The sequence below is a fragment of the Mesorhizobium kowhaii genome, from assembly GCF_042431665.1.
Lineage (GTDB): Bacteria > Pseudomonadota > Alphaproteobacteria > Rhizobiales > Rhizobiaceae > Mesorhizobium > Mesorhizobium kowhaii.
In genome coordinates, this window is sequence record NZ_JBHLYT010000030.1 from 1 (window position 1) to 110,598 (window position 110,598).

The following is a 110,598-nucleotide window of genomic DNA, read 5'->3' on the forward strand; positions in this document are numbered from 1 at the left end:
TTCACAACGGGCAGGCTTAGAAGCAAACTTCTTCGTCGCCAGCGGCGTGCCGCCCTCGTTGGTGAGGCGTATATAGTCGCCACCAACAAGAACTGTCAACAGCGGATTCGAAGTTTTTGAACTTTTTGCGACAGAAATCTCGGGCTCGCTCCGTTGATAGCCGGCTGCCCTTGGGGAACAGGGATAACAGCGGGTAGGCGGCCACGAAGGAGCCCTATTGCCGCCGCATTGCCGTTCGACACCAAAGCCAACGAAAGCGGCGCCGCACCGACGGCGCAGCGCCTCTTTCAAGAGCCTCATACAGGGGTGCGCGATGAGCCTTGCAGAGAAGGTGCACCGCCCCTCTTTATCGAGCGCTCTATAAAAGAGAAGTGCGCGAGGGGAATTCGGCCGGGGCGCAGGCTTCGTTGACTTCACCTGCCATGACAGGCAAATGTCACGGCCACAACAAAAGCGACAAGCCGTTCCGCCCGGGGAAGAAGCAGCCTTTCTGGATGCCAGACACGGAAGATGTCATAGCCGAACTCGGCAACGAGCCGCCGCTTATCGCGGACGGCCGCAGCGGCCCGCCCGACCGGCGCGAGGTTTCCGCACGCTGGCTGTCAGGGACCTTCCTCACCGGCGTGACCTCGAGCGTGCTGATGGGCGTGGCGCTGTTCGCCGCGCTGGACGGTCGCCAGCAACTGGCGACACCACCCGAGATTGCGGAACTGATCAATCTTGCCAGCAATGGCGATTCCGGCGAGGTGGCCAAGACGACAAGGCTGGTGGCGCCGCGCCAGATCGCCAAAGCCAAGGACCGCCGCCGGATGGAAGTGTCGATGGTCACCAAGGTCGGCGACCGTGACGTCATCCACACCATGCCTTTCGTGCAGATCAAGATGGCGCTTGCCGCCGGCCACACCACCAGCCGCGCCTACCCGCCTTTCGACCCGATGCAGGTGTTCGGCAACGACGGCGACGACAGTGCTGCGCAGCCGGCGACAGCCTCGGCCGCTTCCGGCCAGATCTACGGGGCCAAGGTCGAAAGCGAGATGAGCCTGAAGACCGTCGATTTCCCGATCGAGACGGCTGCCTTCGACGAAAAGAGCGACCTGTCCGCCGACGAGGTGGAAAAGGTAGTGCGCGAAGCCGGCACCGACCTCAGCGATGGCGCCGTGCAGGTCGCGTCACTCCATTATGTCGACCCGCAGCGATTCGGCGACGCCTTTGCCGAGAGCATGGCTGGCTCCTATGACGTCAAGATCGTGCCGGAAAACGTCTCGGTGGCGCCGCGCGCTGCCGCTGACGACCAGGCGCCGGCTTTCGCCGAGGAAATCATTCCCTTCACCAAGGATCTCGACATTACCGAGGCCTTTGCCGATTCGGGCTATACGGGGGAAGACGCCACCGGCATGGCCGAAGCGATCGCCAAGCTGTTGAACGCGACGGCGCTCAAGGCCGGAACCGTGCTGCGTGTCGGTCTCGAGGTGCATGGCGACGCCGCCAAGGTCGTGCGCACCAGCGTCTACGACCGAACGCAGCACATCGTCACCATCGCGCTCGACGATCGCGGCCAGTATGTGCCGGCGCAGGAGCCGGATCCGAACCCCGAATTGCTGACGGCGTTCGACGACTCACCGCCCGTGGTGGTGCGCGGAAATTTGCCGAACATCTATGACGGCATCTACCGCGCCGCCTATTCCTATGGCATGTCGAAGAAGATGACCCAGCAACTGGTCAAGCTGCTGGCATCCGGCGTCGACTTCCAGTCGCGGCTCAATCCGGCGGATCGCCTCGAAGTCTTGTTCTCGCAGCCGGACGGCGACGACCAGGCGTCCGACGAGTCCGAACTGCTCTATGTCTCATCGACTTTCGGCGGGCAGACGCGCAACTTCTACCGGTTTCAGATGCAGGACGGTAGCACGGACTATTTCGACGAGGACGGCAGCAGCGCCGAGCAGTTCCTACTGCGCAACCCACTGCCAAACGGGAGATTTACCTCCGGGTTTGGTGCGCGCAGGCATCCTATCCTCGGCTATGTCCGCATGCACACAGGTACGGACTGGGCCGCCCCGATCGGATCGCCGATCATCGCCGCCGGCAATGGCGTCGTCGAGAAGGCGGGCTGGGCCGGCGGCTATGGCAAACAGATCATCATTCGTCATGCCAATGGCTACGAGACGTCCTACAATCACCAGAGCGCCTTTGCCAAAGGCATCGAAGCCGGCGTGCGCGTTCGCCAGGGCCAGGTCATTGGTTATCTCGGCCAGACCGGCCTCTCCACCGGTCCGCACCTCCACTACGAGCTGATCGTCAACGGCACCAAAGTCGATTCGATGCGCGTCCGGCTGCCGGTCGGCAAAGTGCTGAAGGGCGATGACCTCGTCGCCTTCAAGCGTGAACGCGAGCGCATCGACGACCTGTTGAAGCAGGAAGACAGTGATTCGCTGAAGGTCGCGAGCGCCAAGATCGACGGCTGATTCGCTGACTTGTCAGCCTTGCCTATTTCTCAGCCTTGCCGATTTTCCGCACGCCGCGGCCATGGCAGCCGCTGACCGGAAATGGTCGTCCACGCGATCACTGCCGAAAGCAGGCAAAGCAGCGCCGTCACCGCGGAGACGGCGGAAAACGCCGCGTCGCTGGCGGCGAGCCTCGCCGCATCGACGGCCGGCGCAAGCCCAACCGTCGCCGGTTCGCCAAATCCTGGCACGCCGGGCGTTGCATTCCCATCGAGGGCATTCGCGTAGACCCAGGCGGCAAGCGAGCCCATCGCCGCCACCGCGATCAGGCCGCCGATGCGCGAGACGGCATTGTTTATGCCGGAGGCAGCACCGGTATCCTTGTCTTCCACTGCCGTCATGATCGCCGTCGACAGTGGCGAAACGACCAGCGCCATGCCGAGCCCCATCAGCGCCATCAGCGGAAATGTTCCCGTCCAGAAATTGTGGATGCCGGCATAGGTGAGCAAGGCAAGTCCGGCAAAGGCGAAAGCCACGACAAGGCCGCCGCAGGCGATTGGAAAACGCGGCCCGATCCGGTCGGACAGCTGGCCGACCGGCCCCGACAAAAGTGCGATCGATGCCGACAAGGGCAGGAAGATGAAGCCGACCTCGGCCGTGCTCAGTCCCCAGCCGGCGATCAGCAGCATCGGCAGATAGAAAAGATTGGCCGACAGCGCGAAATAGAGGAAGAACGTCGCGACATTGGCGCCGGCGAAAGCGCCGACGCGAAACAGCGACAGATCGATCATCGGCTCGCGCTGCCGGAGCTCGAAGACGATAAAGACGCCCAGCAACACGGCGCCGGCGGCAATGCTTGGCCCCGACAAATGACCCTCGCCGCTGGCGCTCATCGAGGTCAGCCCGTAGGCAAGCGCGCCGAAGGCCAATGTCGCGAGCGCGGCACCGCCGAGATCCAGGCTGCGTTTTTCCGTCGGCGCATCGGCTGGAATCTTCGCCAGCAGAAGATAGATCGAGATAAGGCCAAGCGGCAGGTTGATGGCGAAGATCGCCCGCCAGATGCCATCGCCGAAAGCCGACAGCACGAAGCCGCCGAGCACCGGGCCAAGTGCCGTGGTCAGCGCCGAAGCCGCCGCCCAGATGCCGATCGCCCGGCCGCGTTCCTTTTTCGGATAGGCCTTGGCGATGATGGCGAGACTGCCCGGCACCATGATCGCCGCACCAATGCCCTGCAGCGCGCGAAATGCGATCAGCACCACCGCATTCGGCGCCAGCGCGCAGGCAAGCGAGGCGACAATGAACAGCGCAATGCCCGCCACGAAGGCGTGGCGCAGCCCGAACCGATCGCCGGCGGCACCCCCGGCAAGGATCAGTGCCGAGAGCGTCAACGCATAGGCATTGGAAATCCACTGCGCCTCGGCAAGGCTGGCGCCAAGGTTGACGCGGATCGCCGGCATGGCGATGGCCAGGATCGAACCGTCGATGAAGCCGAGCGCCGAGGCCAGGATCGCCGCGATCAGCACAAATCGCCGCTGCGATTGCGGACAGAACGTGCCGTTCGTGACCGGACTGGTCAGCGGAACGGCGGCGGCTTCGCTGGATGAATGCATGGAACTCTGCTTAGACCGCATGCGTGTCGGCAACAACCGGCCAGTGGCTTGCTGTCCTTGAAACCAGCCACATCGCCAGGGTTGCACCTGTCCGGGTGCAAACAGCGGCAGTCATGCTAAAGCGCGTCGCGTCGAAACGGATTCATGCGACGCGCTTTAAGTCTTTGTTTGTATGCATGTCGTTGTCTCAAAACCGGGGCCACTTTTGAGCGACATGCATTAGGTTTCTGGAAAGTTGCAGACGGGGAGAAATCGATGACGCGGCCACTTGAAGCATCGGCGGAGGGACGCGGCCGTATCGTCGGTATCACCGACGGGGTGTTCGCCATCGCACTCACCCTGATCGTCCTCGAAATCAGGGTGCCGGCGCACGAGGCGATCCATTCGGAGCGCGACCTGCTCGCGGCGATCGCTGCACTGGCGCCACGCTTCCTGACCTATGCCTTGAGCTTCCTGACGCTGACCATCTTCTGGTTCGGCCAGCAGGCGCAGCATGGGCTAATCGCCAAATCCGACCGGCGGCTTGCCACGCTGAACCTCTGCTTTCTCGCTTTCATCGCCCTGCTGCCGTTCTCGACCGATCTTTTGGCCGACTTCCTCGAATTCAGAACCGCGGTGCTGGTCTACTGGCTCAACCTACTGATGCTCGGCGTCACATTGTTCGCCAGCTGGCGCTATGCGGAGAAAAACGGCTTCCTGGCAGAGGGGGTCGATGCGGAAACCAAACGCACGGTCTATCTGCGCATCGTCAAGGCGCAGATCCTGTGGGCGATCGGCGCCGCACTGTGCCTGATCACGCCGTTGCTCAGCGTCGGATTTATCCTGGTGGTGCAGCTGATCTATGCGGCAACGCCAGGCGCGAAGTGGGTGCGCAGGATCATCGGCTGAGGCGTAAGGGAAGCTGCACGCTCCTCACTCGACGAACTCAACGGTGACGCCCGGCGACACCAGCTTCGCCAGTTCCCGCGCATCCCAGTTGGTCAGGCGCACACAGCCATGGCTTTCGGTCTTGCCGATCTTCGACGGTTCCGGTGTGCCGTGGATGCCGTAGGTCGGCTTGTCGAGCGCGATCCAAACCGAGCCGACCGGACCGTTCGGGCCCGGCGGAATGGTCAGGACCTTGTCGTTTTGGCCCTGCTTGAAGTTGATGCTGGGGTTGTAGGTGTAGTTCGGATCGAGCGCGACGCGCGATACGGCATGTATGCCGGACGGTGACGGCGTATCTGACGAGCCGATGGTTGCGGGATAGGACGCGACTAGCTTGCCGCCCGCATCATAGGCGAAGACCTCTTTCCTGCCCTTGTCGGCGACGATACGGGCAACCGGCGTCGAGACGAGTCTGCCGAAATTGGCGACCCTGATGATCGTGCCGGGACGATTGAAGTTGGCGTCCGGGTTGAGCGCCTTGAGGTAGTTCTCGTCCATGTGGAAGCGCTCGGCGAGTGCCTCGGTCACCGACGTGTAGCCCATGCGATCGAGCTGCGCCTTCTGGCTGTAGTCTTCCGGGATCGAGGCGACATAGGGACCGGCCGCATCCTCCGGTGTGATGGTGTAATTGGCGAACGCATCGCCGCCGGATTGCGCAAGTGCTGCCTGGATGCCGACCGCATCGGTCGATCGCAGATTGCTGCCGGTGATCTGGTTGTAGGCGGCGAGTGCCTTGTCGACATTCGAACCGAAACGCCCATCGATGACACCAGGCGAAGCGCCACCCCTGTCGAGCAGCACCTGAAGTGCCGCGACATCCTGGCGTGCTCCCAACGAAAGCGCCGGCTCGACGGTCGTCTTGCCGCCGGCCTTCGGCGGCAGTCCCGCCTGATCGGCGGGTGCAGCCTCTTCGGAGGGAGACGCCGGCTGGGCAGGATCTATCGAGGCCTCGTTCAGCGGCTGGCGCTCGATGGTGAGCGGCTGCGGCGCATCGGGATAATTGTTGTCGTAGCCGCCATCGTCCTGCGGTGGCGGCGGATAGGCTTCCACGGAATTGTCGCTACCAGGATCGTATTCGTCCGCCGGCGGCGGAATGACCCGGCCTTCCTCTTCCAATTGCTTGCGGCGGAATCGCGCCATATCTTCCGGATCGTCGAGATAGTAGCGGTCATTGTCATCAGGGGCGCGGCCCAGCTCGCGCAGCCGTGTCTCGCGGCGTAGCGCGCGCCGGTCGAGCCGCGTCTGCGGCGGCTGGATGGCGATGACCTTGCCGGTATCGGCATCGACGATGACGCGGTTGCCCCTGGCGTCGTAATAGATGTCGAGATTGCCGTCCTGGGCGACAAGGATGCCGCCGTCATCGGCAGCGCGGGCAATCCGTGGTGCACTGTCCTGCATCGGCGCGCCGAGCGCGCCAGAAGACAGAAGCCCGCCGGCGAGTACCGAAAGGGTGAAGATCGTGCGCAGCATGGTGGCCAAACTCTCCGGTCCGTAATTGCCGCCGCCCGGCAGTGTCCCTGTACGGCGAACCCCTTCGCCAGCAAACCAGTTAACCACCATATGGTTCCAACATGAACCGGGCGTGAAGATGGCGGTTTCCCGGCGCCTCGATGAATATTAGCTAGCTTGCGGCAAGTCCCAATTCCCTTAGCGCCTGCTTCGTGAGCTTCAGGGCAACAAGGCGATGGCTCTCGCGCAGATAGTCCTTCAGCGCACCATCATCCATGCTCTGGCTTGTCTGACGCTGGATCCATTTCATGCCACGCGAAGCAAGATAGGGTGCCGGCCGCAGGCCCGGCTGCTCCTTGAGCACGTCAAAGGCGATGTCGGAACATTTGAAGGTGACGAAGAGCTGCTGGCCTTGGTCCCAACCGCCGATCGCAAAGACCTTGGCCCCGACCTTCCAGACATGGGCGCCGCCCCACTGGACGACATGGGTCGTCGAAGGCAGCGAGGCGCAGAAACTGTTGTAGTCGTCCAGCGTCATCCGCGCTCCGCTTTCATATGAAAACGCCGCGCGTCCAGGTTGGGCGCGCGGCGTTGGATCAGGCTGCCGCCTCGGCCGCGACAATCGTCGGCTTCGAGCGGAAGTTCAGCCGATCGGAACCGGCTGTCACCTTGACGGTCGAGCCGTCGAGGATGTCGCCGAGCAGGATCTTCTCCGCCAGCGGGTCCTGCAGTTCCTTCTGCATCACCCGCTTCAGCGGCCGCGCGCCATAGGCCGGGTCGTAGCCCTTGGCCGCCAGCCAGTCGATCGCCTCCTGGTCCAGCGACAGCGTGATCTTGCGATCGGTCAGCAGGCTTTCCAGCCGCTTGAGCTGGATCTCGACGATGCGGCCCATATCCTGCCGGCGCAGCCGGTGGAACAGGATCACCTCGTCGATGCGGTTGAGGAACTCCGGCCGGAACGATGCCTTGACGACATTCATCACTTCGTCGCGGACCTGGTCGACATCCTCACCCTCGCCGAGATTGACGAGATATTCCGCACCAAGGTTCGACGTCATGATGATCAGCGTGTTGCGAAAGTCGACGGTGCGGCCCTGGCCGTCGGTCAGGCGGCCGTCATCGAGCACCTGCAGCAGCACGTTGAACACGTCCGGATGCGCCTTCTCGATCTCGTCGAACAACACGACCTGATAGGGCCGGCGCCGCACCGCTTCGGTCAGCGCACCGCCCTCCTCATAACCGACATAGCCGGGAGGTGCGCCGATCAGCCGGGCGACCGAGTGCTTCTCCATGAATTCCGACATGTCGATGCGCACCATGGCGCTTTCATCGTCGAACAGGAAACTGGCAAGCGCCTTGGTCAGTTCGGTCTTGCCGACGCCCGTCGGCCCGAGGAACATGAACGAGCCGATCGGCCGGTTCGGATCCTGCAGGCCGGCACGTGCCCGGCGCACGGCCTTCGAGACAGCTTGCACCGCCTCGCCCTGGCCAACGACACGCTTGCCGATCTCGTCTTCCATGCGCAACAGCTTGTCGCGCTCGCCCTGCAGCATCTTGTCGACCGGAATGCCGGTCCAGCGCGAGACGATATGAGCGACGTGGTCGGGGGTGACCACCTCTTCGACCATCCCGACCTTGCCGTCCTGGGCTTCGGCTTCCTTCAGCTTCTTTTCCAGTTCCGGGATCTTGCCATAGGCAAGCTCGCCGGCGCGCTGGAATTCACCCTTGCGCTGGGCAATGGCAAGCTCGTTGCGCGCTTCGTCGAGCTGCTTCTTGAGATCGGCGGCAAGCCCGAGCTTCTGCTTCTCGGCCTGCCACTTGGCGGTGATCTCGGTCGATTCCTCCTCGAGGCCGACGAGTTCCTTTTCCAGGCGGGCGAGCCGATCCTTCGACGCATCGTCCGTCTCGACCTTCAGCGCCTCGCGCTCGATCTTGAGCTGCATGATGCGGCGATCGATCTCGTCGAGTGTTTCGGGCTTGGAATCGACCTGCATGCGCAGCCGCGAAGCGGCTTCGTCGACGAGGTCGATCGCCTTGTCCGGCAGGAAGCGGTCGGCGATATAGCGGTTGGACAGCGTCGCCGCAGCCACCAGCGCCGAATCCGAAATGCGCACCTTGTGGTGCTGCTCGTATTTCTCCTTCAGTCCGCGCAGGATCGAGACGGTGTCTTCCACCGTCGGTTCATCGACGAACACCGGCTGGAAGCGGCGGGCAAGGGCTGCATCCTTCTCGACATGCTTGCGATATTCATCGAGCGTGGTGGCGCCAACGCAGTGCAATTCACCGCGCGCCAATGCCGGCTTCAAAAGGTTCGACGCATCCATGGCGCCATCCGCCTTGCCGGCGCCGACCAGCGTGTGCATCTCGTCGATGAACAGGATGATGTTGCCGTTGGCCGATGTGACTTCGGAGAGCACGGCCTTCAGCCGCTCCTCGAACTCGCCGCGGTATTTGGCGCCGGCAATCAGCGCGCCCATGTCGAGCGCCATCAATTGCTTGTCCTTCAACGATTCCGGCACGTCGCCATTGACGATGCGCAGCGCCAGGCCTTCGGCGATCGCCGTCTTGCCGACGCCCGGCTCGCCGATCAGCACCGGATTGTTCTTGGTGCGGCGCGACAGCACCTGGATGGTGCGGCGGATCTCGTCGTCACGGCCGATGACCGGATCGAGCTTGCCGGCACGGGCATCCGCGGTCAGGTCGCGCGCATATTTCTTCAGCGCGTCGTAGCCCTGTTCGGCACTCGCCGAATCGGCGGTGCGGCCCTTGCGGACATCGTTGATGACCTGGTTGAGCGCCTGCGCGGTGACGCCGGCCTTGGCCAGGATGTCGGCGGTCTTGGCCGATTTCTCCATGGCGAGCGCCTGCAAGAGCCGCTCGACCGTGACAAAGCTGTCGCCAGCCTTCTTGGCCAGCTCTTCAGCCGTCGAAAACACCTTGGCCAGCGGCTGCGCCAGATAGAGCTGGCCATTGCCGCCTTCGACCTTGGGCATCGCTTCGAGCGCCGTTTCGACGCCAAGCTTGACGTCGCGGACGTTGCCGCCGGCGCGTTCGATCAGCGACGCGGCCAAGCCCTCGTCGTCGTCGACGAGCACTTTCAGGATGTGTTCGGGCGTGAACTGCTGGTGGTTGCGGGAGAGCGCCATGGTCTGCGCGGACTGGATGAAGCCGCGCACGCGCTCTGAGTATTTCTCAAGGTTCATATCTGTCTCCTTCCATCACCGGCCCGCTTTGCGGCACCGGATCCGATTGCGGTGACGGACCCGCCCATTTGAGCCGGGTCCAGTTCAGCCGAGATATGGTGCATAGGCCATGCTGTCTCAAGACGCCTTGATGTCGGTCAACGCACAATATTCCATCGCGGCACAAAACGAAAACGGCGGAGATTTCTCTCCGCCGTCCAATGTCCTGAAATGTCGTTCGATCAGTTGTCGATGTCGACAATGACCGGTTCAGCATTGCCGCCGTCGGCCGGGGCCGCGGCCGCCTCGCCGGCATCGGCATTGTCGCTGCCGCTATCGACCTGATCGGCACTGACGCGCGGACGGCGCGGACGCCTCGGGCGACGGGCAGCACCGCTTTCGGCGGCCGCCTCATTGAGCTCGGCCTGAGCGGCAAGACCTGCCGGCGACAGGTTCTCGAACAGCGGAGCCGGCTCGGCTGCCACTACGGATTCGGTGGATTCGGCCGGCGAAGCGGTTTCGGCCTGGGTCGGGCCCTCGTTGCGCTGCGGCTGGCCGCCTTGCTCGGCGGACGAACCATAGTCGCGCTGGCCGTTCTGGCCGTAACCGCCATTGGGGCGACGATCGCGATGGCGCCCACCGTTGTTGTCGCGGCCGCCATTGTTGCGCCCGCTATTGCTATCACGAGTGTCGCGGCCGCTTTCTCGATTCAGCGCGACCTCGGCCGGCATGCCTTCGATGACCGGCTGCGGGCCGGCGCCATGGTTGATCACCGGCGCCTGGGCATCGGAAATCGTGTTGCTGTTGTTGCCGGCATTGTCGAACTCGTCGCGATCGTCGTCGCCGTCATCGTCGAAATCATCGCGATTCTGTTGCGTGTTCTGGATCGGCATCTGCGCCTGTGCGGCCGCGATGATGCGATTGTAGTGTTCGGCGTGCTGGAGATAGTTCTCCGCCATGACCCGGTCGCCGGAGCTTTGCGCATCACGGGCCAAGGTGGCGTATTTTTCGGCGATCTGCTGAGCCGAACCGCGGATCTTCACGTCCGGGCCGTTGCTCTCGTAGTTGCGCGTCAGGGGATTTGGTCCCTTGCGGTTGTTGTTGTTGTTATTGTTGTTATTGCCACCGCCGCCGCCATTGTTGTTGCGACCGCGCATGCGCCTGTTCTGCTGTTGTGGCCTCATCAAACTCTCTTCATTTTGAAATTTTCGAAAAACTCTTCACGAACGGAGGCGCTCATGCAGCCAGCCGTTTCGTCTCTTCACCGGCGTTCGCCCGCATCAATTGCGTTGGCGCCACGTGCCATCCTGTTCCGGTTACATCACTTGCCGGACGATTCCCGCACGAAGCTTGGGCATCGTTTGCGCAAGAAGGCAGCTATTTCCAAGGAAAACCGAATCGCTAAGAGCACTGCCTGCTTCGTCTCATCCGGTTAAGGCGACCCTAGCCGCATTCCCCGGCATTGCCAAGCGCTTTTTTTTGCACTGCGTCAAGGCTTTGTCATTTCAAAGACAAGAACCCTGTCGTTTCCACCAAGGTCCCGAAAAGCACCGCCCGGCCCGTAGCCGGCTGCGGCGAATATTTCTGCGACCTCTTTGTGCTGCGTGTGGCCGATCTCGACCGCAATCCTGCCTTCAGCTTCCAAAAACCTTGCCGCCTCCGCGGCGATGGTCCTGTAGGGGTTCAGACCGTCCGCGCCACCATCCAATGCCAGGCGCGGGTCGAAATTGCGGACTTCGTCCTGCAGATTTCCAATGTCTTCGGAACGTATATAGGGAGGGTTTGCGGCAATTACATGGTACCGGCCGGAAACTTTTTCGAACCAGTCTGACTGGAGCGCCGTGAACCGATCTGCAAGGCCCAGTTGCCGGGCATTGCGGGTCGCCGTCGCCAGCGCGCCCGCGGACATATCGACGCCGATGGCGATCGCGGCTGGCACGGCGCTGAGCAGCGCCAGCGCAATGGCGCCGGTGCCGGTGCCAAGATCGAGGATGCGGCATTCACCTTCCCGAACTGCCACTGCCCTGACGAAAGGCAGCATAGCCTCGACCAGCGTTTCGGTATCCGGCCGCGGCTCCAGCGTTTCCGGCGACAGCGACAGGCGCAAACCATAGAATTCACGATAGCCGAGGATGCGATGCACCGGCTCGCCGCCGGCGCGCCGTCTCAAGGCATCACCAATTGCCGCGATGGCGCTTCCTTCGATCTTGCGCTTAGGATCGGCAATCGCCTGCGTGCGCGTCGTGCCGGAAAAATGTTCGACGATCAGCCTCGCATCGAGCGCCGGATCATCGACGGCGGCAGCGGCAAGCCGAGCCTGCGCCTGCCGCAGCAGCGGCCCCAGCGCCTCGGACAGTTGATCAGCCATCGATGCCGATGTCGGCGAGCAGCTTCGACTGGTGATCGGCGATCAGCGCGTCGATCACTTCGTCGAGTTCGCCCATCATCACCCGGTCGAGCTTGTAGAGCGTCAGGTTGATGCGGTGGTCGGTGACGCGGCCTTGCGGGAAATTGTAGGTACGGATGCGCTCGGAGCGGTCGCCGGAGCCGACCTGCGACTTGCGCGATTCGGAGCGTTCCTCATCGGCCTTGCTGCGCTCCAGGTCATAGAGGCGGGCGCGCAGGATCTGCATGGCCTTCGCCCTGTTCTGATGCTGCGACTTTTCCGCCTGCACCACCATGATGCCGGTCGGCAGATGGGTGATGCGGACAGCCGAATCGGTGGTGTTGACGTGCTGGCCGCCCGAGCCCGAGGCGCGCATGGTGTCGATGCGGATGTCTTCGGCCCTGATGTCGATGTCGACCTCTTCGGCTTCCGGCAGCACGGCGACGGTTGCGGCCGAAGTGTGGATGCGCCCGCTCGCCTCGGTCGCCGGCACGCGCTGCACGCGGTGCACGCCGGATTCGAATTTCAGATGCGCAAAGACGCCCTTGCCTGAGATGGTGGCGATGATTTCCTTGTAGCCGCCGGCATCGCCATCGCTGGCCGACACCGTCTCGAAACGCCAGCCGCGTTCGGCAGCGTAGCGCTCATACATGCGAAACAGGTCGCCGGCGAAAAGGGCGGCCTCGTCGCCGCCGGTGCCGGCGCGGATTTCGAGAATGGCGTTCTTGTCGTCGGCGGCATCCTTGGGCAGCAGCAGGATCTGGATGTCCTTCTGCAGCGCCTCGATGCGTTCCTCCACCTCCGGCAGGTCGGCCTCCGCCAAGGCCAGCATCTCGGCATCGGTACCCTTGTCGGCAAGCATCGCTTCGAGGTCGGCCTGCTCATGCTCGGCCGAGCGCAGCGCCCTGACCTTGGCCACCATGTCCTGAATCTCGGCGTATTCGGACGCCATCCGTACATAGGCATCCGGTGCCGGGCCGGCCGACATCTGCGCTTCGAGCATCTCGAAACGCTTGACGACTTGATCCATACGATCGCGTGGCAGGTTGACCATGATGAGGATGCTACAATGGAATCGAACGGTCGTCGGCAAAGGCCTGCAGCAGCGCCCGCATCGGCAGCCCCTGCGCCGGCGCCATCAGATTGTCCTCGAAAAACGCCTCCAACTCATCCAGCGGCAGTTCCGTCAGCATCGCCTTGACGGGGCCGATCGAGGCCGGCGACATCGAGATCGAGCGGAAACCAAGACCGATCAGCGCCATCGCCGAGATCGGCTTGCCGGCGAGTTCGCCACACAGGGTCACAGGCGTGTGGTTGCGGACGCCGGCATCGGCGATCTGCTTCAGGACGCGCAGGAACGGCGCCGACAGCGTATCGAAGCGGTTGGCCAATTGCGTGTTGCCGCGGTCGACGGCCATGACGAACTGGAACAGATCGTTCGAACCGACCGAGACGAAGTCGACCGCTTTCATCAACTCGTCGAGCTGGAACAGAAGCGACGGCACTTCAAGCATCGCGCCCAGCTTGAGGCTCGTCGGCAGGTGATGGGCAAAGCGCGACAGATGCCTGACCTCGCGGTCAATGATCTCGCGCGCCTGCGCGATCTCGCCAAGCTCGGTCACCATCGGCAGCATCAGCTTCAATTCACGCCCGCCACTGGCCTTGAGCAAGGCGCGGATCTGGGTGCGCAGCAGCCCCGGCCGGTCAAGCGTCAGGCGGATCGCCCGCCAGCCGAGCGCCGGGTTCTCCTCCTGGATCGCACCCTTGAAATAGGGCAGCACCTTGTCGCCGCCGATATCGATGGTGCGGAAGGTGACCGGCTTGCCGCGCGCCGCCTCGAGCACGTCGCGGTAAAGCTTTTCCTGGGCCTCGGCACGGGGAAATGTCGAGGCGACCATGAACTGCAGTTCGGTGCGGAACAGGCCGATGCCGGCCGCGCCCGACTCGACAAGCTGCGGCAGGTCGACGGCAAGACCGGCGTTCATCAACAAATCGACCTGGACACCATCCCTGGTCATCGACGGCTTTTTGCGTAGCTCGCGATAGACCTCTTGCCGGCGCGCCCGGAAACGCACCTTTTCGGCATAGGCGGCTTCGAGGTCGGGCTGCGGCCGCAAATGGATCACGCCCTCTTCGCCGTCGACGATGATGGCGTCGCCGTTTTCCGCCATGGAAACGGCGCCCTTCATCTGGCCGGCGACAGGAATGCCCATGGCGCGCGCGACGATGACGACGTGGCTGGTGGCAGCACCATCCTCGAGCACCAGCCCGCGCATCTTGTCGCGGGGATAGTCAAGCAGTTCGGCGGCGCCCATCGAGCGGGCGACGATGATGGCGTCCTTCGGCAGCGACGCGGCGACATCCTCTGGCCCGCGCCCCATCAGCTGGCGCAGCAGCCGGTTGGCGAGGTCGTCGAAATCGCTCATCCGCTCGCGCAGATAGGGATCGGTCATGTGCAGCATGCGGGCGCGCATGTCGCTCTGCACCTTTTCCACCGCCGCTTCCGCCGTCAGGCCGTTGCGGATCGCCTCTTCCAGCCGGCGCACCCAGCCGCGGTCGTTGGCGAACATGCGATAGGCTTCCAGAACCTGGCGATGCTCGCCCTCGAAGGCGACGTCGCGGCGTTCCAGCATGTCGTCGATGGAGAGCCTGAGCGAGCCGAGCGAGGTCTCGAGCCGGCGGACCTCTTCCTCGCTGTCCTCGTTGAACAAATTGGTGACGACGATGCGCGGCTCGTGCAGCACGACATGGCCAAGCCCGACGCCGTCGTTGAAGGACAGGCCGGTGAAACTGACCGGACGGCGCAGGTCGAGTTCGAGGCCGGGCCGCGTCAGCCGCGCCAGATCGCCGGTGGCGATCATCTCGGCGATGACCATCGCCGTGGTTTCCAGCGCCTCGACCTCGTCGTCGCGGTAGTGGCGCATGGTCTTGTTCTGGACGACCAGCACGCCCAGCGTGCGCCCTGCCCGCAGCACCGGCACGCCAAGGAAGGAGTTGTAGATCTCTTCCCCGGTCTCCGGCAGATAGGCGAAGGCCGGGTGTTCCTGGGCGTTGGAAAGGTTGAGCGGCCGCGCGCTGGCGGCGATCGTGCCGACCAGGCCTTGCCCCAGCCGCAGTTGCGCCAGGTGGACGGCGTTCGGGTTCAAACCTTCGGTGGCGTAGAGTTCGAGCACCGAATCGGCGCGCAGCACGTAGAGCGAGCAGACTTCGGCGACCATGTTCGAGGCGATGTCGCGCACGATCCGGTCAAGCCGCTCCTGCGGCTCCAGCGGCTCCTGCATGAGCTCGCGGAGCCGTTTCAGCAAAACGCGCGGGCCACTGGCCTGATCACGCATCGCGGCTTCTTCTCCAATGGGCATTTTGCCCGCCGCAGTTTCCACTGCGACCGGCGCACACGCAACAACTCAAATCGTTCTCGCTACTGCTTATCCAGACCGTAGACGGAATGCAAAGTGCGAACCGCAAGTTCGGTGTACGGACCGTCGATCAGGATCGAAATCTTGATCTCGGAGGTCGTGATGGCGCGGATGTTGATCGAACGGTCGGCCAGCGCCTTGAAAGCGGTGGCGGCGACGCCGGCATGGCTCCTCATGCCGATGCCGATGACCGAAACCTTCGACATGCCGGCTTCCGATTGCACGACATCGTAGCCGATCGAGGCTTTCAGGCGCTCGAGCACGGCCAGCGCCTTGTCGACGTCGCCCGACGGCACGGTGAAGGTCATGTCGGTGAACTTGCCGTCCTCGGAAATGTTCTGGACGATCATGTCGACATTGATGTTGGCCTCGGCCAGCGGCCCGAAGATGCCGGCGGCGACACCCGGCCGGTCGCCGACACGGCGCAGCGAAATCTGCGCTTCGTCCTTGGCATAGGCAATTCCGGTGACGACCTGCTGTTCCACGATCTCTTCCTCGTCGCAAATGAGCGTTCCGGGCGGATTGAGCAAATCCCCCATTCCGGGCGCATCGGGATCGTCGAAGGACGACCGCACGAAGGTACGCACCCTGTGCACCATGGCAAGCTCGACCGAACGCACCTGCAGAACCTTGGCGCCGAGCGAAGCCATTTCAAGCATTTCCTCGAACGAAATCTTGGCCAGCCGCCGCGCCTTGGGCTCGATGCGCGGATCGGTGGTGTAGACCCCGTCGACATCGGTGTAGATGTCGCAACGATCGGCCTTGACCGCTGCTGCGATGGCCACCGCACTGGTGTCGGAGCCGCCGCGGCCAAGCGTGGCGATGCGATTGTCCGGACCGATGCCCTGGAAGCCGGCGATCACCGCCACCTGGCCTTCGCCAAAACGCTTGATCAGGAAGGCGCCGTCAATGTCGAGGATGCGCGCCGCGCCGTGCGCGTTGTCGGTCTTGATCGGGATCTGCCAGCCCTGCCAGGAACGCGCATGCACGCCCATGTTCTGCAGCGTGATTGCCAGAAGGCCGGCGGTGACCTGTTCGCCGGAAGCGACGACCGCGTCATATTCGCGTGCGTCGTGCATCGGCGAGGCTTCGCGCGTCCAGCCAACCAGTTCATTGGTCTTGCCGGCCATCGCCGAGACGACCACCGCCACCTCATGGCCGGCGTCGACCTCGCGTTTGACGTGACGCGCCACATTGCGGATGCGGACGATGTCGGCGACGGAGGTTCCGCCGAATTTCATCACGATGCGCGCCATGGAAGCGAAATGCCTTTGACTGAAGCCGGACCCCAGCCCTGAAAGCGGAATCCCGAAAAACGGAAGGATACGTCCGGCTGACGCCGGCCGCTGAATGCGCGGCCTCCTTAGCCAAATGATGAAGGTTTCGCAAGGCTGGCGGCGGATTGCCGACTTCAAGAAGACGGCATATTGCGTTCCGCTCCGCCACCGCTTACGAAAAGCTGCCCGCGGGGAATTCCATTTGGTTCGGCATAACAGATGATTGCTCGTCTCCGACGCGCCACGCGATGGCAATCGCTCCCGCTTTTCATTGGCTTCGCAATGTTGGCGCTGATCGTCGGCACGCGCGCCATGCTGGTCGAGGGCCAGAGGGCCAATCGTGCCGCCGCGCGTGAGACAATCGAGTATCAGGAACTGCTTTCCGGGCTGCTTTCATTGGCGCAGGATGCCGAGAGCGGCCAGCGCGGCTATCTGCTGACCGGCGAGAAATCCTACCTCGAACCTTATCGGAAGGCCGTCGACGCAATCCCCGGGCAACTCGCCCGCATCGACACCATAACAGCCTCGGACGACCAACTCGCCCCGCAGGTCAGTCACATCAAGGACGCGCTTTCGCAAAAGCAGGCTGAGCTGGCCGAAACGATCGCTCTCTACGACAGAGGTGACGCGGTCAAAGCGCTGGAGCTGGTCCGCAGCGGCCAGGGCAAGGCCGCCATGGACGAGGTCCGGGCCAGTATGGATACGATCCGGCGCATCGGCGCCGCCGCTGTCGCCAAGCGCGACGAGCATACAGACCAGGTGGAGGCCTGGCTGCGCATCGGCTCGCTGGCCGCACTGCTGGCGATCTTTCTGCTTGGTACCTACACCATCCGCGAATCCCGGCGCCGCTTCCGTGAGGTGGCCGTCGCCCAGGATGAGCTGACGCGCAAGAACATCGCGCTCGGCAATGAGATCCAGACGCGCGAAAACGCTGAATCCCAGATCCGCCAGATGCAGAAGATGGAGGCTGTCGGTCAGCTGACAGGCGGCATCGCCCACGACTTCAACAACATGCTGGCGGTGATCATCAGCGCCATGAACCTTGCCCAGCGCAAGCTGGAGCGCGGCGAGCACGACATCGCAAAATTCATCGAAGCGGCGATCGACGCGGCAAATCGGGCGGCAAATCTGACGGCCAGGCTGCTCGCTTTCTCGCGCCAGCAGCCGCTGGCGCCGCAGATCGTCGACACCAATCGCCTGCTGACCGGAATGTCCGACCTGCTTCGGCGGGCGCTCGGCGAATCCATCCGCATCGAAACCGTGCTGGCGGGAGGCTTGTGGAAAACCCATGCCGACCCGAGCCAGATCGAGAACGCCATTCTCAACCTTGCCGTCAATGCGCGCGACGCCATGGGCGACAACGGCAAGCTGACCATCGAGACCGCCAACAGCCATCTCGACGACAGCTACGCCGGCACCCATGCCGAGGTCACAGCCGGCCAGTATGTGATGATCGCCGTCAGCGACACCGGCTCGGGCATGGTCCCCGACACTATAGCCAAGGCCTTCGAACCCTTTTTCACCACCAAGCCGGTCAACAAGGGCACAGGACTAGGGCTGAGCCAGGTGTACGGCTTCGTCAAACAGTCGGGCGGCCACGTCAAGATCTATTCCGAGCCCGGCGAAGGCACGACCATCAAGATCTATTTGCCGCGATTCTTCGGACCGGAGGAGGTTGCCATGCCCACGGGGCGAGGCGACAACCCCGCGGCTCCGGTCACCGAAACCATCCTTGTCGTCGAGGACGATGCCCGCGTGCGCGCTTCAACCACGGACGCCATACGCGAACTCGGCTACACCGTCATCCATGTCGGCAGCGGCCACGAAGCCTTGCAGGCGCTGGCGGAAAACCCCGGCATCGCCCTTCTGTTCACCGATATCGTCATGCCGGTGATGAACGGCCGCAAGCTGGCGGAAGAGGCGGTCGCCCGCATGCCGCAGCTCAAGGTGATCTTCACCACCGGCTTCACCAGGAACGCCGTCGTCCACAACGGCGTGCTCGATCACGACGTGCACTTCCTGGCCAAGCCTTTCACCATCGAGCAGCTGGCGGCGAAACTGCGCGACGTGCTGGACATGAAGTAGCCCGGCCGGGAATGATCTTGTCGTGAAGCTTTCGCAGGGCTGCCTATGATTGGAGTTCCCGATCTGGCCGGGCTGCGACAGCGGGACGCCGGACCTCACCTGCTTGAGGACGAGATCGCCGGCTTCATGACCGAACGTGTCATTGAACTGCTTGAAATAATCGACATCGAGCATGATCATTGCCAGAGGCTGTTCGGAACGCTCCATGCGCCTCAGTTCGCGACTGCTTGTTTCCTCCAGATAGCCGCGGTTGCCAGACCAATTGTGTTTCACCCGCAGCGCTCGGCAACTGACATGCCCTGACAGAGCGATCGTTCTGTCAGCAGAGGAAAATGCTGCCTTGACATTCGCTGCCTCACGCCCGACTTCCTAGCGCATGACCCCGAAATCGATTTCGATTTCGGAAAGGATCATGCGCAGAATCAAAGTGCTACAGCGTCCTTTGCGCATCCAAGGACGCGCCGCGCTGTAGTGTCGAGGAGACCAACCTATGCCAGAGCCCCGACGATCGACGATCGATGCCGGAGAAGTGGAACGCTTTTCCGCTCTTGCCGCCGAATGGTGGAATCCGAACGGCAAGTTTCGCCCGCTGCACAAGTTCAATCCGGTTCGGCTCTCCTATATCCGCGACCAGATAGCGACGCGCTTCGGCCGTGACCCGCGCGCCGCACGGCCTTTCGAGGGCCTGCGCATCCTCGACATCGGCTGCGGCGGCGGGCTTTTGTGCGAGCCGATGGCGCGGCTTGGCGCCGAAGTGGTGGGAGCGGATGCCTCCGAAACGAACATCGAAGTGGCCAAGCTGCACGCGGCCGAGGGCAATGTGAGCGTCGACTATCGCGCCACGACCGCCGAGGATCTGGCCGACGCCGGTGAGAAATTCGACGTCATTCTCAACATGGAAGTGGTCGAGCATGTCGCCGACATCGACCTGTTCGTCGCCAAATGCGGCGAGATGGTTCGGCCCGGCGGCATCATGTTCGTGGCCACCATCAACCGCACGCTGAAGGCTCTCGGCCTGGCCATCATCGGCGCTGAATATGTGTTGCGCTGGCTGCCGCGCGGCACCCACCAGTTCGGCAAGCTGGTGCGCCCAGAAGAACTCGAAAAGGCGCTCGGCGGCGCCGGCCTGAGCATCATCGACCGCACCGGCGTCACCTACAATCCGCTTGCCGACCGCTGGGCACGCTCCAAGGACATGGACGTCAACTACATGGTGCTGGCGGAAAAGGGCTCGGTCTGACCCACCGCACTTTTTTTTGAAATTTGCTCCCGGTGTGTTGAGATTCAGGTTAGGCCGAGCCGCAATCGAAGACGGGCGCGAAGCGACCAAACTAGATGGGTTCCGAGAACCGGAGCGGAGCGTACTTTTGGGTACGTGAGCACCGGAAGCGCAGGAACTCACCGTTTGCGGGCCGGCATCACCTGAATATCAACACATCCTAGGCGTCGAGCGGCCTGTAGCCGCCCCGCCAGTAGATCAGCGCCTGGCCGGCATCGCGAGTGTGCACGGCCTCGACCGAGCCGATGACGATGGAATGCGTGCCGCGATCGATCATCTCGTCGAGGCTGCAGTCGAAGGCCACCACCGCATCCGACAGCAATGACGCTCCGGTCTTCAGCGTCATCCATTCGGCGCCCTCGTAGCGGTCCTTGCCCTTGATGCCGCCAAAGCCGGAGAACCGCTCGGCCACGCGCTGATGCTGGGGCCCGAGCGAATTGACACCGAAATGCCGGTAGTGTTCGATTAGCGGCCAGGTCGACGATGACCGGTTGACGCAAGCGATCACCTTGGGTGGCTCGGCCGACAACGATACGACCGAAATGACCACCAGGCCGGAGCGATCCTCGCCGACGCCGGCAGTGATGACGCTGACATTGCCGACGATCAACCGCATCGCGGCTCGAAAATCGGCGACATCGACGGGAGTTCCCTCCGGAACCTTTGCTTCAGTCATGGGCTGGCTCCCGGAGCGTGATCTCGAAAAATGGAAACGGTTTTCGGAAAAGATCATGCTCGAACAGGAAGATAAAGATAATCCAGATACAAATTCAGGTGAAATCCGTTCTAAGCGGCCGACTGCACGGCCGCCGGTACGGTGCTGACGCCTTTGCTTTGTGCCTTGGTGGTGATGAACACGCCGGCGGTGATGATGACCGCGCCAGCCCAAGTCAGCAGCTGATAGTGTTCGCCAAGGAAGACCGTGCCGGCAAATAGCCCGACCGCCGCCGCCACATAGCCAATCTGGCTGAGATAGACGGGGCCGCCGACCGCCTGCAGCCGGAAGAAGAAGGCGAACATCGCCGACGCCGACGCAGCCTGCGCGACGACGATCAGGGGCACGCCGCCGAGTGGAACGAAAGCCCTATCGCCGAACAGAGCGAGAATGCCGACTAACAGCATCGCCGCCGACGCCAGGTGGCTGCCGACGGCAAGCTCGATCGGGCCGGTGCCTTCCGGCCAGTCCACCGTGCGGTAGATATTGCCGGCGGCAAGGCTGACCGGGATGAGCAGCCCCATCACCACCCAGAACAAATCGGCGGGCTGGCCGGCCCCGCCGCGTGTAATCGCGACCATGACGGCGCCGACGAAGCCGACGGCGATGCCGACAACGCCCAGCATATTGGGACGCCGCACACGCAGCAGGATCGAGAACACCAGCGTGATGACAGGCGACAGAGTGAACATGATGCCGGTGTAACCGGCGCCAAGATGCGGGATGGCCGAGAACATCAGGAGATTGGGGACGGCATAGGACACCGCCGCGGTAACGAAGAAATAGCGCAATTTGTGCGGAGTAAGCCGGACACGCTGGCCGCGCAGCAGCAAGGCGCACAGCAGCACGCCGCCGGCGCCAAGCGAGATGACGAAGGCCCAGACCATGGCCGGAACGCCGACCGCCGTGGCGATCTTGCCGAACGGCAGCGTTAGGCCGAGCAGGCCGCCGGTGACGACCAGCAGGCCGAGCGCCGAATCCCAGAGAAATTTCATCATCGAGCCCTGTCGTGCGCGGCCCCTTGGCCAGCATTGCATCTTGGGGTAAGATAATGGAAATATTCTTAATGTCAAGATACATGATGGTGAGACAGTTGGATAGGGCTGCAAGAGCGATCGAGCAATGGAAACGGGAGCGGCCGGATCTGGATGTCTCGCCGATGGCCGTGCTTGGGCGGTTGAACGAGGCCGCCTCGCTGATCGCCCGCGAGCGCCTCGCTCCGCTCTTTGCCCGCTTCGGGCTGCAGTCCGGGGAATTCGACGTGCTGGCGACGCTGCGCCGCTCGGGATCACCCTACGCGCTGACGCCGACCGCTCTCTACGAAGCGACAATGGTGACATCGGGCGCCATGACAAACCGGCTCGACCGGCTCGAAACGTCCGGATTGATCCTGCGCGGGCCGCACCCCAACGATCGGCGAGGCATTGTCGTGCGGCTGACCGAAAAGGGTCTCGCGCTGATCGACGAGGCGGTTAGCGCCCACGTTGCCAACGAGCACGAGATCCTCGCGGGCCTGACGCCGGCGGAACGGGAAACGCTGTCTCGACTGCTTGAGAAATTGATCGGTAGCGTGAGCTAACCAGTCAGTTGCGGTCGTCCGGAAACACCGGGATCGGTATGAACTCGACGCCGTCCTCCGCCAGGCTCTTGGCCTCGTCCAGCGTCGCCTCGCCATAGATCCCGCGCGCATCGCTTTCGCCGAAATGGATCTTGCGGGCTTCCTCGGCAAACTTGTCGCCGACATAGTCGGCATTCTCGCGCACTTTCTCGGCCATCGCCTTGAGCTGCGCCAGGGCCTGCTTCTGCGCCTCGCCCATGGCGAGCGCTATCGTTTCCTGCTTGCGCGCCGTGGAGACGGCGGGCGCCATCAGGGCTTTCTGCACCTTGTGCGAGCCACAGGTCGGGCAATCGACAAAGCCGCGCTTCTTCTGGATGTCGAAATCGTCGTTGCTACGAAACCAGCCCTCGAATTCGTGCTCATGCTCGCAAATCAGGGTAAAGCGGATCAAGAGGCAGCACCCCTGAGACGCGGCGCCTCGGACGAACCTGCATTGACCGCGAAATCCCGCGCATTTTTGAGATTGGGAATCTTCTTGCGCGCCGCCGCCGACTGCGCCGGATCGATCTCGACAACGATCACCGCCGGCTCGTCATGCGCGGCTTCCGCGATGATGCGGCCCCAGGGGTCGACGATCAGCGAATGGCCATAGGTCTCGCGGCCGTCCTCATGCAGGCCGCCTTGCGCCGCGGCAACGACATAGGCGCCGTTCTCGATGGCGCGTGCCCTCAGCAGCACGTGCCAGTGCGCCTCACCCGTCTGACGGGTGAAGGCGGCGGGCACGGAAAGCAGGTCGGCACCGGCCAGCGCCTCGGCGCGGAACAATTGCGGAAACCGCAAATCATAGCAAACGGCGAAACCCAGTTTCGCGCCCGCGATCTCGGTGACGACAGCCTCGGTACCCGGTTCGTAGGCGGCGGATTCGCGCCAGCTCTCGCCATTGTCGAGATCGACGTCGAACATGTGGATCTTGTCGTAGGTGGCAAGCGTGGCGCCGTCCGGGCCGAACAGCAGCGCCCGGTTGGCGAGCTTGCCGTCGGCGCGCAGGATGGCGGTCGAGCCTATATGCAGGAAGACACCGAGTTCGCTCGCCAGTCTGCGCGCGGTCGCGACGACGATGTCCTTGTCCTCGGAGGTGAAGGAGGCGGCGCGCGCTTCCTTGTCGCGGATCAGCGCCCCGGTCATTTCCGGCGTCTGGATGTAGGTCGCACCTTGGGCTGCGGCTTCCCGCACCAGCCGTTCGAGATCGACCGCGTTGCGTTCGGGACTTTCGCCTGAACGCATCTGGATCGCAGCGGCCTTGAAAACACCCATCGTCATATCCCTCGAATCGTCGCGCCGTTGGCGAGCAGTTTGTCCAGCCGGCCTTCGGCCTCCAGTTCGTGCAGGTCATCGCAGCCGCCGACATGCGTATCGCCGATGAAAATCTGCGGAAAGGTCGAGCGGCCTTGGGCGCGGGAAATCATCTCCTGGCGCAGTTCGGGCGAGAAGGAGGCGTCGTGCTCGGTAAAGGCGACGCCCTTGCGCTCGAGCAGCCGCTTGGCTGCCGTGCAATAGCCGCACATCATGCGGGTGTAGATGGTGACATCGACCATGACGAATTTCCGCTGTTCGTTGCCTACTTATATAGTCGCGGACTCGTCCGCCCGAAAGTCCCCCGGCAACACACGCGCAAAGGTCAGCACGTCGACGGCGCCGGCGCCACCTCTTTTCAGCGCCTTGGTTGCGGCACGAACGGTGGCGCCTGTGGTGTAGACGTCATCGATCAACAGCACCCTGCGGCCGGCAATCTCGATTTCCGCCTCGGCGGGCACCCGAAAGGCGGCCCGCACATTCTCCTCGCGTTCCTGCCTCTCCAGCCCAACCTGCTGGCGGGTGAGTTTTACGCGCCGCACCGCCGAGGGTGCGAAGGGCAATTGGCTGAGCACGGAGACCGCCCTGGCCAGTTCCGCCGACTGGTTGAAGCGACGCTTGAAAAAGCGCCGCCAGTGCAGCGGCACCGGCACCACCACATCCGCCTCGGCGATGAGATCGGCGCCGGCGCGCACCATCCAGCGCGCCATCCATGGCGCAAGATCCGTGCGATCCTGGTATTTCAGCCCTTGCACCATCTGGCGGGCGACGCCGGAATAAGCAACGGCGGCCCGCGCCCGCTCGAAGGGCGGCGGATCGGCGATCGCCTCGGCGGATAGAAAGCCCTCGCCCATATGGTGGGTGAACGGCGTGCCCATCACCGGGCACCATGGCCGTTCCAAGAGCCGCAGCTTCGGCCAGCAGGCGCCACACAGAACGCCGGGCTGCGAGACATGCCGGCGGCAACCGGCGCAGACCGGCGGAAACAAAATGCGCGCCGGCCAGCCGAAGGCCGATCGGGCCAGGCTCTTGATCTCGATGGGCTTGATCTTGGGCATCGGATCGGCCACGTGGTTGGTCCTGCGCGCCACTATATGAACTATGTCAGAGCGTGGACAATCAAGGATTTGCCGGTTGCAGCCGATAATGGATATTTCTCTCTGGCTGGCGCACAAGCGGCGCGCGCTTGCCCATCCGGTTGACGGCGCGGATTTCCTCATGCGCCGCACGGCCGAAGATCTTGCCGATCGGCTGGCTGCCGTCGAGCGCCGGTTCGGCAAGGCAGCGGTGCTGTTTTGCCAGACGCCGGCGGCAGCCGAAACGCTTGCCGAGAGCGGCAAGGTCGCGGACATTGTCCGCGTCGAGGCGGACACGGCGTTCCTGACTGGCGGCGGCGCCGGCTTGATCGCACCGCTCGAAACCGTGCCGTTCGAACCGGAAAGCCTCGATCTGGCGGTCTCCCTTCTGTCGCTGCAGGCGATGAACGATGTCCCGGGCATGCTGATCCAGATCCGCCGCGCGCTGCGGCCGGACGGGCTTTTCCTCGGCGCCTTTGCCGGCGCCGGCACGCTTTTCGAGTTGCGCGAAAGCCTGCTTGCGGCCGAGACCGAGCTTTACGGCGGCGCCAGCCCGCGTATCATCCCGTTCACCGATGTGCGCGATGCCGGCGCGCTACTGCAGCGCGCCGGTCTCGCTCTGCCGGTCGCCGACGTCGAGACGGTGACGGTGCGCTATGCCAGCCTGTTCGGCCTGATGGCGGATCTGCGGGCCATGGGCGAAACCAGCGCGCTCACCGATCGCAGCCGCCGCCCCGGGGCACGCAAGCTGTTTGCCCGCGCGGCTGAAATCTACGCCGAGCGGTTTTCCGACCTCGACGGCCGCGTAAGGGCAAGTTTCTCGATTGTCTGGATGTCCGGCTGGGCGCCCGACGCCTCGCAGCAAAAACCGCTGAAGCCGGGTTCGGCCAAGGTCTCGCTGAAGACGATACTGGAGGCTCCCGACGGGCAATGATCCGGTCCGTGGACACGGACAGCCAGGTCAGGGTGCGAAGGCGTTCGCAAGCCTGCTGCTGTTGTCGCTGAACAGCCAGGTGATCGAGTTGGAGACCTGACCTATGCCGCCGACAATCGCCAGCGACAGCACGGCGATGATAAGGCCATATTCGATGGCCGTGGCGCCGTTCTCGTCCTTCAGAAATCCCAGCAGCACTGCTTTCATGACCTCAACCCCTCTCGCCAGGACCTTACCGCCGATCTGTTAAGAAAGGTTAACGGCAAAGGCTTAACAGGCGGTGAAACCGCCGCCTTGCCGAAATCTCTTAACCATGTCAGCAGTCGCCGCTGCTTCTGCCATTGGACCTGATGATGCAGACCGAACTGGGTTGCGGCTGCAGCACGCTGCGGCGCACCGTATAGGTTTCGCGATGGCTGACCGAGCCGGTGGCCGTCATGTCGAGCCCGACGGCAAGATCATCGCGGGCCGACAGCGAGCGCGTCTGGCTGTCGAGGAAAGGTGCCGCGATCAGCGCCAGCGCCACCGCGGCCGAACCGAACAGAAGCGTGATGCGCAATATGCCCATGCCCGCGTCGGCGGCGCGAAAGCCGCGCTCGGGCCGGATCGAGTCCCAATCCCTGTCTAGGCTCATTCTATCGCTCCCCAGCGAATCGGCGGAACGGCCGCGAAACGACCTTTGCTTCAATTTTTCACGGCGAGATAAATCTTCCATTAACGCTGGCTGATACGACGCCTCGACCGGCAAGCCGGGCGGGCGCCCCTCAAAGAAGATCGATGAGGAACGGGATCAGCGGCGCATCGGCCGGCGGCATCGGATAGTCGCGCATCTGCTTTGGCCGCACCCATTTCAGCGCCTGCCCTTCCCTGGGCTGGGCGATGCCGCGGAAGCGGCGGCAGATGAACAGCGGCATCAGCAGGTGGAAATCGTCGTAGGAATGACTGGCGAAAGTGAGCGGCGCCAGGCAGGGGATGTCGGTCTCGATGCCGATTTCCTCGTGCAGTTCACGAATGATGCACTGTTCGGGCGTCTCGCCGGGCTCGACCTTGCCACCGGGAAATTCCCACAGGCCGGCAAGTTGCTTGCCCTCGGGCCGCTGTGCCAGCAGCACCCGGCCATCGGCATCGACCAGCGCGCAGGCGGCGACCAGGAGCAGGCGCTTGCCGGCGATCGTTACATCATTCATGCCCAATTTCACCCATGAACAGGCGGCCGGCGATAGTGATAGCGATAGACCTCGTCGAAGCCGAGCGAACGATAGAGCGCCAGCGCCGGCAAATTGCCGGCCTCGACCTGCAGCCAGGCTTCGCGGGCGCCACGCAGCCGCGCCCATTTCAGCGCCGACAGGATCAGGTTGCGGCCGTGGCCCTTGTTGCGCGCCGACTTGTCGGTGGCGATCTCGAACAGGCCGGCGAGATCGCCGTCATGCACGCAGATCAGCGTCGCCAGCGGGTCGGCTCCATCTTCGAGCGCGAACAGCCCGGCCTCGGGCTGGATGGCGCCGATGATCTCCGACAGGCCGGGTCGCAACGAAACGTCCGAACCGCTGACCTTGAGCGACGCGCCGATGAAGCGACTGATATCCTTCAGCGGGATCTGGTCCATGGCGGCATCGAGTTGCGCGTCGGCCAGCGGCAGCCGCATCACCAGCGATTCGTCGAAACGGCTCCAGCCCTCGCGGTCGAGATGACTGGCGAGATCGGGACCCGACAGCGGTGACATGCGGAACGTCAGCGGCCTGCCATAGGCGTCGAAACGGCGGCTGGCACGGCCGATGCGGTCGGCAATATGCTGGATGTCGCCGGGATCGAGCGGATTGACCGAATTCAGCCGCTTGGCCGGATGGCCGGCGGTCAACCGCACCACCCAGGTGCCGTCATAATGGACGGCCGCTGCCGGCCAGGCGCGGAAGCCGGCCGCCTCGTAGCGGCGCACGATCGCGAGCATGCTTGCCGGATGCCTGGAAGCCAAAGCCATCAGCTCCGATAATCGCCATTGATGGCGACATATTCCTTGGTGAGATCGCAGGTCCACACCGTCGCCTTGCCGCGACCGATGCCGATATCGGCACGGATGCGGATATCGTCGCGCCTCATGTAGGCCGAGGTCGCTTCCTCGGAATAGCCGGGATCGCGCTCGCCCTCATGCGCCAGCCGGTTTTCGCCGAACCAGATCGACAACCGGTCGCGGTCAGCGGGCTCGCCAGCCTTGCCGACGGCCATGACGACACGCCCCCAATTGGCGTCCTCGCCGGCGACCGCGGTCTTGACCAGCGGCGAATTGGCGATCGACAGCGCGATGCGCTTGGCCGACCGCGCCGACTTGGCGCCGGTGACGGTGACTTCGACCTGCTTGCGGGCGCCCTCGCCGTCGCGCACCACTTGCAGCGCCAGCGATTTCAGCACCTTGCCGAGCGCCCGGCGGAACGCGCCAAGGCGGGCATCCTTCGGGTCCGTTATATCAGGCGCGCCACGGCTGGCGGCCTTGCCGGTGGCAAAGAACAGCAGCGTGTCGCTGGTCGAAGTGTCGCTGTCGACGGTGACCGCGTTGAAGGTCTTGGCCGTGCCGCGCGACAACAGGTCCTGCAACACGGGTGCGGCGATCGGCGCGTCGGTGGCGATGAAGGACAGCATCGTTGCCATGTCGGGCGCGATCATCCCGGCGCCCTTGGAGATGCCGTTGATGGTGACATCGGTGTCGCCGAGCTTGACGGTTGCGGTCGCCACTTTCGGATAGGTATCCGTGGTCATGATCGCCTTTGCCGCTTCGGTCCACAAACCAGGCTTGCCGTTGCTGACCAGTCCCGCCAGCAAATGGCTGAACTTGCTGGTGTCGAGCGGCTCGCCGATGACGCCGGTCGAGGCCAGGAAAACCTCGCTCGCCTTGCAGCCGGCGGCCTTCGCCGCGGCTTCGCCCGTCAGTGCAGTGGACTCGCGGCCCTTCTTGCCGGTGAAGGCGTTGGCGTTCCCGGAATTGACGACCAGCACCCGCGCCTTGCCGGCGCCGAGATTCTGCCGGCAGAAATCGACCGGCGCCGAGGGGCATTTCGATTTCGTGAACACACCGGCGACCGCGGTGCCTTCATCGAACACCATGGTCAGCAGGTCGGTGCGGTTCTTGTACTTTATCCCCGCCTCGGCGGTGGCGATGCGCACCCCCTCAATGGCCGGCATCTTGGGGTATTTCTTCGGCGCAAGCGGCGAAATCGTCGTGGACATGGGGACCTCGGGCGGGAAAATCGCAAGGGAAGGCCGGTTTGCCCGATACGACGCGCGGGCGCAAGGGCGTTTCGCTTGTCGCCAGGGGCGGAAACCCAATCGGGATTAAGCCTGCATTTCAAATCTGTTGGCGTCGCCGGGGCCGATGACGTTATGATCTTCCGCATGGGCAGGCTTGCGATCCTCGCATGGGCATTTCTGGGACTTTTGCTGCTGAGCGTCGATGCACAGCCGCAACGGCGCGTGGCGCTGGTCATTGGCAACGGCACCTATGCCGAAGCCGGTACGCTGGCCAATCCGGTCAACGACGCGCTCGACATCGCCGACAAGCTGCGCTCCATCGGCTTCGAGGTCATCGAAGGCAATGATCTCGGCAAGCGTGAGCTCGAACGCAGCATCGGCGAGTTCTCCGACGCGCTCGAAGGCGCCGGCGTCGGGCTTTTCTACTATGCCGGCCACGGCCTGCAGGTCGAGGGGCGCAATTACATCGTGCCGGTCGACGCCAGGCTCGACATGCCGGTCAAGCTGCAACTCGAGGCCGTGCCGATCGACGAAGTCCTCGACATCATGGAACAGCAGACCAAGGTCAGCCTGGTGTTTCTCGATGCCTGCCGCAACAACCCGTTTGCCCGCAGCCTGAGCCGCACAGCCACCACCCGCTCGGCAACAGCGCTGGCCGGGCTGGCGCAGTTCGATTCGACGCGCGGCTCGTTCATTGCCTTCTCGACCGCGCCAGGTGCGGTCGCCATGGACGGAAGCGGGCGCAACTCGCCCTTCGCCGAAGCATTGCTGCGGCACATCGCCGAGCCCGGCCAGAGCATCAACGACATGATGATCGCGGTGCGCCGAGATGTGGTGTCGCAAACGCGCGAGGCGCAACGCCCCTGGGAGCAAGGCTCGCTGCTCGAGCGCTTCGAATTTGTCTCGGACGGACAACCCGCTCAGCCACCGAAGCCGGCCGCGGCTCCGGCGCCTTCGACTGAAGTTGCCGCGCTTGAACGCTCGGTGGGCGACGACAAGGGCTCGATCGAGAAATTCCTGCGCCGGGACTATCTAACGCCGGACACCAAGGCGATGAGCGAGACCGTCAAGCGGCTCTACGGCCCCTCCGCCACCATTTTCGGCACCCGCTACGACGCCGACGCCATCGTCAAGGTGAAGACCGACTGGTTCGCGCAGTGGGCCTCCTGGTCGCTCGGCCTGGAGCCCGGCAGCCTGGAGGTCACCCCGCACGGCGAGGACCGCGCCGAGGCGGTCTTCGCGATGCGCTATGATTATCTGCCGAAGGACAAGTCGGCGGTGCGCCTGACCGGCAAGGCGCGGGTGACGCTTGGCCTGGCCAAGGCCGACGGCGGCTGGCGCATCGAGTCCGAGACATCGCAAGCGATGCAATAGACACCGGCCGGCGCCGCCATCATCACCGGCTTTCAGAAGCCTGAAAACGGGCCGTTTCGTTTGATCGCCGGGTCACGTATATTGCCGGCGAAGTTGTTGACGAGGACGACAGGAATGGCCGCAGACGCCGATCCGGCGCGCAAATCGATCGGCGCTCGGCGCAATCCCGACAGCGCCGACGCCATTCTCGAAGCCGCCGAGGCAGTGCTGGTCGAGGCCGGCTATGCCGGTTTCTCGATCGAGGCGGTGGCGCGGCGGGCTCGTGCCGGAAAACCCACCATCTATCGCTGGTGGCCGAGCAAGGCCGCATTGCTGCTTGAGGTCTACCAGCGCCAGAAACGCGTCGATGTTCCCGATACCGGCCGGCTGGAGGAGGATCTCGTCGGCTTCCTGAAAAACCTGTTCGCCCACTGGCGCGAGACATCGTCTGGCAGCGTGTTCCGGTCGCTGATCGCCGAGGCGCAGTCGGATGATACGGCGTCCGCGGCACTTGCCGGCTATGCGCTCGGCCGACGCTCGCATACCGGCCAGATACTCGAACGCGCCAAGGCAAGGGGCGAAATCGGCGTCGACATCGATTCAGCGCTGGTCGCCGACCTGATCGCCTCTTTCGCCTGGAGGCATCTGTTGACCAACCGGCTCGACGAAGATGAAGCGACCATACGCAAGACGGTCAACTACGTGATGCGAGGCATAGCCGCACCCGGAAAGTAAAAAAGCGGCCGGCGCCGGCTGACAAAAAAGGGCGCGGCAACCCTTGGCTGCCGCGCCCTCTTCAAAAATTCCTTCAGGCTTACTTGGCGCTTTCCAGCGTCTCGACCGCCTTCTTCAGGTTCGCATCGGGGATCTCGACCTTGGCGCCGCCGCGCAGCGACTTGACCAGCGCAAAATACTTGTCGCGGATGACCGCCTGCTTGGCCTGGTCCTTGACGTCGTCGAACGCCGGCGGCTGCTTGGTGCGCTTGTCCTCGAGCTTGATGACATGCCAGCCGAACTGCGACTGCACCGGCTGCTCGGTGTATTTGCCGACCTCGAGCGCGAAGGCTGCCTTGTCGAACTCCGGCACCATCTGGCCAGGTCCGAACCAGCCGAGATCGCCGCCACTGGTCTTGCCTGAGGGATCGCTGGTGTGCTCGTTGGCGAGCTTCTGGAAGTCGGCGCCGCCGTCGAGCTGCTTGATGATGGCCTCGGCCTCTTCCTTCGTCTTCACGAGGATGTGACGGGCATGCACCTCGTTGGTGGGCGGCGTGTTGGCGATCTCCTGGTCATAGCGGGCGCGAACCTCGGCATCGGTGACCTTGTCGACGACGCCCTTCTCGACCATCTCGCCATGCAGCGCGCGCTGCTGCAGGAAGGCCATGCGGCGCTGGAAGTCGGGATCCTTGTCGAGGCCGGTGGTGACCGCCTGGGCGGCCATGACGCGGATTTCGATGGCCGCCGAAAGGGCCGCGGCGCGGCGCTGCTCGGCCGGCAGCTGCGCGAACTGCTGCGACAGCTCGCCTTCGGCAAGCACGAGGTCGGCTTCGGTCAAGGGCTGGCCGTTGATCGTGGCGACCACGGTGTTCGGATCGACCGGTGCCGCGGCAGGTGCTGCTGCATCCGCCGGAGCGGGAGCGGTCTGCGCCATCAGCGGCGACAGCGAAAGGGCCGACAAGCCGAAGGCCAGACCAAGGCTGGCGAGCGACGCGCGGCGGAACAACAAGGACATAAGATGACTCCGGTAAGGGATTATGAGGGCGGGAAGGTTTCCAGATCAGCCGGATTGTGGCGGAATTTGGCGCGACCGGCAGGGCCAGCGCGGCGTTGACATCAGTTGAGCCCCCTCTTATCTGTCCAACGACTTTGCGTCCAGAACCGTTTTCCGGGCGCTTTTTGTGTTTGTCCGCGTTCACGTGGATTTGATGGGGCCGGCCGGCGCCCATCTCAAGATTGAGAATTCTATCGAAAGGACCATTGGATGGTCAGTCTCGGCGGTCTCGCCCGTAAGGTTTTCGGTTCCTCCAACGACCGTCGCGTCAAATCGACCCGGCCCCGTGTCGAGGCGATCAACGCCATGGAAAACGAGATGAGGGCGCTCTCCGACGAAGAGTTGGTCGCCCGCACCGCGAAATTCCGCCAGGACATCGCCAACGGCGCCACGCTCGATGACCTTTTGGTGCCCGCCTTTGCCACCGCCCGCGAGGCGGCGCGCCGCGTGCTCGGCATGCGCCCCTTCGACGTCCAGCTGATCGGCGGCATGGTGCTGCACAATGGCGGCATTGCCGAGATGCGCACCGGCGAAGGCAAGACCCTGGTCGCGACGCTGCCGGTCTACCTCAACGCGCTCGCCGGCAACGGCGTCCACGTCGTCACCGTCAACGACTATCTCGCCACCCGCGACTCCGAATGGATGGGCCGCGTCTACAAGTTCCTCGGCCTCTCGGTCGGCGTCATCGTCCACGGCCTGTCCGACGAGGAGCGCCGCGTCGCCTACGCCGCCGACGTCACCTACGCCACCAACAACGAGCTCGGCTTCGACTATCTGCGCGACAACATGAAGTACGAGCGCGCCCAGATGGTGCAGCGCGGTCACAATTACGCGATCGTCGACGAAGTCGATTCCATCCTGGTCGACGAGGCGCGCACGCCGCTGATCATTTCCGGTCCGCTCGAGGACCGCTCGGAAATGTACAACACCATCGACACCTTCATCATCCAGCTGCAGCCGCAGGATTATGAGATCGACGAGAAGCAGAAGACCTCGATCTTCACCGAGGAAGGCACCGAGAAGCTGGAGAACCTGCTGCGCGACGCCGGCCTGCTCAAGGGCGAGTCGCTCTACGACGTCGAGAACGTCGCCATCGTCCACCATGTCAACAATGCGCTGAAGGCGCACCGGCTGTTCCAGAAGGACAAGGACTATATCGTCCGCAACGACGAGATCGTCATCATCGACGAGTTCACCGGCCGCATGATGCCGGGCCGCCGCTATTCGGAAGGCCTGCACCAGGCACTCGAAGCCAAGGAGCATGTGGCGATCCAGCCGGAGAACCAGACGCTCGCCTCCGTCACCTTCCAGAACTATTTCCGCCTCTACAAGAAGCTCGCCGGCATGACCGGCACGGCGCTGACCGAGGCCGAGGAGTTCGGCAACATCTACAATCTCGACGTCACCGAGATCCCGACCAACCTGCCGGTCATCCGCAGGGATGAGGACGACGAGGTCTACCGGACGGTCGAGGAGAAATACAAGGCGATCGTCAAGGAGATCCGAGAGGCCAGCGCCAAGGGCCAGCCGACGCTGGTCGGCACCACCTCCATTGAAAAGTCCGAGCAACTGGCCGAGCGCCTGCGCAAGGAAGGCTTCAAGGATTTCGAGGTGCTGAACGCCCGCCACCACGAGCGCGAGGCGGCGATCGTCGCCCAGGCCGGCAAGCCCGGCGCCATCACCATCGCCACCAACATGGCCGGCCGCGGCACCGACATCCAGCTTGGCGGCAATGCCGAGATGCGCATCGCCGACGAGCTGGGCGACATGCCTGAAGGCGCCGAGCGCGAGGCCAAGGAAAAGGCGATCCGCGACGATATCGCCAGACTGAAGGAAAAGGCGCTGGCCGCCGGCGGCCTCTATGTGCTCGCCACAGAACGCCATGAATCGCGCCGCATCGACAACCAGCTCAGAGGCCGCTCCGGCCGCCAAGGCGACCCCGGCCGCTCGAAATTCTTCCTGTCGCTGCAGGATGATCTGATGCGCATCTTCGGCTCCGAACGCATGGACGGCATGCTGCAGAAGCTCGGCCTCAAGGAAGACGAAGCGATCATCCATCCATGGATCAACAAGGCGCTGGAAAAGGCGCAGAAGAAGGTCGAGGCGCGCAACTTCGACATCCGCAAGAACCTGCTGAAATATGACGACGTCTCCAACGACCAGCGCAAGGTGGTGTTCGAGCAGCGCATCGAACTGATGGACGGCGAAGGCCTCTCGGAAATCATCGGCGAAATGCGCGAGGGCGTCATCGACGAGATCGTCGCCAAGGCCATCCCCGAAAACGCCTATGCCGAGCAGTGGGATGTTGCCGGGCTGAAGGCCGAGGTCGCCGAATTCCTCAATCTCGACCTGCCGGTCGAGGACTGGGCCAAGGAAGAGGGCATCGCCGAGGACGACATCCGTGAGCGCATCACCGAGGCCGCCGACGCCGCCGCCAAGGAACGCTCCGAGCGTTTCGGCCCCGAGGTGATGACCTATGTCGAACGTTCGGTGGTGCTGCAGACGCTCGACCATCTGTGGCGCGAGCACATCGTCAATCTCGACCATCTGCGTTCGGTCGTCGGCTTCCGCGGCTACGCCCAGCGTGATCCGCTGCAGGAGTACAAGGGCGAAGCGTTCGAGCTGTTCCAGGCGATGCTGGGCAATCTGCGCCAGGCCGTCACCGCGCAATTGATGCGCGTCGAACTGGTCCGCCAGGCCGCCGAAGCACCGCCGCCCGAAGCGCCCGACATGTTCGGCACGCATATCGACGGCAGCACTGGCGAGAATGATTTCGACGGCGGCGAGACCGCCCTCCTGGTCCGCCCGGAGACGAACGCGATTGTCGCTCCCGAAAACCGCGACCCGAACAACCAGGCGACCTGGGGCAAGATCGGCCGCAACGAAGCCTGCCCCTGCGGCTCTGGCAAGAAGTACAAACACTGCCACGGCGCGTTCGCGTAAGCGCGATCTTTTCCTTCTCCCCGTCACTATACGGGGAGAAGGTGCCGGCAGGCGGATGAGGGGCGGCGCCGACTTTCGCGACTAGCCGATCCCACCAGATGGCCGGCAGGCCATCGGGGCGCTGTAGCGCGGCGCCTGGCTCGCTCAGGCGGCATCGCCCACGGACATATATGCTCTTCGATCTCGCCCGCGACCTGCATGGCGTCTGCCCGGCATAGCGAATGCGCGCCCCGCGCATCGGCGGCCTTGCCGGCCCTTCGCTATGGCTCTGGGCGTTCGTCGCTCGAAAAGCCAAATCGTTGGCTTTTCGTCCGCTGTGCGGACCGCTCCTCACCCAACCGTTTCTTAATGTGTCTTTGATACACCAAAGCCTGAAAAGAGGCGGAAAACGGAGAGTAATCGGGGTGCGCTTTTCCGCGGCCACGACAGCCGGGCGGTTCTTGCCGCAGCGTTTGGCGCTGCGCATGAGACCGTTGCTAGGCCGCATCGACGCCGTGCTGTTCACCGCCGACGAACGCGGCGAGGCCGGCCGCATGTCGGTCATCGCTTTCTCCATCCGCATCATCAGCGCCGTCATAGCCTTCGTGAGCCAGGTGCTGATGGCCCGCTGGATGGGCTCGTTCGAATACGGCATCTTCGTCCTCGTCTGGGTGACGATGGTCATCGTCGGCAACCTCGCCTGCCTTGGCTTCCACACCTCGGTCATCCGCTTCATTCCCGAATACCGCGAGCGCGGCATGCTGGCCGAATTGCGCGGCATCGTGCTGGCCAGCCGGCTGTTCGTGCTGATCGCCTCCACCATCATCGCCGGGCTCGGCGCGCTCGGCGTCTGGCTGGCTTCGCCGTGGATAGAGAACTACTACGTGATACCGTTCATCCTCGGCGTCATCTGCCTGCCGATGATCGCTATGTCCGACCTGCTGCAAGGGCTGGCGCGCGCCAATTCATGGGCGCTGTTCGCGCTGTCGCCGACCTATCTGATACGGCCGGTGCTGATCCTGCTGTTCATGGCGCTGATGCTGGTCGCCGGCTATGCGCCGGACGCCAAGACCGCCATCTTCGCTTCGATCGCCGCCACCTATGTCACCACGCTCGGTCAACTCATCGGCGTTACCCAACGCATGGACAAGAGAACCCCGGCAGGGCCGATGAAGGTGCATTTCGCGCAATGGTTCATCGTGTCGCTGCCGATCTTCCTGGTCGAAAGCTTCTTCTTCCTGCTCACCAATGCCGATGTCTTGATGGTCGGCGCTTATATGAATCCCAACGACGTCGCCGTCTATTTCGCCACGGTGAAGACGCTGGCGCTGGTGCATTTCGTCTATTTCGCCGTCAAGGCCGGTGTTGCCCAGCGCTATGCGCAGTTCACCCATGGCGAGCCGCAAAAGCTCGTCGCCTTCGCCCGCGAGACGGTGTCGTGGACCTTCTGGCCCTCGCTGCTGATGGCGCTGCTGGTGCTGGCGCTGGGTGAGCCGATGCTGGTGCTGTTCGGCCCGGAATTCAGCAGTGGCTATCCGCTGCTGTTCCTGCTCGTTTTCGGCGTCGTGGCCCGCGCCGCCGTCGGTCCGTGCGAAAGCCTGCTCACGATGAGCGGCAACCAGAACATCTGCGCTGCCGTCTATGCCATGACGCTGGCCTTCAACATCGGCCTCAACGTGATGCTGATCCCGCCTTTCGGCCTGTGGGGCGCGGCGATGGCCACCGCCTTTGCCATGATCTTCGAAGCCTGCGCGCTGTCCTTCACGGTGTGGCGCAAGCTCGGCATCGTCATGCTCATCTTCGTGCCTGCGAAAGGAGCCGCGTGATGGCCGCCATCCCGTTGCTTGAGGAAACCAGCGGCGGCACGGCCGGCGCCATGGTGTCCGGCCTTGCCGGGCTGACCCGCGACGCCGACCCCGCCCATATCGAAATTTTCGCCAACAACCGGCCGGAGCGAAAACTCGCCATCTACCCGGCATCGGCCGGCTTCGACCTGGTCGAGGAACTGGATTATCTCTGCACCCGCACGATCGAGCCGAACGTTTTCTTCAACCCGCGCTTCCTGGCGCCGGCCATGCCCCGGCTGGAGGATCGCGAGGTACGGCTGGCCGTGATCCGCGACGGCGACGAATACCGCAACCGGCTGCGGCTGCTGGTGCCGTTCTCGGTGGAACGGCCGGGGATACCGCTCGGCGTGCCGGTCATGCGCACCTGGTCGAGCCCGTTCGGTCCGCTCGGCACGCCGCTGGTCGATCGGGACGACCCGGTTGGCGTCGTCGAGGACTTCTTCTCGATGCTGTCGCGCCCGCACCTCAAGCTGCCGAAAGTCTTCGTCCTGCCCGACATCCGGCTCGATGGCCCGGTGGCGAGCCTGCTTGCCACCGTGGCCGAGACGCGCGGCCTGATGCTGGTCACCACCGGCCAGACCCAGCGCCCCGCGCTGGACAGCGAAGCCGACGGAGACGAGTATCTGAAGGCCTCGCTGCGCCCGCACCATTATCGCGAGTTCCGGCGCCTGAAGCGGCGCCTCGGCGATCTCGGCAAACTGGAACATGCCGTGGCGCGCGGCCCTGAAGAGATCCGCCATGCCATCGAAAGCTTCCTGTCGCTGGAAGCAGCCGGCTGGAAAGGCCGCGAACGCACCGCCATGGCAATCGACCGCTACCGCGCCGCCTTCGCCCGCGAGGCCGTGCACCGGCTCGCCGAACAGGATATGTGCCGCATCCATTCGCTGACGCTCGACGGCCGCACCATTGCCTGCCTGATCGTCTTCGTCGAAGCCGGCGTCGCCTACACCTGGAAGACGGCCTATGACGAGACGCTGGCCGCCTGTTCGCCGGGCACGCTGCTGATGATCGAGGTGACCAGGCAGCATCTCGACGATCCCAACATCATGATGACCGATTCCTGCGCCATGCCCGACCATCCGGTGATGAGCCGGCTATGGACCGAGCGCAAACCGATGGGCACGCTGGTGATCGGCCTGACGCCGGACGCCGACCGCCTCACCCGCCAGGCCGCCTCGCAGCTGCATCTCTACCGCGAGACCCGCAACATGGCACGCCTGCTGCGCCTCCGGATGAAGAGCTTGCTGGGCCGGCGGTAGTAACTGATGCCAAACCGGAAATTGCGACAACCTGGTCTGTGGGCCGCGCTGCTGATTGGCCTTGCAATCACATTTGGAAATGCCTTCAGGCACACTGAGCTCAAGACGATCGAACCGTCGAAGTGCATTCCAACGGTTGTCGTGTCTGCCTCTGCGAGCCGTCTTGAGCCCAATAAGATCAGTGCCTGAAAATGGGATGCTGTCCCTAGCCGGGGTCTCAAGGCTGGATCGAACTGGCGTCCAGACCGAACAATCTATCAGCAATCACAAGACTTTATGTGCCCCTCGCCCGAGGCCGATAGTCTCAATGTACTTCAACGGGTAATCGCGCGCTGCCGCATATCTGATCGGTTCAGAGAAATCTGTACCAAACATTCCCGACCTCCATTACCATCCCCTCATGTCTCTCCATTGGTTCAACCCTCCGGTCTACGTTAGGACTGATCGACCTGGGCTCCGCTTCGGGGTCAGTCACGCCGAGGGCGCCGCTGAGCAACTCCTCAGGTGGACCAAGCGCGGCCCCAAGTGGAAACAGGCGATTGAGACCTGCATGGCCGCCATTGAAGGAGACGTGCCCTCTCAGGACGCCCGCAAGGCATTCGAGGCGGCGGCCAAGGAAGAGAGCATGTTCCTCCCACCTGCTTAAGCCCCCTGATCGCCCAACCCTCACTCCATGTCAGGCACGTCCCCGCCAACAAAGAGCGTGGTCGGCTCCCCGCCGCAGGTCGCTATGGCCTCGTCGGCGGCAAGCTCCCAGTCGTCCACGGTAAATTGAGTTGCTGCTCCGTTGCCGTTTGGCTCACGCCGCGAACCATTAGGTGACCCTTGTCGGAACCTGCCGGCCATCTTGACCGTTCTGTATCAGCGGGCAACCGGCGAATCCGGGGCGTTCGCCAAGCGAAAAGAGCGAGGAGAAATGGCTGTCATCCTGATCGGTGCATTGCTCACTGTCGCTGGCATTGTCTACATGGCGCTCGCAGTCCTTAGTCGCGGGCGGCTTAGCGATCCGACGCCCTTTCCCGCGCCGCCCGATGGCCCGACGCCAAATCTCGCAGCGCCAGGTCCGACACTTGAGCCGCGCCGTCGCGGGCTCGGTTTCCTCGGTCTGTCGCAAAACTGGCCCGGCCTACTGATGATCGGGATCGGCGTCATGTTGCTGTTGTCGGTGGTCGTCCTATAGGGCTTTAGCTTCAGCGTCCTCGTTGCAGGGCGCGTTCCATGTTTCGTCCTTGCCCAGTACAAGTCGCAACTCTCGTTCAACGACGCCTGCACGACGGCACAATCGGACAGCGCCAACCGGCAAGACCTGCCCACCAGCCCGAATGTCATAATCTTCCCGCAAGACAGGAAGACGCTACCGAAATCTGACGGCTCGAAGAGATGACGTCGAAGAATGGTGCCCCTAGCCGGCATTTACATACGACCACAGCTAGCAATGGCCGTCGTCGCCCCGACAAACGCCCGACAGCGCAACCATTTGCGTCAGCGCCCGCCGGTACCGGGGCGATCGGCGGCCCGCGCACCTTGCACAGGGCTGTTCTATGTTTCCCAGGCGAATTCTACCCCGTCTCGCATTCCGGTAGTCGCACAGGTTTGGCGAGCTTTGCCAGCGCCTCGGGCTTGGCGCAAAGCGGGAAGCCGGCGAGCGGCATTGTCTCGATGAAACGACCGCGTTCCCTCTTGCTCAAGCTGAATTCATTAACCATGCCCTCGACGGTCAGGTCCGGATACCGTTTGAGGGTTTCCCTGACCGAAGCATTCGCCTCATCGGTTCGACCCAGTGCCGCGAGGGAGCTGCTACGCACCACCCAATTCCAATTGCCGTAGTTATCGGGCGTCTTGCGCTCCAGCATCTTCAAGGCGTCCTCATAGCGGCCAGCCATAAAATAGGCAGTGGAGTAGAAACCAGTTGCCCACATCGGGTAATTCGGGTCGAGCCGTATAACTTGGTCGACCAACTGAGCGCCGCGTTCGGGTTCGTCGAAGCCTGCCGCAAAGCCGGAATAGAATGTCAGGATTTCGGCCGAACCCGGAGCGAGGCGGAGGGCCGTGTCCAGCTCGACCTTGGCGCGGGCGTTGTCGCCCTTGACTTTGAGGCTCATGCCAAAAACGGCGTGCGCCTCGGCGTCGCTCGGATCGAGCCGCACCGCGCGTTCGGCTACATCGGCGGCCGCCTTGATCTCGCTCTCGGGATTGATACCGAAGCCAGCCAATATGTTATGAGCATGATAAAGTTCCACCCAGGCGCGGGCGAACTCCGGGTCCAGCTCGACAGCGAGGTTGAGCAGCCTGATGGCCTCCTCCTCATCCGCTACGGTAATCTTTTCAATCCTTTCGGTTCCGAGCAGATAGTAATCATAGACAGTCAAGTTGTCCGGCCGTTTACGCTTCGCTGCAGCCCGCCCCGCTCCCTGAATCAGCCCCACGCCGTTGCCGAGACGGTTGGTGACCTGCTCGGCGATCTCGGTTTGAACGGCGAATACGTCTTCAGCAGGCCGGTCCCATCGCTCCGACCACAGATGGTTGCCGGTTTTTGCATCGATCAACTGCGCGGTGATCCGCACCCGCCCATTTTGCCGCTGGATCGAGCCTTCCAGCACATAGCCGACGTCGAGCGCACTCGCGACCTGGCGGGCATCCACCGGCTTGCCTTTGTAAACTTCCGTCGAATTCCGCGCCACGACGTCGAGTTCGGGAAACTGCGCGAGATCGGTGATGATGTCCTCGGTGAGGCCATCGGCCAGACGCCCGGTGGCGTCGTCGCCGCCAAAGTTGTTGAAGGGCAGCACTGCGACCGACGGCTTGGCACCCAGAGCAGCTGAATGCAAGAACCACCATGTCCCGCCGCCGCCCAGCAGAGCAAATAGCACGATGGCCGCCGCCGTCCCAACCCAGCGCGGCATCGCCTTGCGCAAGGTCCAGCGCGGCCGCTTGCCATCGAGCCTTAGCCGGTACATCCGCACCGGACGGCTGATATTCTTTACTTGTTGCTCGCCAGCGAAATCGAGGGACCAATCAAGCTTGCCTTGCAGATGGTCAAAGGCTGTGCCCGACACGATCACGCCGCCAGCATCAGCGAGTTGCTGCAATCGCGCGGCGACATTGACGCCATCGCCATAGACATCGCCGTCAACCAGCGCAACGTCACCCAGATTGACCCCGATGCGGAACACGATGCGCTCAGGCTCGGGCAGACCTTCATTGCGCGCGGCCGCCGCGCTTTGGATTTCCGCTGCGCAGGCGACTGCGTCGACCACGCTGTCGAAGGCGACAAGCGCGCCATCGCCCATGAGCTTGATGAGGCGGCCATGGTGCAGGGAGATGGTGGGGTCGAACAGCTCGGCACGAACGGATTTCAATCGCTCAATGGTGCCGGCCTCATCGGCCTCCATCGCCTTTGAATAGCCGACCATATCGGCCGCCAGGATCGCCAGCATCTTCCGGTCGAGCGGGGAACTACTCACCATCGTGCCCCTGCATGTACATGCAGTATGCCGATCACCCTACACCCATCGAAGTGGCGCCGCTACCACACCGCCAAAACGGCATGTCTGCTGTTGGCCAAACTATCGAGGTGAGCATGCCGCAAATTGGATGCCCTAGGCATCCTTCTTTGGTCATTTTGTCCGCAGAATTGACGCTCCCGCCGACACCAATGGCCGCTTCGGGGAAGCTGAATGATAGCGGTGGGACTGTCGGTCAACGGCGGGAATGGGCCGTGAATGACGTTCTTCGTGACGATGGCGATCATCAACTTACTTCAAACCCCTGTCGTCCCTCATCCGACGCCGAGGATGTTTGCTTGAGGCTGGAAAGCCGCAGCGGTCACGACCCTAATAGGTAGGCATACAAACCAATACCCCCATTTTTCGCCTAGACGGCCATGGTACGGGCTACACAGGGCTGCCAACGAAGCTTCCACGGTGGGTTTTCGGGTGGATGGAAATCCATCCAGTTCTTGTATCCTACTGGAAGTAAAGCATTTTCAGCAGGAAATGGTGCCCCTAGCCGGAATCGAACCAGCACTCCTTGCGGAACTCGATTTTGAGTCGAGCGCGTCTACCAATTCCGCCATAGGGGCTCAGGCCGGGAGGCCTGGATGGGCGCGGACTATACGGTTGGAGGCCTGTTCGTCAACTGGCCAATTGTCGACGGCCCGGATGCGACCATACTGCGCCTTTCGATTTCGTGACGGGACTGCCATTGTGCAGCGCGGAAAATCTTTCTAGACAGGCGGCCATCAAAGTGCTGCGCGTCTGACGGGATAGATGGCGCGCTTTGGGTCTTTGTTTCTGCATGCCCCCCAACCGCTGCGCACTTTTGGACGACACGCATTAGGAGTGCCGATGCTTCGCGGACTTTACGACTGGACCTTGTCGCTGGCGGCAAGGAAATCCGCGGAATGGTGGCTTGCCATCATCGCCTTCATTGAAAGCTCGTTCTTCTTCGTGCCGGCCGATGTGCTCTATCTGCCGATGGCGTTGGCACGCCCCGACCGCGCCTACCGCTATGCGCTGACCGCCACGGCCGCCTCGGTGCTGGGCGGCATCGCCGGCTGGATGATCGGCTATTTCGCCTACGACGCCATCGCCCGTCCGATCCTGGAGCATTTCGGCGGCCTGTCGACCTTCGAGCGCTGGCAGAATTCTGGCACCGGCCTGATGCTGGTGCTGCTCGTTACCTCCGGTCTCGCGCACCTGCCGCCGATCAAGGTCGTCACCATCCTTGCCGGCGCCCTGCACGTCAATTTGCTGATCTTCATCATCTCGGCCATCGTGGCGCGCGGCGCCCGCTTCCTGCTGCTGGCATGGCTGCTGCGCCGCTATGGCGAGTCGATCCGCGTGTTCATCGAAAAGCGCCTCGGACTGATCGCGGGCGCCGGAGCGGCTGCCCTGATTTTGCTCTATATCCTCGTCAAATACGCGTTCTAGTCCATGTCGCCCAAAAGTGCCCAGCGGTGTTGGGACGACATGGATAAAGGGCCGGCGGCGAACTCAACGGACGAAAACCCATGACAGCGACCATGAATGTCGACACCGGACGCCAGCGGACGCGCACGGCCTTGTTTCTCGCCATCGCCATGGCCGCCACCGTCGGCTCGGCGCTCGGCTTCCAGTATCTCGGCGGCTACATCCCCTGCCATCTCTGCCTTGAACAGCGCACGCCCTACTACATCGGCGTGCCGCTGATGCTGCTGGCGGTGCTTGCATCCATGCTGCACGCCCCGGCATGGCTGACGCGCGGCCTGCTGGCCGTCGGCGGCCTGCTGATGCTCTACGGCCTCTATCTCGGCGTCTATCACTCAGGCGTCGAATGGCAGTGGTGGGCCGGCCCGACCGATTGCACCGCGGGCGCCGGACCGGTGGACACCGGCGGCAAGGGCGTGCTCGACGCGCTCGACAAATTCGTGCCGCCCTCCTGCGACAAGGCGGCGCTGCGCATCCTCGGCCTGTCGCTGGCCGGCTGGAACGCCATCGCCAGCCTTGTCCTGGCCGCCGTCGCCTTCCGCGGCGCTCTCATCCGCGACTGAGCAAAGTTCGATCGAGCGGCGCGACGCAGAGTTCGCGCAAAAATTCGGCAGGCTGAGTCGTATGAAGTGATTTTTGGGGTCGACGCAGTTGACGAGCGGAGCGGACATTTAAGCAAGTCCCTGAGCACCGGAAGCGCAGAAAATCGCTTCAGGCGGCCAGCCTCCCGAATTCTCGAACGATCTCAAGGCTCCAGTTCGACATCCCAGTACAGATAATCCATCCAGCTTTCATGCAGATGGTTGGGCGGGAACAGGCGGCCGTTGTTGTGCAGGTCGTGCACCGTCGGCTGGAACGGCTTCTGCAGCGGCCACATCCTGGCATGCGCCGGCATCATGCCGCCCTTCCTGAGATTGCAGGGCGAACAGGCGGCAACGACATTCTCCCACGTCGTCGCGCCACCGCGATGGCGGGGGATGACGTGATCGAAGGTCAGATCCTCCGGCGTGCCGCAATACTGGCACTGGAAGCGGTCGCGCAGGAAGACGTTGAAGCGGGTGAAGGCCGGATGCCTGGACGGCTTCACATAGGCCTTCAGGCTGACGACGCTCGGTAGCTTCATCGAGAAGGTCGGCGAGGAGACGGCGTGCTCGTATTCGGCGACGATGTTCACCCGGTCGAGGAACACCGCCTTGATGGCATCCTGCCAGGACCAGAGCGACAAGGGGTAATAGCTGAGCGGACGGTAATCCGCATTCAGCACCAGCGCTGGAAGCCCATCCGGAGATACGGCAACCGTCACCTCGTTTACCTCCTAGTTCTCGAACCGATCGGCGCGGATACTGTAAGCCCGACATGACAGGGATGTGAAGCGGATTGTCGCGTCGCTGAAACGCCAAAAAAGCATGATTTTTATGCTTTTTTGCGAATTCAGGCGGGTGGCGCGGCATCCCGCCCTCTGGTTTCGCGATAATAGGACCAGAAAAGCCGCGATGCGACACCTCGCCACGGGCTCCATGATTCGGCCAATGCGATCAGTGTTTTCTCCGGCGGACGCGGCTCGATACCGAGCGCATGACCGACCGCGCTCTGCAAGGCGACGTCGCGCGCCGGAAAAATGTCGGGGTGGCCGGCGGCAAACAGAAGATACACTTCCGCCGTCCATGGGCCGATGCCAGACACCGCCGTCATCGCCGCGATCGCCTCCTGGGCATCGAGCGAACAAAGGTGATGAAGGTCGAGGCCGTCGGCCACCGCCTGGGCAATGGCAATGAGCCCACGCTGCTTCGGCCGCGACAGGCCGGCCTCGCGAAACATGTCTTCGCCGGCGGTGAGGATCGCCTGCGGCGTCAGCGGATCGACCAATTTCGTCAGCCGGCCGAAGATCGCATCGGCGCTGGCGCGGGACACCTGCTGCGAGACGATGATCGAGGCAAGGCTTCGAAACCCAGGCTCGGAAAGCCGCAACGGCACCTCGCCAGCCATGCCGCGCACCTTTTCCAGGCGCGGGTCGATCACGCAAAGCGCATCGAGCCCCCGGGCAATGTCGTCTGATGTGGCGATGCGTTGCATGCTTTCTTGTTCCTTGACCCTCGACAAGGTAGCAATTGGCGAAGCGCCGCAAAACAGGATTGCCGCCGGAGAGATGACACTCCTGACATTCCGCTTCGCCCCCAGCCCCAACGGCGACCTGCATCTCGGCCACGCCTATTCGGCGCTGCTCAATCAGAACTTGGCGCGTGCCGCCGGCGGCCGCCTGCTGCTGCGAATCGAGGATATCGACACGACGCGCTGCACGCCGCAATTCGAGGTGGGCGTGCTTGCCGATCTGAAATGGCTGGGGCTTGGCTGGGAAGAGCCCGTGCGGCGCCAGTCCGAGCATTTCGCCGAGTACCGAGCGATGCTCGAGCGGCTGATCGAGGAAGAGCTCGTCTATCCCGCCTTCATGAGCCGTGGCGAAATCCGGGCCTTCATCACCGACAGCGAGGAGCGCGGGCGCGACTGGCCGCGCGACCCCGACGGCGTGCCACTCTACCCCGCCGCCGACAAGGCGCTGCCGGTGAAGGAACGCAAGCGACGGATCGCCGAGAATGCGCCTTTCGCCTGGCGACTGGATGTCGGCACCGCCACGGCGCGGGTCGGCAAGAACCTCGCATGGGCCGAATTCGCCGATGAGACGCTCGTCGCGTCTCGCTCCGTCGAAGCCCGGCCGCAGGACTGGGGCGACGTGATCGTGGCGCGCCGTGATATCCCGACCAGCTACCACCTCGCCGTCGTCATGGACGATGCTCTGCAAGGCGTCAGCCATGTCGTGCGCGGCCAGGATCTGTTTTCCGCCACCGGCGTCCAGCGCCTGCTGCAGGAACTCCTCGGATTGCCGCAACCAGCCTATTTCCACCATCGTCTCATCCTCGGGCCGGATGGACGAAAGCTGTCCAAGAGCCTGGGTGACACCGGCCTTGCCGCCTTGCGCGATGCCGGCGCATCAGTGGACAACGTCAGGCGGATGGTCGGGCTTTGATCCCGGTGAGGCCAGGGAAACCGCCTGCCAAATTCGCCACCCGTTGAATTCCCGTGATGCATGGATCAATCGTTTCGTTTTGCGCGCCGGCTTGAACCGCATTAGAGCAGCGCCACGATCAATTTCTCCCCAGCGTGGCGGTCTCCGGAACATGCACAGCATCAAGCGGTTCATCCCCGCCACCTTCGTTGTCCTGTGGGCGACCGGATTCATCGGCGCGCGCTACGCCATGCCATGGGCCGAGCCGTTCGACTTCCTTGCCGCGCGTTTTGTCCTGGCTGCGATCCTGCTCGGCGTCCTGATGCTCGTGCTGGGTTCGAAGAGAGCCACCCGCACCGAAGCGCTGCACGCCACTGGCGCCGGCATCCTGATGCATGGCGTCTATCTCGGCGCTGTCTTCTGGGCCATCCACCGAGGCATGCCGGCCGGATTTTCGGCTCTCATCGTCGGCCTGCAGCCGCTGATCACGGCCGTGCTTGCCGGCAAGTTTCTCGGCGAGGCGATCCTGCCGCGTCACTGGGCCGGCCTTGGTATCGGTCTCATCGGCATCGTCATCGTGCTGTGGCCCAAGCTGGGCGCGCTCGGCGGCGGCGTGACGGCGGCGACGCTGACCGCCTCGCTGGTGTCGGTGCTCGGCATGAGCGCCGGCACCATCTGGCAAAAGCGCTTCGCCTCCGGCGGCGACCTCGTCGCGGCGACCATGTGGCAATATGTCGGCGGCGCCTCGCTGATGATCCTCGCCGCGCTCGCCTTCGAGACCAGCACCGTCGTCATCAACGGCGAATTGATCTTCGCCATGGCCTGGCTGGTGCTGGTGCTGTCGCTCGGCGCCATCTTCCTGCTGATGGTGATGATCCGCGACGGCGAGATGTCGAAAGTGGCCTCGCTGTTCTACCTGGTGCCGGCGGTGACGGCCGTCATCGCCTGGGCCTTGTTCGACGAGCAGCTCAATGCGCTGCAGATTGCCGGCATGGCAATCACGACATTCGGCGTTGGCCTGGCAACGGCTCGGTCGACCAAATCTCAGCCGACCAATCTTAACCGACCCGTGCGCGTGCCTCCAGATAACGGCTGATCGCGGCATTGAGCTCGCCGCCGAGGATGAAGATCGCCGAGACCATGTAGAGGAAGACCACCGCGATCATGATCGACGCCAAGCCGGCATAGGTCGTCACATAAGACGAGAAGTGATCGAGATAGGTGGCGAAGACGGTCGAACCGATAAGCCATGCCGCCAGCGTGAAGATGATGCCCGGCACCAGCGAGACGAAGCGGCGCTTGCCCGCCGGCAGCCAGAAATGCACGGCAAACAATCCGCCGACAATGACCACCGAGGCGATGACATAACGCCATAGCGTGATCGTGCCCATATAGGGCTTGATCCCTTCGATATGGGCTTCGGCCAGCCGCGCCAGCAGCGGCGCGAACACCAGGAGCACGCTGATCGCCAGGAAACCGGCCGTCGCGATCAGCACGAAGATGATGCTCTGCACCCGGCGGTAGACGATGCCGCGCGTTTCCGAGACTCGATAGGCGCGGTTGAGCGAAGTGCGCAGCGCCTCGATGCCATTCGAGGCAAAGTAGGCGGCAAGCAGCACGCCGTAGGTCAACAGGTCGGTACGCCTGACGGTCAGCACATTGAGCACTTCGCGCGCGATAGGCTTGGCGATCTGTTCGGGCCAGGTGTCGAAGACCAGATGCACAGCCGTGTCGGCAAAGGCCTGGGCGCCGAGGAAGCTCGCCAGCGTCGTGGCGAAGATCAGGAATGGAAACAGCGCCATCAACGACGTGATCGCCAGATGGCTGGCCATCGCCCAACCGTCATCGGTGTTGAAATGGCCAAGTGCGTCGTAGAGCACGCGGCGCAGGGCGACAATATTCCGCAGCAAGGACCCGCGCTCCCTTCGATTGTCTCGACGCCGCGAATATGGGAAGTGAATGCGGCAAATGGCAACCCTTCGTCAAACCATGAATTCTCCAGCGGAAGAGTTGCGCTCGATCATTGTCACCGGCGCATCTTCGGGAATAGGCGCCCATTGCGCGCGAGCGTTGAAGGCTGAAGGCTGGCGGGTGTTCGCGACGGCGCGAAAACCCGACGACATCGCCGCGCTCGAGGCTGACGGCATCGAGGCTTTCTACCTCGACTACTGCGAACCAGATTCCATCGCCGCCCTGGTGGCGGCCGTGCTCGATCGCACAGGCGGCCGGCTCGACGCCCTGTTCAACAATGGCGCTTACGCTCAACCCGGCGCCGTCGAGGATCTTCCGGTGGCAGCGCTCAAGGAGCAGTTCGAGGCGAATTTCTTTGGCTGGCATGACCTGACCCGCCGTCTGGTGCCGGTGATGCGCCGACAGGGCCATGGCCGCATCGTCCACTGCTCATCGATCCTCGGTCTCGCGCCGGTGCGCTTTCGCGGCGCCTATTCGGCTTCGAAACACGCGCTGGAAGGTCTGATGCTGTGCCTGCATCAGGAACTTAGGGGCAGTGGCATCCATGTCTCGCTGATCGAGCCCGGGCCGGTAACGTCGAAAATCGCCAGCAATGCGCTTCCCTGGTTTTTGAAGAACATCGATCACGAGAACTCAGTCCACCGCCTCGACTATGAGGCGCAACTGGAAAGGCTGCGGGCCGGCGGCAGCCAATCGGCACTGAAGCCAGGGCCGGAAGTGGTTCACGCGGCACTACGCCATGCACTTCTGTCGCGGCGCCCGCGCCCGCACTATGTGGTAACAGTGCCGGCTAAGATCGGCGCGGTGCTCAAACGCATCCTGCCCGCATCGATGCTCTACCGCTTCCTTGCCAAACGCGCCTGAACCAACCGAACTGGGAACACACCATGGCAACCGTCTTCAACATCCTCGCCGTTCTGGTCATGGTCGCCGTCGTGATCGTGCTCGTTCGCGGTCTCATCAACATGATGCGTGGTGGTTCCGGCGTCACCTCGAACAAGCTGATGCAGGCGCGTGTTCTGCTGCAGGCCGTGGCGCTGGTGCTGATCCTGCTGGCGGTGTATTTCACCCGCAAGTGAGGCCGTTCGGGAGGCGACGTGGTCAAGCTCAACAAGATCTACACCCGCACCGGCGATGATGGCACCACGGGTCTCGGCACCGGCGAACGGCGGCTGAAGTCCGATCTGCGGGTGGACGCCTATGGCACGGTCGACGAAGCCAATGCCTGCATCGGCATGGCCCGGGTCCACACCGCGACAACCCACCCGGCGATCGACGCCATGCTTTCCCGCATCCAGAACGATCTCTTCGACCTCGGCGCCGACCTCGCCGTGCCCGATGACGGCAAGCCGCTCGGCTATGAGCCGCTACGAATCATCGCCACGCAGACCGACCGGATCGAAAAGGATATCGACCTGCTCAACAAGGACCTTCAGCCGCTCAGATCCTTCGTGCTGAACGGCGGCACGCCGGCGGCCGCCGCCCTGCATCTCGCCCGCACCGTGGCGCGGCGAGCCGAGCGGCTGATGGTGGCCCTGGCCCAGGACCCGAGCGAGCACGTCAACCGCGACGGGCTGAAATACATCAACCGCGTCTCGGATTTCCTGTTTGTCGCCGCCCGGGCGGTCAATGACAACGGAAATGCCGACGTGCTATGGGTTCCCGGCAAGAACCGCTGAACTGTCCGAAAGCGCGAGGGGGCCAGGGACCGATGTTCATCCCGCTTTACGACACCAACAGGCTGCGGCACATCCGCCTGCAATATGTGACGATCGGGCTGATCGTGGTCAACGCTCTGGTCTACTGCGCCACCGCGCTCGGCGGCGAGAACTTCACCAATGCCGCCGTGCTCGGCCTCGGCTTCATCCCAGCCGTCGTCCATGACACCGCCGAGCTCGATCCTCGGTTTGTCGTCGTCCCCGAAAGCCTGAGCTACCTCACCTATTCCTTCCTGCATGCCGACATCTTCCACCTCGGCGGCAACATGCTGTTCCTGTGGGTGTTCGGCGACAATGTCGAGGACGCCCTCGGCCACGTCCGTTACCTCATCTTCTACCTCTTGTGCGCGGTCGCCGGAGCCGCCTTCCAGGGCCTCGTTGCCTGGGATTCGCAGGTGCCGCTGATCGGCGCGTCCGGCGCCATCGCCGGCGTGGTCGTCGCCTATCTGATCCTTTATCCCAGGGTAAAAGTGTGGGTGCTCGCCTTTGCCCGCATCCCGCTGCGCATTCCGGCCTTCATCCCGCTCATCCTGTGGGTGCTGTTCCAGGTGGTGATGTTTGCCGCCGGCGGCGAGGACCAGATCTCCTGGGCCTGCCACATCGGCGGCATCATTGCCGGCGCCGTGCTGGTGCTTGTCTTGCGCAGCCGCGGCGTGCCGCTGTTTGCCGGCGCTGACGACGATGCTGCCGTTGCCGCTCCTCCCGAACAGCCGCCCGTTGCCGCCGACACGGTTACGTCCGACCCATCCGCCAACACGCCGCGCTGGGGGCGAGGAACCGCTTCCAGTTCGGACTGAACCGATTTGAGCGGCTTGCGGCGTATTGACGTGCAGGGTCGTCGCAACTACGGAAACGTCTCCGTCGCAGCCCAAGGCGGTCAAAGACCAGAATTTCCATCCGGAATGTCGGCTTTCGACAACTCAGAAAGGGCGCAGGCTGTTATAGCGCGCCTAATTATCTTGAAGAGGTGACAGGCAATGAAGATCCTTGTGCCCGTAAAGCGGGTTGTGGATGCGAACGTCAAGGTTCGCGTGAAGGCTGACGGTTCGGCGGTGGAACTCGCCAACGTCAAGATGGCGATGAACCCGTTCGACGAGATCGCGGTGGAAGAGGCGATCCGGCTGAAGGAGGCCGGCAAGGCCGAAGAGATCATCGTTGTTTCGATCGGCCCGCAGCAGGCGCAGGAGACCTTGCGCACCGCGCTTGCCATGGGCGCCGACCGCGCCATCCTGGTCAAGACCGACGAACAGACCGAGCCGCTCGGCGTCGCCAAGGTGCTGAAGGGCGTCGTCGACGCCGAACAGCCCGGCCTCGTCATTCTCGGCAAGCAGGCGATCGACGACGACAGCAACCAGACCGGCCAGATGCTGGCGGCACTTCTGGGCTGGGCGCAGGGCACCTTCGCCTCCAAAATCGTGCTCGAAGGTGACAAGGCCAAGGTGACGCGCGAAGTCGACGGCGGCCTGCAGACGGTGGAACTGAAGATGCCGGCGATTGTGACCGCCGATCTGCGCCTCAACCAGCCGCGCTATGCCTCGCTGCCCAACATCATGAAGGCCAAGAAGAAGCAGCTCGACGAGAAGACCCCGGCAGACTACGGCGCCGACGTCAAGCCGCGGCTGAAAGTGCTCAAGACCGAAGAGCCGAGCGGCCGCAAGGCAGGCGTCAAGGTCAAGAGCGTCGCCGAACTGGTCGACAAGCTCAAGAACGAAGCCGGCGTTTTGTAAGCGATCGGGAAAGGAACAAGAAAATGGCTATTCTTCTGATTGCTGAACACGACAACGCAACCCTTTCCGACCAGACCGCCAAGGCGCTGTCGGCGGCCCTGCAGATCGGTTCGGACGTCCATGTGCTGGTTGCCGGCAAGGGCGCCAAGCCGGCTGCCGACGCCGCCGCCAAGCTCAGGGGCGTGACAAAGGTGCTGCTCGCCGAGGCCGACGAACTCACCGAGCGTCTCGCCGAACCGATGGCCGCGCTGATCGTTTCGCTCGCCGGTTCCTATGACACGATCATCGCGCCGGCGACCTCGTCGGGCAAGAATGTCGCGCCGCGCGTGGCTGCCCTGCTCGATGTCGCGCAGGTGTCCGAGATCATCGAAGTCGTCTCGCCCGATACGTTCAAGCGGCCGATCTATGCCGGCAACGCCATCCAGACGGTGCAGTCGAGCGACGCCAAGAAGGTGATCACTGTGCGCACAGCCTCCTTCCAGGCGACGCCCGAGGGCGGCTCGGCTTCGGTCGAGACGATCAAGGCGGCGGCCAATCCCGGCCTGTCCACCTTCGTCGAGAACAGGCTCTCCGAGACCGACCGCCCGGAACTGACCTCGGCCAAGATCATCATCTCGGGTGGTCGTGCGCTGGGTTCGGCGGAAAAGTTCCAGGAAGTCATCCTGCCGGTCGCCGACAAGCTCGGTGCCGCCGTCGGTGCCTCCCGCGCCGCGGTCGATGCTGGCTACGCGCCGAACGACTGGCAGGTCGGCCAGACCGGCAAGGTCGTTGCCCCCGATCTCTACATCGCCGTCGGCATCTCCGGCGCCATCCAGCACCTTGCCGGCATGAAGGATTCCAAGGTCATCGTCGCCATCAACAAGGACGAGGAGGCACCGATTTTCCAGGTCGCCGACTACGGCCTTGTCGGCGATCTCTTCGTCATTTTGCCGGAGCTGCAGAAGGCGCTTTGACGCCTTCTGCCAAAGCGTATTAAATAGTGAGGGGCGGGGTAGACGAAGTCGCCCCGCCCTTTTAGTTTGCACCGCACAAAAAGCAGGCCGCAAAGGCCTTTTGACGGGATCGGTGTAATGAGCAAGATCGAGACGATCGGCATCATCGGCGCGGGCCAGATGGGCGGCGGCATCGCCCATGTCTCCGCGCTTTCGGGCTACAAGGTGCTGATCTACGATATATCGCCCGACCGCATCGAGAAGGGCATCGCCACCATCAGCGGCAACATGGCCCGCCAGGTGGGGTCCGGCAAGCTCGACGAGAAGGTGCGCAACGAGGCGATGGCACGCATCGCCTCCGCCCCGACGATGGCCGATCTTGCCGGCGCCGATCTGGTGATCGAGGCGGCGACCGAGGACGAGACGGTCAAGCGCAAGATCTACGCCCAGCTCTGTCCGCAGCTCAACCCCGAAGCCATCCTGGCGACCAACACCTCGTCGATCTCGATCACGCGGCTCGCCGCGCAGACCGACCGCCCGGAGCGCTTCATCGGCATCCATTTCATGAACCCGGTGCCGCTGATGAAGCTGGTCGAGCTGGTGCGCGGCATCGCCACCGAGGACCAGACCTTCGAGGCGGCAAAGACCTATGTGAAGCAGCTCGACAAGACGATCACGGTTTCTGAGGATTTTCCGGCCTTCATCGTCAACCGCATCCTGTTGCCGATGATCAACGAGGCGATCTACACGCTCTATGAGGGTGTCGGCTCGGTCGACGCCATCGACACCGCCATGCGGCTCGGCGCCAACCATCCGATGGGGCCGCTCCAGCTTGCCGATTTCATCGGGCTGGATACCTGCCTGTCGATCATGCAGGTGCTGCATGAAGGCCTGTCGGATTCGAAATACCGCCCCTGCCCGCTGCTGGTCAAATATGTCGAGGCCGGCTGGCTCGGCCGCAAGACCGGGCGCGGTTTCTACGACTATCGCGGCGAGCACCCCGTTCCGACGCGCTAATCAGGTCTGGGGTTGATCGACCGGATCAGGATGCCGCCGCAAGCGGCGTCTCGGTCTTGCCGCTTGAACGGTTGTCGTCCGGCGCCACACAAACGCATCCGCGGCCGGCCGCCTTGGCCGCATAGCAAGCGGCGTCGGCCCTGGCGATGATCTCGTCGACTTCGCCGCAATTGGCGCTGATCGCAGCCAGCCCGATGCTGGCGCCGATGACGTGAGGACGGCCATCCCAGGTGAAGTCCAGGCCGCGTATCGCATCGATGATGGATCGCGCCGCGATCTTGGCGCCGGCTGCCGAACCCGATTTCAGAATGACCGCGAATTCGTCGCCGCCCAGGCGCGCGACGATGTCTTCGGGGCCAAGCACGCCGCGAACCGCCTCCGCAACCCGCTTGAGCAAGGCATCCCCGGCTGCGTGGCCGCCGGTGTCGTTGACCAGTTTGAAGTGGTCGAGGTCGATGAACATGAACTGATGGCCGCTGCCTTTGCCCGAGGTGTCGTCCTTGCGCGCCTGATCGACCAGTTCCTCCATGGCGCGGATGAAGCTCGAACGATTGGCGAGGCCGGTCAGTGCGTCATGCGCGGCCGCGTGGGCGAGCTGGCGCTGCAGTGCGCGCGCATCGGTAAAGTCCTGGAAGACGATGACCAGTCCGCAGAATTCGTTCCGCTCGTTGATGATCGGCGACACCACCTGACGGATGCTGCAGCGGGTATCATCGCGCCGGACGAGAACGGCGCGGCTGTTCTGGTCGGCGGGCGCCCGGCCACCGATCGCGGGTCGGGTGACGCCGATCCTGTGCCCCGTCTCCTCGTCGACCGCCCAGTAGACATGGCCAAGCATCTTGCCGAGGGCTTCGCCGCCTGCAACCCCGGTCAGCTTTTCGGCGACCGGATTCATGAAGGTGACGCGGTTTGCGGCATCGGTGCAGATGACGGCATCGCCGATCGACTGCAGCGTCACCCTCAGCCGCTCCTTCTCATCGGCCAGCATCGCCGCCGACACGGTGAGGCGTGCTTCGGCCTCCTTGCGCCGGGTGATGTCGGTCAGGCTGCCGATGGCCCTGATCAGGCGGCCATCCTCGTCGCGCTCGATGGCCTTGCCGCGGTCGAGGATCCACATCCAGTGGCCATCCTTGTGACGCATCCTGAATTCGGCTTCGAAGTAGGGCGTATTGCCGTCAAGATGGGCGCGGTCCGCCTCGGCGACGGTCTCGCGATCGTCGGGATGGATCATCGTCAGCCAGTGGTTGGGATCGCTGTCGAGTTCGCCATCCGCATAGCCCAGCATCTTGACCCAGGTCGAGGAATAGGTCGTGCCACCCTTGCGCATGTCGAGATCCCAGACGCCTTGACCGGCGCCGGCCAGCGCGAAATTCCAGCGCGTCTCCGCTTCGGCAATGCGCGCCTCGGCCTGCTTGCGCGCGTCGATGTTCTCGATCTGCGAGACGAGATAGAGCGGATGGCCGCTGTTTTCGTCGCGAATGACGGAACCGGCAAGATGGGCCCAGATCGGGGTGCCGTCCTTCCTGAGGTAGCGCTTCTCGAAGTGGAAGGAATTGACCGTGCCCGCTCTCAGAGCGTCCATCGTTTCCCGGCCGATCTGGACATCGTCGGGATGCGTGATCTGGAAGAAGGTCTGGGCCTCGATCTCCTCGCGGCTGTAGCCGAGCATGGCGGCGAAGGCCGGATTGGCCTCGAGAATGCGCCCGTCGAGGCCGACAACGACGATACCGATCGCCGAGTCCTCCATGGCGCGGTGGAAGCGCTGCTCGCTCTCCGCGATCTGCCGGCGATCCTCACTGACCCGGCGGTTGAACAGGACGGCGAGGAACAATGCACCCATCGCCACCCCCACCGAGATCTGCAGGCAGAGTTTCAGCGCCTCGGTGCCGAGATCCAGGCGCGACGGCAGGATCGAGGCCGTCACGACACAGAGGCCGGCCACGAGCACCGCGAACCCTGCGTGCCCAAGAGATTTTCGGCCGGTCAAGCCTCGCCACATCACGATACGTGCCACCCCCGTGCGCAAACGCATGTTGTCGCGACAACCCTGGCGGATCGATTTTAAGGAATGGTTGCGTCCGGCATGCCGGCGCGGTTGGTAACCGACAAACAATTGTCGGCATGATTAAGGATCGGTGTGCATGGGGTTGTGATTGCGGCGTGACGCTACCAGCGCACGAAAAACCGCCCGCCGAGCGCGCCAAGCAGCGCGAGGACCGCGATCGCTATCGTGTACCAGGTGGCGACGAAAAGCGGCGAATCGTCGAAGCAATGCGCGGCGTAGAACGTCGCCGCAAGCCCGCCGGCAAGCAGGCCCGCAACCGCACCGGCAAGCACCGGCCGCGTCGGCGCGCCGTAGCGCAGCATCCACAGGAAGATGGCAAGCGGACCAATTCCGATCAGCGGAATGAACCCCATGCAGATCATCATGTTTGAGCCGACCATCCTTGTGCCCCAGTCGGCCTGGGGCACGGCCAACAGCTCAAGAACCACGGCCACGGCTACCAACAGCGGTGCGGCGATCATCCCAGCCATTGCCCGGCCTGTCGGGGCGCCGGGTGTCGACAGGGCGCGGATCAGGGCAAAGGCGCTGACGGCAAGCACGATGGTGAAGACGAATTTGGAGAAAAAGCGCATCGTGTGCGCGGCCGCCATGAAGTCCGGACGCGGGCCGATCGTCAGCAGGAAAACGATGGCCGCGGTGATGGCAGCCGCACCGGCGGCCATCCACCAGGCCGAGCGCAGCGGCATCGCCTTGCTGCGGGCATCGGCGTCCAGCGCCTTGATGAGATCATCCGTCCTCATGTCATTCCCGCCCGAATCGCCCCTGCCCGAATCGCTTGGCTATCGCGGCAAGTCCCCGATGCAGCGACACCCGCACCGCCGTCTCGCTGATGCCGAACTTTGCCGCCGTCTCGCCGATTGACCGCCCCTCGACTGATACGGCCGAGACCACGGAACGCTGTGCCGGCGACAGGCCGTCCAATGCCCGGTTGATGTCGCGTTCGCTGACGGTCTCCGGTTCAGGCTCGGCGAAGGTCTCGGCAATGTCGTCGACATCGATCTCGATGCGCCGTCCTCGCCGCCGGAACGCGTCGATCAGCTTGAAGCGGGCGATCGCATAGACCCACGGCAACACCGACGCATCCTGGCGCCAGGTATGTCGTTTCACATGAATGGCCAGCAAGGTTTCCTGCACGACATCCTCGGGATCGACCCCGCCCTGCACGATCTTGCGCCTGACAAAACCGCGAACCAGCGCGGCAATCCGGTGCAGAAAGTCGGCGTAGGCCTTTTCATCTCCCGCGATCGCGGCCCGCATCAGCCGGGAAAGCTCGGCCTCATCCTTGCCGGTCACAAGAGTTACTCCCCGATTTTCGCGTCTCGGCGCTGATTTGTTACGTGGCCGGCGAAATAATGTCCAAGCCAAATTACCGGCAAATCACGAAAGTTTGCGTCTCGGCGCTTGATCAAAATCGGTAAGACAATGTTGACTATCCCTGTCAGGTATCGATAGGTGCAGCCGTGACAGACGCAAGACCCCCGAGATCGAGGACAATGCCATGAAATATACTCTTTCCACCCTCATCGGCGCCACCGCGCTGGCAATCAGCCTGATCGCCGGGCCGGCGATGGCGGCAGATGATGGCATCATTGTCTACAACGCTCAGCACGAAAACCTGACCAAGGCGTGGGCCGAAGGCTTCACCCGGGAAACCGGCATCAAGGTCACTGTCCGCAATGGCGGCGACAGCGACTTCTCCAACCAGATCGTCGCCGAAGGTGCTGCCTCGCCGGCCGACGTGTTCCTGACCGAAAACTCGCCAGCCATGGTGCTGGTCGAAAATGCCGGCCTGTTCGCTCCGGTCGACGCCGACACGCTGGCGCAGGTCCCCAGCGACTATCAGCCGGCCAGCGGCAAATGGGTCGGCGTCGCCGCACGCAGCACCGTCTTTGCCTACAACAAGACCAAGCTAACGGTCGACCAGCTGCCCAAGTCGATGCTGGATCTCGCCGATCCGAGCTGGAAGGGCCGTTGGGCCGCCTCGCCGTCGGGCGCCGATTTCCAGGCCATCGTCAGCGCGCTGCTGCAGCTCAAGGGCGAGGCCGCAACGGCGGACTGGCTGAAGGCGATGAAGACGAATTTCACCGCATACAAGGGCAACAGCACGGTGATGAAGGCGGTCAATGCCGGTGAGATCGAAGGCGGTGTGATCTACCACTATTACTATTTCGGCGATCAGGCCAAGACCGGCGAAAACAGCAAGAATGTCGACCTTTACTATTTCAAGAACCAGGATCCGGGCGCGTTCGTCTCGATCTCTGGCGGCGGCGTGCTGGCCTCGAGCAAGCATCAGAAGGAAGCCCAGGCATTCCTCAAGTGGGTGACCGGCAAGGGCGGCCAGGAGATCTTGAAGACTGGCGATTCCTTCGAATACGCGGTCGGCAAGGGAACCGAGTCCAATCCGAAGCTGGTGCCGCTGGCCGATCTGCAGGCACCCAAGGTCGATGCCACGACGCTGAACTCCAAGAAAGTCACCGACCTGATGACGGCAGCCGGCTTGCTTTAGTTGCCATTCCTCCTAAAAGGACAACCAACCACGCTCCCGCGGGAATTGGCCTTCCGCGGGAGTGATTTTGTTTTTCGAGATGGCATTCGTCTATGACGACACGCTGTGTTCCCGACCGCAATTGCGGTCCTTCAACTGCTGCCGCTGGACGGCACCGGCACGGCGTCTGACCTGATGCAGTCTGCGGTCGATCTCGCGCGCTCGGGCCTGCCTGCGGGCACAGGCCGAAGGGCTCGGCGACGTGCGGCATCCTGGCTGGTTGTCGCCGCCATCTTCGTTTCGCTGCTGGCGCTGCTGCCGCTTGCCTTCATCATCTGGGTCGCGGTGCAGACCGGCTGGGAAACCGTCTCGGCACTGGTCTTCCGGCCGCGTGTCGGCGAGCTTCTGGTCAACACTGTCCTGCTGGTGTTGCTGACCGTGCCGATCGCCATCGTGCTGTCGGTGGCGCTGGCCTGGCTGACCGAGCGCAGCGATCTGCCTGGCGCCAGGCTCTGGGCCTGGCTGTGTGTGGCGCCGCTCGCCATTCCGGCTTTCGTGCACAGCTACGCCTGGATCACCATGGTGCCCAGGCTCCACGGCCTGTGGGCCGGCGTGCTGGTTTCCGTCATTGCCTATTTCCCGTTCCTCTATCTGCCGGTGTCGGCGGCCCTGCGCCGTCTCGATCCCGCCCTCGAGGACGCCGCGGCAGCACTCGGCCTTGGACCATGGCGCGTGTTCTGGCGCGTGGTGGTGCCGCAATTGCGGCTTGCCATCTGCGGTGGCTCGCTGCTGGTCGGGCTGCATCTGCTGGCCGAGTATGGCCTCTATGTCTTCATCCGCTTCGACACCTTCACCACGGCGATCGTCGACCAGTTCCAGTCGACCTTCAACGGCCCGGCCGCCAACATGCTGGCCGGCGTGCTGGTGAGCTGCTGTTTCGTGCTGCTCGGCCTCGAAGTGCTGGTGCGCGGCGAGGAGCGCTATGCGCGCGTTGGCTCCGGTGCCGCACGGTATCAGCAGCGCACGCGCCTTGGACGCGCCACCATTCCGAGCCTGGCCTTGTTTGTCGTCACCACGCTGCTGGCGCTTGGCGTGCCGTTCGTCACCATCGGCGGCTGGCTTGCCGCCGGCGGCGCCGCTGTCTGGCGCTTCGACGAGATCGGCCTGGCGCTCGGCCAGACGCTGTTCCTGGCGATTGCCGGCGCGCTGCTCGCCACTGTCGCCGCCATGCCGATGGCCTGGATCTCGATCCGCGCACCGGGGCCGCTGCAGCGCCTGCTGGAGGGCTGCAACTACATCGTCGGCTCGTTGCCGGGGGTCGTCATTGCCCTGGCGCTGGTCACCATCACCGTGCGCATCGCCCTGCCCCTCTACCAGACGCTGTTCACCATCCTGGTTGCCTATGCGCTGATGTTCCTGCCGCGCGCGCTGGTCAGCCTGCGCGCATCGATCGCGCAGGCGCCGGTCGAACTCGAACGCGCTGCTTCCAGTCTCGGCCGGCCGCCGCTGCAGGCGCTGTGGTCGACGACGATCCGCCTGTCGGCGCCAGGTGCCGCGGCCGGCATGGCGCTGGTGGCGCTCGGCATCATGAACGAACTGACCGCCACCCAGATGCTGGCGCCGAACGGCACCCGCACGCTGGCGATGGCGTTCTGGTCCTACAGCGGCGAGATTGATTATGCCTCGGCGGCACCTTACGCCTTCATCATGGTGGCGATGTCGCTTCCCTTGACCTGGCTGCTCTATGTCCAGTCGAAACGGATGGCCGGACGATGAGCTTTCTCGAAATCAGCGGCCTGCACAAGCATTACGGCCCGGTGGCGGCACTTGCCGGCGTCGATCTGAGCGTCATCAGCGGCAGCCGCACGGCGATCGTCGGTCCGTCCGGCTGTGGCAAGACGACCTTGCTGCGGCTGATCGCCGGCTTCGAGGCGCCGGACCAGGGCCGCATCACGCTCGACGGCGAGGTGCTGGCCAAGGACGGCAGTGCGGTGCCGGCGCATCGACGAGGCATCGGCGTGGTGGCGCAGGACGGCGCCCTGTTCCCGCATCTGACCATTGGCGACAATATCGGTTTCGGCATGGGTCGCGGCGAGGACAAGCGCGCCGAGCGCATCGTCGAACTCGCCTATATCGTCGGGCTCGACAAGGCGATCCTCAAACGCCGCCCGCACGAGCTCTCCGGCGGCCAGCAGCAGCGCGTGGCGCTGGCCCGCGCCATGGCGATGAAGCCGCGGCTGATGCTTCTCGACGAGCCGTTCTCGGCCTTGGATACCGGCCTGCGCGCCTCGATGCGCAAGGCCGTGGCCGAGCTTCTGGAGGCGGCCGGCATCACCACCATCCTGGTGACGCACGACCAGGCCGAAGCGCTGTCCTTCGCCAGCCAGGTGGCGGTGATGCGCGACGGCAAGTTCTCGCAGGTCGGTACGCCGCGCGAGCTCTATCTCAAGCCGAAGGACAGGATGATCGCCGAGTTCCTCGGCGACGCCATAATCCTGCCGGCAAAGATATCGGGCGGCTTCGCCAATTCTCCGCTCGGCCGCATCGCCGTCGATACATCAGACAGCCGCGATGTTGCCCGCATCATGCTGCGGCCCGAGCAGATTGCCTTGAAGAGAACATCGCGCGAAGGCATGTCGGGCACCCCTGATATGCTGTTCGGCGAAGTGACGGAGTCCGAATTCGCCGGCTCGATGTGCACGGTCGCGGTGCGGCTGTTGAACAGTGCCGATCCGCCCGACGCAGCCGCGATCGGCAACACGCCCCTGATCCTGCGCAAACCGGGCATGGACGCGCCTGCCGTTGGCGAGATCGTCAGGCTCACCGTATCGGGAATGGCACATGTCTTCGCCTGAACGGCTGAAGGCTTTGCGACACTGCGCCTCAACGCGGCGTAGCCAGCTCACGCCGTGATGCGTTCGCCGGTTTCGCCGGAATAGATCGGCCATTGCTCGAGAAAATCGCAGCCATGCACGACCACGCGCCCGTTGGCGCTGTCGACGAGGATGACCGCGTAGGAGGGTGGCGCCTGCTCGACGATCTCGCTCGATCTGTCGAGGGCGAGCTCGAACCTTCCGTGCAGGCCGCGCTGCGCCGAGAACGGAATGCCGGCGACCGTGCCGGCAATGTCGCGATGGACGTGACCGAAGAAGATGTGGCGGACGTTGCCATGGCGCCGCAGCAGCCCAAGGAACCGTTCGGGCTGCTCAAGCGCCAGCGGATCGAGCTGCGGCAGGCCGAGCGCGACCGGCGGATGGTGCATGAAGACATAGGCGGGCCTGCCGGCTATCTCTTCGAGCCGAGCGTCGAGCCAGGCAAGCCGCCTTTCGCACAATTCGCCTTCGATGCGTCCTTCCGCCAGGCTGTCGAGGAACAGCAGCACCTCGTCGGCCATTTGATGAGCCGACTGCACGAAGCCGTTCTCATCGACCGGAATTTCAGGAAACGCCGCGGCAAGATTGGCTCGCCGGTCGTGATTGCCCGGTAGCAGCCGCCAGGGCACCGACAGCGCGTTCAGGGCCGTCCTGAGATCGGCATAGCTCTCGGGCGCTCCGGTCTCGGTCAGGTCGCCGGTTAAGACGCAAAGCGCCGCGTCGGCGTGATGCGCATTGATGTGCGCGATGCAGGAAGCCAATCGCTGGTGCAGGTCGACGCCATAGCGGCGCTCGCCTTGCCGGCCAAGATGGACATCGGTGACCTGGATAATTTTCATCGCACGACCGTTTCTTCGGATTGCCGGTGGCGCCTGCTCCATCATCGGCGATAGCGGCTGCCTTCAGAAATCAGACTGCCGGCTCCGGCACGGAAGCCTTGAAGACCTCGAGACGGGTCCCCGTCTGTGACGAGAAGAAATGCATATCATCGAGCAAAAACCGCAGACCGACGGTGCTGCCCGGTTCGGGGTGGACGGCCTCCGAGGTCATGACGGAGAACGACGCGCCGTCGAGATCGACATAGATGACCCGTCCAGCGCCCAGTTCCTCGACGAGGTCGACGGTTGCGTCGAGCGCGCCTGCCGTGCCAGGCGCCACCAGGCGGACGGCTTCCGGCCGGATGCCGACGGCCACCTGCGCACCGACCGCCAGACCGGCGCGTTGAACGGCAAGGCGCCGGCTGCCGCCAAGCAGCGAAATCCCATCGAGTTCGACCGTGCCTTCAAGAATGTTCATCGCCGGCGCGCCGACGAAAGTGGCGACGAAGCGGCTGGCCGGACGGTTGTAGATTTCACCCGGCGTGCCGACCTGTTCGACACGTCCGCCATTCATCACCACCAGCCGGTCGGCCAGCGTCATCGCCTCGACCTGATCATGCGTGACGAACACCGAGGTCGCGTTCAGGCGGCGATGCAGCTTGCGGATTTCCGAGCGCATCTGGACGCGCAGCTTGGCATCGAGATTGGACAGCGGTTCGTCGAACAGGAACACCTTGGGTTCGCGGATCATGGCGCGGCCCATGGCGACGCGCTGCCTCTGTCCGCCGGAGAGCGCCATCGGCTTGCGGTCGAGCAGATGTTCGAGCTCCAGCGTGCGGGCAACCGCCTGGATGCGCCGCGTGCGCTCGGCGGCCGGAACACCGGCCACCTTGAGCGAATAGCCGATGTTCTGCGCCACGCTCATATGCGGATAGAGCGCATAATTCTGGAACACCATGGCGCAGCCGCGCTCGCGTGGCTCCAGCTTGTTGACGACGGTGCCATCGATCGCGATCTCGCCGCCGGAAATCTCTTCCAGCCCAGCGATCATCCTGAGTAGCGTGGACTTGCCGCAGCCGGAAGGCCCGAGAATGACGACAAATTCGCCCGAGGCGATGTCGAGGTCGACGCCGTGCACGACCTGCGACTTGGCATAGCTCTTCTTGACGTCGCGAATGGTGATGGAGGCCATCGGCCGTCTCCTTGTTATTTCTCGGTGGCGATCAGGCCACGCACGAACCAGCGCTGCATGGCCACGATGACGATCAGTGGCGGCAGCATGACGATAAGCGTGCCGGCCATGGCGATGTTCCATTCGGGAATACCGCCGACATTGGGGATGAGCTGCTTCAACTCGGTGACCGCCGTTGCATGCGACTGATCGGTGGTGATGAGCAGCGGCCACAGATACTGGTTCCATGCATACAAAAACATGATGGTTCCAAGCGCCGCCATGTTGGTGCGCGACAGCGGCAAAAGGACGTCGATGAAGAAGCGCAGTGCACCGGCGCCGTCCATCCGCGCTGCCTCGGTCAGTTCGTCCGGGACCGTCAGGAAGAACTGCCGGTAGAGGAAGGTGCCGGTTGCCGTCGCAATCAGCGGCAGGATCAGTCCGGAATAGGAGTTGAGCAGCCCAAGGCTGAGCGAGACCTGGACGCCCGAGACTTTCTCGATGAGCCAGCTCAGACCGGTCAAATCCAGGATCGTCTGATAGGGCGACAGCACGTTGGCGACGACCGCGTAGGTCGGCACGATGCGCACTTCCAGCGGCAGCATCAGCGTGATGAAGATCAGCCAGAAGATGAAGGTGCGGCCGGGATAGCGGAAATAGACGATCGAGAAGGCGGTGAGCGCCGAAATGATCACTTTGCCGGCGGCGACGCCGGTCGCCATGATGAAGCTGTTCAAAAGCTTGGGGCCGAGATCGGCCGTCGTCCACGCCGTCTTGATGTTGAGCCAGAAGTCGCTGCCCGGCAGCAGCGACATCGGCACGTCGTTGACGTCCTTCAGATTATGCGACGAGGCGATGGCGACGATCACGAAGGGCGCGACGGCCATCAGGAAGCCGAGAAACAGGATCACATGCGTGACGAAATTGAGGATCGGGGTCCGCTCTACCATGCCAGCCTCACCGATAGTGCACGCGCCGCTCGATGAAGCGGAACTGGAAGATTGTCAGCACGACGATGAGCACCATCAGGATGATGCTCTGCGCGGCGGCGCCGGAGTAGTCGAGGCCTTTGAAGCCGTCGGAATAGATCTTGTAGACCATCAGATTGGTGGCGTTGGCCGGCCCGCCGGAGGTCATGATGTCGACGATGCCGAAGGAATCCTGGAAGCTCTCGGTGATGTTGATGACCAGCAGGAAGAAAATCGTCGGCGTGATCAACGGGAACTGGATATCCCAGAAGCGTCTGACGACGCCCGACCCGTCCATGGCCGCCGCCTCGATCAGCGAGCGTGGAATGGCCTGGAACGCGGCGAGGAAGAAGATGAAGTTGTAGCCGATATATTTCCACGAGAAGGCGGCGATGATCGACGCCATGGCGTCGGCACCGTCGAGGCCCGGATCCCAGAAGCCGGGCCAGACTTGGTTGACGACCGCCATGAAGCCGGCTTCGGGCGCCAGGATGAAGCGGAACGCCATTGCCAGCGCCGGCGCGGCGATGCCGTAAGGCCAGATCAGCACCACACGATAGAAGCGCGAGCCGGCAAGCTGCCGGTCGGTCAGCGCCGCGAGCACGAGTGCGATGAACATCGCAAGCCCGGTGCTGATCCCGGCAAAGACGAGGCTGGCGGTGATCGAGTTCCAGTAGTCGGCGTTGGACAGGATCGAGCGGAAATTGTCGAGCCCGACCCAGATGTTGCCGCCGCCCCAGGGCTGCTGCAGCGTCAACGACCAGTACACGGCCTGACCGGCCGGCCAGTAGAAGAACGTGAAGATCAAGAGGAGCTGCGGCACCGCGAAAAGGATGCCGATCGTCCAACTGCTGAAGGTAACGCGTTTTTCCATCGGTCCGCCGACGCCGCTCAACGGCCACTTAGAGCAAGGTGAGACTAGTAACGAAATGGCCGCCCGTCGACCCAAGCATGATCCCGAAAAGTGGAAGAGATCATGCTCGGACAAGACCGGCGGGCGGCCGCGTAGATCCGAGATCAGGGCAGGGTCTTGCCCGGATAGGTTTGCTGGAAGCGGTCGAGGATGGCATCGCCATTCTTGACCAGCGTGTCGAGGCCTTCTTGAACGCTGACCTTGTTGGCGAAGATCGCCTGCATCTGTGTGCCGAACTCGGCGCGGATCTGGGTGAAGTTGCCCAGCCGGATACCGCGGGTGATTTCGGTCGGCTCGGACGCGGTCAGGCTGGCGATCGCGGTTTCACGGCCCTTGAAGGGCGCCTTGTCGTAGAAGCCAGTGGACTTCATGTAGTCGAAGCCCGACTTGGTCACCGGGATGTAGCCGGTGTTGGTCGACCAGAACAGGGCAGTCTTGGGGTCGTGGATGAAGTTGAGGAACGCAGCCGCGCCCTTGTATTCCGCATCCGACTTGCCCGCGAGCACCCAGAGCGAAGCGCCGCCGACGAGCGAATTCTTGCGCTCGGTGCCGGCATAGGCCGGCAGTTCGGCGACATCCCAGTTCATGCCTTCCTTCTGGGTCTTGCCGACAGTGCCGTGGTCGCCGACCGAGGTCATGATGACCTGGCAGGTGCCCGAGGCGAAAGCCTGGACCATGTCCTGGCCGAGATCCTTCGACTTGATCTTGATCAGGCCGGCGTCATACCACTTCTTGAGGTCGGTGACGTACTGGACGAACTTGGTCTTGTTGACTTCCAGACGCGCGTCGAGGCCGTCATAGCCATTGTTCTTGGTGGCGATCGGCTGGTTGTGGATGGCCGAGAACTGCTCCATCAGCTGCCAGCTTTCATTGGCCGAGATGTTGATCGCCATCGGGCATTCGTAGCCGGCGTCCTTCATCGCCTGGAGGTCGGCGCCGACATCTTCCCAGGTCTTCGGGGCTTCGGTCTTGCCGATCTTGGCGAAGGCGTCCTTGTTCCAGTACATCAGCGCCGTCGAGGAATTGAACGGGAACGACAGCATCTCGCCCTTGGAGGTCGCGTAGTAGCGCGCGATGCCGGGGAAATAGTCGGCGTAGTCGATCTTGTAGCCGTTTTCTTCCATCAGCTTGTCGGCCGGCTTGTAGGCGCCCGAAAGCATCATCGTGGCGGTGCCGACATCATAGACCTGGACGACGGCGGGCTGCTTGCCGGCGCGGAAGGCGGCGATCGTGTTCTGCAGCGTGGCGTCGTAATTGCCCTGGCTGGTGCAGACGACTTCATAGTCGGACTGCGAGGCGTTGAAGTTCTTGCACAGCGTATCGACGACACGTGCGAGGTCGCCCGAAAGGCCGAACCAGAAATCGAATTTGGTGGGCGCGGCAGCCGCTGGCAGCGCCATGGAAACGCTGATTGCGCCGGCGGCAAGAGCCGCCAGGCCATTTTTGATCATCGACATGAATCTCATTCCCTGTTGAGTGGCGTTTCAAGGATCGTTGCGCAGGTCCCCGGGGCCGTCTCATAGAGAAAGTATGTGACAGTTCTGTTGTGCCTTTTCAGGCCTGTGGACAGCCAATCTCTCCTCCCTCGACGGCTTGCGCCGGCATGAAATGAAACCGTCATATCGGCGCCCTAGGTACCTAGGGCGCCGAAAAGTGGCGTAAAGACCCGCGTAGTTAACCGGCTAAAAATGGATAAACGAAATGCTTGTCTCGCAGCTGACACATGTGCCGATCGCCGACCGCGAGGCCATGCGCGACGGTCCGCGCGATAGCGCCACTCATCTGCGCCTCGCCGCCGCCATTCCCGCGCTCGGTCAGGTCGAGATCGGCGGCAAGGCCTCACGCGAAAGCGCCGGCGAGACGCTCACCGTCGTGGCCTGGAACGTCGAGCGGCTGCGTCACGGCGACGCCATCGCGGCCACGCTTGCCGGCCAGGGTCCCGACGTCGTGCTGCTATCAGAGGTCGACGAAGGCATGTGGCGCTCCGGCAACGGCCATCCGCTGCGCGCGCTCGCCGACCGGCTCGGCCATGCCTTCGCCTATGGCGTCGAGTTCGTCGAGCTCGGCGGCGGCAACGAGGCGGAACGGTTGGCAACCGGCGGCGAATCCAATGCCGAAGGCTTCCACGGCAATGCGGTCACCAGCGCGGTTCCTTTGCTTCGCCCTTTCCTGGTGCGGCTCGACGCGGCCGGCGGCTGGTTCCGGCCGGAGCGCGGCCAGCCGCGCATCGGCGGACGCATGGCGATCGGTGGCCAGGTGCAGATCGGCAATCGCAGGGTGACGGTGGTCTCGGTGCATCTCGAAAACCGTACCGATCCCGCCGGCCGTGCCGTCCAGACCCGCCATCTCCTTGATGCCATCGACAAATATGATCCGCAGGCACCGGTGCTGCTTGGCGGCGACTTCAACACGCTGACCGCCAGTCATGAGGACCGCTACGACAATCCTCAGGCCTGGGCGGCGCGCATCGCGGCCGAGCCCGACCGACTGATCGATGTCGAGCCACACGAACCGCTGCTCGCGATCCTCGCCGGGCGTGGCTACGACTGGAAGGCCGCCAACACCCTCGACCTGCCCACCCAGCGACGCGAGGCCGGCGATCCCACTCCTATCGGCCACATCGACTGGTTCTTCACCCGCGGCCTCGTCGCGAGCGCTCCTGCCGTTCTTCCGGCCGTGCTGCCGGATGGCAGACCGAGTTCCGATCACGAGGCACTCGTTGTGACGGTTCGCATCGCGTGACGGGCCAGAGCCTCTAAGATTCATGGATCTCAATCTGCGGCCCGGTAACTGGTCTCCGAACCACATCCGGCCCATTCAAACCGCGTCCGCCCGGGCGACGGCCTGATCCCGCAGCCGCCCTGCCCCCGAGAGGCACGCCAGGGTTGCAGGCTCACTTAATCGATCCTTCAACGGCCAAGGGCTAATCAATCATATTGCCTTGTTTTATTTCCGATAGATCAGGTGAAATAAGATGCTGACGGTCTACAATTGTATCGTCAACGAACACGATCTGAGACTGGTCGCACTCGCCGCGCTGATCTGCGGGATATCCTCTTTTTCTGCCGTCAACCTGCTTCACCATGTCGGCAGGTCGACAAACCGAAACCGGCTTGCCTGGTTGATGATCGCGGCGACATCGACCGGCTTCGGTATCTGGGCAACGCATTTCATAGCCATGCTGGCGTTCACGCCGGGCATACCAAACGCATACAATCCGGAACTCTCGGCGCTCTCGCTTGCCGCCGCCGTTGTCCTGACAGCCGCCGGCATGTGGGTCGCCACGTTGCGCAACGGGCTCGACCATCATCTCGTCGGTGGCGCCATTCTGGGCGGTGGCATTGCCACCATGCACTACATCGGCATGGCGGCATTCGAGGTGCAGGGCCGGATCGAATGGAACCTACTGCTCGTGGCGGCCTCCTTGCTGGCGGGAGTAACGCTCGCCGCGCTGGCGCTTGTGGTTGTCCTGCGTCGCCCATCGCTGTCTGCGACACTGGGCGGCGCGGTGCTGTTGACGCTGGCGATCTGCACCTTGCATTTCATCGCGATGGGCGCGGTGTCGATCGTCCCGGATTCCTCGATCGAGATATCGCAATACACGATCCAGCCCACTTCGCAGGCCTTTGCCGTGGCCGCTGCCAGCCTGGTGATCCTTGTTCTTTCGGGCACGGCACTTTGGATCGATCTGCGCTTCCGCCGCCAGAAGCTCGAGGCCGACCGCATGCACGGTTTGGCCAATGCTGCCGTGGAGGGTCTGATCGTCTGCGACGGCAACCGCATCATCAGCGCCAACGACAGCATGGCGAAGCTGACGGGCATGGCAACCGCGACGCTGAACGGGATGCAGCTTGGCGACCTCTTCGGGTCAGATATGCCCGGCTTCGGCGAGCAGCCGCAGGAGGTCGAATTGAGGGGCCACGATGGTACGGGCATTCCCGTCGAGTTGATCGGCAGGAGCATCGACTACTGTGGCAAGCCTCACAACGTGATTGCAGTCCGCGACATTCGCGAGCGCAAGAAGGCGGAACAGGAAATTCTGCGCCTTGCGCATTTCGATCCATTGACCGGACTTGCCAATCGCCGCAGCTTTTCCGGCCGGCTCGAGATGGAAATCGCTGCGATGGGCCGGGCCAGGAAAAGCGGCCACCTGGCGCTTCTGCTGCTCGATCTCGACCGCTTCAAGGAGGTCAACGACCTGTACGGGCACGGCGCTGGCGACGCCATGCTGCAGAAGGTTGCGCATTGCGTTACCGGCATCCTTCGTCAAGGACAGATGGTTGCGCGGCTGGGCGGCGACGAATTCGCCATCATCGCCCCAAACCTGACCGACCCGTTGGAGGCCGGCCGCATCGCCAACGCCGTGCTGAACGCGATGCGCGAGGAGAACAGGCTCTCGGTCGGCGGTGGTCTCGTGTCGGCCAGCATCGGCATTGCGCTTTATCCATCGGATGCCGAAAACCAGGCCAGCCTGATAACCCACGCCGATACGGCACTCTACCGGGCCAAGACCGAGGGCAAGGACACATACCGCTATTTCGAGGCCTCGATGGGGGCCGAGGCCCGCGACAAGCGCGTGATGGAGCACGAACTGCGCCAGGCTGTCGCGCGCAAGGAGTTCTATCTCGTCTACCAGCCGCAGAAGGAGATCAGCAGCGGAAAGATGGTCGGCTTCGAAGCCCTGATCCGTTGGCGGCATCCGACGCGCGGCGACGTGCCCCCGACCATATTCATCCCGGTGGCCGAAGACAGTGGAGCCATTGGCCAGATTGGTGAATGGGTGCTGACGGCGGCCTGCGAGGAAGCCGCCCGCTGGGAAAATCCGCTGACGGTGGCCGTCAATGTTTCGGCGGTGCAGCTTCACAATCCGAATTTCAGTCGCAAGGTCCACGAAACATTGCTGAATTCCGGTCTAGCACCGGGCAGGCTGGAACTTGAGATCACCGAGACGGCGCTTGTGAAGGACATGCCGCGCGCGCTGGCGACCTTGCGGCAGGTCAAGGCACTGGGCGTGCGCGTGGCCATGGACGATTTCGGAACCGGCTATTCCTCGCTCTCCAACCTTCGCGCCTTTCCCTTCGACAAGATCAAGATCGATGGCTCGTTCATCAAGTCCGTCGACAAGAACGGTCAGGTCGCGGCAATCGTGCGCGCCGTTCTGGGGCTTGGTCGCGGCCTCGGGCTGCCGGTTTTGGCGGAGGGTGTCGAGACGCTTGGCGAACTGAAATTCCTGGACGCCGAAGCCTGCGAGATAGGCCAGGGCTACTATATTGGCAGGCCTGGCCTCATCGAGGAGTTCAGCGAGCTGACCGGTGTCGACGCCCCCACGGTCAGCAATGACGCTGCTGGCCAGCGCAACAGAAGCGTCCTGGCCTTCGCACCCGCGCCTGCACTGAGTGTGAACAGAGCCTAGGGCAATTCCAGGAAAAGTGTGAAACGGTTTTCCCGGGAAAAGCGCGTAGCGCTTTCCCTTAGGGAATTGCGTCAAAACAAAGTGATAGAGCGGTTCTGCGTTTCCGTGAAGCGATGAACCGCTCTACAGGCTTTCGGGCTTAAGCGCGGCCTCGACCAGGCGCTTGGCGTCCGGCCCCGACCATTCGGCAGGGCCGTTCATATGGGCGATCAGGCAGCCTTCGCCGTCGATCAGCATGGTGGCGGGAAGGCCAAGCGCCAGGCCGCGCGTCTTGAGGTCGTTGAACACCGCCATCGTCGAATCCCGGTAGTAGCCGAGCGTCTCGACGCCTGTCTCGCTGAGGAACTTCTTCGGCTTCACATCATCGCCGGCATCGACATTGACGGCGACCACCTGAAAGGCGTCGCTGCCCATTTCCTTCTGCAGCGCATCGAGCGCCGGCATTTCGGCGCGGCATGGCGCGCACCACGTCGCCCAGAGATTGAGCAGCACCGTCTTTCCAGCATGGTCGGCGAGCGTCATCGGCTTGCCGTCCGGCCCATTGAAGGCAAGGCGCTTCAACGATTGCGGCGGATCGGCCGGCAACAGTGCCGCGACATCGCCGGTGGCTGCGGCCGCGACCTTCTTGGCGCGGTCGCCCTTGGCGGCGCAGGCGACATCGTCCTTGCTGTCGTCGACGGCCGCTTGGCGCTCGGCGTTGTTGCCAGACCGGCTCTCGCTGACATATACCGCGACCGCGCCGGCCAGCACGCCGGCCACCAAAGCGGCGAGGATCAGCCGCGGGGCCGGGAAGAATCTATTACCGTCTGCCATTTTCTCAAAACTGCTCCGAAGCACGGGTTATAGCGATGAGCGACAAGAAGACCAGCAACCAGATGTGGGGCGGACGTTTTGCCTCGGGTCCGGCCGCGATCATGGAAGCGATCAACGCGTCGATCTCGTTCGACCGCAAACTCTATGCGCAAGACATCCGAGGCTCGATCGCGCATAGCGAGATGCTGGCGCAAACGGGCATTATTTCGGCGGCCGATCAAGAAAAAATCGCTCACGGGCTGAACACGATTCTGAAAGAGATCGAAGCCGGCACATTCGAGTTCTCGACCCGGCTGGAAGACATCCACATGAATATCGAGGCTCGCCTCGCCGACCTGATCGGGCCGGCGGCCGGCCGCCTGCATACCGCCCGCTCGCGCAACGATCAGGTCGCGGTCGACCTGAGACTGTGGGTCAAGGACGAGTGCTTTCGCGTCGCCGAGGCGTTGAAAGGGCTGATCGAGGCGCTGCTGACGCGGGCCGAGGAGTATGCGGCGACCGTGATGCCGGGCTTCACCCATATGCAGGCGGCGCAACCGGTGACCTTCGGCCATCACTGCATGGCCTATGTCGAGATGTTTGCGCGTGACCTGTCGCGGGTCCGCGACGCGATCGAACGGATGGACGAAAGCCCGCTCGGTGCCGCAGCCCTTGCCGGCACCAGCTTCCCGATCGACCGTCATGCAACTGCCAAGGCACTCGGCTTCCGCGAGCCGATGCGCAATTCGCTGGACAGCGTTTCGGATCGCGATTTCGCGCTGGAGTTCCTCGCTGGTGCCGCGATCTGCGCCACGCATTTGTCGCGGCTCGCCGAGGAGATCATCATCTGGTCGACGCCGCAATTCGGCTTTGTCAGGCTGTCGGACAGCTTCTCCACCGGCTCGTCGATCATGCCGCAGAAGAAGAACCCGGACGCCGCCGAACTGGTGCGCGGCAAGACCGGCCGCGTCACCGGCCATCTGGTCGGCCTGCTGACGGTGATGAAGGGCATGCCGCTGACCTATGGCAAGGACATGCAGGAAGACAAGGAATCGGTGTTCGATGCCGCCGAGACGCTCGACCTGATGCTGGCGGCGATGACAGGCATGGTCTCGGACATGACGGTCAACGCAGCGGCGATGAAAAAGGCCGCCGGCTCAGGCCACGCGACCGCCACCGACCTTGCCGACTGGCTGGTGCGCACGCTCGGCCTGCCGTTCCGTGAGGCGCATCATATCACCGGCCGGGCGGTGGCGCTGGCCGAAGAGAAGAAGGTGGGACTGGAGAAGCTTTCGCTGGAAGACCTGCAGTCGATCAATCCCGGCATCACGGCGGATATATTTTCGGTGCTGGCGGTGCAGAACTCGGTCAAGAGCCGCACCAGTTTCGGCGGCACGGCGCCGTCGGAAGTCAGAAGGCAGATTCGCAGCTGGAAAAAGCGCATCGCAAAGGCGTGATCCCGGATATTGCGACCAGCAATATCCGGGGTGCAATGCACTGAGAACTCGGCTAAAAGCGGCGGCTGGCAAAAGTTTCGGACGGATGGATCGATGACCGGAAGCAGGATTTTGGTGACGCTGACTCTGCTGGTGGCGATTGCGGCCGTCTCGGCCTGCGGCAGGAGGGGCGCTCTCGACTCGCCCTACGAGGCAGCCGTCCAGGCGCGCAAGGATGCCTCAAAGGCGCACCAGCCTGTGCCGCCGGAGCCGGAAAAACCGGTCAAGGACAAGAAGTTCTTCCTCGACCCGCTGATCTAGTGCCGATGACATCGGGGTTCGTCTTTCTAAGCCCGGTCTCATCGTGCTCCAACCTTCCGGAACCACTCTCGTGAACCATTTCGACTACCGCGACGGCGTGCTGCATGCCGAGGACGTGGCGATCCCTGATATCGCCGCGCAAGTCGGCACGCCGTTCTACTGCTATTCGACGGCCACCCTGGCCAGGCACTACCGGGTGTTTGCCCAGGCCTTCGCCGGGCTCGACGCGCTGGTCTGCTACGCCATGAAGGCCAATTCCAACCAGGCGGTGCTGCGGACGCTGGCCAGGCTCGGTGCCGGCGCCGACGTGGTGTCGGAAGGCGAATTGCGCCGGGCGCTGGCCGCCGGCATCCCGGCAAACAAGATCCTGTTTTCTGGCGTCGGCAAGACGGCGCGCGAAATGGACTTTGCTCTTGCCGCCGGCATCCTTTGTTTCAATGTCGAATCCGAGCCGGAACTCGAGCTGCTGTCGGCGCGTGCCACCGCCCTTGGCAAGGTGGCGCCGATCTCGCTGCGCATCAATCCCGATGTCGACGCCAAGACCCACAAGAAGATCTCCACCGGCAAGGCCGAGAACAAGTTCGGCATCCCGTGGCAGCGGGCGCGTCAGGTCTATGCCCGTGCGGCACAGCTTCCAGGCATTAAGATCACCGGCATCGACACGCACATCGGCAGCCAGATCACCGAGCTGCAGCCTTTCGACGACGCCTTCGCCCTGCTTGTCGATCTGGTCGGCGCGCTGCGCGCCGATGGCCATGCCATCGAGCATGTCGATCTCGGCGGCGGCCTCGGCATTCCCTACCGCGTCGACAACAACCCGCCGCCCTTGCCCGACGCCTATGCCCAGATCGTCAGGAAGCATGTCACCAAGCTCGGGCTGAAGGTGATGTTCGAGCCCGGCCGGCTGATCGTCGGCAATGCCGGCATCCTCGTCTCCGAAGTGATCTTCGTAAAAGAGGGCGACGCCAAGAATTTCCTCGTCGTCGACGCCGCCATGAACGATCTGATCCGGCCGACGCTCTACGATGCCTTCCACGACATAAGGCCGGTGGTGCAGCCGCCGGCCGACACGCCGCGCATGATGGTCGATGTCGTCGGCCCGGTCTGCGAGACCGGCGATTATCTCGGCCTCGACCGCGACCTGCCCAGGCTGAAGGCCGGTGCCCTGATTGCCGTTTCCACCGCCGGCGCCTATGGCGCGGTGCAGGCCGGCACCTACAACACCCGCCTGCTGGTGCCGGAAGTGCTGGTCGACGGCGACCGTTTCCACATCGTGCGCCCGCGCCTGACCTATGACGACCTGATCGGCCTGGATTCGGTACCCGACTGGCTTGCCTAATGCATGTCGCCCAAAAGTGGCCCGGTTTTGGGGCAACGACATGCATAAAACAAAGACCTAAAGCGCGTCGCCTGAATCCGTTCAACGCGACGCGCTTTAGAACAATTCCAGGAAAAGCGCGTAGCGCTTTCCCTTAGGGAATTGCGTCAAAACAAACAGATAGAGCGGTTCAGCGTTTCCGTAAAACGATGAACCGCTCTAGGCGCTGCCCGGTCTCGAAGCCCGAACGGCGGCGCTACAGCCTGTTCTGGATGAGCGCCCTGGTGGCGGCGATCCTGTCCTCGTCGCGGCGGTAGAACGTCCATTGCTTGATGCGCTTGGCGCGCAGCAGGCCGGCCTGGGTGAGCACGCGCATGTGCTCGCTAAGCGTCGCCTGCGTGATGCCGAGCTTCTCTGCGATCAGCAGCGCGCAAACGCCGTCGCCGACCAGATCGCCATCGGCTTGGCGTGGGAAATGCGCGCGCGGATCCTTCAGCCAGTCGAGAATCTGCAGCCTGCGTTCGTTGGCGATCGCCTTGAAGACATCAACCTCTTGCATTTAGCCATTTTGCCAAGTTACTAATTACTGTCAATCCCAAGGAGACGTCCATGACCAACGGCAACACCGTCACACGCGAACGCATTGCCGCGATGGAACCGCGCATTCGGCCCTATGTGCGGCACACGCCGGTGCTGCGCGTCGACATGGCCGACTTCGACCGGCCGCCGCTGACCGTCGACCTGAAGCTCGAATGCCTGCAGCATTCCGGCTCGTTCAAGGCGCGCGGCGCCTTCACCAACCTCCTGGAGCGGACGGTTCCCAAGGCCGGCGTCGTCGCCGCATCGGGTGGCAACCATGGCGCCGCGGTCGCCTACGCCGCCATGCGGCTCGGCCACAAGGCGACCATCTTCGTTCCCGAAGTGAGCCCGCCGGCCAAGCTGGAGCGGATCCGCAGCTACGGCGCCGAGCTGATCGTCGGCGGCGCCCGCTACGCCGAGGCGCTGGCGGCCAGCGAACGTTTCGCCGAGGAAACCGGCGCCTTGCAGATCCATGCCTTCAACCAGGAGGAGACGCTGGTCGGCCAGGGCACGCTCGGGCTCGAAATAGAGAGCGACCTGCCTCAGATCGACACGCTGCTGGTCGCCGTTGGCGGCGGCGGCCTGATTGGCGGCATCGCCGCCTGGTTTGCCGGCCGCATCCGCATCATCGCCATCGAGCCGGAGGGGGCGCCGACGCTTTACCGCGCTTTCGAGGCCGGCCGCCCCGTCGACGCGCCAACTGAGGGCATCGCCGCCGATTCGCTGGCGCCCAAGCGCGTCGGCGAAATAATGTTCCCGATCGCCGAGGCTTTCGTCGAGCGTTCGATCCTGGTCAGCGACGACGACATCATCGCTGCCCAGAAGGCGCTGTGGAACCGGGTGCGCATCATCTCCGAACCGGGCGGCGCCGCCGCCTTCGCGGCTGTGCTGTCCGGACGGTACGCGCCAGCGCCCGATGAAAGGGTCGCAATACTGGTCTGTGGTGCCAACGCGAACCCCGCCACGTTCTGACGGCAATCATTCCGGCAGCTTCACGTTTTCTCAAACTGCCTCGCCTTTGCCGTGTTTGCTGGTATTCTTCGAGTCGTGAGGATCGGGCTATCCTGCCCACCCCATGGAAGGGCCGATGACGCAACGACCCACCTTCAGCAGCCATCGCGGCCTGGCTAGGCGCCTAGCCTTGAGCCGTCTGGCGACGCGGATCTCGATGATGGTCGAGCGTGGTTGGCCGTTGCTGCTTCCGCTCGTCATCGTCGCCAGCCTGTTCCTCAGCGTCTCTTGGCTCGGCATCTTCTCGCGCCTGCCGGACATGGCGCGCATCGGTTTTGTCGCCGCATTCGGCGTGGCGGCGCTGGCCGCGCTCTATCCGCTGCGTTTCTTCCGCATGCCGGGCGCCGCCGAAATCGACCGCCGGATCGAGGCGGCCAATGAATTGCTGCACAGCCCCGTGCTGGTGCAGACCGACCGGCCAAGCGGCCGGGAAAGTAGCTTCTCGCAGGCGCTGTGGCGCGAACACCAGAAGCGCATGGCCGGAAAGCTCGACAGCCTTGGCGCCGACCTGCCGCGCACGCGCGTGCCGGAGCGCGACCGCTGGGGCCTGCGCGCGGTGGCCGCACTTCTGCTGGTGACCGCCTTTGCCTTCTCCTACGGACCGACGGGCGGCAGGATTGGCGACGGGTTCAGCGCCCACGGCGTGCACGATGCCGTACCGCCGCGCATCGATGCCTGGGTGACACCGCCGGCCTATACCGGCAAGCCGCCGATCTTCCTGACCGCCGACGCCAACCAGACGACGCCGACCTTCACCATTCCCGAAGGCAGCGACGTCTCGCTGCGCGTCACCGGCGGCTCGGGCGAGGAAACGCTCGCCTATGCCGACAAAAACGGCAATACCCGCGCCATCGACCCGGCCGGCCCGCAGGCCGCCGCCACGGCCGAGCCGGTAGCAAGCCCGGCGAAGCCGTCCAAGGTGCGCCAGTTCACCGGCAAGCTGACCGGCGACGGCACCCTGACACTGACGTCGGGCCAGGACCAGCTCGGCCGCTGGGCCTTCGCGGTCATGCCGGACAAGCCGCCGCAAATCCGTTTCGTCGGCGAGCCGAAGCGCGCGGCCAACGGCGCCTTCGAGCTGAACTACCAGATCGACGACGACTATGGCGCCGCCAATGCCAAGGCGGTTTTCGCGCTCGCCGATCCGCAGGCGCCCGATGCGCATCCGCTCTATGGTCCGCCTGAAATGCCGCTGTCGCTGCCGCGCCGCGGCGGCAAGTCGAATGCCGCCAGGACGTCGAAGGACCTGACCGAACATGTCTGGGCCGGCAGCAGCATCAAGCTGACGCTGGTTGCCACCGACGATGCCGGACACACCGCATCGAGCGAGACCAAGACGCTGGTTATGCCGCAGCGGCCATTCGCCAATCCGCTGGCGCGGGCGGTGATCGAGCAGCGCCGCCTGCTGGCGCTCGATGCCAACGCCAGGCCGCGCGTGCTCGACCTGATGGACGCGATCACGCTGCGGCCCGAGGACACGTTCGACAACATGTCCCACTACCTCGCCATCATGAGTGCTCGCAGCCGGCTGAAGATGGCCGTCAATGACGACCAACTGCGCAGCGAAGTGTCCTATCTCTGGGAAATCGCGCTCGGCATCGAGGAAGGCAATCTCTCGGCCGCTGAAAAGCGCCTGCGCCAGGCGCAGCAGGCACTGCAGGACGCCATCAAGAACGGCGCCAGCGACGCGGAAATCGAAAAGGCGATGAAGGAACTGCGCGAGGCGATGAACCAGTTCCTGCAGGAATTCGCCGAACGCGCCAAGCAGAATCCCAACGCACCGCAGATGCAGCAGAACGGCCAGGAACTGCGCCAGAGCGATATCGACCGCATGATGGACCAGATCGAGAACCTGGCGAAGTCGGGCGATCGCGACAAGGCGCAGCAATTGCTGTCGCAACTGCAGGACATGATGAACAACCTCCAGGCCGGCCGTCAGCAGCAAGGCGGCCAGCAGGACAGCGAGATGCGCCAGCAGATGGACAAGCTCGGCGAGATCCTGCGGCGCCAGCAGGAGATGATGAACGACACCTTCCGCATGGACCAGATGCAGCGCGGCGAGCGCCAGCGCGGACAGAACCGCGACGAGCAGCTTGGCGGCGGCCAGGACGAGGACAAGCCGGGTGTCGGCGAGGACCGCGATCCGCTCGCCCAGCCGAAGGCGATGACACCGCAGGAATTCGCCGATGCGCTGAAGCAGCTGCAGCAAGGCCAGGGCCAGCTGAAAAACGACCTCGAGCAGCTGAAGAAGGGGCTGGAAGGCATGGGCATGGAGCCCAATGAGGGATTTGGCGAGGCCGGCAAGTCCATGGGCAATGCCGAACAGGCGCTCGGCGAAGGCGAAGGCGATCAGGCGGTCGGCCACCAGGGCCGGGCGCTGGAAGCGCTGCGCAAAGGCGCCAAGGACATGATGAAGCAGATGCAGGCCATGCAGGGCGATCAGGGCGGCAGCGAGGAAGGCGGCCGCCAGCAGAACGCCGACCGTGACCCGCTCGGCCGGCCACGCGCCAGCCAGGGACCCGATTTCGGCGATTCGGTGAAGGTGCCCGACGAGATCGACGTGCAGCGCGCCCGCCAGATTCTGGAAGCGATCCGCAAGCGGCTCGGCAATGCGCTCAGCCCCGACATCGAACGCAGCTATCTGGAACGGCTGCTCGAGCTGAAATAGGGATCGCCACTCATCCAACCCCACCCGAAGACACTCGAACGGTTGCACCATGCCGAAACTTGGCGCTGTCACGCCCATCCTGCGCATCTTCGACATTGCCAAGGCGCGTGAATTCTATGTCGGCTTCCTCAGCTTCGAGGTGCAATGGGAGCATCGCTTCGACTGCAACGCGCCGCTCTACATGGCGGTCGGCCGCGACGGCTGCGTGCTGCATCTCAGCGAACATCACGGCGACGGCGCACCTGGCATTGCCGTGCGCATCAAGGTCGAGGACATCGCAGCATTTCATCGCGAGCTGATCGGCAAAAACTACCGCTTCGCCAGGCCGGGCCTGGAAGAGACACCGTGGAAGTCCCACGAAATATCGGTCGCCGATCCGTTCGGCAACCGGCTGCATTTCTACGAGGAAGCGGCCGCTTAAGTCTTTGTTTTGTGCATGTCGTCATACCAAAACCGCTGCATACTTTTGGGCGACATGCACTAAATCTGCCTGTTGACGAACGCCTCGCGGATTGCCTCCTGCATGCCGTCGATCGCCTCACTGGAGGCATTTGGGTTGCGGTGCATCACCACATTCGAGGAATCGATATCGCCGAACCCGTCCGCGGACGTCAGTTCGCGACAGCCGGCCGGAATGTTGCTGCGTGAGATCGGCGCGATCGCCAGCCCGGAGGTGACGGCGAGCTTCAAGCCGCCAGTGGTGTCGCTCGTATAGGCGACGCGATAGGCAAGACCGCGCTGTTCCAGCGATTTGACGGCGAAGTCCTTGCACCAGCCGGCCCGGTTGTAGAGCGCGATCGGCACCGGCCGCTCCTCGTGCATGTGATGCAGGGTCGATGTCACCCACACCGTCGGATCGTGCATCAGCACTTCGCCGCCGGCAGGATCCTGCCATTCGAAAACCACGCACAGATCGAGTTCGCCGGCGGCGAGCGCCGCCACCTGCGCCCCCGAATGCGCATAGCGCACGGTGACCTCGACCTGCGTGTGGCGCTTCGAAAAAGCGCCGAGCGCGCGCGACAGGATGGCGTGGCCATATTCCTCCGGAATGCCGATGCGCACCGGCCCGCCAAGCGGCGCCGCTGCCATCGACGCCGCCGTCTCGTCGAGCAGCGAAACGATGCGGCGAGCGTTGACGATGAGTTCGCCGCCACGCCGCGTCAGCACGACGCCGCGCGAACCGCGCTCGAACAGGCTGTCGCCGATCAGGTCCTCGAGCTTCTTCATCTGCATCGACACCGCCGACTGGGTGCGGCCGGCCTGCTCCGCCGCCCTGGTGAAATTGCCGGCTTCGGCAACGGCCACGAAGGTGCGCAGGAGGTCGCTGTCGAGGTTCGGTCGCATGAAATCCGCCATAAGGGAATTTGATTGCTGATATCATTCCAATTCGTTTGCAACATGTCAAACGCCGGACGATAGTCGCCTCTCCCATTGGATATGCGGCTGCGAAATCGGCCGCGGACCAATTCGAAGAGTCCTCACTCATGCCCGCTGCCCGAAACGGTGGCGGGTTCTTTTTCGCTTGCAGGGAGCCCGGACGGCACATGCAGAACCGGATGGTGCTTGGCATCCTGAGCCTGTGCCTGGGCGTGCTGGTTTTTTCGCTGCAGGATCCGCTCGTCAAAGCCGTGTCGAGCGGCTATCCGGTGACCGAGGTGATGGCGATCCGCTCGATCGTCGCCTTGCCGATCCTGATTGCTCTCGTCCACGCCGATGTCGGCTTGCCAGCGATCCTGTCGAAGCGATTCGGCATGCTGACGATGCGCGCCTTCATCCAGTTCACCTCCTATACGGTGTATTATCTGGCCATCGCCGCATTGCCGCTGGCCGACGCCGTGGCGCTCTATTTCATGGCGCCGCTGTTTATCATGGTGCTGGCCGGGCCGTATCTTGGCGAGCGCGTCTCCTGGCAGACGCTGGCGACCGTGCTGATCGGGCTGTTCGGCGTCCTCGTGATGCTGCGCCCCGGCGCCGGGCTGTTCGACTGGGCGGCGCTGCTTTCACTGGGCTCGGCGGCGCTCTACGGCTTTTCGCAGTTGATGGCCCGCAAGATCGGCGATACCGAATCGTCCACCGTCATGGCCTTCTATCAGAACGGCGCCTATCTGGTCGGCGCGGCCGTGGTTGCCGGCACGTTTCACCTGGCCGGCATTACCCACGCCGTCCATCCGAGCCTGGAATTCCTGGTGCGGCCCTGGCTCTCGCCGACGTTGCCCGATTTTCTCAAGATGGCGGCCTGCGGTTTCGTCGCCTCCGCCGGCATGATCCTGCTGTCGCAGGCCTACCGGATGGCACCGGCCAACCGCGTTGCCACCTTCGAATACACCGGCATCCTGTGGTCGCCGCTGTGGGGTTTCCTATTCTTCGCCGAGGTGCCCAGGTCGACGACCGTGATCGGCGCGGCCCTGATCATCGGCGCCGGCCTGCTCGCCCTCAACTCCGAACGCCGCAGGAGCGCTCCGCCCGTGCTCGCTGCAACCGATCCGGCCTGATCAGGCGAAGCAGATCAGCGCCCTTTCGACGCGTGAGCGGATTTCGGCCAACGTAAAGGGTTTCTGCACGACATCGAGGATAACGCCGTTCAATTCCTCGGCGCGCTCGCGCTGGTCGGCATAGCCGGTCATCAGCATGATCTTCATCGACGGGAAAAGGGCTGCCGCCGCAATCGCCATCTCGATGCCGTCCATCTCCGGCATGCGGATGTCGGAGACGACGAGATCATAGCCGCCACGCGCGGCCTGGATCAGCGAAAGCCCTTGCGCGCCGTCCGCGGCGATATCGATTGTGTGCCCGGCGCGTTCAAGCGCGCGGGCGGCCAGGGTGCGGACGGACTCATCGTCCTCGACGATCAGAAGCTTTGCCATGGCCGGCATATTTGGCTGCGAAAAGTTGACTTTTCCTGAAGGCGCAGGGGCCAACAAGCCTTTTTGGAAGTCGCTCACACGTCGCCTTTGACGACGCCGACAAACGGCAATTCGCGAAACGCGTGCGCAACATCCATGCCGTAGCCGACGACGAAATAGTCGGGGCAGTCGAAGCCGACATAGTCGGCGTTGAGCGCGGTCTGGCGGCGCATGCGCTTGTCGAGCAGCACGGCGATGGCGCAGCTCTTGGCGCCGCGCGACAGCATCAGGTCACGGGTGAAGCTCAGCGTCTTGCCCGATTCGAGAATGTCGTCGATCAGCAGCACGTCGCGCCCGGCGACCTCATTGTCGATGTCGCGCAGCACCCTGACCTCGCCGCTTGTGGTGCCGGCGCCATAACTGGAAATGAAGATGAATTCGACCTCCGGCGACAGCCCGACATCATGCATGGCGCGGATCAGGTCGGCGGCGAAGATGAACGAGCCCTTGAGCACCGAAATCACCAGCAAATCGTGATAATCGTGGCCGGCGATCTCCTTGGCGAGCTCGAGATTGCGCCGCGCGATCGCCGATGCCGAAAACAGGACTTCGATGTCCTTGCCGCGTACGATGGGCATTGGTGGTTCTTCCCCGGTGGATCGCCTATTGCGCGAAAGTGACCGATACGGTCCTTACGCCGTTCTTAGGCACGTCGAGCCGACTGGCAAAGCCGAATCTTTCGCCCGAAGCCAACGAACGACCGGATGTCCCCAACGAATAGCGGGTTGTGCGCCCGTCATTGCCGGTTACCCGGATTTCGAGCGGCGGCAGCGGCGCCGGTTTCGCTCCATCATTGGCGGCCTCGCCATCGACGAGCAGCACGGGGTTTGGCCCGGAGGCGTCGACGCGCGATGTGACCCCGGAAATGCTCAGCGCCGACGCCTGCGCGCTGGACAGGAACGGCGCCTGGCGCACCAGCGCATGCCCGCCGGAGACCCAGAAGGCGGCCAACGCGGCGCCGATACCGGCGATCCAGAAGATCGGCCCACCGCGCGAGGCCGGCATCCGCTCCGCCGGGGCTTCGGGCTTGCGCAACATGTCCATGCCCTCGATAGGCGGCGTGACAATTGCACGCGGCAGCGGCGAAACGCGTTCCGCGGCAGGAACAAGGCGCGGCATCACCACATAGTCGGCATCGACGATATCGGCCGCTGGCGCGCGCATGAACCGGTCCGTTGCGGCAATTGCCGCCGGATCGGTCATGATTTCGCCGGAAACCGGGCGCGCGGTTCGATCCTCAGCCATCATGGCCCCAGCATTGCAGCACGTGTTCGCTTTTCGTTTCTTTTTCGTAAACACAAATGGTTAACGCTTCCCCACCGGAGCCCTCGTGAAGAGTCGAAAGAGCCCAGTAATTAACCGCCGGTTAACCATGCCGGCCGATGGTCTTTTCCCAGAACAGGCTGGCTCGCTGCCGCCGCGAATTTCAGGTCGTCGAAATTGATTCGCTTCGAAAATGTCGGCCTCCGCTATGGCATGGGTCCGGAAATCCTCCGCGACATCTCCTTGCACATCCCGGAGCGCTCCTTCCAGTTCCTGAGCGGACCTTCGGGCGCCGGCAAGACGACGTTGCTGCGCCTGCTGTTCATGTCGCTGAAGCCGACGCGCGGCCTGATCACTATCTTCGGCAAGGACCGCTCGCGCATCTCGCGCGCCGAACTGCCGCATCTGAGGCGACGCATCGGCGTGGTGTTCCAGGATTTTCGCTTGCTCGACCATATGACCACCTACGAGAACGTGGCCTTGCCGCTGCGCGTGCGCGGGCGCGAGGAGGCGAGCTACCGCACCGATGTCACCGAGCTGTTGAAATGGGTCGGGCTGGGCGAACGCATGCATGTGCTGCCGCCGGTTCTGTCGGGCGGCGAGAAGCAGCGCGCCGCAATCGCCCGCGCGCTGATCGAGCAGCCGGAAATCCTGCTGGCCGACGAGCCGACCGGCAATGTCGATCCACCGCTGGCGCGACGCCTGCTGCGGCTGTTCATCGAACTCAACCGACTGGGCACCGCCGTGGTGATCGCGACCCACGACCTTGGCCTGATGGAACAGGTCGACGCGCGCCGCATGATCCTGGCCGGCGGAAGGCTGGACATCTATGACTGAGCTGTCCGCCGAACATCTTGAACACCAGGAGCAGGACGCCGAGGCGGCCGAGGCAAGGCCGCGTGCCCAGCGCAGGATGGCGCCGATCGTGCCGGCGCAGAACATCGCGGGTCGGGCACTGGTGCTGGTCATCGCCATCATGACCTTCCTGTCCTGCCTGACCTTCGGCGCGGTGACGCTGGTGCGTGACACCGCCTCGGTCTGGGAGAACCAGATCTCACGCGAGGCGACGATCCAGATCAAGCCTGTCGACGGCCTCGACATGGAGGCCGCCCTTGCCCAGGCCTCGCAGATGGCCAGCGAGTTCCCCGGCGTGAAGGCGACCCGGATCATCGATCGCGAGGCGACCGCGAGGCTCTTGGAGCCGTGGCTTGGCTCCGGCCTCAACATAGACGAGCTGCCGGTGCCGCGCTTGATCATCGTCACCATCGACGAGAACAGCCCGCCCGATTTCGCCGCCATGCGCGCCGCGATCACGCCGAAATTGCCGAGCGCATCGCTCGACGATCACCGCACCTGGGTCGACCGGCTGGTGGCCATGGCCCGCACCACGGTGACCATCGGCATCGCCGTGCTGGCGCTGATGCTGTCAGCGACCGTGCTGACCGTGGTGTTCGCGACGCGTGGCGCCATGGCCGGCAATGGCCACATCATCGAGGTGCTGCATTTCGTCGGCGCCGAGGCGCGCTTCATCGCGCGCGAATTCCGCCGGCATTTCCTGGTCACCGGCATGAAGGGTGCTGCCGCCGGCGGAGCCGCGGCAGTGCTCGTGTTCATCGTCTTTTCCTGGTGGTCGTCGCGCAACATGGCGACGCCGCAGGCCGACCAGGCGACCGCGCTGTTTGGCAATTTCGCCATCGGTTCGGCGGGCTATCTCGGTGTCGTGTTGATGGTGCTGGTGATCGGCGGACTGACGGCGGCAACCTCGCACGCCACCGTCGTCGCCTATCTCAGCGACATCGAGGTCCGCCAGCCGGATGCCAGCTGATCAACATCACTTAGAAGCAGAGACCAGTTCGGGGCAATAACATCGATAAAAGCAGGGTGATCACGGATGGAGAATTGGCGTAACGCAAAGTGCGTCTTTCAACTACCCAAACCCGCATTTCAGGATTAACCATATGGCGATGGACGCGCGGGAATCGACCGGGACGGCTGGGCAGACGCCAGTGGTGGTTGCCCGTTCGCTCGACCACGGCAAGCTTAGCCGCCTAAAAGCTGCGCTGCGCGTGTCCGCTCTCTCTCTGCTCATACTCGCAACATTGTTTGCCGGCGGCTTTGGCTGGTTCGCCAACAAGGTCAGCCATCTGACGACGCCCGCCGATCCGGCCAAGGCCGACGCGATCATCGTTTTGACCGGCGGCCAGTCCCGCCTTGACGCCGCGATGGATCTGCTTGCGTCCGGCAAGGGCGAGCGGCTGTTGATCAGCGGTGTGCATCCTTCAGCCAGCCGCCGCCAGTTGCAGGCGGCGATCGGTGGCGACAAGCGACTGTTCTCCTGCTGCGTCGACATCGACCGCGCCGCGCTGGACACGATCGGCAATGCCGAGGAAAGCGCCAAATGGGTCGAGAGCCATGCCTATGGCACGGTGATCCTCGTCACCAACAACTATCATATGCCGCGCAGCCTGCTGGAAATGGGCCGGCTGCTGCATGGCGCCAAGCTCGAGCCCTATCCGGTGGTCAACACCAACCTCGACAATGGCAGCTGGCTGACCAAGCCGCGGGCATTGCGCGTGCTTTTCACCGAATACAACAAATATCTGCTGGCGCTGGCGCGCGGCATCGTGCCGATGAAGCCGACATCAGACGGCATCGCGCTGGCCGAAACCGCGGCCGGCGGCTGAACCATCATCCCCCGGCGGCAGCGCCTGAAATCCCTTTGAGGCGCGCGATCTCCTGTTCAAGGCGCTCGATACGCCTGTCCCGTTCACCGAGCGCCGCTGCCACGTCAGCCGCCTCGAACCGCTGCGGGATATGTTGCGGGCAGTTGGAGTCCCAGGCCGAGACCGTGAACAGGATGACCTGCTCGGGGCGGGCCTTGTAGTCCTGCGGCATTAGCCTTGCCATCAGCTCGGCATCGTTCTCGACGACGCGGGCCGTGCCCCAGATCTTGATGCGCTGTCGGTGGGCATAGTCGATCAGGAACAGGAATGCCTGCGGATTGTCGGCCAGATTGCCCTGCGTGATGAACTGCCTGTTGCCGGAGAAATCCGCGAAGCCGATCGTGTGTTGATCCAGCACCTTGAGAAAGCCGGCGGGTCCACCGCGATGCTGGATGTAAGGCTGGCCATCGCCATTGGCCGTCGACAGGAAGACGCTGGTCTGCATCTCGATGAAGGCGGCAAGGTCGGGCGTGATATCAGCTTGCCAGCCGCCACGCTCCTCGACGCGGGCATAGGACTGGCGTGACCCCTTGCGGGCCTGGATCGCCTTGACGGTCGGCGTGAAGGCGACGTCGCTGGTGAAAGCGTGAGCATTCATGAAAGCCTCCTTGCCCGGACAATCCTAAAGCCCAAGCTCCGACAATGACGGGTGGTCGTCCGGGCGCCGGCCGAGCGGCCAGTGATATTTGCGATCGGCCGCGCCGATCGGCAGGTCGTTGATGCTGGCGATGCGCAGGCGCATCAGCCCGTGTTCGTCGAATTCCCAGTTCTCGTTGCCATAGCTGCGGAACCATGAGCCGCTGTCGTCGTGCCATTCATAGGCGAAGCGCACGGCAATGCGATTGCCGTGGAAGGCCCAGACCTCCTTGATCAGCCGGTAGTCGAGCTCGCGGCTCCACTTGCGAGTCAGGAAAGCCTGGATGGCATCACGGCCTTGCAGGAACTCGGCGCGGTTGCGCCAGCGGCTATCCGTTGTGTAGGCAAGCGCGACCCGGGCCGGATCGCGCGAATTCCAGGCATCCTCGGCCATGCGCGCCTTCTGCGCGGCAGTCTCGGCTGTGAATGGCGGCAGCGGTGGGCGGCTTTCAGACATGGTAACTCCTTGCTCGTCGAGGCCATGCTGCAGACAGGCCAAGAATCCCCATATAAAGCCTTCCATCCTTCAAATGCAGATGACATATTCGCAATCCGTCCTTCCATTTTCTGGAAGAAGCTATGGATCGTCTCGAAGCCATGTCGCTCTTTGTCGCCGCGGTGGAGGCCGGCAGCCTTTCCGCCGCGGCCCGCCGTTTCGGCATTCCGCTGGCCACGGTCAGCCGCAAGGTTTCCGATCTCGAACGACATCTGAACACACGACTGTTGAACCGCTCGACGCGCCGGCTGACGCCGACGGATGCCGGCCAGACCTATCTTGCCGCCTGCCGCCGCATCCTCGACGACGTCGGCGAAGCCGAACGCACGGCAGCCGGCGAGTACAGCGCGCCGACTGGCGAACTGGCCATCACCGCCCCGGTCGTCTTTGGTCGCCTGCACGTGCTGCCGGTCGTCACCGGCTTTCTCGCGGCCTATCCCGACGTGAACATCCGCCTGACGCTCGCAGATCGCATAACCCAGCTGGTCGAGGACCATTTCGATCTCGCCATTCGCATCGGCCAGTTGCCCGATTCGAGCCTGGTCGCCATTGCTGTTGGCTCGATCCGCCGTGTCGCTTGTGCGAGCCCGGCCTATCTGGCCGAACATGGCACGCCGATGACCCCGCAGGATCTGGAAACACACAGTTGCATCACCTTCGAGCGACTTGCTTCCGCCGCCACCTGGAGCTTCACCCAGGGCAGGATGGAAGTCCCGGTTCAGGTCCGCTCGCGGCTTCAGGTCAACACCGCCGAGGCGGCCATTGATGCGGCGATTGCCGGCGTCGGGCTGACAAAAGTGCTTTCCTATCAGATCGAAGCCGCGTTGCGGTCAGGCACGCTGCGCATCCTGCTTGAGGAGTTCGAGCCTGAGCCATGGCCGGTAAGCCTGGTGCATGCCGGCCACGGCCTGCTGCCGGTCAAGCTGCGCGCATTTCTCGATTTCGCGGCGCCGCGTCTGAAGGAGCGGCTGGCGCGATTGATGTAGCTGAACCGGACCGATCGACGATCGTTCTTCTTCACCGGTTGGAGCGGCTTGCAGCCATTTCCTTTTTCCCCGCGCTTGGTGTAACCAACGCACACCTCCTCACCGGGCCTCCCCCATGCTCTATGTCCGATCGCTGGCGTTCAATTTCGTCTTCTACGTCAATCTGATCGTCCAGATGATCCTCTGGACCCCCTATTATTTCCTGTCGCCTCGCCACCGCGCCTGGTTCGTGCCGAAGTTCTGGTCGCGCACCTCGATGTGGCTCTATGACAAGATCGCCGGCACCAGCAACGACATCACCGGCCAGGAAAACCTGCCGGATGGCTCCTTCATCCTGGCGCCCAAGCACCAGTCGTTCTGGGACGCGATCGCCTTCTTCCCCTTCCTCCAGGACCCGCTCTACATCCTCAAGCGCGAGCTGACCTGGATCCCGTTCTTCGGCTGGTACATCATGAAGATGCGCATGATCCCGGTCGACCGCGGCAGCCGCTCCAAGGCGCTGAAGGCAGTGGTCGCCGCGACCAGGCAGGAAATGGCGCGCAACCCACGCCAGCTGATCATTTATCCCGAGGGGACGCGCCGCGCGCCGGGCGACGAGCCGGCCTACAAATACGGCATCGTCGAAATCTATTCGCAGCTTGGCGTTCCAGTGGTGCCGGTCGCCCATGTCGCCGGTCTCTACTGGCCCCGCCGCAAATTCCTGCGCTACCCCGGCACGATCAAGGCCCGGTTCCTGCCGCCGATCCCGCCCGGCTTGAGCAAGGAGGAATTCATGGAGCGGCTGATCGGTGAAACCGAGGCTGCCTGTGACCAGCTCCTCATCGAGGCATCCCGCGCGCCCAACCCGCCGGCCTTTCCGCCGACGGCAATGAAGCGGTTGCGGGAACTCGGCGCGAAAGCCTGAAAGGCTCCTGACCCGACACTCAGCCGAACACGGCCAGCGCGGTGGTCAATACCAGCGTCGCGGCAAAGACCAGATTGATGATCCGCGAGGCCGCGGGCTGTCGCAGGAAGCGGGCGAACGCTGCGCCTGCGACAAGCCACAGAGCGTGGATGGCGACGATCATCAGCGCAAGAACGGTCAGCTTGAGCCATAGGCCGATATCGCCGGCGCCTTGGCTCGACGAGGCGCCGGCGAACACGGCGGCGATCGCCACATAGGCTTTTGGGTTGGCGACAGCCAGCAGAAACCCGGCCAGCCATGTCGGGCGCGAAGCCTCGGCCACGCGCGCCGCCAACGGCGGGGCCGCGGCGATCTTGAACGCGAGATAGAGGATGTAGGCGGCGGAGGCGAAAGCCAGCAGCGGCGCCAGCCTCGGCATCGACGTGAGCACCGCCATGACCCCGGTCGCCACAACCAGCAGCACGGCGATCGTACCCAGGACGATCCCGCAGGTATAGCGCAGCGAGTGGCGCATCCCGAAGGCGGCTCCGACGGCGGTGACGCTTATCGTTGCCGGCCCCGGGCTGCCCATGACGACGGCGGCGGCAAGCACCAGCGCGAGCAGCTGGTGCCAAAGATCCTGCTGCGAAAGAAGCGGTTCGGCCATCTCACCCTCTGCCTTGCTCCGTGCGACGGACGGTATGGCAAGACAAGCGGGTGGTCTTGGACGTTCGTGCGTGCAGCGGCTGCCGGAAGGTTCAGCCGCTCGCTCTGTCGAGCTCGGCCATGTCGTCGGCGGTCAATTTCAGCGATGCCGCCTTGATCAGGCTGTCCATCTGCTCAGGCTTGGTGGCACTGGCGATCGGAGCGGTGACGCCTGGCCGCGCGATAACCCAGGCAAGCGCAACCTCCGCCTGCTTGGCCGAATGCCTGGCCGACACCGCATCGAGTGCCGAGAGGATGCGCGTGCCGCGCGCGTTGAGGTAGTCTTTCACCCCGCCGCCACGCGGGCTTTGGCCAAGATCGGCCTCGCCGCGGTATTTGCCGCTGAGGAAGCCCTTGGCCAGGCTGAAATAGGTGATGACGCCTATATCCTCGGCCACGCACAGATCACGCAACGGCCCGTCGAAGGAGGAGCGATCGTAGAGATTGTATTCCGGCTGCAGCACCTCGTAACGCGGCAGGCTGCGCAAGCTTGCCACATCGAGTGCCGCGCGCAACTGGCCGGCGTCGAGATTCGAGCAGCCGGCATAGCGGATCTTGCCCTTGGCGAGCAGTCTTTCGTAAGCGCCAAGGGTTTCCTCATAGGGCGTGGTCGGATCCGGCCAGTGCGACAGATAGAGGTCGATGACGTCCGTCTGCAGCCGCTTCAGCGACGCGTCGACGGCCTTTTCGATATAGGCCGCGGACAGGTCCTTGTGGCCCTGCCCCATATCCGAACCGACCTTGGTGACCACCACGACGTGATCGCGATTGCCACGGTCCTTCATCCACTTGCCGATGATGGTTTCCGATTCGCCGCCCTTGTGGCCGGGCACCCAGCGCGAATAGGCGTCCGCGGTATCGACGGCGTTGAGACCGGCCCCGACGAAGCGGTCGAGCAGGTCGAACGAGGTCTTCTCGTCAGCGGTCCAGCCGAAGACATTGCCACCCAGAACCAGCGGCGCGATGGAAAGGTCGGTGCGACCGAGACGGCGTTTCTGCAAGGCGTATCTCCGGGATATTGGGGGCGGGCGAATGCAGCCCTGGCTGAGGCTCGGAACCTAACCTAGGTCTTGCCTCATCGAGGTCAAAGGCCTGGCCGCTTTTTCCGCAGAGCCAGCGCTTCACAAAGGCGCGACCAGGCGCGCCACACCCTCCAGCCAATGGTCGCTTATCCCCAGCGCTTCAAGGTGTTCCAGCGTGCTGATCACATAGTCCTCATTGTTGCCGGACTGGCCGACCGCGCCACGCACCACCGCCGCTGCATCCGCCGCGTCGAGCGCGCCGGCATATTGCTCATGTTGGCGGTCGACGATGTAGGCCACCGCCTCGACCGTGCCGCCGCCGTCGAGGCGAACCTTGAGCGTGCGTTCGAGATAGACGTTGGTGACCAGCTCGCGCTCGCGCAGATAGGCGATGACCTCCTCGCGCAATTCGCCGGGCACGCGGAACGCCAGGCCGACGCAGGAGCCGCCACGGTCGAGACCGAGCACCAGCCCCGGCCGCTGACGCGTGCCGCGATGCACGAAGGAGTAGACGCACAGCGAGCGCCGGTAGCCGTGCAGGCGGGCACGTTGCGTTTCGACATGCGCGAAACCCGGCCGCCAGATCAGCGACCCATAGCCAAACACCCAAAAATCGCCCATATCGCCGCGCCTGATTGCAAAAGAGTGGCAGCACCGCACCGGAATCGGTGTTTTTTCCGTCCGCCTCTGTCTACCTATCGTTGTCGGAATCGCGAGTCCGCCTACAACACCCATGCGTTAACGAGAGCCAAAGCATGACGTCAAGTGACGAACGCAAACCGAAGCGCCGACGCCGCCTGTTGTGGCTTGCCGCGTTCATCGTCGTGTTGTTCGCCATCTACAGCACTGGCTGGTTCTATCTGGCTGACCGGGTCAGAAGCGAAGCCGACAAGGCGGTTGCCACGCTCAACAAGAGTGGCGTCCAGGCCGGCTGCGCCAATCTCCAGGTCAGCGGCTATCCCCTGAGCTTTGCCATCTCCTGTGACAATCTCGCTTATGAGGACGATGCCAAGAACGTCGCGGCCTCGGCCGGCAGCTTCAATGCCGTCGCCCAGATCACCCAGCCTCTGTCGCCGGTTGCCGATCTGCGCGGTCCGCTCAGGACCTCCGTTCCGGGCATGGTGCCGCTGTGGATCGACTGGGACAATCTGCAGGCCAACGTCAAACTGTCATGGCCGCTGCCACGGCGGATTTCGCTGCAGGCCGAGGGCCTCTCCGGCCAGACTGATCCGGCCGACGACACCGATCCGGTCGAACTGTTCAGCGCCGGCAAGGCGGACGGCCAATTGCAGCCGAACGGTAGGGATATCGACTATCTCGGCAACTTCAGTGATCTCGAGATCGATTCCGACGCGATCGGCGGGCGCGTGCTGCCGGCGCTCGATGCCAGCGGCGACGTGACGCTGAAGAACGGAGTGGCGCTGATCGGCACGCAAATGAAGAGCCTACGCGGCCAGGCGATCGAGATCCGCAACCTCGACCTGTCGTCGGGCACGGCGCGCGTCACCGTTTCCGGACCGCTGTCGGTCGATGCCGAAGGCCTGATCGAAGCCGACCTGATGATCAAGCTGAAGGACCCGAAGGCCGTGGCGGCCATCCTCGGCGGTGCCATCCCCGAGCAGAAAAGCCAGATCGAGCAGGGCTTTGCTGCCTTGGCGCTGCTCGGCAACGAACCGTCGATGCCGCTCAAGGTGGTCAAGGGCAAGGCCTCGCTCGGCTTCATCCCCCTGGGCAAGATCAAGCCGTTGGAATAAGTGCATGTCGCCCAAAGGTGCGCAGCGGTTTTGGGACAACGACATGCATCAGGCAAAGACTTGAAGTGCGCCGCATGAATCCCCTGAAATGAACCGGCCCGTGAAACTGCTGAGTGTCGGCGCCCTGACGCTGGATACGATCCTGCGTGTCGAGACGCTGCCCGACCATCAGGGCAAGTTCATCGCCTCCGACGGCGTCCAGATCGCCGCGGGCATGGCGACGAGCGCGGCCTGCGCCGCGCATCGCCTGGGCGCCGACGTATCGCTGTGGGCGAGCGCGGGTGACGATTCTGTCGGCGATCAGCTGATCGCCGGGATCGAGGCGGAAGGCGTCGATTGCAGCTTCGTGCGCCGCGTCAGTGGCGCGCGCTCAGCGCTGGCCGCGATCCTGGTCGACGCGCATGGCGAGCGCATCATCGTGCCTTTCTATGACAGCCAAGCCCAGGTCGATCCCGAGGCACTACCGGCGGCCGACCTCTCCGCATTCGATGCCGTGCTGGTCGACGTCCGCTGGCCCGGTGCCGCAGCGCTTGCTCTGGAGGCGGCGCGCGCCATCGGCCGGCCGGCTATCCTCGATGCCGATACCGCGCCGAGGGACGTGCTGGAGCTGCTGCTGCCGCTCGCATCCCATGTCGTCGCTTCTGAGCCGGCGGCGCGCATTCTGTGCGGCGCGGAACTGGATCCGCGCCAGGCCTGTGAGGCACTTGCCCGGCGCGGCGATGCATTTGTCGCGGTTACGGGCGGCGCGGCTGGAACCTGGTGGTTCGATCGCGCGACGGGATCATTGCGCCATGTCGCGGCGCCAAAAATCAAGGCGGTCGACACGCTGGCCGCCGGCGATGTCTTTCACGGCGCCTTTGCCGTCGGGCTGGCGGAAGCCATGCCGGTCGAGCAGGCCTTGCGCTTCGCCAGTGCGGCCGCCGCGCTCAAATGCCTGCGCTTCGGCGGCAGGTTGGGCGCGCCCGGCCGCGCCGAGACGCTGGCTATGGTTGCTGTGACCTGGCCTGTCTGAATCAGACTTAGCTCTTGGCCGGGTGCTCGACCGCCTGACGGCCGAAATCGGGCACGTCGATGTCCTGGCCGGCCTCGATGATCGAGCGGCGCACGGCACGGGTGCGGGTGAACAGGTCGAACAGCTTTTCACCATCGCCCCAGCGGATCGCCCGCTGCAGCGACGCCAGATCTTCGGAGAACCGCGACAGCATTTCGAGGATGGCGTCCTTGTTGTGCAGGCAGACGTCACGCCACATGGTCGGATCGGAGGCGGCGAGACGGGTGAAATCGCGAAAACCCGAAGCCGAATATTTGATCACTTCGGACTTGGTCACCGACTGCAGATCGTCTGCGGTGCCGACGATATTGTAGGCGATGATGTGCGGCAGGTGCGAGACGATGGCCAGCGTCATGTCGTGATGCTGGGGGTCCATCGTGTCGATGTTGGCGCCGCAGCGGCGCCAGAATTCCGACAATCTCTCTAGTGCCTCCGGGTCGGTGTCGGGCAGCGGGGTGAAGATGCACCAGCGATTGTCGAACAGGTCGGCAAACCCGGCATCCGGGCCGGATTTTTCGGTGCCCGCCAGCGGGTGGCCGGGAATGAAGTGCACGCCATCAGGCACATAGGGCTGCATCTGCGCGATGACCGATGCCTTGGTCGAGCCGACATCGGTGAGGATCGCACCCTTCTTCAGTGCCGGCGCGATTTCCTCGGCCACCGCGCCGGACGAGCCGACCGGCACCGAGACGATGACCAGATCGGCATCGCGGACCGCTTCTTTCGCATCGGTGGTGTAGGAGGAGCCGAGCCCAAGCTCTTGCGCTCGCGCCAAGGTCGCTGCACTGCGGGTCGAGATGGCGACGTGGCGAGCGAGGCCCTCGCGGCGGATGACGCGGGCCAGCGACGAGCCGATCAGGCCGATGCCGACCAGCGCGATCTTTTCAAACATCGGTGATGTCATGGTGTTCTAGCTTTTCAGGAATGTCGTGAGAGCGGCGACAACGCCGCGATTGGCCTCTTCGGTGCCGACGGTCATGCGCAGCGCGTTGGGAAAGCCGTAGCCGGAAACGCGCCGCAGGATATAGCCGCGCGCCGTCAGATAATCGTCCGCCGCAGCAGCCGAATGTTTCTGGTCGTCGGGAAAATGGATGAGGATGAAATTGCCGACGCTTGGCGTCACCCGCAGCCCGAGCTTGCCAAACTCCTCGCTCAACCATGTGAGCCAGGTTTCGTTATGCATCACGCTGCGTTGAACGTGGTCGCGGTCACGGATCGCGGCGATGCCCGCCTCGATCGCCGTCGCATTGACGTTGAAAGGGCCACGCACACGGTTGATGGCGTCGACGATGTGCATCGGCGCATACATCCAGCCGATCCGCGCCCCGCCCAGGCCGATCTTGGAGAAGGTGCGGGTCATCACCACGTTCTCGGCGCCGCCGACCAGTTCGATGCCGGCTTCATAATCGTTGCGGCGGACATATTCGGCGTAAGCGGCGTCGAGCACCAGAAGCACATTTTTGGGCAGGCCGGCATGCAGGCGGCGCACCTCCTGGAACGGCACATAGGTGCCGGTCGGATTGTTGGGATTGGCAAGGAACACGATTTTCGTCCGCGGCGTAACAGCGGCCAGGATCGCATCGATGTCGGCACGCTCGTCGGTCTCCTTGACCGCGACTGGAATGGCGCCGGCCGACTGGATGTAGATCTTGTAGACCATGAAGGCGTGTTCGGTGAAAATCGCCTCGTCGCCGGGCGCCAGATAGGTCTGCGCCAAAAGCCCGAGAATTTCGTCGGAGCCGTTGGAGCAGATGATGTTCTGCGCGTTGAGACCATGCACCTCGGCGATCGCTTCACGCAGCCGTCTGGCGGTGCCGTCGGGATAGACGTCGAGCTTTCCAGCAATCTCCCGTGCCGCCTCGATCGCCTTCGGCGACGGACCGAGCGGATTCTCGTTCGACGACAGCTTGTAGACCTTGGCGACGCCGGCGGGCGCCGTGCTCTTGCCCGGCACATAGGCGTCGATGTCCATGATGCCCGCGCGCGGGGTTGGACGTGCCTTGTCCGGTGTCTGGCTCATGTCATAAAAATCCGTCGAGAACGCTTCCGCCTGGAAGCCGCAGCGGAAATACAAGCCACGGCCCGCAATGTCGAGAGGTGGCAGCCTCTGGACTGCGCTGGCCGTTGACGCCGGCGTGCCGCAGCCCTAGAAGAGGTGCGAACTTCCGTGGTGATTTGGCCGGTCGGCTTGCAGCCACGTTAAACAACTTGCTAAAGGGCCGTTTGCATCCTGTAACCGGCTTTGCGACTGCAATGCCGGTTTTTTGTTGTCCGCGCCGGCCGGACACCGCATCGGCATCGATTTTCGAACGCACGGTGCGTGGATTCAAAGTGTGAGATGGATGCAATGGCCGCTCTGCGCGCTGGAAAAACCAACAACGAGGCCGACCAGCCGTCTAGCCCGGTGCTGCGTTTTGGGCCTGACAAGCCGCTCAAGCTCGATGCCGGCACGCTGCTGTCGCCGTTCCAGATCGCCTACCAGACTTACGGCACGCTGAACGATGCCCGTTCCAACGCCATCCTCGTCTGCCATGCGCTGACCGGCGACCAGCACGTCGCCAGCACCAATCCGGTGACCGGCAAGCCGGGCTGGTGGGAAGTGCTGATCGGCCCCGGCAAGATCATCGACACCAACCGTTTCTTCGTCATCTGCTCCAACGTCATTGGCGGCTGCCTGGGCTCGACCGGCCCGGCCTCGACCAACCCCGCCACCGGCAAGCCCTACGGGCTCGACCTGCCGATCATCACCATCCGCGACATGGTGCGCGCGCAGCAGATGCTGATCGACCATTTCGGCATCGAAAAACTGTTTTGCGTGCTCGGCGGCTCGATGGGCGGCATGCAGGTGCTGGAATGGGCGTCGAGCTATCCGGAGCGCGTCTTCTCGGCGCTACCGATTGCCACCGGTGCGCGCCATTCCTCACAGAACATCGCCTTCCATGAGGTCGGCCGGCAAGCTGTGATGGCCGATCCGGACTGGCATGGCGGCAAATATTTCGAGCACGGCGGACGCCCGGAAAAGGGCCTGGCGGTGGCGCGCATGGCCGCCCATATCACCTATCTGTCGGAAGCCGCCCTGCACCGGAAGTTCGGCCGCAATCTGCAGGATCGCGAGGCGCTCACCTTCGGCTTCGACGCCGACTTCCAGATCGAGAGCTATCTGCGCCACCAAGGCATGACCTTCGTCGATCGCTTCGACGCCAATTCCTATCTCTACATGACGCGGTCGATGGACTATTTCGACCTCGCCGCCGATCATGGCGGCCGGCTGGCGGATGCGTTCGCCGGCACGAAAACCCGCTTCTGCCTGGTGTCCTTCACCTCGGATTGGCTGTTTCCGACCGAAGAGAGCCGCTCGATCGTGCACGCGCTCAACGCCGCCGGTGCATCGGTGTCCTTTGTCGAGATCGAGACCGACCGCGGCCACGATGCCTTCCTGCTCGACGAGCCGGAACTGTTTGCCGCCATCAATGGCTTCATCGGCTCTGCGGCACGGGCAAGAGGGCTCAGCGCATGACCCCGGAAAGTTGCAGACTTGCCCGTCCAGGATCATGCGCCACCCAGGAGGCGAAGCCATGAACGTCAGCCGCAACCAGCGCGTCGACCTCGAAGTCGTCGCCAACCTCATCCCGCCACAGTCGCGCGTGCTCGACGTCGGTTCGGGCGATGGCTCGCTGCTCGAATTGCTGCAGGACACCAAGCAGGTCGACGGCCGCGGCCTTGAGCTGTCGCAGCGTGGCGTCAACGAATGCGTGGCGCGAGGCTTGAGCGTCATCCAGGGCGATGCCGACAAGGATCTGGAATTCTATCCCGACAAGGGTTTTGACTTCGTCGTCCTGTCGCAGACCCTGCAGGCCACCCGCAACCCGAAACTGGTTCTCGACGAACTGCTCAGGATCGGCAATCGCGCCATCGTGTCCTTCCCCAATTTCGGCCATTGGCGGGTACGCATGTCGCTGTTCCTCAACGGCCGCATGCCGGTGACCACGGACCTGCCCTATTCCTGGTACGACACGCCCAACATCCATTTCTGCACCATCCGCGATTTCGTCAATCTGTGCGACGAGCTTGGCGCGACGGTCGAAAAGGCAACCGCACTCGACGCCAATGGCCAGAAGATCGGCTTGTCGATGCCGTGGTGGTTCTGGAATTTCTTCGGCCAGCAGGCGGTGTTCTTGCTGACACGGTAATCCCGCTATCTCTTTGTTTTGACGCAATTCCCTTAGGGAAAGCGCTACGCGCTTTTCCCGACGGAAAACCGTTTCACACTTTTCCTGGAATTGCTCCAATCGCCGCGCCACCGTCGGCTTCACGTCTGGTCAAGGACATCCGCGGCCTTATGTGGATGCTCAACGCCATCGACGAAGATCACGTCGGATTCCGAGTTGTCGGTCCGCAACGTCAGTATCGCCTGATAGGCGACCGAATTGTACCATCTGCGCACTTGCTGCCTGTCGGGAAATTCGATGATGATCAGGTGGCCCGGCCATTTGTTTTCGATGACCTCGACATCGCCGCCATGGACCAGAAAACGGCCGCCGAAAGGGTCCAGCGTGGCATCGATCTTCTGCAGGTATTCGACAAGCTGCGGACCCATCCGGGCTTGGCGCATATGGGCAACGACGTAAGCGGTCATGACTGTATTCCCTCGGGAACCGAAGCCGACCAGCCGGCCTCGCGACGGCAATCTACCGAAACACCGGCCGCGATGCGATTACGTCTGACGTAGTGGAACGCATCCGGATTACAGACGCGTCGTTCGTCGCAAGGACGATTTGCAAGCATAACGCGCGGCAATAGTGTTGCAGTTGAAGCGCTAGTTTCTGGAATTCGTCATTTTGCACGCATTGAGCAGCATCACGATAGGGTGACACGGACGCTTGTTTTCAGTAGCGTCATGGCCAATACGGGGGATATGGAAGGGGGAGTCCGATCCATTTGACCGTCCTGAAGATCGAAAGACCTGGCAGGAAGCGCATTTTTGCGCTGGAAATGGCTGACGAAATATGACCGGGAAGACAGAGCACGCTCCTCTCATCACAGTGATCACGCCGACCCACAACAGGCGGGAGGCGGTATTGCGCGCCGTGGAAAGTGTACTTTCCCAGAGCATGCCGAGGTTCGAGCATATTGTCGTTGACGATGGCTCGACGGACGGAACCGCGGCGGCGCTGGCCGGCATTCGCGATCCGCGCCTGATCTATGTCGGTGCGAAATGGCGAGGCGCCAATGCCGCCCGCAATGCGGGCATCGAGCGCGCGCGAGCACCGGTCGTGACGTTCCTCGATTCCGACGACATCTATCTGCCGCACAGGCTTGAACGGACCTTGACCTGGTTCGATGCCGATCCGGCACTGGAAGTGCTGATCAGCTCCTATATCTCCCTGAAGGGCGGACGCGCCACCAATTGCATCAATCGCGATGCATTCCTCAACTCGGCCACGCTGGAGCGAACGCTGGTGGCGGAGACAATCTTGATCGCAGGATCGGCGATAACAGCCCGCCGCGAGGCCTTGCTGGCCATCGGCGGCTACGACAGCGACATCGCCCGGATGCAGGATCGGGAATTGCTGCTGCGCCTTGCCCGACGCTTCGGCGCGCAGTTGTCCCAGAACATCGACTGGACGAAGCACAATTCGGAGAATTCGATTTCGCGACGTCGCCGCGGCTATGTCGAAGCCTATGCGAACCTGATGCGCAAACACCCGAATATTGCCCGCTCCTACCCGCATATTCCGCCCTACATGATCACGCGGCAGATCATTTCCGATATTCTGAAGTGCCGGATCCCGGAAGCCTTCTCGGGCTACATGGCCAACCGCTCGTCGAAATATCTCGGCTACTCGCTGCCCGAACTGATCAATGGCTATGTCTATGGCCGGCGCTGGCGCCGCGACCTCCACGATGAGTTTCGGCAGAAGTTCGGCGCCCGTCCGGCCTGACCCCTGTTACGACGAAGCTCATCGGTCGAGCTCCGGAAAATATGGGTCCGAAAAAAACCGTCTGTCCCGCTCGCCTTGCAGGCAATCGATAGGCGCCGCCGCATCGACTGGGATGATCCTCGTCCTCTCCTGAATGCCGCTCACTTCGAGGATCAGCTTGCGCCGGATGGCCGTCGAAAATTCGGCGGCCGCGTAAATCGGCAGCACGAAGGAACCAGGCCCTCCGGTCACACACTGTGCATAATACTGGTCGAGATGGCTGAAGGTTGGCGATGGGTTGATCAGGATCGGCAGGCCGTTGATGACGATGCCTTTGGCGGTTGCCGCATCGCGCGTCGCGGTGACCGGCGGCCCGATATTGTTGGGGCCATCACCGGATATATCGATGACGCTGCGTTCGCCCTCGAAAGAAGTGCGGTCGAAAAGCTTGGTGCCGAAAGCCAGCGCACCGGAAATCGAGGTGCCGCGGAAGCTGCGGAACGGGCGAGCCGCGACCTTGTCGGCAAAGCTGTTGGCGCTCTCGGCGCTGTCGATGATTTGCCAATCGATGATCGCGTCATCGCGCACCGTGCCGGCCCATTCGAAATAGGCGAGCGCAATGCGGCCCGTATGGCCGGCGCGGACAGCCTGGATGAAATCGGGGTGCCGCAGCGCCTCGACATAGCCGGCGCGCTGCAGGGCGAACTCCTTCTCGTCCATCGACAGCGAAATGTCGACCGCCAGCACCAGCTCGACATCGACCGCCAGCACATCCGGCGGCGAGGCGATGGGAGCTGCCTGGGCACAAGCAAGACAGGCAAGCAGGCGCAAAGCATCAAGCATGGCCGACGCCAGGGTTTGTTTCTCCGGGGAAGCTTCCTTCGCGATCACGGCAAAATAAAGCTTGGGGCTCGTAGCCCGGAAAAACAGCCTATTTCTTGCGGCGGGCGGCCGCCGGCGGCGGGTCGATCGCGCCGGCCCTGACGCGGACGGGTTTCAGCGCCTGTGCACCGGAATCCTTGACGATGGTCAACGCGCGCGGAAAGAAATGATTGTTGTGCTGGCCGCGTCCGATGTTGAGGATCGCGGTCCCGGGCAAACGCTTCTCCAGCATCGACAGCACGCGCCGCAGCGAGGGTCCGTCGAACGCGTCCATGGCTTCGTCGATGATCACCCATTTCGGCTGCCGCAAGGCGAGCCTGGCAAAAGCCAGCGAACGCTGTTCGTCATCGCCCAGCTCATGCTCCCAACGCGCGCTGCGATCGAGTGAGGATGACAGCCGTCCAAGCCCGACCTCGGCAAGCACCGCCGAAATGTCGGCGTCATTCGCCGGCGCGATTCCGTTCGGGTGATCGAGAACCTCGCGCAACGTACCGGCGGGGAAATACGGGACGCGCGGCACGAATATGGGGGTCTCTCCCGCCGGTAGGCCGATCCGTCCGCTTCCCCATGGCCACAGACCGGCAATGGCGCGGAAGAACAACGTCTTGCCGGCGCCCGGGTCGCCGGTGATCATCACGCGCTCGCCGGGATGGATCTCGACATGCTGGTCTGCGAGCTTGGCGCAGCCTTCCCGCGAGGCCACTTCGAGCTTCTCGAAAGTCAGGCTGCCATTGGCGTTTTCGCCGAAGGCGATGCGCCTTTCCATGTCGTGCAGCACATCGGTTTCATCGAGTGCGATGCGGAAGTCGGCGACGCGCATCAGCGTGGCGCGCCAGTCGGCGATGCTGCCGATGTTGTTGATGAACCAGCGCAAGGAAGAGTGGACCTGGTTGAAGGCGCCGACAGCCATCATCAGCCCGCCAAAGCTGATATCGCCTGAAAAATAGACCGGCGAAGCGACCAGGATCGGCGCCACGACGGTGATCCAGCCATAGGTATCGGTCACCCAGGACAGGTTGATCTGGGCGGTGTAGATGCGCCGCATCGCGCCCAGCACCGTGCCGAGGTCGAGTCCGAGCCGTCGCCTGGCATCAGCCTCGCCATGGTACAGCGCAATGGCATCGACATTCTCGTTGACGCGCACCATCGACGAGCGCAGCTCCGCTTCGCGCGTGTAGCGGTCGCTGTTGAGACGGATCAGCGGCCGGCCGACCAGCCAGCTCAGCCAGGAGGCGGTGCCGGCATAAAGGATGGCGGCCCAGACCATGTAGCCCGGTATGGCCAGAGAGGTGCCGCCGATATGAAACACGAAGCCCGAAGACAGTTCCCACAACACGCCGACAAATGACACGAGCAGGATGCACGACTGCAGCAGGCCGACGCCGAGATCGGTCGATAGGTCGGACAGATGCGCGGCATCCTGCTGCATGCGCTGGTCGGGATTGACGCCGATGGCACCGGCATTGGCCAGCCGGAAGGCGCGCGCCGGTCGCATCCATTGGTCGATCAGATCCGCCGTCAACGCCTCGCGCAGCCTGAGCCTGATCATCTGGTTGAGCCAGGTCTGGCCGATATTGAGCACCAGAAGCCCGCCGGCGATTGCCGCAAACACGAGAAGCTGGTGCAGGAAGGCCGCCATGTCGCGGCGCGCAAGCGCATCGTAGAAAGGCTGATTCCAGCGGTTGAGCAGGACCTGGCCGATCGACGTTGCGATGATGACGGCCATGATGCCGACCGACATCCAGAGCAGTGTCTTGCGAACCGGCGATCCCGTCAGCGCCCGCCTGATCGTCGCCACCTGTTCATGTAGGCTGCTGGCTTCAACCGCCACGGTAACCTGCTGAACGGCAGCGGCATTCTCCAGTTGATCAGCCATACCTGAGGTCCTTGCGTTCAGTAGCGGTGCTGAAACCGGGTGGAGAGACTTGAAGGCATCCGTCGTTCAAATGGGCTCAGAGCCCACTTGCGACAGATAGGTAGGGAAAAGACCCCAGACGTTGTTGACGCGATCACGAAGCTGTCACCCTCGCGACCGATGGCCTGGCATCCCCGGCCTCATTCCGACGGCCAAGCCGCGTGGCGCCATGCGGCGACAGCACCGGCACGAAGACGCGGCGAGAGGCGCGCTGGGCGACCGGAACGCCTTGATAGAGCCGCTTCTGCGCCTCGACGACGATGACGCCGGAAAAGATCGGCCACAGCCGCCGGCCGACACGCTCCAGCACATTGTGGAAGCGCATCATGAAGCGCCGCCGCGATGGCGGGAAGAACAGCGCGTCAGACCAGGACGCAGGCGTGAAATTCGTCTCGCGCAGCAGTTCCGTGAGCTGGCCGCGCGAGAATGGCCGACCATTGCCGAACGGCGTGTGCTCGAAGCGCGCCCAGACGCCGCGCCGGTTGGGCACGACGATGACGACGCGGCCAGCCGGTGACAGCACCCGCCAGATCTCGTTCAGCGTTTCGCGCGGATTTTCGACATGTTCGAGCGAATGGACGAGCAGCATGCGGTCGATGCAGGAATCGACCAGCGGCAGCTCCTCGTCGAAGACCAGTGCCGTCGCCGTAGGCCCCTTCGCCGGCCACACCACGGCGCCTTGCGTTGCCGGCATGAAGGCGAAGACCCGCTCGGCATCGGTGCCGAAGCGCTCCAGCCATGGCAAGGTGTAGCCGAGACCGACCAGCCGCTCATTGGGTACGGCTGCCCAGATCGACGACAGCGCCATGGTGATCGAGCGCTCGGCGAACCGGCCGAGCGTTGTCGAATAGAAGGAGCGAAGATCGACGATGTCGGAATGCATGCGAGGGATGTAGCCGTGATATCAGCGGGTTTCAACAAAAGGCCTTGAAGAGGTCGACATCACGGAGTGACACTTGTCATCTCCCCGGGATGTCATTCGACATTCCGGGATGACATCCGCGCGCCGGCGCCCTATGTCTGCGGCGACGATGGAGAGATGCGATGCCGGTCGAAATCGAACAATTTATGTGCCGCAGCGACAATTTCGGCGTGCTGGTGCATGACCCCAAAAGTGGTCAGACCGCGATCATCGATGCACCAGAGGAAGCGCCGATCCTGGCCGCGCTCAAGCGCACCGGCTGGACGCCGACGATGATCCTGACAACGCATCACCATGTCGATCATGTCGAGGCCAATCTGGCGCTGAAGGAGCGCTTCAAGCTGCGCATCGTCGGCCCGGAAGCGGAAAAGGCGAAGATCCCCGGCATCGACGAAACCGTCGAAGAGGGTTCCGTCGTTCATCTCGGCGATGAGCGGATCGAGGTGATCGCCACGCCCGGCCACACCGCCGGCCACGTCTCCTATTACTTGCCGGCATCGAAGGTGGCGTTCACCGCCGATACGCTGTTTGCGCTGGGCTGCGGGCGGCTGTTCGAATGCAAGCCGCCGGTGATGTACGAATCGCTGAAGAAGCTTGTAGCGCTTCCCGCCGCGACCGTCGTCTATTGCGGCCACGAATACACGCTCTCCAACGCCCGTTTCGCGCTGACCGTCGACCCGACCAATTCGGCGTTGAAGGAACGTGCCGCCAAGATCGAGGCGTTGCGGGTCGACAACAAGCCGACCCTGCCGACGACGATCGGCGAGGAACTGTCGACCAATCCGTTCCTGCGCTGGCACGATCCGGCGATCCGCAAGCATCTTGGGCTGGAGAAGGCCTCGGACGCCGAGGTGTTCGCCGAAATCCGCAAGCGCAAGGACAATTTCTAGTGCATGTCGCGCAAAAGTCGCCCCGGTTTTGCGCGAACGGCATGCATAAAGACAAACATCCAAAGCGTGTCGCTTGAATCCGTTCAAACGCGACGCGCTTTAGGCAATCCAGGATGGTCCGAGAATCATGACCAGCGCCGCCGAAATCATCGCGATCCTCGATCTGAAGCCGCACCCGGAAGGCGGCTGGTACGCGGAGACCTTTCGCGACGGCGCCGGCGGCGCGCGCGGCCATTCGACCGCGATCTATTTCCTGCTGGAGCAGCACCAGGTTTCGGCCTGGCACCGGGTCAAGGACGCCACCGAGGTCTGGCATTTCCATGCCGGTGCCCCGCTGGCGTTGTCGATGAGTGAGGAAGATGGCGCCGTGTTCGAGCAGGTGCTCGGCGCCGAGCTGGCGGCGGGCGAGCGGCCGCAGATCGTCGTGCCGGCAGGCTGGTGGCAATCGGCGCGCAGCCTGGGCGAATGGACCCTGGTCGGCTGCACCGTCGCACCGGGCTTTGAGTTTGCCACCTTCGAGCTGGCCGAGCCAGGCTGGCAGCCGGGAACGCCCTAGAGTGCGTTGAGATTCAGGTCAGGCCGAGTCGAAAACGGTGAGTTCCGAGAACCGGAGCGGAGCGTACTTTTGGTACGTGAGCACCGGAAGCGCGGGAACCCGCCGTTTGCAGGCCGGCATCACCTGAAGCTCAATGCACTCTTAACTCAGCAGGAACCCAAGGGTAATCGCCAGTTGGGCGGCATAGTAGAGCGCCCAGACGGCAAAGCGCATCCAGACGCGATGCGGCGAGATGGCGGCCACCAGGAATTTTTCTGCGGCGAGCAGCCCGTCCGATGCCATGAACAGCAGCGCGCCGCCGATAATCGAAACGCTGCCTGTCGTCAGCGCCGAAATGCCCATGGCGAGGATGGCCGCGACATAGACGGCGATCGGGACACGCAGGCCTGGACCGACGCGACGCCAGAGCGCCGCCAGCATGACGATCGCGAACACCGCCATTGCCAGTGCGATCGCCCCGCGCCACGATTCGGCGCCAAGCAATTCTAAGCCGCCGCCACTGCGCAGGAAGAGCGCGACATAGACGATATGGGCGACGAGAAAACTGGCCAGCCCGCCGAGAAAGGCCTTTTCGCCGTCGCGAGACAGGAAAGCGTCGCCAACGGCGCTGAGCGCAAGGGCCATGACCAGCAGCGGCGGGCCGCCTTGCAGCGCCGCCAGCACGGCAAGCATCGCCACGGCGAGCGTCTTTGCCGCCGAGCGGGCGAGCGTCGGCGGCATGCCTGATGTGAAGGCGTAGATCACCGCCGCCACCAGCGAAAAGATCAGTGTTGCATTGGCATTGGCGTCGATGCCGCCTAGAAACGGCATCGTCATGCTTCGGCTCCGCTTTCGGTCGCGGCCGGCTTGCGCAGGAACAGCGACTTTGCCGCCAGTGCCGCCCCGCCGGTGATGAGCACACAGGCGGCGAGAATGCGCAGCGACGGCTCGGCGACGCCGGCCGCGATCAGCACCAGTGTCGACAACAACGGCGCCGCATAGCTTGCCGCGCCGAGCACCTGTATGTTGCCGCGCTTGACGCCGATGTCCCAGGCGTAGAAGGCCGCTCCGACCGGCATCAGCCCAAGCCCGAGCACGGCCAGCCACTGGCCGACACCGTCCGGCAGCACGGTCTCTTCCAGCGCCAGGTGGCAGGCGAGCGACAGCACCGCGGTCGCCGCACAGAACCAGGTGACGATGCTGGTCGGCACCGACGGGAAGCGCCGCGACAGAAGCGAATAGGACGACCACAGCACGGCGCAGACGGCGGCCATGGCATAGCCAAAGGCGTAGCGGGCATCGAAGGCGAGACCGCCGCCCTTGGTGACGATCAGCACGGTACCGGCAAGGCCGAGCAGCGCGCCGACGACATGGTTCCAGGCCAGGCGCTCGCCCGGCATCAGCGCCGAACCAAGCACAATCAGCAGAGGCCACAGATAGGCGATCAGGCTCGCCTCCACCGCCGGCGCATTGCGCAGCGCGGTGAAGTAGAAGAAGTGGTAGCCGAACAGGCCGGCAATGCCGATCAGCCAGACCTGCGGCGGTATCTTCTGGCTCTTGTCGGCAGCGGGCATGAACAGCCGCGCGACAAGCCCGACCCCGGTACCGATCGAAAAGGTGATCGCCGACAGCAGGAACGGCGGCACCTGGCCTGAGGCATCCGTGAGCAGCGCCAGCAACGCCCACATGGCGACCGCCGAAAAGCCGATGAGTGTTGCGCGCGCCATTCTGTCTCCAGTGGCGTGCCCCATTCTGTCCCCAGTGGCGCGCCTATTGTATCGCTTCGAAACGCTTGGCGCTGATGGTCAAGGTGCCGATCTGCGTTCCAACCGTGGCGTGGATCGGCGCATATACGCCGGTTTGGCCGAGCGGTGCAAACGTCACCATCATGCGGCTGCGGTCCTTCAGATAATTGAGCGCCTTGCGGCCCTTGCGGTAGCCCGCCACCGGCTCGAAACCCATCCGGCAGGTGATGGTATCGCCCTTGTAACCCGGCACCGAGATCGTGCCTTTTGAATCGTAGCTCAGCGTTAGATCGGCGCGCATCTCGCCATCATAGAACTTCACCGTGCGACCGCAGACCTGGTCGAGACTGTCGGCGTGGATGACGGTGGCGGCCATCGGATCGAGCACCGATGCCAGGTCGCTGGCGCCAAGCGGCACCCAGTTGTTGGGGTCGCGCTTGCCAGGCGCGGGGATGACCTGCGTCGAGGTGACCGTGCCATTGGCAAAGCGGATATCGACCACCGATGCCTTCTTGCCGGAGGTATAGTCGGCACGAAACGCCTGCGGCACCATCTTCTTGCCCGAAATCGTGCCTTTGGACGAGATCGTGCCCTGCGTATCGTCGAACAGCTTGGCGAGACCGGCAGCGCTGACGCTGCCTTCGATCGCGTAGGCGCCGTTCTCATAGTGGCTGGAAAACGTTGATTTCGCTATCGAAAGACCAAGGAACGACACCGTGTACTCGCCCTTGAACGACTGCGGCGAGGCAGCTGCGGCGGACGGCAAGGCAATGGCAAGCACGGCAGCAAGGGCGTGAGACGAACGAAGCATGGCGGCATCGGGTCCTTGATTTTTGGCCGGAGGCGGGCAACTCCGGGCTGGCATGTCCCAATGAGACCGCTTATAGGATGAATTCCGGCCTTAATATGAAATGCCGGGCGCGTCCGTGGGCATACCGGAGCTTGACGCACCGGCGAAATGCAACTATGGAACGCCAACTTTTTCCATAAGGCCGCCTGACCAGAACCGCGCGCCACCCGGCGTGGGCAAAAGGTTTGGCAGACCCGAGAACTGAAGGTTAGAACTATGTCCCGCACCTGCGAACTCACTGCCAAGGCAGTCATGTCCGGCAACAATGTGAGCCACGCCAACAACAAGACCAAGCGTCGCTTCCTGCCGAACCTCGTCAAAGTGACGCTGATCTCGGAAGCGCTGAACCAGAACGTGCGCCTGCGCATTTCCGCCAACGCGCTGCGTTCGGTCGAACATCGCGGCGGTCTGGATGCCTTCCTGGCCAAGGCCGACGTCAAGGAATTGTCGCAGCGCGCGCGTCTGTTGAAGAAGCAGATCGCCAAGAAGCTCGCCGACCAGCCTGCTGCCTGACATCGTTTAAAGGCGGGGGACGACCGCCTTGGGCATCGGATCGAATCCGCAAGGTTCGGCAATCCGATGCTCAAATACGAAGCGAGCACCGCCCGAACAGGCATGATGCTCCGCTGGTTCCATTACCCAGGATAAAAAAATGAATTCCTTCTCGCGATACCTGCCGTTCGTGGCCGCCATGGCGCTTGTCGTCGTGGCGTCGAACATTCTCGTGCAGTTCCCGATGCAGGGACAGATCGGCGGCCTGTCGCTGGCCGACCTGCTGACCTGGGGCGCCTTCACCTATCCCTTCTCGTTCCTGGTGACCGATCTCGCCAATCGCCGCTACGGGCCTGCCGTGGCGCGCAGGATCGTCTTTGTCGGCTTCATGACGGCGGTGATCTGCTCGATCCTCGTCCCGCCCTTCCTGTTCCGCCACGGCCTGATCGAATTCGAGACCGCGGCCGACCGGCTGGTGCGCATCGCCGCAGCGTCCGGCGCGGCGTTCCTCTGCGCGCAATTGCTTGATGTCACCGTGTTCAACCGGCTGCGCCGGCAGAGCTGGTGGCGGGCGCCGATCGTCGGCACGCTGGTCGGCTCGGTGTTCGACACCGCCGTGTTCTTTACCGTCGCTTTCTCTGCCGCTTTCGCCTTTGCTGGTCCCAACGACAGTTTCGCGCTCGAAACCGCTCCGCTGATGGGCGTGTTCCATGTCGACGCCATGCGCTGGGTTTCCTGGGCACTTGGCGACCTCAGTGTGAAGCTGATCATCGCCATTGTGGCACTCATCCCCTACCGGCTGCTCGCCGCCCGCTGGAGCCAGCCGGCTGTCGCGGTCTAGACCGTTTCGGATAAGATCACGGCCAAACAGAAAGAAAGCCCGTGATCCCCTGGGTCCAGCTAGACTCTGCGAAGACACCCGACGGCGGACAAGAGCTTCGCCTCAAGCGGCGCGGTTCCGAATTCTCGATCATGCTCGGCACCAATGAGCTGATGAACAGCCGCCTCAGCGGCTCCGAGGAAGCGCTGGCAAAACTGTCTTGCCAAAGGATTGCCGGCCATCGGCAACCGAGGATCCTGATCGGCGGGCTCGGCATGGGTTTTACCTTGCGCGCCGCTCTCGCCGAACTCGGCAATGATGCCGGCATCGTTGTCGCGGAGCTGGTGCCGGCGGTCGTCGCCTGGGCACGCGGCGCGATGGCCGAGGTGTTTGGCGACTGCCTCGACGATCCGCGCGTCACTGTTCAGGAGAGCGACGTTAGCCAGCTGATACGCTCTGAGCCCGCAGCCTGGGACGCCATCCTGCTCGATGTCGACAACGGCCCGCAAGGCATCGTCCACAAATCCAACGATGCGCTTTACAGCCTGCAGGGCCTGGGAGCCGCACGCACCGCCCTCAAGCCGGGCGGTGTCTTGGCGGTGTGGTCGCAAGGCCCCGACAGCGGCTTCACGCGGCGGCTGAAGCAGGCAGGCTTCGTGGTCGAGGAGGTCAACACGCGCGCCAACGGCAAGCGTGGCGCGCGCCATGTCATCTGGATCGCCACCAACGGCCCACGACCCTGACCGAAGGCCGGCCAGCGGATCGATCTACTTCGACTTCTGGAGTTCCGCCGCAAGGGCTTCCAACAACCCACGAGTCCCCTCTTCCCGTCTCTTCGCGGAATCGACACCGTCGAAAAAGGCGCCCTGCTCGGTATAGGTCAGCAACGTGCCATTGCCGGAGGGCGTCAGCTCGACAGTGGTGAGCGATGCCGACATTGGCTGCGGCCCGATCGCCATCCGGTAGGAAAACACGATGCGCTGGTCGGGAACGATGTCCTGGAACTGCGCGTCGAGCCTGACCTCCGGGCCGCCGGCATAGCTGAAGCGGGACACCTCGCCACCGCCGACGCGGAAGTCGAAGCTGAATTCAGCAATGGCAAAACCATCGCCTTCGACCCGCCAGCGCCGCACGGTCGCCTTGTCGGCGAAGGCATGGAAGACTTGGGTAGGCGATTGCGGATAGGTCCGCTCGATGGTGAATGTGGAGTGGATGACGGAATGCTCGTCTTTCACGGGGGCGATCTGGTTCATGTCTGTTCGTCCTTTTCCTGATCTTGAACTTTCGAGGGCGATTGGCCTGTCTCGGCCAGGATCTGGCCAAGACGGTCGAGGTGACGTTCCGCCGGTATGCGGCGTTCCGTGATCCAGTCGGCGAGCGGGGCAAGCCCACCCGGTTCGATCCGGCAGGTGCGCACCCGTCCGATCTTTTCGCTACGGATCAGCCCGCAGGCCTCCAGCGTCTGCAGATGTTGCAGCACGGCGGCGAACGTCATGCCGAACGGCTCCGCCAACTGGCTGACGGTGGCCGGTCCGCGGCTCAACCTTTCCAGGATCTGCCGGCGGGTGGGCTCGACCAGAGCCCGCAAGATGCTGTCGATCTCGGAATAGTTAAGCATGGACTTGAGTATTGCGAGGTCAGCGTCAATTGTCAAGTCTGGACTAAAGTATTTTGATGAACGAGGCCGCGGCTGGAAAAGGCCGTCGACATCGGAAGCTTGGGAAGCAAATGACGCGCGCCGGACACCCGCCGCGTCGGGAGTCGCCACTGGCCGTCCCCGGCCAGGCGTTGTTCAATCCTGGTGCAGGATGAATTCCAGATAGAGGTTGCGCTGCAGGATCGAGTGGTTGTCGTCGGAGATCAGCGACACCATCAGAGCGCCGTCGTCGCGGGTCCAGACGTCGAGCCCTTCCATATTGTCTATCTGGTAGCCCATGTCGGCCTCCAGCAGCACCGGCCCGTCGGCAACGGCGCCTTTCTCGACGCTTTCGCCATAGATGCGCCGCAGCCGCATCTTGACGCCGCGCGCCATCGAAAAACTGCGCTCCAGCAACAGCAGGTCTCCATCCGGCAGGAAGGCGCCGTCGGTGATGTCGAAGTCGCCGTTGCGCTTGACGGTGAACACACCCTTGTGCGGCCCTTCGATGATGGCGGCATAGATGTTGCCGGCCTTGTCGAGGCTCTTCTCGGAGACCACCACCAGCCCGCCCTGATGCTGGCCATTGGCATTGGCATGGGTGACGGTCTCGAAGCCGCGATTCTGGCGCAATTCCCGGGCCGGCACGAGGAAATCCAGCTGCTTGAACGGCGCCTTCATGCCAGCCGGGTCGATCTTGAACTGGGCGACGTGCTGGTTGCGCTCGAAGCCGACGGTGGCAATGCCGTCCTTGACCGCAAGGCCTTCGGTGTCGACCTCCCACTTCTCATCGATCGCCCGGCCCGTTTCGTCGACCATCTGCTGCATGCGGAAATTCTGGATGCCGGACGGCCGCTTGTCGGCGTCGCGGACCACCGTTCCCAAGAACCAGAAACCGGTATCGGCAACGCCGATGAAATCGCTGCCGGCTCTGAGAAAGCGGAAGGCCGACAGCGCCCCGAAATCGCGCGTCGGCGAGGTCATTTCCAGCCCGCCGACGAATTCGAATGGGCCGAACTGTTTGTCGGCGCGGCCGATTTGGAATTCGGTGATCGGGCGGGCCGAGATTTCGACCGGTTCGACCGAGGTCGAGCCGGCCGAACCGGCCAGCGCCGAAGCCAAGCCGGCAAGCAGGGCGATGGCGGCGAAAAGCGTCTGCTGGAAGCCGCCGCGCGAAAAGATCATCCGGCGCGCCGCATGCCGCCGCGCCGCGTTTCGCGTGCGCTTTCCTCGGCGAATAGCGAAGCCAGTTGCTCGGTCATGGCGCCGGCCAGTTCCTCGGCATCGACGATGGTGACGGCGCGCCTGTAATAGCGGGTGACGTCAT

109 protein-coding genes, 1 tRNA gene and 1 riboswitch (1 of these 111 only partly in view) are annotated in these 110,598 nt (G+C 63.5%); of the genes, 52 read left to right on the forward strand and 58 right to left on the reverse strand.

The genetic code is table 11. The features are described from left to right. Positions 1 to 494 precede the first annotated feature (494 nt). Positions 495 to 2,462: a M23 family metallopeptidase gene (locus ACFFNA_RS17430; RefSeq protein WP_167458812.1), complete on the forward strand. Its 1,968-nt coding sequence runs from the start codon at positions 495 to 497 to the stop codon at positions 2,460 to 2,462. A 29-nt stretch (positions 2,463 to 2,491) separates the two neighbouring features. Here ACFFNA_RS17430 and ACFFNA_RS17435 read toward each other — a convergent pair whose 3' ends face one another. Further along, the gene (locus tag ACFFNA_RS17435; protein WP_111548884.1) at positions 2,492 to 4,051 is read right to left on the reverse strand and encodes an MFS transporter; all 1,560 of its coding nucleotides are present in this window, start codon (positions 4,049 to 4,051) and stop codon (positions 2,492 to 2,494) included. Positions 4,052 to 4,306: 255 nt separating this feature from the next. Between ACFFNA_RS17435 and ACFFNA_RS17440 the strand changes: the two genes are divergently transcribed. Further along, the gene (locus tag ACFFNA_RS17440; protein ID WP_378920206.1) at positions 4,307 to 4,939 is read left to right on the forward strand and encodes a TMEM175 family protein; all 633 of its coding nucleotides are present in this window, start codon (positions 4,307 to 4,309) and stop codon (positions 4,937 to 4,939) included. Positions 4,940 to 4,963: 24 nt separating this feature from the next. Here ACFFNA_RS17440 and ACFFNA_RS17445 read toward each other — a convergent pair whose 3' ends face one another. From ACFFNA_RS17445 to ACFFNA_RS17480, 8 genes are all read right to left on the reverse strand, one after another. Continuing rightward, positions 4,964 to 6,448: a L,D-transpeptidase family protein gene (locus ACFFNA_RS17445; RefSeq protein WP_378920592.1), complete on the reverse strand. Its 1,485-nt coding sequence runs from the start codon at positions 6,446 to 6,448 to the stop codon at positions 4,964 to 4,966. A 151-nt stretch (positions 6,449 to 6,599) separates the two neighbouring features. Beyond that, positions 6,600 to 6,965, reverse strand: a complete 366-nt coding sequence (locus ACFFNA_RS17450; protein WP_378920208.1) for an MmcQ/YjbR family DNA-binding protein — start codon at positions 6,963 to 6,965, stop codon at positions 6,600 to 6,602. A gap of 58 nt (positions 6,966 to 7,023) precedes the next feature. Further along, positions 7,024 to 9,630, reverse strand: coding sequence for an ATP-dependent chaperone ClpB (clpB, locus tag ACFFNA_RS17455; protein WP_378920210.1), 2,607 nt, complete (start codon positions 9,628 to 9,630; stop codon positions 7,024 to 7,026). A 221-nt stretch (positions 9,631 to 9,851) separates the two neighbouring features. After that, positions 9,852 to 10,793 (reverse strand): DUF4167 domain-containing protein, encoded by a 942-nt coding sequence (locus ACFFNA_RS17460; protein ID WP_111548889.1) that lies wholly within the window; start codon positions 10,791 to 10,793, stop codon positions 9,852 to 9,854. Positions 10,794 to 11,098: 305 nt separating this feature from the next. Further along, positions 11,099 to 11,977 carry a peptide chain release factor N(5)-glutamine methyltransferase gene (prmC, locus tag ACFFNA_RS17465; RefSeq protein ID WP_111548890.1) on the reverse strand — a complete coding sequence of 293 codons (879 nt, stop codon included), beginning with the start codon at positions 11,975 to 11,977 and terminating at the stop codon, positions 11,099 to 11,101. Further along, positions 11,970 to 13,049, reverse strand: coding sequence for a peptide chain release factor 1 (prfA, locus tag ACFFNA_RS17470; protein ID WP_378920212.1), 1,080 nt, complete (start codon positions 13,047 to 13,049; stop codon positions 11,970 to 11,972). Before prfA ends, prmC begins: the two co-directional genes overlap by 8 nt. Positions 13,050 to 13,059: 10 nt before the next feature. Beyond that, positions 13,060 to 15,330, reverse strand: a complete 2,271-nt coding sequence (ptsP, locus tag ACFFNA_RS17475) for a phosphoenolpyruvate--protein phosphotransferase (RefSeq protein WP_111548967.1) — start codon at positions 15,328 to 15,330, stop codon at positions 13,060 to 13,062. 83 nt (positions 15,331 to 15,413) lie between these two features. Beyond that, positions 15,414 to 16,667, reverse strand: coding sequence for an aspartate kinase (locus ACFFNA_RS17480; protein ID WP_378920215.1), 1,254 nt, complete (start codon positions 16,665 to 16,667; stop codon positions 15,414 to 15,416). 303 nt (positions 16,668 to 16,970) lie between these two features. On the opposite strand from ACFFNA_RS17480, the gene ACFFNA_RS17485 reads away from it, so the two are divergent. The 3 genes from ACFFNA_RS17485 (at position 16,971) to ubiG (ending at position 20,013) form a co-directional block, all read left to right on the forward strand. After that, positions 16,971 to 18,773: a CHASE3 domain-containing protein gene (locus ACFFNA_RS17485; RefSeq protein WP_378920217.1), complete on the forward strand. Its 1,803-nt coding sequence runs from the start codon at positions 16,971 to 16,973 to the stop codon at positions 18,771 to 18,773. Between the two features lie 126 nt (positions 18,774 to 18,899). Beyond that, the gene (locus ACFFNA_RS41390; protein WP_514132021.1) at positions 18,900 to 19,076 is read left to right on the forward strand and encodes a hypothetical protein; all 177 of its coding nucleotides are present in this window, start codon (positions 18,900 to 18,902) and stop codon (positions 19,074 to 19,076) included. Positions 19,077 to 19,263: 187 nt separating this feature from the next. After that, a complete protein-coding gene (ubiG, locus tag ACFFNA_RS17495) occupies positions 19,264 to 20,013 on the forward strand; it encodes a bifunctional 2-polyprenyl-6-hydroxyphenol methylase/3-demethylubiquinol 3-O-methyltransferase UbiG (RefSeq protein WP_111548894.1) in 750 nt (249 codons plus the stop codon). A 199-nt stretch (positions 20,014 to 20,212) separates the two neighbouring features. Here the strand turns inward: ubiG and ACFFNA_RS17500 are convergent, their stop codons facing one another. Both ACFFNA_RS17500 and ACFFNA_RS17505 read right to left on the reverse strand, forming a co-directional pair. Continuing rightward, complete coding sequence (locus ACFFNA_RS17500) at positions 20,213 to 20,728, reverse strand: flavin reductase family protein (protein ID WP_378920219.1); 516 nt, start codon at positions 20,726 to 20,728, stop codon at positions 20,213 to 20,215. Between the two features lie 110 nt (positions 20,729 to 20,838). Continuing rightward, positions 20,839 to 21,762, reverse strand: coding sequence for a DMT family transporter (locus tag ACFFNA_RS17505; protein ID WP_378920594.1), 924 nt, complete (start codon positions 21,760 to 21,762; stop codon positions 20,839 to 20,841). A gap of 98 nt (positions 21,763 to 21,860) precedes the next feature. On the opposite strand from ACFFNA_RS17505, the gene ACFFNA_RS17510 reads away from it, so the two are divergent. Then, a complete protein-coding gene (locus tag ACFFNA_RS17510; RefSeq protein WP_378920221.1) occupies positions 21,861 to 22,346 on the forward strand; it encodes a MarR family winged helix-turn-helix transcriptional regulator in 486 nt (161 codons plus the stop codon). Between the two features lie 4 nt (positions 22,347 to 22,350). Here the strand turns inward: ACFFNA_RS17510 and ACFFNA_RS17515 are convergent, their stop codons facing one another. From ACFFNA_RS17515 to ACFFNA_RS17530, 4 genes are read right to left on the reverse strand one after another with little or no spacing between them, the layout of a single operon-like run. Next, positions 22,351 to 22,776, reverse strand: coding sequence for a DUF1178 family protein (locus ACFFNA_RS17515; protein WP_378920223.1), 426 nt, complete (start codon positions 22,774 to 22,776; stop codon positions 22,351 to 22,353). Further along, positions 22,773 to 23,639, reverse strand: coding sequence for a carbon-nitrogen hydrolase family protein (locus tag ACFFNA_RS17520; protein WP_378920225.1), 867 nt, complete (start codon positions 23,637 to 23,639; stop codon positions 22,773 to 22,775). The genes ACFFNA_RS17515 and ACFFNA_RS17520 overlap by 4 nt, the downstream gene beginning before the upstream one ends. Before the next feature lie 2 nt (positions 23,640 to 23,641). Beyond that, complete coding sequence (grxC, locus tag ACFFNA_RS17525) at positions 23,642 to 23,920, reverse strand: glutaredoxin 3 (RefSeq protein ID WP_111548898.1); 279 nt, start codon at positions 23,918 to 23,920, stop codon at positions 23,642 to 23,644. Positions 23,921 to 23,947: 27 nt separating this feature from the next. Beyond that, positions 23,948 to 24,748: a ComF family protein gene (locus tag ACFFNA_RS17530; protein WP_111548970.1), complete on the reverse strand. Its 801-nt coding sequence runs from the start codon at positions 24,746 to 24,748 to the stop codon at positions 23,948 to 23,950. A 64-nt stretch (positions 24,749 to 24,812) separates the two neighbouring features. Between ACFFNA_RS17530 and ACFFNA_RS17535 the strand changes: the two genes are divergently transcribed. Beyond that, positions 24,813 to 25,688, forward strand: a complete 876-nt coding sequence (locus ACFFNA_RS17535) for a class I SAM-dependent methyltransferase (protein WP_378920227.1) — start codon at positions 24,813 to 24,815, stop codon at positions 25,686 to 25,688. A 27-nt stretch (positions 25,689 to 25,715) separates the two neighbouring features. Here the strand turns inward: ACFFNA_RS17535 and ACFFNA_RS17540 are convergent, their stop codons facing one another. The 5 genes from ACFFNA_RS17540 to argJ form a co-directional block, all read right to left on the reverse strand. Beyond that, the gene (locus ACFFNA_RS17540) at positions 25,716 to 25,895 is read right to left on the reverse strand and encodes a Flp family type IVb pilin (RefSeq protein ID WP_111548900.1); all 180 of its coding nucleotides are present in this window, start codon (positions 25,893 to 25,895) and stop codon (positions 25,716 to 25,718) included. Positions 25,896 to 26,004: 109 nt separating this feature from the next. Further along, on the reverse strand, positions 26,005 to 26,322 hold the full coding sequence (locus ACFFNA_RS17545) for a hypothetical protein (protein ID WP_378920229.1): 318 nt from the start codon (positions 26,320 to 26,322) through the stop codon (positions 26,005 to 26,007). Between the two features lie 130 nt (positions 26,323 to 26,452). Continuing rightward, positions 26,453 to 26,875, reverse strand: coding sequence for a (deoxy)nucleoside triphosphate pyrophosphohydrolase (locus ACFFNA_RS17550; protein ID WP_378920231.1), 423 nt, complete (start codon positions 26,873 to 26,875; stop codon positions 26,453 to 26,455). 8 nt (positions 26,876 to 26,883) lie between these two features. After that, positions 26,884 to 27,636, reverse strand: coding sequence for a GNAT family N-acetyltransferase (locus ACFFNA_RS17555; protein ID WP_378920596.1), 753 nt, complete (start codon positions 27,634 to 27,636; stop codon positions 26,884 to 26,886). A gap of 29 nt (positions 27,637 to 27,665) precedes the next feature. Beyond that, complete coding sequence (gene argJ, locus ACFFNA_RS17560) at positions 27,666 to 28,907, reverse strand: bifunctional glutamate N-acetyltransferase/amino-acid acetyltransferase ArgJ (RefSeq protein WP_378920233.1); 1,242 nt, start codon at positions 28,905 to 28,907, stop codon at positions 27,666 to 27,668. A 165-nt stretch (positions 28,908 to 29,072) separates the two neighbouring features. Between argJ and ACFFNA_RS17565 the strand changes: the two genes are divergently transcribed. Next, positions 29,073 to 30,302 (forward strand): caspase family protein, encoded by a 1,230-nt coding sequence (locus tag ACFFNA_RS17565; RefSeq protein ID WP_378920235.1) that lies wholly within the window; start codon positions 29,073 to 29,075, stop codon positions 30,300 to 30,302. A gap of 114 nt (positions 30,303 to 30,416) precedes the next feature. Beyond that, positions 30,417 to 31,016 (forward strand): TetR/AcrR family transcriptional regulator, encoded by a 600-nt coding sequence (locus ACFFNA_RS17570; RefSeq protein ID WP_378920237.1) that lies wholly within the window; start codon positions 30,417 to 30,419, stop codon positions 31,014 to 31,016. Between the two features lie 79 nt (positions 31,017 to 31,095). Here ACFFNA_RS17570 and ACFFNA_RS17575 read toward each other — a convergent pair whose 3' ends face one another. Beyond that, entirely contained in the window at positions 31,096 to 32,010 is a 915-nt protein-coding gene (locus tag ACFFNA_RS17575) for a peptidylprolyl isomerase (RefSeq protein WP_378920239.1), read from the reverse strand. Positions 32,011 to 32,259: 249 nt separating this feature from the next. Between ACFFNA_RS17575 and secA the strand changes: the two genes are divergently transcribed. The 5 genes from secA (at position 32,260) to ACFFNA_RS17600 (ending at position 39,257) form a co-directional block, all read left to right on the forward strand. Next, positions 32,260 to 34,992 carry a preprotein translocase subunit SecA gene (secA, locus tag ACFFNA_RS17580; RefSeq protein ID WP_378920241.1) on the forward strand — a complete coding sequence of 911 codons (2,733 nt, stop codon included), beginning with the start codon at positions 32,260 to 32,262 and terminating at the stop codon, positions 34,990 to 34,992. Positions 34,993 to 35,396: 404 nt separating this feature from the next. Beyond that, entirely contained in the window at positions 35,397 to 36,797 is a 1,401-nt protein-coding gene (locus ACFFNA_RS17585; protein WP_378920243.1) for an oligosaccharide flippase family protein, read from the forward strand. Beyond that, positions 36,797 to 38,077 (forward strand): GNAT family N-acetyltransferase, encoded by a 1,281-nt coding sequence (locus ACFFNA_RS17590; protein WP_378920245.1) that lies wholly within the window; start codon positions 36,797 to 36,799, stop codon positions 38,075 to 38,077. Before ACFFNA_RS17585 ends, ACFFNA_RS17590 begins: the two co-directional genes overlap by 1 nt. A 400-nt stretch (positions 38,078 to 38,477) precedes the next feature. Further along, positions 38,478 to 38,723 carry a DUF982 domain-containing protein gene (locus tag ACFFNA_RS17595; RefSeq protein ID WP_378920247.1) on the forward strand — a complete coding sequence of 82 codons (246 nt, stop codon included), beginning with the start codon at positions 38,478 to 38,480 and terminating at the stop codon, positions 38,721 to 38,723. Between the two features lie 270 nt (positions 38,724 to 38,993). Further along, positions 38,994 to 39,257: a hypothetical protein gene (locus ACFFNA_RS17600; RefSeq protein ID WP_378920249.1), complete on the forward strand. Its 264-nt coding sequence runs from the start codon at positions 38,994 to 38,996 to the stop codon at positions 39,255 to 39,257. Positions 39,258 to 39,636: 379 nt separating this feature from the next. Here ACFFNA_RS17600 and ACFFNA_RS17605 read toward each other — a convergent pair whose 3' ends face one another. Both ACFFNA_RS17605 and ACFFNA_RS17610 read right to left on the reverse strand, forming a co-directional pair. Then, a complete protein-coding gene (locus ACFFNA_RS17605) occupies positions 39,637 to 41,514 on the reverse strand; it encodes an adenylate/guanylate cyclase domain-containing protein (RefSeq protein ID WP_378920251.1) in 1,878 nt (625 codons plus the stop codon). A 559-nt stretch (positions 41,515 to 42,073) separates the two neighbouring features. After that, a tRNA-Leu gene (locus tag ACFFNA_RS17610) sits at positions 42,074 to 42,158 on the reverse strand. 265 nt (positions 42,159 to 42,423) lie between these two features. On the opposite strand from ACFFNA_RS17610, the gene ACFFNA_RS17615 reads away from it, so the two are divergent. Both ACFFNA_RS17615 and ACFFNA_RS17620 read left to right on the forward strand, forming a co-directional pair. Beyond that, entirely contained in the window at positions 42,424 to 43,008 is a 585-nt protein-coding gene (locus tag ACFFNA_RS17615) for a YqaA family protein (RefSeq protein ID WP_111544241.1), read from the forward strand. 80 nt (positions 43,009 to 43,088) lie between these two features. After that, positions 43,089 to 43,607, forward strand: coding sequence for a disulfide bond formation protein B (locus ACFFNA_RS17620; protein WP_378920253.1), 519 nt, complete (start codon positions 43,089 to 43,091; stop codon positions 43,605 to 43,607). A gap of 182 nt (positions 43,608 to 43,789) precedes the next feature. Here ACFFNA_RS17620 and ACFFNA_RS17625 read toward each other — a convergent pair whose 3' ends face one another. Next, on the reverse strand, positions 43,790 to 44,347 hold the full coding sequence (locus ACFFNA_RS17625) for an HNH endonuclease (protein ID WP_378920255.1): 558 nt from the start codon (positions 44,345 to 44,347) through the stop codon (positions 43,790 to 43,792). 128 nt (positions 44,348 to 44,475) lie between these two features. Beyond that, positions 44,476 to 45,117 (reverse strand): DNA-3-methyladenine glycosylase family protein, encoded by a 642-nt coding sequence (locus ACFFNA_RS17630; RefSeq protein ID WP_378920257.1) that lies wholly within the window; start codon positions 45,115 to 45,117, stop codon positions 44,476 to 44,478. Positions 45,118 to 45,190: 73 nt separating this feature from the next. Between ACFFNA_RS17630 and gluQRS the strand changes: the two genes are divergently transcribed. Together gluQRS and ACFFNA_RS17640 are read left to right on the forward strand one after the other, a co-directional pair. Next, on the forward strand, positions 45,191 to 46,066 hold the full coding sequence (gene gluQRS / locus ACFFNA_RS17635; protein ID WP_378920259.1) for a tRNA glutamyl-Q(34) synthetase GluQRS: 876 nt from the start codon (positions 45,191 to 45,193) through the stop codon (positions 46,064 to 46,066). 151 nt (positions 46,067 to 46,217) lie between these two features. After that, positions 46,218 to 47,141, forward strand: coding sequence for a DMT family transporter (locus ACFFNA_RS17640; protein ID WP_378920261.1), 924 nt, complete (start codon positions 46,218 to 46,220; stop codon positions 47,139 to 47,141). Here the strand turns inward: ACFFNA_RS17640 and ACFFNA_RS17645 are convergent. Further along, on the reverse strand, positions 47,104 to 47,955 hold the full coding sequence (locus ACFFNA_RS17645) for a YihY/virulence factor BrkB family protein (protein WP_111544246.1): 852 nt from the start codon (positions 47,953 to 47,955) through the stop codon (positions 47,104 to 47,106). The two genes, ACFFNA_RS17640 and ACFFNA_RS17645, sit on opposite strands and share 38 nt — an antisense overlap. 58 nt (positions 47,956 to 48,013) lie before the next feature. Between ACFFNA_RS17645 and ACFFNA_RS17650 the strand changes: the two genes are divergently transcribed. From ACFFNA_RS17650 to ACFFNA_RS17680, 7 genes are all read left to right on the forward strand, one after another. Then, the gene (locus tag ACFFNA_RS17650) at positions 48,014 to 48,880 is read left to right on the forward strand and encodes an SDR family oxidoreductase (RefSeq protein WP_378920263.1); all 867 of its coding nucleotides are present in this window, start codon (positions 48,014 to 48,016) and stop codon (positions 48,878 to 48,880) included. Between the two features lie 23 nt (positions 48,881 to 48,903). Next, complete coding sequence (locus ACFFNA_RS17655; protein ID WP_111544248.1) at positions 48,904 to 49,095, forward strand: twin transmembrane helix small protein; 192 nt, start codon at positions 48,904 to 48,906, stop codon at positions 49,093 to 49,095. Positions 49,096 to 49,113: 18 nt separating this feature from the next. After that, positions 49,114 to 49,695, forward strand: a complete 582-nt coding sequence (locus tag ACFFNA_RS17660; protein ID WP_378920265.1) for a cob(I)yrinic acid a,c-diamide adenosyltransferase — start codon at positions 49,114 to 49,116, stop codon at positions 49,693 to 49,695. Between the two features lie 32 nt (positions 49,696 to 49,727). Further along, entirely contained in the window at positions 49,728 to 50,531 is an 804-nt protein-coding gene (locus tag ACFFNA_RS17665; protein ID WP_378920267.1) for a rhomboid family intramembrane serine protease, read from the forward strand. A 180-nt stretch (positions 50,532 to 50,711) separates the two neighbouring features. Beyond that, positions 50,712 to 51,461, forward strand: coding sequence for an electron transfer flavoprotein subunit beta/FixA family protein (locus ACFFNA_RS17670; RefSeq protein WP_378920269.1), 750 nt, complete (start codon positions 50,712 to 50,714; stop codon positions 51,459 to 51,461). Positions 51,462 to 51,484: 23 nt separating this feature from the next. Further along, positions 51,485 to 52,414, forward strand: a complete 930-nt coding sequence (locus tag ACFFNA_RS17675; RefSeq protein WP_378920271.1) for an electron transfer flavoprotein subunit alpha/FixB family protein — start codon at positions 51,485 to 51,487, stop codon at positions 52,412 to 52,414. Between the two features lie 117 nt (positions 52,415 to 52,531). Then, positions 52,532 to 53,410 carry a 3-hydroxybutyryl-CoA dehydrogenase gene (locus ACFFNA_RS17680; RefSeq protein WP_111544253.1) on the forward strand — a complete coding sequence of 293 codons (879 nt, stop codon included), beginning with the start codon at positions 52,532 to 52,534 and terminating at the stop codon, positions 53,408 to 53,410. A gap of 25 nt (positions 53,411 to 53,435) precedes the next feature. Here ACFFNA_RS17680 and ACFFNA_RS17685 read toward each other — a convergent pair whose 3' ends face one another. The 3 genes from ACFFNA_RS17685 to ACFFNA_RS17695 form a co-directional block, all read right to left on the reverse strand. Continuing rightward, positions 53,436 to 55,358, reverse strand: coding sequence for a PAS domain S-box protein (locus ACFFNA_RS17685; protein ID WP_378920273.1), 1,923 nt, complete (start codon positions 55,356 to 55,358; stop codon positions 53,436 to 53,438). A gap of 218 nt (positions 55,359 to 55,576) precedes the next feature. Continuing rightward, positions 55,577 to 56,215, reverse strand: a complete 639-nt coding sequence (locus tag ACFFNA_RS17690; protein WP_378920275.1) for an NrsF family protein — start codon at positions 56,213 to 56,215, stop codon at positions 55,577 to 55,579. Position 56,216: 1 nt separating this feature from the next. Beyond that, positions 56,217 to 56,768 (reverse strand): sigma-70 family RNA polymerase sigma factor, encoded by a 552-nt coding sequence (locus ACFFNA_RS17695; protein ID WP_111544256.1) that lies wholly within the window; start codon positions 56,766 to 56,768, stop codon positions 56,217 to 56,219. A 205-nt stretch (positions 56,769 to 56,973) separates the two neighbouring features. Between ACFFNA_RS17695 and ACFFNA_RS17700 the strand changes: the two genes are divergently transcribed. From ACFFNA_RS17700 to ACFFNA_RS17710, 3 genes are all read left to right on the forward strand, one after another. Continuing rightward, a complete protein-coding gene (locus ACFFNA_RS17700; RefSeq protein WP_378920277.1) occupies positions 56,974 to 57,981 on the forward strand; it encodes an iron ABC transporter substrate-binding protein in 1,008 nt (335 codons plus the stop codon). Between the two features lie 174 nt (positions 57,982 to 58,155). Then, positions 58,156 to 59,736, forward strand: coding sequence for an ABC transporter permease (locus ACFFNA_RS17705; protein ID WP_378920598.1), 1,581 nt, complete (start codon positions 58,156 to 58,158; stop codon positions 59,734 to 59,736). Continuing rightward, a complete protein-coding gene (locus ACFFNA_RS17710; RefSeq protein ID WP_378920279.1) occupies positions 59,733 to 60,815 on the forward strand; it encodes an ABC transporter ATP-binding protein in 1,083 nt (360 codons plus the stop codon). Before ACFFNA_RS17705 ends, ACFFNA_RS17710 begins: the two co-directional genes overlap by 4 nt. Positions 60,816 to 60,862: 47 nt before the next feature. Here ACFFNA_RS17710 and ACFFNA_RS17715 read toward each other — a convergent pair whose 3' ends face one another. The 5 genes from ACFFNA_RS17715 to ACFFNA_RS17735 all read right to left on the reverse strand — a co-directional run bounded on the left by ACFFNA_RS17715 (position 60,863) and on the right by ACFFNA_RS17735 (position 66,160). Beyond that, entirely contained in the window at positions 60,863 to 61,672 is an 810-nt protein-coding gene (locus tag ACFFNA_RS17715) for a phosphodiesterase (RefSeq protein ID WP_378920281.1), read from the reverse strand. Positions 61,673 to 61,742: 70 nt separating this feature from the next. After that, positions 61,743 to 62,843: a sn-glycerol-3-phosphate import ATP-binding protein UgpC gene (locus ACFFNA_RS17720; RefSeq protein ID WP_378920283.1), complete on the reverse strand. Its 1,101-nt coding sequence runs from the start codon at positions 62,841 to 62,843 to the stop codon at positions 61,743 to 61,745. Positions 62,844 to 62,857: 14 nt separating this feature from the next. Then, positions 62,858 to 63,772: an ABC transporter permease subunit gene (locus ACFFNA_RS17725; protein WP_111544261.1), complete on the reverse strand. Its 915-nt coding sequence runs from the start codon at positions 63,770 to 63,772 to the stop codon at positions 62,858 to 62,860. 7 nt (positions 63,773 to 63,779) lie between these two features. Next, a complete protein-coding gene (locus ACFFNA_RS17730) occupies positions 63,780 to 64,664 on the reverse strand; it encodes a carbohydrate ABC transporter permease (protein WP_378920285.1) in 885 nt (294 codons plus the stop codon). A 143-nt stretch (positions 64,665 to 64,807) separates the two neighbouring features. Further along, the gene (locus ACFFNA_RS17735; protein ID WP_378920287.1) at positions 64,808 to 66,160 is read right to left on the reverse strand and encodes an extracellular solute-binding protein; all 1,353 of its coding nucleotides are present in this window, start codon (positions 66,158 to 66,160) and stop codon (positions 64,808 to 64,810) included. Between the two features lie 244 nt (positions 66,161 to 66,404). Here ACFFNA_RS17735 and ACFFNA_RS17740 point away from each other — a divergent pair, with 244 nt between their 5' ends. Together ACFFNA_RS17740 and ACFFNA_RS17745 are read left to right on the forward strand one after the other, a co-directional pair. Continuing rightward, positions 66,405 to 67,445: an endonuclease/exonuclease/phosphatase family protein gene (locus tag ACFFNA_RS17740; RefSeq protein ID WP_378920289.1), complete on the forward strand. Its 1,041-nt coding sequence runs from the start codon at positions 66,405 to 66,407 to the stop codon at positions 67,443 to 67,445. 232 nt (positions 67,446 to 67,677) lie between these two features. After that, complete coding sequence (locus ACFFNA_RS17745) at positions 67,678 to 70,116, forward strand: EAL domain-containing protein (RefSeq protein WP_378920291.1); 2,439 nt, start codon at positions 67,678 to 67,680, stop codon at positions 70,114 to 70,116. Positions 70,117 to 70,239: 123 nt separating this feature from the next. Here the strand turns inward: ACFFNA_RS17745 and tlpA are convergent, their stop codons facing one another. Then, positions 70,240 to 70,929, reverse strand: a complete 690-nt coding sequence (gene tlpA / locus ACFFNA_RS17750) for a thiol:disulfide interchange protein TlpA (RefSeq protein WP_378920293.1) — start codon at positions 70,927 to 70,929, stop codon at positions 70,240 to 70,242. Positions 70,930 to 70,964: 35 nt separating this feature from the next. Here tlpA and argH point away from each other — a divergent pair, with 35 nt between their 5' ends. The 3 genes from argH to lysA all read left to right on the forward strand — a co-directional run bounded on the left by argH (position 70,965) and on the right by lysA (position 74,004). Beyond that, positions 70,965 to 72,365, forward strand: a complete 1,401-nt coding sequence (argH, locus tag ACFFNA_RS17755; RefSeq protein ID WP_378920295.1) for an argininosuccinate lyase — start codon at positions 70,965 to 70,967, stop codon at positions 72,363 to 72,365. 93 nt (positions 72,366 to 72,458) lie between these two features. Continuing rightward, positions 72,459 to 72,665 (forward strand): lipoprotein, encoded by a 207-nt coding sequence (locus tag ACFFNA_RS17760; protein WP_111544266.1) that lies wholly within the window; start codon positions 72,459 to 72,461, stop codon positions 72,663 to 72,665. Between the two features lie 70 nt (positions 72,666 to 72,735). Further along, positions 72,736 to 74,004 carry a diaminopimelate decarboxylase gene (lysA, locus tag ACFFNA_RS17765; protein ID WP_378920296.1) on the forward strand — a complete coding sequence of 423 codons (1,269 nt, stop codon included), beginning with the start codon at positions 72,736 to 72,738 and terminating at the stop codon, positions 74,002 to 74,004. A gap of 235 nt (positions 74,005 to 74,239) precedes the next feature. On the opposite strand, the gene ACFFNA_RS17770 is transcribed toward lysA, so the two are convergent. Next, positions 74,240 to 74,542: an ArsR/SmtB family transcription factor gene (locus ACFFNA_RS17770; protein ID WP_378920298.1), complete on the reverse strand. Its 303-nt coding sequence runs from the start codon at positions 74,540 to 74,542 to the stop codon at positions 74,240 to 74,242. A 50-nt stretch (positions 74,543 to 74,592) separates the two neighbouring features. On the opposite strand from ACFFNA_RS17770, the gene ACFFNA_RS17775 reads away from it, so the two are divergent. The 3 genes from ACFFNA_RS17775 to ACFFNA_RS17785 all read left to right on the forward strand — a co-directional run bounded on the left by ACFFNA_RS17775 (position 74,593) and on the right by ACFFNA_RS17785 (position 78,662). After that, on the forward strand, positions 74,593 to 75,534 hold the full coding sequence (locus ACFFNA_RS17775) for a threonine/serine dehydratase (protein WP_378920300.1): 942 nt from the start codon (positions 74,593 to 74,595) through the stop codon (positions 75,532 to 75,534). A gap of 115 nt (positions 75,535 to 75,649) precedes the next feature. Continuing rightward, positions 75,650 to 78,241: a TIGR02302 family protein gene (locus tag ACFFNA_RS17780; RefSeq protein WP_378920302.1), complete on the forward strand. Its 2,592-nt coding sequence runs from the start codon at positions 75,650 to 75,652 to the stop codon at positions 78,239 to 78,241. A 49-nt stretch (positions 78,242 to 78,290) separates the two neighbouring features. Further along, positions 78,291 to 78,662, forward strand: coding sequence for a glyoxalase superfamily protein (locus ACFFNA_RS17785; protein WP_378920304.1), 372 nt, complete (start codon positions 78,291 to 78,293; stop codon positions 78,660 to 78,662). A gap of 59 nt (positions 78,663 to 78,721) precedes the next feature. Here the strand turns inward: ACFFNA_RS17785 and ACFFNA_RS17790 are convergent, their stop codons facing one another. After that, a complete protein-coding gene (locus ACFFNA_RS17790) occupies positions 78,722 to 79,585 on the reverse strand; it encodes a LysR family transcriptional regulator (protein ID WP_378920306.1) in 864 nt (287 codons plus the stop codon). Positions 79,586 to 79,785: 200 nt separating this feature from the next. Between ACFFNA_RS17790 and ACFFNA_RS17795 the strand changes: the two genes are divergently transcribed. Then, positions 79,786 to 80,733: a DMT family transporter gene (locus tag ACFFNA_RS17795; RefSeq protein WP_111544271.1), complete on the forward strand. Its 948-nt coding sequence runs from the start codon at positions 79,786 to 79,788 to the stop codon at positions 80,731 to 80,733. On the opposite strand, the gene ACFFNA_RS17800 is transcribed toward ACFFNA_RS17795, so the two are convergent. The 3 genes from ACFFNA_RS17800 to ACFFNA_RS17810 all read right to left on the reverse strand — a co-directional run bounded on the left by ACFFNA_RS17800 (position 80,734) and on the right by ACFFNA_RS17810 (position 82,392). Further along, the gene (locus ACFFNA_RS17800) at positions 80,734 to 81,105 is read right to left on the reverse strand and encodes a response regulator (protein ID WP_167458462.1); all 372 of its coding nucleotides are present in this window, start codon (positions 81,103 to 81,105) and stop codon (positions 80,734 to 80,736) included. A gap of 74 nt (positions 81,106 to 81,179) precedes the next feature. Beyond that, positions 81,180 to 81,722, reverse strand: coding sequence for a hypoxanthine phosphoribosyltransferase (hpt, locus tag ACFFNA_RS17805; protein ID WP_111544273.1), 543 nt, complete (start codon positions 81,720 to 81,722; stop codon positions 81,180 to 81,182). Between the two features lie 25 nt (positions 81,723 to 81,747). Continuing rightward, positions 81,748 to 82,392, reverse strand: a complete 645-nt coding sequence (locus tag ACFFNA_RS17810) for a hypothetical protein (protein WP_378920309.1) — start codon at positions 82,390 to 82,392, stop codon at positions 81,748 to 81,750. A 192-nt stretch (positions 82,393 to 82,584) separates the two neighbouring features. On the opposite strand from ACFFNA_RS17810, the gene ftsE reads away from it, so the two are divergent. The 3 genes from ftsE (at position 82,585) to ACFFNA_RS17825 (ending at position 85,091) form a co-directional block, all read left to right on the forward strand. Then, on the forward strand, positions 82,585 to 83,244 hold the full coding sequence (gene ftsE, locus ACFFNA_RS17815; RefSeq protein ID WP_027023302.1) for a cell division ATP-binding protein FtsE: 660 nt from the start codon (positions 82,585 to 82,587) through the stop codon (positions 83,242 to 83,244). Further along, the gene (locus tag ACFFNA_RS17820) at positions 83,237 to 84,232 is read left to right on the forward strand and encodes a cell division protein FtsX (protein ID WP_378920312.1); all 996 of its coding nucleotides are present in this window, start codon (positions 83,237 to 83,239) and stop codon (positions 84,230 to 84,232) included. The genes ftsE and ACFFNA_RS17820 overlap by 8 nt, the downstream gene beginning before the upstream one ends. 133 nt (positions 84,233 to 84,365) lie before the next feature. Then, positions 84,366 to 85,091: a YdcF family protein gene (locus tag ACFFNA_RS17825; protein WP_378920314.1), complete on the forward strand. Its 726-nt coding sequence runs from the start codon at positions 84,366 to 84,368 to the stop codon at positions 85,089 to 85,091. Positions 85,092 to 85,095: 4 nt separating this feature from the next. Here ACFFNA_RS17825 and ACFFNA_RS17830 read toward each other — a convergent pair whose 3' ends face one another. Together ACFFNA_RS17830 and ACFFNA_RS17835 are read right to left on the reverse strand one after the other, a co-directional pair. Further along, a complete protein-coding gene (locus ACFFNA_RS17830) occupies positions 85,096 to 85,728 on the reverse strand; it encodes a pyridoxamine 5'-phosphate oxidase family protein (protein ID WP_111544277.1) in 633 nt (210 codons plus the stop codon). Between the two features lie 24 nt (positions 85,729 to 85,752). Then, positions 85,753 to 86,223 (reverse strand): nuclear transport factor 2 family protein, encoded by a 471-nt coding sequence (locus ACFFNA_RS17835; protein WP_111544521.1) that lies wholly within the window; start codon positions 86,221 to 86,223, stop codon positions 85,753 to 85,755. 122 nt (positions 86,224 to 86,345) lie between these two features. On the opposite strand from ACFFNA_RS17835, the gene ACFFNA_RS17840 reads away from it, so the two are divergent. Continuing rightward, positions 86,346 to 87,248: a LysR family transcriptional regulator gene (locus ACFFNA_RS17840; RefSeq protein ID WP_378920317.1), complete on the forward strand. Its 903-nt coding sequence runs from the start codon at positions 86,346 to 86,348 to the stop codon at positions 87,246 to 87,248. Positions 87,249 to 87,363: 115 nt separating this feature from the next. Beyond that, positions 87,364 to 88,152, forward strand: a complete 789-nt coding sequence (locus ACFFNA_RS17845) for a lysophospholipid acyltransferase family protein (protein WP_378920319.1) — start codon at positions 87,364 to 87,366, stop codon at positions 88,150 to 88,152. Positions 88,153 to 88,171: 19 nt separating this feature from the next. Here the strand turns inward: ACFFNA_RS17845 and ACFFNA_RS17850 are convergent, their stop codons facing one another. The 3 genes from ACFFNA_RS17850 to ACFFNA_RS17860 form a co-directional block, all read right to left on the reverse strand. Next, positions 88,172 to 88,798, reverse strand: coding sequence for a LysE family translocator (locus tag ACFFNA_RS17850; RefSeq protein ID WP_378920321.1), 627 nt, complete (start codon positions 88,796 to 88,798; stop codon positions 88,172 to 88,174). Between the two features lie 91 nt (positions 88,799 to 88,889). Next, positions 88,890 to 89,837, reverse strand: a complete 948-nt coding sequence (locus ACFFNA_RS17855; RefSeq protein ID WP_378920323.1) for an aldo/keto reductase — start codon at positions 89,835 to 89,837, stop codon at positions 88,890 to 88,892. Between the two features lie 120 nt (positions 89,838 to 89,957). Then, positions 89,958 to 90,479, reverse strand: a complete 522-nt coding sequence (locus ACFFNA_RS17860) for a gamma-glutamylcyclotransferase (protein ID WP_378920325.1) — start codon at positions 90,477 to 90,479, stop codon at positions 89,958 to 89,960. A gap of 134 nt (positions 90,480 to 90,613) precedes the next feature. Here ACFFNA_RS17860 and ACFFNA_RS17865 point away from each other — a divergent pair, with 134 nt between their 5' ends. Continuing rightward, positions 90,614 to 91,612, forward strand: a complete 999-nt coding sequence (locus ACFFNA_RS17865) for a DUF2125 domain-containing protein (RefSeq protein ID WP_378920327.1) — start codon at positions 90,614 to 90,616, stop codon at positions 91,610 to 91,612. A gap of 88 nt (positions 91,613 to 91,700) precedes the next feature. Then, entirely contained in the window at positions 91,701 to 92,624 is a 924-nt protein-coding gene (locus tag ACFFNA_RS17870) for a sugar kinase (protein WP_378920329.1), read from the forward strand. 7 nt (positions 92,625 to 92,631) lie between these two features. On the opposite strand, the gene ACFFNA_RS17875 is transcribed toward ACFFNA_RS17870, so the two are convergent. Then, the gene (locus ACFFNA_RS17875; RefSeq protein ID WP_208647070.1) at positions 92,632 to 93,567 is read right to left on the reverse strand and encodes a prephenate/arogenate dehydrogenase family protein; all 936 of its coding nucleotides are present in this window, start codon (positions 93,565 to 93,567) and stop codon (positions 92,632 to 92,634) included. A gap of 6 nt (positions 93,568 to 93,573) precedes the next feature. Then, positions 93,574 to 94,683 (reverse strand): histidinol-phosphate transaminase, encoded by a 1,110-nt coding sequence (gene hisC / locus ACFFNA_RS17880; protein ID WP_111544522.1) that lies wholly within the window; start codon positions 94,681 to 94,683, stop codon positions 93,574 to 93,576. A gap of 137 nt (positions 94,684 to 94,820) precedes the next feature. Then, a riboswitch (SAM riboswitch) is annotated at positions 94,821 to 94,898 on the forward strand. Positions 94,899 to 95,010: 112 nt separating this feature from the next. Between hisC and metX the strand changes: the two genes are divergently transcribed. Further along, entirely contained in the window at positions 95,011 to 96,180 is a 1,170-nt protein-coding gene (metX, locus tag ACFFNA_RS17885; protein ID WP_378920332.1) for a homoserine O-acetyltransferase MetX, read from the forward strand. 58 nt (positions 96,181 to 96,238) lie between these two features. Further along, complete coding sequence (metW, locus tag ACFFNA_RS17890) at positions 96,239 to 96,853, forward strand: methionine biosynthesis protein MetW (RefSeq protein ID WP_111544524.1); 615 nt, start codon at positions 96,239 to 96,241, stop codon at positions 96,851 to 96,853. A gap of 119 nt (positions 96,854 to 96,972) precedes the next feature. Here metW and ACFFNA_RS17895 read toward each other — a convergent pair whose 3' ends face one another. Next, complete coding sequence (locus ACFFNA_RS17895; RefSeq protein WP_378920334.1) at positions 96,973 to 97,299, reverse strand: DUF1330 domain-containing protein; 327 nt, start codon at positions 97,297 to 97,299, stop codon at positions 96,973 to 96,975. Positions 97,300 to 97,669: 370 nt separating this feature from the next. Between ACFFNA_RS17895 and ACFFNA_RS17900 the strand changes: the two genes are divergently transcribed. After that, positions 97,670 to 98,605 carry a glycosyltransferase family 2 protein gene (locus ACFFNA_RS17900; protein WP_378920336.1) on the forward strand — a complete coding sequence of 312 codons (936 nt, stop codon included), beginning with the start codon at positions 97,670 to 97,672 and terminating at the stop codon, positions 98,603 to 98,605. 18 nt (positions 98,606 to 98,623) lie between these two features. On the opposite strand, the gene ACFFNA_RS17905 is transcribed toward ACFFNA_RS17900, so the two are convergent. From ACFFNA_RS17905 to ACFFNA_RS17915, 3 genes are all read right to left on the reverse strand, one after another. Beyond that, positions 98,624 to 99,427, reverse strand: a complete 804-nt coding sequence (locus ACFFNA_RS17905) for a DUF1194 domain-containing protein (protein ID WP_378920338.1) — start codon at positions 99,425 to 99,427, stop codon at positions 98,624 to 98,626. A gap of 88 nt (positions 99,428 to 99,515) precedes the next feature. Further along, positions 99,516 to 101,342 (reverse strand): ABC transporter ATP-binding protein/permease, encoded by a 1,827-nt coding sequence (locus ACFFNA_RS17910; protein ID WP_378920340.1) that lies wholly within the window; start codon positions 101,340 to 101,342, stop codon positions 99,516 to 99,518. A 133-nt stretch (positions 101,343 to 101,475) separates the two neighbouring features. Further along, positions 101,476 to 102,264, reverse strand: coding sequence for a class I SAM-dependent methyltransferase (locus ACFFNA_RS17915; RefSeq protein ID WP_111544290.1), 789 nt, complete (start codon positions 102,262 to 102,264; stop codon positions 101,476 to 101,478). Positions 102,265 to 102,425: 161 nt separating this feature from the next. Between ACFFNA_RS17915 and gloB the strand changes: the two genes are divergently transcribed. Further along, a complete protein-coding gene (gene gloB, locus ACFFNA_RS17920; protein ID WP_378920342.1) occupies positions 102,426 to 103,193 on the forward strand; it encodes a hydroxyacylglutathione hydrolase in 768 nt (255 codons plus the stop codon). A gap of 127 nt (positions 103,194 to 103,320) precedes the next feature. Next, the gene (locus ACFFNA_RS17925) at positions 103,321 to 103,749 is read left to right on the forward strand and encodes a cupin domain-containing protein (RefSeq protein ID WP_378920344.1); all 429 of its coding nucleotides are present in this window, start codon (positions 103,321 to 103,323) and stop codon (positions 103,747 to 103,749) included. 141 nt (positions 103,750 to 103,890) lie between these two features. Here ACFFNA_RS17925 and ACFFNA_RS17930 read toward each other — a convergent pair whose 3' ends face one another. The 3 genes from ACFFNA_RS17930 to ACFFNA_RS17940 are packed head-to-tail and all read right to left on the reverse strand — an operon-like array spanning position 103,891 to position 106,284. Continuing rightward, the gene (locus ACFFNA_RS17930) at positions 103,891 to 104,565 is read right to left on the reverse strand and encodes a lysoplasmalogenase (RefSeq protein WP_378920346.1); all 675 of its coding nucleotides are present in this window, start codon (positions 104,563 to 104,565) and stop codon (positions 103,891 to 103,893) included. Then, entirely contained in the window at positions 104,562 to 105,455 is an 894-nt protein-coding gene (gene yddG / locus ACFFNA_RS17935) for an aromatic amino acid exporter YddG (RefSeq protein ID WP_378920348.1), read from the reverse strand. The genes ACFFNA_RS17930 and yddG overlap by 4 nt, the downstream gene beginning before the upstream one ends. Positions 105,456 to 105,498: 43 nt before the next feature. Continuing rightward, on the reverse strand, positions 105,499 to 106,284 hold the full coding sequence (locus ACFFNA_RS17940) for a DUF3108 domain-containing protein (RefSeq protein WP_378920350.1): 786 nt from the start codon (positions 106,282 to 106,284) through the stop codon (positions 105,499 to 105,501). A 255-nt stretch (positions 106,285 to 106,539) separates the two neighbouring features. On the opposite strand from ACFFNA_RS17940, the gene rpmB reads away from it, so the two are divergent. From rpmB to ACFFNA_RS17955, 3 genes are all read left to right on the forward strand, one after another. Next, a complete protein-coding gene (gene rpmB, locus ACFFNA_RS17945) occupies positions 106,540 to 106,836 on the forward strand; it encodes a 50S ribosomal protein L28 (RefSeq protein ID WP_111544296.1) in 297 nt (98 codons plus the stop codon). Between the two features lie 139 nt (positions 106,837 to 106,975). Next, entirely contained in the window at positions 106,976 to 107,656 is a 681-nt protein-coding gene (locus ACFFNA_RS17950) for a queuosine precursor transporter (protein WP_378920352.1), read from the forward strand. A gap of 41 nt (positions 107,657 to 107,697) precedes the next feature. Continuing rightward, positions 107,698 to 108,378: a spermidine synthase gene (locus ACFFNA_RS17955; protein ID WP_378920354.1), complete on the forward strand. Its 681-nt coding sequence runs from the start codon at positions 107,698 to 107,700 to the stop codon at positions 108,376 to 108,378. 24 nt (positions 108,379 to 108,402) lie between these two features. On the opposite strand, the gene ACFFNA_RS17960 is transcribed toward ACFFNA_RS17955, so the two are convergent. The 4 genes from ACFFNA_RS17960 to cobT all read right to left on the reverse strand — a co-directional run. After that, positions 108,403 to 108,888 (reverse strand): SRPBCC family protein, encoded by a 486-nt coding sequence (locus ACFFNA_RS17960; protein ID WP_378920356.1) that lies wholly within the window; start codon positions 108,886 to 108,888, stop codon positions 108,403 to 108,405. Continuing rightward, positions 108,885 to 109,253 (reverse strand): ArsR/SmtB family transcription factor, encoded by a 369-nt coding sequence (locus tag ACFFNA_RS17965; protein WP_111544299.1) that lies wholly within the window; start codon positions 109,251 to 109,253, stop codon positions 108,885 to 108,887. The genes ACFFNA_RS17960 and ACFFNA_RS17965 overlap by 4 nt, the downstream gene beginning before the upstream one ends. A 174-nt stretch (positions 109,254 to 109,427) precedes the next feature. Then, on the reverse strand, positions 109,428 to 110,456 hold the full coding sequence (locus ACFFNA_RS17970; RefSeq protein ID WP_378920358.1) for an esterase-like activity of phytase family protein: 1,029 nt from the start codon (positions 110,454 to 110,456) through the stop codon (positions 109,428 to 109,430). Beyond that, positions 110,453 to 110,598 carry the final stretch of a cobaltochelatase subunit CobT gene (gene cobT / locus ACFFNA_RS17975; RefSeq protein ID WP_378920360.1) on the reverse strand. It continues 1,753 nt past the right edge of the window, so the window shows 146 of its 1,899 coding nt (coding positions 1,754-1,899); its start codon lies off the right edge, out of view; it ends in the stop codon at positions 110,453 to 110,455. The genes ACFFNA_RS17970 and cobT overlap by 4 nt, the downstream gene beginning before the upstream one ends.

What these genes read in the sequence shown, in the direction of transcription:
- ACFFNA_RS17785 (WP_378920304.1), top strand. Translation starts at nt 78,291, where the DNA reads ATGCCGAAACTTGGCGCTGTCACGCCCATCCTGCGCATCTTCGACATT.
- ACFFNA_RS17795 (WP_111544271.1), top strand. Translation starts at nt 79,786, where the DNA reads ATGCAGAACCGGATGGTGCTTGGCATCCTGAGCCTGTGCCTGGGCGTG.
- ACFFNA_RS17830 (WP_111544277.1), bottom strand. Translation starts at nt 85,728, where the DNA reads ATGAATGCTCACGCTTTCACCAGCGACGTCGCCTTCACGCCGACCGTC.
- ACFFNA_RS17720 (WP_378920283.1), bottom strand. Translation starts at nt 62,843, where the DNA reads ATGGCCTCCATCACCATTCGCGACGTCAAGAAGAGCTATGCCAAGTCG.
- ACFFNA_RS17820 (WP_378920312.1), top strand. Translation starts at nt 83,237, where the DNA reads ATGACTGAGCTGTCCGCCGAACATCTTGAACACCAGGAGCAGGACGCC.
- ACFFNA_RS17870 (WP_378920329.1), top strand. Translation starts at nt 91,701, where the DNA reads ATGAACCGGCCCGTGAAACTGCTGAGTGTCGGCGCCCTGACGCTGGAT.
- ACFFNA_RS17705 (WP_378920598.1), top strand. Translation starts at nt 58,156, where the DNA reads ATGCAGTCTGCGGTCGATCTCGCGCGCTCGGGCCTGCCTGCGGGCACA.
- ACFFNA_RS17680 (WP_111544253.1), top strand. Translation starts at nt 52,532, where the DNA reads ATGAGCAAGATCGAGACGATCGGCATCATCGGCGCGGGCCAGATGGGC.
- ACFFNA_RS17845 (WP_378920319.1), top strand. Translation starts at nt 87,364, where the DNA reads ATGCTCTATGTCCGATCGCTGGCGTTCAATTTCGTCTTCTACGTCAAT.
- ACFFNA_RS17910 (WP_378920340.1), bottom strand. Translation starts at nt 101,342, where the DNA reads ATGGCTGATCAACTGGAGAATGCCGCTGCCGTTCAGCAGGTTACCGTG.
- rpmB (WP_111544296.1), top strand. Translation starts at nt 106,540, where the DNA reads ATGTCCCGCACCTGCGAACTCACTGCCAAGGCAGTCATGTCCGGCAAC.
- ACFFNA_RS17570 (WP_378920237.1), top strand. Translation starts at nt 30,417, where the DNA reads ATGGCCGCAGACGCCGATCCGGCGCGCAAATCGATCGGCGCTCGGCGC.
- ACFFNA_RS17940 (WP_378920350.1), bottom strand. Translation starts at nt 106,284, where the DNA reads ATGCTTCGTTCGTCTCACGCCCTTGCTGCCGTGCTTGCCATTGCCTTG.
- ACFFNA_RS17450 (WP_378920208.1), bottom strand. Translation starts at nt 6,965, where the DNA reads ATGACGCTGGACGACTACAACAGTTTCTGCGCCTCGCTGCCTTCGACG.
- ACFFNA_RS17770 (WP_378920298.1), bottom strand. Translation starts at nt 74,542, where the DNA reads ATGCAAGAGGTTGATGTCTTCAAGGCGATCGCCAACGAACGCAGGCTG.
- ACFFNA_RS17725 (WP_111544261.1), bottom strand. Translation starts at nt 63,772, where the DNA reads ATGGTAGAGCGGACCCCGATCCTCAATTTCGTCACGCATGTGATCCTG.
- ACFFNA_RS17505 (WP_378920594.1), bottom strand. Translation starts at nt 21,762, where the DNA reads ATGAAATTTCTCTGGGATTCGGCGCTCGGCCTGCTGGTCGTCACCGGC.
- ACFFNA_RS17440 (WP_378920206.1), top strand. Translation starts at nt 4,307, where the DNA reads ATGACGCGGCCACTTGAAGCATCGGCGGAGGGACGCGGCCGTATCGTC.
- ACFFNA_RS17575 (WP_378920239.1), bottom strand. Translation starts at nt 32,010, where the DNA reads ATGTCCTTGTTGTTCCGCCGCGCGTCGCTCGCCAGCCTTGGTCTGGCC.
- ACFFNA_RS17445 (WP_378920592.1), bottom strand. Translation starts at nt 6,448, where the DNA reads ATGCTGCGCACGATCTTCACCCTTTCGGTACTCGCCGGCGGGCTTCTG.
- ubiG (WP_111548894.1), top strand. Translation starts at nt 19,264, where the DNA reads ATGCCAGAGCCCCGACGATCGACGATCGATGCCGGAGAAGTGGAACGC.
- ACFFNA_RS17895 (WP_378920334.1), bottom strand. Translation starts at nt 97,299, where the DNA reads ATGACCGCTTACGTCGTTGCCCATATGCGCCAAGCCCGGATGGGTCCG.
- ACFFNA_RS17655 (WP_111544248.1), top strand. Translation starts at nt 48,904, where the DNA reads ATGGCAACCGTCTTCAACATCCTCGCCGTTCTGGTCATGGTCGCCGTC.
- ACFFNA_RS17430 (WP_167458812.1), top strand. Translation starts at nt 495, where the DNA reads ATGCCAGACACGGAAGATGTCATAGCCGAACTCGGCAACGAGCCGCCG.
- clpB (WP_378920210.1), bottom strand. Translation starts at nt 9,630, where the DNA reads ATGAACCTTGAGAAATACTCAGAGCGCGTGCGCGGCTTCATCCAGTCC.
- ACFFNA_RS41390 (WP_514132021.1), top strand. Translation starts at nt 18,900, where the DNA reads ATGACCGAACGTGTCATTGAACTGCTTGAAATAATCGACATCGAGCAT.
- ACFFNA_RS17860 (WP_378920325.1), bottom strand. Translation starts at nt 90,479, where the DNA reads ATGGGCGATTTTTGGGTGTTTGGCTATGGGTCGCTGATCTGGCGGCCG.
- ACFFNA_RS17630 (WP_378920257.1), bottom strand. Translation starts at nt 45,117, where the DNA reads ATGCAACGCATCGCCACATCAGACGACATTGCCCGGGGGCTCGATGCG.
- ACFFNA_RS17930 (WP_378920346.1), bottom strand. Translation starts at nt 104,565, where the DNA reads ATGACGATGCCGTTTCTAGGCGGCATCGACGCCAATGCCAATGCAACA.
- ACFFNA_RS17905 (WP_378920338.1), bottom strand. Translation starts at nt 99,427, where the DNA reads ATGCTTGATGCTTTGCGCCTGCTTGCCTGTCTTGCTTGTGCCCAGGCA.
- ACFFNA_RS17735 (WP_378920287.1), bottom strand. Translation starts at nt 66,160, where the DNA reads ATGTCGATGATCAAAAATGGCCTGGCGGCTCTTGCCGCCGGCGCAATC.
- ACFFNA_RS17605 (WP_378920251.1), bottom strand. Translation starts at nt 41,514, where the DNA reads ATGCTGGCGATCCTGGCGGCCGATATGGTCGGCTATTCAAAGGCGATG.
- ACFFNA_RS17600 (WP_378920249.1), top strand. Translation starts at nt 38,994, where the DNA reads ATGGCTGTCATCCTGATCGGTGCATTGCTCACTGTCGCTGGCATTGTC.
- argH (WP_378920295.1), top strand. Translation starts at nt 70,965, where the DNA reads ATGAGCGACAAGAAGACCAGCAACCAGATGTGGGGCGGACGTTTTGCC.
- ACFFNA_RS17620 (WP_378920253.1), top strand. Translation starts at nt 43,089, where the DNA reads ATGACAGCGACCATGAATGTCGACACCGGACGCCAGCGGACGCGCACG.
- ACFFNA_RS17950 (WP_378920352.1), top strand. Translation starts at nt 106,976, where the DNA reads ATGAATTCCTTCTCGCGATACCTGCCGTTCGTGGCCGCCATGGCGCTT.
- ACFFNA_RS17915 (WP_111544290.1), bottom strand. Translation starts at nt 102,264, where the DNA reads ATGCATTCCGACATCGTCGATCTTCGCTCCTTCTATTCGACAACGCTC.
- ACFFNA_RS17485 (WP_378920217.1), top strand. Translation starts at nt 16,971, where the DNA reads ATGTTGGCGCTGATCGTCGGCACGCGCGCCATGCTGGTCGAGGGCCAG.
- ACFFNA_RS17590 (WP_378920245.1), top strand. Translation starts at nt 36,797, where the DNA reads ATGGCCGCCATCCCGTTGCTTGAGGAAACCAGCGGCGGCACGGCCGGC.
- ACFFNA_RS17500 (WP_378920219.1), bottom strand. Translation starts at nt 20,728, where the DNA reads ATGACTGAAGCAAAGGTTCCGGAGGGAACTCCCGTCGATGTCGCCGAT.
- ACFFNA_RS17670 (WP_378920269.1), top strand. Translation starts at nt 50,712, where the DNA reads ATGAAGATCCTTGTGCCCGTAAAGCGGGTTGTGGATGCGAACGTCAAG.
- ACFFNA_RS17690 (WP_378920275.1), bottom strand. Translation starts at nt 56,215, where the DNA reads ATGAGGACGGATGATCTCATCAAGGCGCTGGACGCCGATGCCCGCAGC.
- hpt (WP_111544273.1), bottom strand. Translation starts at nt 81,722, where the DNA reads ATGCCCATCGTACGCGGCAAGGACATCGAAGTCCTGTTTTCGGCATCG.
- ACFFNA_RS17970 (WP_378920358.1), bottom strand. Translation starts at nt 110,456, where the DNA reads ATGATCTTTTCGCGCGGCGGCTTCCAGCAGACGCTTTTCGCCGCCATC.
- ACFFNA_RS17965 (WP_111544299.1), bottom strand. Translation starts at nt 109,253, where the DNA reads ATGCTTAACTATTCCGAGATCGACAGCATCTTGCGGGCTCTGGTCGAG.
- ACFFNA_RS17715 (WP_378920281.1), bottom strand. Translation starts at nt 61,672, where the DNA reads ATGAAAATTATCCAGGTCACCGATGTCCATCTTGGCCGGCAAGGCGAG.
- metX (WP_378920332.1), top strand. Translation starts at nt 95,011, where the DNA reads ATGGCCGCTCTGCGCGCTGGAAAAACCAACAACGAGGCCGACCAGCCG.
- argJ (WP_378920233.1), bottom strand. Translation starts at nt 28,907, where the DNA reads ATGTCCACGACGATTTCGCCGCTTGCGCCGAAGAAATACCCCAAGATG.
- ACFFNA_RS17865 (WP_378920327.1), top strand. Translation starts at nt 90,614, where the DNA reads ATGACGTCAAGTGACGAACGCAAACCGAAGCGCCGACGCCGCCTGTTG.
- ACFFNA_RS17640 (WP_378920261.1), top strand. Translation starts at nt 46,218, where the DNA reads ATGCACAGCATCAAGCGGTTCATCCCCGCCACCTTCGTTGTCCTGTGG.
- ACFFNA_RS17555 (WP_378920596.1), bottom strand. Translation starts at nt 27,636, where the DNA reads ATGCTCGCGATCGTGCGCCGCTACGAGGCGGCCGGCTTCCGCGCCTGG.
- ACFFNA_RS17835 (WP_111544521.1), bottom strand. Translation starts at nt 86,223, where the DNA reads ATGTCTGAAAGCCGCCCACCGCTGCCGCCATTCACAGCCGAGACTGCC.
- ACFFNA_RS17745 (WP_378920291.1), top strand. Translation starts at nt 67,678, where the DNA reads ATGCTGACGGTCTACAATTGTATCGTCAACGAACACGATCTGAGACTG.
- ACFFNA_RS17480 (WP_378920215.1), bottom strand. Translation starts at nt 16,667, where the DNA reads ATGGCGCGCATCGTGATGAAATTCGGCGGAACCTCCGTCGCCGACATC.
- ACFFNA_RS17925 (WP_378920344.1), top strand. Translation starts at nt 103,321, where the DNA reads ATGACCAGCGCCGCCGAAATCATCGCGATCCTCGATCTGAAGCCGCAC.
- ACFFNA_RS17595 (WP_378920247.1), top strand. Translation starts at nt 38,478, where the DNA reads ATGTCTCTCCATTGGTTCAACCCTCCGGTCTACGTTAGGACTGATCGA.
- tlpA (WP_378920293.1), bottom strand. Translation starts at nt 70,929, where the DNA reads ATGGCAGACGGTAATAGATTCTTCCCGGCCCCGCGGCTGATCCTCGCC.
- ACFFNA_RS17960 (WP_378920356.1), bottom strand. Translation starts at nt 108,888, where the DNA reads ATGAACCAGATCGCCCCCGTGAAAGACGAGCATTCCGTCATCCACTCC.
- ACFFNA_RS17775 (WP_378920300.1), top strand. Translation starts at nt 74,593, where the DNA reads ATGACCAACGGCAACACCGTCACACGCGAACGCATTGCCGCGATGGAA.
- ACFFNA_RS17675 (WP_378920271.1), top strand. Translation starts at nt 51,485, where the DNA reads ATGGCTATTCTTCTGATTGCTGAACACGACAACGCAACCCTTTCCGAC.
- ACFFNA_RS17875 (WP_208647070.1), bottom strand. Translation starts at nt 93,567, where the DNA reads ATGACATCACCGATGTTTGAAAAGATCGCGCTGGTCGGCATCGGCCTG.
- ACFFNA_RS17810 (WP_378920309.1), bottom strand. Translation starts at nt 82,392, where the DNA reads ATGATGGCTGAGGATCGAACCGCGCGCCCGGTTTCCGGCGAAATCATG.
- ACFFNA_RS17700 (WP_378920277.1), top strand. Translation starts at nt 56,974, where the DNA reads ATGAAATATACTCTTTCCACCCTCATCGGCGCCACCGCGCTGGCAATC.
- ACFFNA_RS17435 (WP_111548884.1), bottom strand. Translation starts at nt 4,051, where the DNA reads ATGCATTCATCCAGCGAAGCCGCCGCCGTTCCGCTGACCAGTCCGGTC.
- yddG (WP_378920348.1), bottom strand. Translation starts at nt 105,455, where the DNA reads ATGGCGCGCGCAACACTCATCGGCTTTTCGGCGGTCGCCATGTGGGCG.
- ACFFNA_RS17740 (WP_378920289.1), top strand. Translation starts at nt 66,405, where the DNA reads ATGCTTGTCTCGCAGCTGACACATGTGCCGATCGCCGACCGCGAGGCC.
- ACFFNA_RS17615 (WP_111544241.1), top strand. Translation starts at nt 42,424, where the DNA reads ATGCTTCGCGGACTTTACGACTGGACCTTGTCGCTGGCGGCAAGGAAA.
- hisC (WP_111544522.1), bottom strand. Translation starts at nt 94,683, where the DNA reads ATGAGCCAGACACCGGACAAGGCACGTCCAACCCCGCGCGCGGGCATC.
- ACFFNA_RS17565 (WP_378920235.1), top strand. Translation starts at nt 29,073, where the DNA reads ATGGGCAGGCTTGCGATCCTCGCATGGGCATTTCTGGGACTTTTGCTG.
- secA (WP_378920241.1), top strand. Translation starts at nt 32,260, where the DNA reads ATGGTCAGTCTCGGCGGTCTCGCCCGTAAGGTTTTCGGTTCCTCCAAC.
- ACFFNA_RS17790 (WP_378920306.1), bottom strand. Translation starts at nt 79,585, where the DNA reads ATGCGACCGAACCTCGACAGCGACCTCCTGCGCACCTTCGTGGCCGTT.
- ACFFNA_RS17730 (WP_378920285.1), bottom strand. Translation starts at nt 64,664, where the DNA reads ATGGAAAAACGCGTTACCTTCAGCAGTTGGACGATCGGCATCCTTTTC.
- ACFFNA_RS17460 (WP_111548889.1), bottom strand. Translation starts at nt 10,793, where the DNA reads ATGAGGCCACAACAGCAGAACAGGCGCATGCGCGGTCGCAACAACAAT.
- gluQRS (WP_378920259.1), top strand. Translation starts at nt 45,191, where the DNA reads ATGACACTCCTGACATTCCGCTTCGCCCCCAGCCCCAACGGCGACCTG.
- ACFFNA_RS17900 (WP_378920336.1), top strand. Translation starts at nt 97,670, where the DNA reads ATGACCGGGAAGACAGAGCACGCTCCTCTCATCACAGTGATCACGCCG.
- ACFFNA_RS17665 (WP_378920267.1), top strand. Translation starts at nt 49,728, where the DNA reads ATGTTCATCCCGCTTTACGACACCAACAGGCTGCGGCACATCCGCCTG.
- prfA (WP_378920212.1), bottom strand. Translation starts at nt 13,049, where the DNA reads ATGGTCAACCTGCCACGCGATCGTATGGATCAAGTCGTCAAGCGTTTC.
- ACFFNA_RS17540 (WP_111548900.1), bottom strand. Translation starts at nt 25,895, where the DNA reads ATGAAAGCAGTGCTGCTGGGATTTCTGAAGGACGAGAACGGCGCCACG.
- metW (WP_111544524.1), top strand. Translation starts at nt 96,239, where the DNA reads ATGAACGTCAGCCGCAACCAGCGCGTCGACCTCGAAGTCGTCGCCAAC.
- gloB (WP_378920342.1), top strand. Translation starts at nt 102,426, where the DNA reads ATGCCGGTCGAAATCGAACAATTTATGTGCCGCAGCGACAATTTCGGC.
- ACFFNA_RS17520 (WP_378920225.1), bottom strand. Translation starts at nt 23,639, where the DNA reads ATGGGTGTTTTCAAGGCCGCTGCGATCCAGATGCGTTCAGGCGAAAGT.
- ACFFNA_RS17550 (WP_378920231.1), bottom strand. Translation starts at nt 26,875, where the DNA reads ATGAATGATGTAACGATCGCCGGCAAGCGCCTGCTCCTGGTCGCCGCC.
- ACFFNA_RS17850 (WP_378920321.1), bottom strand. Translation starts at nt 88,798, where the DNA reads ATGGCCGAACCGCTTCTTTCGCAGCAGGATCTTTGGCACCAGCTGCTC.
- ACFFNA_RS17800 (WP_167458462.1), bottom strand. Translation starts at nt 81,105, where the DNA reads ATGGCAAAGCTTCTGATCGTCGAGGACGATGAGTCCGTCCGCACCCTG.
- grxC (WP_111548898.1), bottom strand. Translation starts at nt 23,920, where the DNA reads ATGGTCGATGTCACCATCTACACCCGCATGATGTGCGGCTATTGCACG.
- ACFFNA_RS17545 (WP_378920229.1), bottom strand. Translation starts at nt 26,322, where the DNA reads ATGAGCCTAGACAGGGATTGGGACTCGATCCGGCCCGAGCGCGGCTTT.
- prmC (WP_111548890.1), bottom strand. Translation starts at nt 11,977, where the DNA reads ATGGCTGATCAACTGTCCGAGGCGCTGGGGCCGCTGCTGCGGCAGGCG.
- ACFFNA_RS17710 (WP_378920279.1), top strand. Translation starts at nt 59,733, where the DNA reads ATGAGCTTTCTCGAAATCAGCGGCCTGCACAAGCATTACGGCCCGGTG.
- ACFFNA_RS17650 (WP_378920263.1), top strand. Translation starts at nt 48,014, where the DNA reads ATGGCAACCCTTCGTCAAACCATGAATTCTCCAGCGGAAGAGTTGCGC.
- ACFFNA_RS17840 (WP_378920317.1), top strand. Translation starts at nt 86,346, where the DNA reads ATGGATCGTCTCGAAGCCATGTCGCTCTTTGTCGCCGCGGTGGAGGCC.
- ACFFNA_RS17760 (WP_111544266.1), top strand. Translation starts at nt 72,459, where the DNA reads ATGACCGGAAGCAGGATTTTGGTGACGCTGACTCTGCTGGTGGCGATT.
- ptsP (WP_111548967.1), bottom strand. Translation starts at nt 15,330, where the DNA reads ATGCGTGATCAGGCCAGTGGCCCGCGCGTTTTGCTGAAACGGCTCCGC.
- ACFFNA_RS17825 (WP_378920314.1), top strand. Translation starts at nt 84,366, where the DNA reads ATGGCGATGGACGCGCGGGAATCGACCGGGACGGCTGGGCAGACGCCA.
- ACFFNA_RS17780 (WP_378920302.1), top strand. Translation starts at nt 75,650, where the DNA reads ATGACGCAACGACCCACCTTCAGCAGCCATCGCGGCCTGGCTAGGCGC.